We start from the raw sequence: 114,674 nt of genomic DNA, 5'->3' as shown, positions 1-114,674 counted from the left end.
AACTTGGCATTCCCGGTCGGCTCGACCTTTTTGATCAATTCGGACAGCGAATATCCAACCCAAGGAATCACCATCGACCAGCCTTCGACGCAGCGCAGGCGATACACGCGCTCTTCCAGCGGTGCCAGCTTGGTCAGGCTGTCGATATCGAGCGTCATCGGCTTCTTCACCTCGCCCTCGATCGACACCGTCCACGGATGCGTCTTGAGGGTGTGCGCGTTGACAGCCGGCTCGGACTTGTCGGTGCCGAATTCGTAGAAGTTGTTGTAGCTCGACGCGTCCTTGAACGGCGTCTGCTTTTCCATCACGGAGTAGGCGGGATTGAGCTTGGCGGCCAGCTTGGCGGCCGGCGCCTGGGCGAAGGCTTCGCGGTTCGCCATTTCCCACAGCGAGCTGCCGACGGCGGCGCCGACGGCCATCGCCTTGATGAACTTGCGCCGCTGCTCGTAGACTTCCTGCGGCGTGATTTCGGACGAAAACGGCAGGTCGAGGCCGTTCGGGCTACGTTTGATCAGCATGGCTTTCCTCGGCAATTCGGTGTTGGGATGCAGCTTTGTCGAATGACATCGCGACAACCTTACACCAAATTGTCAATTATTTGCGTACGCTGCGCCGCTTATGACTCGGCCGTCGCACCTGCGGAGGCAGGTGCCTATGCTGAAAACGCTTTCACCGAATTTCCCGCTCGGTACGGGTGCCTGCCTTCGCAGGTACGACACACTGGCGTATTTACAGCTTGCCGTAGGAGTGGAGACCCGACAAGAACATGTTCACGCCGAGGAAGGCGAAGCTGGTCACCACCAGCCCGATCAGCGCCCACCAGGCCGCCACGCGCCCGCGCAGGCCGCTCATCAGGCGCATGTGCAGCCAGGCCGCGTAGTTCAGCCAGACGATCAGCGCCCAGGTTTCCTTCGGGTCCCACGACCAGTACCCGCCCCACGCTTCGGCCGCCCACAGCGCGCCGAGGATGGTGGCGACGGTGAAGAACGCGAAGCCGACCGAGATCGCCTTGTACATCACGTCGTCCAGCACTTCCAGCGACGGCAGGCGATTTTGAAGGTAGCCGTGCGACTTGAGCAGGTAGGCCGAGCCGACCATCGCGGCCAGCGAAAACGTGCCGTAGCCGATGAAATTGGCCGGCACGTGGATCTTCATCCACCAGCTTTGCAGCGCCGGCAGCAGCGGCTGGATGTCGGCGGCGTCGCGCGACATCGTGTACCACATCAGGAAGCCGACCGCGGCGGTGATGACCAGCATGACGAACGGGCCCAACTGGCGCGTCGCGTAGCGCTGCTCGTAGTACAGGTAGAACATCGCGGTGATCATCGAGAACAGGATGAACACTTCGTACAGGTTCGACACCGGGATGTGGCCGACGTCGGCGCCGATCAGGTAGGACTCGTACCAGCGCACCATCATGCCGGTGAAGCCGAGCACCACTGCCGCCCAGCACAGCTTGGAGCCGACCGCGGAGCCGAAATTCGAGCGCCCCGCCAGGCCGATCCAGTAAAACACGGTCGAGAACACGAACATTGTGCTCATCCACAGGATCGCCGACTGCGACGACAGCATGTATTTGAGGAAGAATTTCTTGTTCGCCATGTCGAGGTCGCCGCCGTACAGCGACACGGCCCACAGCGCCAGCAGCGCGACGACCGGCATCAGCCAGCGTACCGGTTTCCAGTGCCAGCCCAGCGCGGCAAAGGTCGGCGCGGCCAGCAGCAGGATCGCCTTTTCGTAATAGTCCATGAACGCGCCGTAGCGGTTCAGCGCGAACACGGCGCCGCCCAGCAGCATGGCGCCGAACAGCCAGTCGAGCGGCCCGAGGCGGCGGAAATAGCCGGGCGCCTGCGAATAGGTTTGTGCTTGCGAGAGTTCCATCAGATCCTCCTGGTGCCGCCAGCTTACGCCGATTGCGGCAGCTTGGCTTTCATGTCGTTGAATTCATGCTCGAAGTCGAGCGTCTTGCGTTGCGTGCTCATGGCCATCAGGGCGTGGCTGCCGCCCGGCGCTTCGCGGATCCATACCCACAGGCGGCGCTCGCGAATGTAGAACATCGAGAATACGCCGATCACCAGCAGCAGGCAGCCCAGGTAGACCACGCTCTTGCCCGGCGAGCGCGACACCTGCAGCACCGTGGCCTTGACCTCGGTGAAGTCGTCGAGCTGCAGCAGCACCGGCGCGCCGTAGAAGAAGCTGTCGGACAGCGCATTGGTGGCCAGTTGCAGGAAGCGCGCATGGTTGTCGTCGGCGGACACCGGCGCCAGGCCGTCGCGCTCGCGCGCCGCGTGCCACAGCTCCCACAGCGTGCCGTTGAGCATTTTCATGAACAGGTTGGCGGCGTTGCGCTGCTCGGCCTCCGGCACTTTCAGCGCGCCGATGAAGTCGGCCACCGCGGTGAAGCCGCCGTTTTTGCCGTCGCCGGCGAAAATGGCGAGCGTCTTTTCGCTCGACTCGCGCAACTGTTCCTGCAGCGCGCGGCCGCCGGCGCTCGACGCCATCGCACGCTCGGCGTAGCGCCGGGCTGCCTGCGCGCGCAGGGCCGGGTCGGCCAGCGCGGCGCGCAGGCGCATCCACTCGCGCATGCTGTGCTCGTCGTCGGCCGGAATGCGCAGGAACTGGAACGGGTCCGCGGGCGAGATGCGCATGCCCGCGAGGAACATCTGGGCGCCGTCGATCGTCACCGGCTGCATGTAGTTCTGGAATTCGCGCGCTTGGCCGGTCTTATCGCGCAGCTTGTACTGCACGCTTGGGCCGACGTTTTTCAGGTCCTTGTTGTTGGCGTTCTTCGCTGCCGAGCCGGAGTGCTTGTCGAGGCTGGCGGAGAACTGCTCGTTCAGGCTCTGCCCCTTGGTCACGGCGCGCGCATCCTGGCTGCCCGTGTTCTCCACGTTGAACGGACGGAAGCCCGACCACTCGACCGAATACTGGTCGTCGCCGCGCTTGAGGTCGGTGGACGAATTGACTTCGCCGGTCAGCGCGAACGGCTTGCTGTCGGCGCCCGTCATCGGGAAACCGGTCAGCTTCAGCTTGCTGCCGCCGTCTTCGAAGCTGGACTGGTACACCGCCACGCCCTTGTAGATCAGCGGCTTGTTTACTTCGATAGTGGCGGGGAATGTCTTGCCGGTCTCATGGTCGCGGATCTCGACGTCGCTGGCGAACAGCTTGGGCATGCCGGTCGAATAGAAGTCGATGGTGAACTTTTTGAGCAGGATGGTGAACGGCAGGTCCTGCACCAGCACGCCGGTGGCCTGCGGGATGATGGCGGTGTCGCTGCCCTGCCCTTCCGGGATCATGGTGTTGCCGCGGAAGGTGGGATTGCCGAGGCCCAGGCGGTGCTTCGCGGGAATGTCGGCGATCACGCCGTTGCCGGCAAACGGCGTCTTGCCCATGAACCACTGCTGGAAGCGGATCGGCAGGTCCGAATCGAGCATGCCGCCGAGCAGGATGACGATGATGGCGCCGTGCGCGAAGATGTAGCCGAGCTTGTTGGCCGCGCCCTTCTTGGCCGCCACCAGGGTGCCGGTTTCCTTCTCGACGATCCTGGTGCGGTAGCCGGCGTCGGCCAGGCGCGCCGCGCTCTGCTGCGCCAGTGCCTGCCGGGTCAGGGCGCCCGTCCACTCGGCCTTGTGATGGAAGTTGCGCAGCGATTCTTCGCGCACGTTCTCGCGCCAACTGCGCATATCCTTGATCATCTTCGGGCCGTTGCGCACGATGCACAGCGCGGTCGAGGCGATCAGGAAGGTCAGGATCAGCAGGAACCACCAGGCAGAATAGACGGCATAAAGACCGAGCTTGTTGAAGATTTCGAACCAGAAGGGACCGAATTGATTGACGTAGTTCGGCATCGGCTCGTTCTGCTTCATCACCGTGCCGATCATCGCGGCGATGGCAATGATGGTCAACAGGCTGATGGCGAAGCGCATCGACGACAACAGCTCGACGGCGTCGGCGAGCCCGCGGCGCCTGGTTTTCAGTTCGATTCCGGTGTTACTCATGCTATGCAAATTCCTGTGCTCTACAACAAAAAAGGGCAGCCCGCTTGCGCTGCTGCCCTTTTGAGATGGGGACTCGGCGTCCCCGTCGCGCCGCGGGACCAGACCCCGGTTCCGCGCGCGGCCGGGTGATTATTTCAGGCCGGCGATGTAATCGGCAACCGCTTTCATCTCGTCGTCGGACATGCGCTTGGCCAGCGCCGCCATCGGGGCGCTGTTCTTGCGCGCGCCGCTGCGGAACGCGGTCAGCTGGGCGACGGTGTAATCCTGGTGCTGGCCGCCGATACGCGGATACTGGATCGGCAAGCCTGCGCCGGTGGCGCCATGGCAGCTGGCGCAGGCGGCGACGCCTTTGTCGGCGATGCCGCCGCGATAGATCTTCTTGCCCAGCTCGACCGTGTCCTTGTTTTTGGCGGCGCCCGGCTTCTGCTTCTGTGCGCCGACGTAGGCGGCGACGTTGCGCTTCTCTTCGTCGGTCAGCATCTTGGCGTAGGTGGTCATCACGGCTTGATTGCGGTCCGCGCCGGTGAAATCGACGAGTTGCTTGTAGACGTAGTTTTCGACCTGGCCGGCCAGCTTCGGATTGGCGGCGATGGTGGAATTGCCGGCGGCGCCGTGGCAGGACACGCAGGCAGGCAGGCTGCGCGCGGCGTCGCCGCTGTCGAACAAGGTGGCGCCCTTGGCGGCGTCAGCCTTGGCCGGGGCCGGCGCGGCGGCGTGCTCGGCGGCGCTGGCGAGGCCGGACACCGCGAGCGCGGCGACCAGCATGGATTTCACAATTGCTGCGGACGCGGACGGAAAAAACACACGATTCATTCAAACACCTTAGACGAGTCAATAATTGGTTTTATTTAGGGACTGCCAATGCATGCAACGTGCTTGCGAACCGATAAAAGCGTCGCTTCGCAACAATCGTAACCCCTTATTGTACAATAGCTTTCTGGCGTCATCGCCCCCTTTTGTTGCAATTTTCCAATTCATGTCCAAACTCTGGCAAGCCCGATTCTTTACGACCGTCAACCAACTGCGCGATCTGCCGACCACCACGGCGCCTGAAATCGCCTTTGCGGGCCGTTCGAACGCCGGCAAATCGACCGCCATCAACATCCTGACCAACCAGAAGGGCCTGGCGTTCGCGTCCAAGACCCCCGGCCGAACCCAGCACATCAACTACTTCTCGATCGGCGGCGCCCACGTCGGGCAGCACCGCAAGGATCCGACCCGGGTCGACGAGATCGAAGCGCTGCTGGTCGACCTGCCGGGTTACGGCTACGCGGAAGTGTCCGGCTCGGCCAAGCTGCACTGGCAAAAGCTGCTGGGCGACTACGTGCAGCGCCGCGAGCAGCTCGCCGCGCTGGTGCTGATCATGGATTCGCGCCGCCCGTTCACCGAGCTGGACATCCAGATGCTCGAGTGGTTCGCCCCGACCGGCAAGCCGATCCACTGCATCCTGACCAAGGCCGACAAGCTCAACCGCAACGAATCGACCAATGCGCTGCGCCAGGCGCGCCAGATGCTCGACAGTTATGTGGACGAGGACGGCGAAGGCTTCCCGTTCACGGTGCAGCTGTTCTCGGCGCTCAAGCGCATCGGCATCGACGAGGCGAACGACAAGATCATCGACCTGCTCGGCCTGACCGACGTGGAGCGCGATCCGAACGCGGTGCTGATCGACCCTGTCGACAGCGATGACTAACTTTTTCTAATGCATGACATGCCACTGACTCCGTCCGCCTACCCCGCCATTCGCCTGCGCCGCATGCGGCGCGATCCGTTCTCGCGTGCGCTGATGCGTGAAAACACGATCACCGCGTCCGACCTGATCTACCCGGTGTTCATCCTCGACGGCGAAGGCCAGCGCCAGCAGGTCGCATCGATGCCTGGCGTGGAGCGGGTGTCGGTCGACCTCCTGATGGAAGTGGCGCAGGAGTGCGTGGCGCTGGGCATTCCGGTGCTGGCGATTTTCCCGGTGATCGACGCTTCGCTGAAAACCTATGATGGCGTCGAGGCGACCAATCCGGACGGACTGGTGCCGCGCGCGGTCAAGGCGCTGAAGGCCCGCTTCCCGGACCTGGGCATCCTGACCGACATCGCGCTCGATCCGTACACCACGCACGGCCAGGACGGCCTGCCGGACGACACCGGCTACATCGTCAACGAGAGGACCATCGAGATGCTGATCCGCCAGGCGCTGACCCATGCGGCGGCCGGCGTGGACGTGGTGGCGCCGTCGGACATGATGGACGGGCGCATCGGCGCGATCCGCGCGGCGCTGGAAGAAGCGGGCCACATCCACACGCGCATCATGGCGTATTCCGCCAAGTACGCGTCGGCGTTCTACGGCCCGTTCCGCGACGCGGTGGGCTCGTCCGCCAATCTGGGCAAGGCCGACAAGAACACCTACCAGATGGATCCGGCCAACAGCGACGAAGCGCTGCGCGAAGTCGGGCTGGACCTGGCCGAAGGCGCCGACATGGTGATGGTCAAGCCGGGCATGCCCTACCTCGACGTGGTGCGCCGCGTGAAGGACGAATTCCGCGTGCCGACGTTCGCCTACCAGGTCAGCGGCGAGTACGCGATGATCAAGGCCGCCGCGCAAAACGGTTGGCTCGATCACGACAAGGTGATGATGGAATCGATGATGGCGTTCAAGCGCGCCGGCGCCGACGGCGTGCTGACCTACTTTGCACGCGACATCGCGCGGCTGCTCAAAGCGCGCTAATTCGAAAATGGGGTCAGGTCCACCGGATCCTGTTGTCATTACCTGTCGTACCTGCGAAGGCAGGTACCCATACTGAGCGTGCTTCCCCTCATCGGCATGCTCAGTGTTGTCATTACCCGTCGTACCTGCGAAGGCAGGTACCCATACTGAGCGTGCTTCCCCTCATCGGCATGCTCAGCATAGGTACCCGCCTGCGCGAGTACGACGGTTGTTGGGCTGACGCGCCTTTGCGTAGTGTCGATGTATTCCCTGACTTAATTGCAGTACGACCTGACGCGATGTAATCAGTACTTCCGCTTGCCTGGCGTCGGCACATCGACACCGGCCGCCTTGGCCTTCTCGTACCACTGCAGCTGCTCGCCATAGTCCCGGCCGACGTCGCCGCTTCCCTTTCCATAAATGTCGCCCAACATGCGCGCGGCGCGGCCGCTTCCGGCGCCGTAGGCCCGCTTGTACAGGTCGACCGCCTCACGCGAGCGGCCCTCTTTCTCGGCGCTCTGGGCCTGCGCAAACAATGCATCCGGATCGGAATTGGCCTTTGCCTTGGCCGCGGCCGCAGCCGCCGTTGCCTTGGCCTTTTCTTCATCGCGCGCCTTCTGCTCTGCCAGTTCTTTCGCCCGCTGCGCCGCGGCCGCATCATCCCTGGCCTTCTGGTCGGCCAGCTCTTTTGCCTTGGCCTTGGCGGCGAGATCCTTTTTCGCCGCCTCGTCGCGCGCGGCCGCGACCTTGGCCGCTTCGTCCCGCGCCTTCTGCGCCGCAGCCTCCTTCGCCTTGTTCTCCTCCGCCAGTTTGGCGTCGTCCGCGGCCTTGCGCGCCGCGAGCTCTTTCTGCTCCTTGTCCTTCTGCTCCTTGTCCTTCTGCTCTTTCAGCGCTTTCTGATCCTTCTGTTCCTTCGCCTTGAGATCGGCCAGTCGCTGCGCCTCCGCGCGCTTCGCCGCCTCTTTTTCCGCACGCAGGTCAGGCGCCGGCGGTGGCGTTGCGTTGCTGACTTCAGGCGCGGGCTGCGGCGACGTCACGACCCGCGCCGGCCCGGCTGGTTCCGCAGACTTGGGTTCGGCGACGACCGCGCGCTCGGGCTGGGCGGGGACGCTCTTCGCTTCGACCGGCGCTTCCTTTTTTGAAGTAAGCATGTAGGCGCCGCCGGCCAGCACCAGCACTGCCGCGCCGATCCCCAAGAACAGCGGCGTCTTGTTAGGCGCGGGGGCGCGCTGCGGTGCCGGCATCGCGCGCGCGGCCGCAGCTTCCTTCACCTCGTGGCCGATCGCCGAAGCGATGGAAGGCTGCTCCCGCTCGACGGCTTCGGCTTGCGCTTCAGCGGCTGGCGTTGCGGTCTTTTCCTTGTCCGACTCCGGCGCAATCGCGATCAGACCGGCGCGGTCCGACGGCCGGATAATCCGCGTCGTCTCGTCCGCGCTGGGCGCCGTCTCGGCAACTTGCGTCTCACGGCGCTGCTGCGCCTCCTCTTGCGCCTTTTGCTCTGCCGCGCGCTTTTCGGCCGCCGCCCATTGCTCCCCGGCGAGGCGAGCGTCGCCCGGCTTGTGCAGCCTGGTCGCGTCTTCCTGATCTGCGGCTTCGCGCTCCCGCCGCTCCGCATCCGCCTTCTGCTTCAGCTTCAGCTGGCGCGCAGTCTCTTCGGCGGCCTTCGCGCGCGACGCGGCTTCCTCTTCGGCGGCCTTGACGCGGACCGCTTCCTCTTGCTCCGCCTTCGCGCGGGCCGCTTCCTCTTGCGCGGCCTTGACGCGGGCCGCTTCCTCTTTCGCGGCCTTGATGCGCGCTTCTTCCTCCGCCTTGATGCGAGCCGCTTCTTCCTCCGCCTTGACGCGGGCCGCCTTCTCTTCAGCGGCCTTGATGCGGGCAGCTTCCTCTTGGGCGGCCGCCACGCGTGCAGCTTGCTCTTCCGCAGCCTTGATGCGCGCCGCTTCTTCCTCCGCCTTGATCCGGGCAGCCGCTTCTTCAGCGGCCTTCACGCGGGCGGCTTCCTCTTCCGCGGCCTTGATACGCGCCGCCTCGACTCGCCGGGCCTCCGCTTCGGAGGCTGCGATCCGCTTCGCCTCCTCCTCGGCGGCCCGTGCGCGCGCCGCGGCCTCTTCCGCCGCCTTCGCGCGCGCCTCCTCTTCCGCCTTGACGCGCGCCGCTTCCCTTTGCGCAGCCGCGATCCGCTCCGCCTCCAGCGCCTGCAGGCGCGCCTGCTCGGCCAGCCGCGCCTCTTCCTCGGCCCTGGCGCGCGCGGCGGCTTCCGCGCGCAGGCGCGCCTCTTCCTCTTCGCGCCGCCGCGCTTCCTCGGCGCGGATCTGCTCGAGCCGCGCCTCCTCGGCGCGCTGGCGCGCCAGTTCGCGCTCGCGCTCCGCTTCGGCCAGGCGGCGCTCCTGGTCGGCCCGCATCTGCCGTACCTTCGCCTCCTGCTCCTCGATCTGGCGCGCCATGCTGGCGTCGGTGTCGTCGGCCACTACTGCGCCGCCCAGTTTTGACATCTTCCTGCGCGCCAGGTCGGAATAGGTCCCTGCCGGGAAGCGCTCCAGGAACAGCTGGAATTCCTCGCGGTCGCCGCTGTCCTTGATGCTGCGCCAGAATTCCAGCTCGATTTCGCTGCTTTGCTGGGTGAATGCCGGCGCGGCGGCCGCGGAGCCTCCGCCCTGCGAACCGGTGCCGACACCCACCTGGGTGACCGGGCGCATGCTCGAATCGTCGCGCGCGGGACCAGGCGCGGGCCTGCTGACGATGCGGGTCGCATCGGGATCGAAGCTGGCGCCGGCGATCGAAGCCTTCAGGTCGGCGATCATGGCCGCGGCAGATGGCGGCCGCTCCTTCGGATCCTTGGCCAGCGCGCGCAGCATCGCGCGCTCGAGCGCGGGCGGCACGCCGGCGCGGTACTGCGACAGCGGCGGCGGCGGCTCGTTGACGATCTTCTGCCAGATCTCCCACTCGCTGCCGCCGCTGAACGGCTTGTGCAGCGTCAGGCACTGGTACAACACCACGCCGGTGGCGAACAGGTCGGCCGCGGCCTGCGCGGGCAGCCCCTTGATCTGCTCGGGCGACATATAGCTCGGCGTGCCGACCATGGTGCCGGCGCGCGTGCCATCGTTGCCGGAGCCGTCCGACTGGCGCGCCACGCCGAAATCGGTCAGCTTGACGCGCCCGCGCACGTCGATCATCACGTTGGCCGGCTTGATGTCGCGGTGATAAATGAATTTCTCGTGCGCGTAGTCCAGCGCGTCGAGCAGGTTGCAGACGATGCCCACGGTCTCGTCGATGCCGAAAAGGTGTTTCGCATCGAGGTAGTGCTTGAGCTCCTTGCCGTCGATGAACTCCATCACCAGGTAGGCCACGTCGGCTTCGTTGCCGAAGTCGTACACGGTGACGATGTTCGGGTGATTCAGGCTGGCGACGTTGCCGGCCTCGGTGTCGAACCGCGCCGAGTATTCGGCCGCCATCTGCGGGTCGAGCAGCTGGCTTTTCAGGATGGTCTTGATGGCGACCTTGCGCCCTTTCAGCTTGGGGTCGTAGCCTTCATAGACGACGCCCATGGCGCCGCGCCCGAGCACTTCGCCCAGCCGGTAGCGCCCCAGGTATGTGCCTTGTCCCTCGCTCATTTTTTGCTCATCCGTCGAACCTGGTCGGTGTACGCGGTCAGGAAGTCGCGCTCGAACAGGCGGTCGAGGTTATCCGCCATTTCAAGTTCGATCTTCTCGTACTGCTCGACGTAGGAGTCCCACAATTTGGCCTTGCGGCCCATCGGAATCAGCGACGCGCCGACCTTGCCGGCGTTGCGTTCGAGCGCTTGCGGCTCGAAGCGCCGGATCGCGCCGATCACCGCCGCGCGCATGCCCGCGACCAGTCCCAGTTCGTGAGCGACCAGCTCCGTGCAGGCGTCCTCGATGGCCTTTTGCGGCGAGAGGAAGGCGCCGGCATTGGCGGCGGCCGGGTCGAACAGGAAGCGCACCGCCTCCTCCGCCGAACCCATGAACTTCAGCGGGTTGTTGGCGCGCGAAGCGAGCATGGTGCGTTCCTCGGCGCGCAGTTCCTTCTTGATTTCGCCGCGCGCCAGCAGCAGCGTCACCAGCCCCTCCACCGCCGCCTGCACCACGCCGCCCGCCTTGTCGAAAAAAGCGGTCTCCTCGCCGGGCGGAATCCGAATGCCGGAGTTACCCAGTCCGTGCAGGAAGGCGTCCAGCGCGACGGTTCCGGTCGGTGCGGCCGCCGACGGCGGCGAGGCCGGCGCCGCGCCGAACGGCAGGTTGAAATCGTGGACGTGATCGATGCCGGATGTGGCGGGACCGCGCGCCGGGCCGCCGAAATCGATCAGCGGCGCACCGGCCGGCCCGAGCATGGCGCCGAACGACGGCGCAGGCGCGGTGCCGCCCAGCAGCGCGAGCGGATCGAGCACTTGCGCCGAGCCGAGGTGGCCGTCCAGCGGGCCGGGCATGCCCATCACCAGGCCAGTGGAAGGCGCTTCGCGACCGAAAGGATTGGACGGCGCGATGGATGGCGCAGCGCTCGGCAAGAACGGATTGGATTGGGCGGCCGCCTGTGACGCCGCTCCCGGCGCAAACGGATTCTGCGCGCCCGGGATCGGTGCGTCGTCGAGCCAGTTGTAGTTATCCGGCAGGCGAGCCGGCGCCGCGGTGGGAAACGCCGGCATTGGCGCCTGCATCGGCGGCGCCGGCGGGAACGCCGGTATCGATGCCGGCATCGGCGGCGCTGGCGCGAACGCCGGCATCGGCGCCCCCGCCTCGATGCTGACCACCAGTTCGAACGGATGCATGCCGACGTTGGCGCCGTTACGCAGCATGACCGTCGTCCCCGGTTGGCGCGGCTCGCCGTCCACGAGGATGGGATTGATCTTCGAATTGACGATCAACCAGTAATTATCGCCGCGCCGCTCGATGGTGGCGTGCAGGCGCGAGACGTGCTTGTCGGGATCCTGCAGCACAAGGTCGCTGGTTGCGCTGCGTCCAATCGTGGCCACGGGATCGGGCAGGGCCGCCTGCCACGGCGCACCGCCGATGCTCAGGTCGCGCACGGTCACGCTGATCGTCACGATGCCGCTCCCGGCCTGACCCATGCCGCCAGCCGCGCCAGCATGCCGCGCTCCACCGGCTTCTCCAGCACGCGCGCCAGGATCACCGTCACGTTGTCGCGCCCTCCGTTATGGTTGGCCAGCTGGACCAGCTGCTGCGCCGCCGCGGACAGCTGGGTGCCGTACGCGTGCAGCACCCGCTCGATGTCGTCGTCGGCCACCATGTCGTTCAGGCCATCGGAGCAAAGCAGGTACAGGTCGCCGGGCTGGGTGTCGTGCTCGTGCACCTCGACCTCCACCGTCGGCTCGACGCCAAGCGCGCGCGTGACCAGGTTCTTGTTGTGCGAGCGGCGCGCTTCCTCCACGCTGATCAAGCCGCTGTCGATCTGCTCCTGCAGCAGCGAATGGTCGCGCGTGATGGCCTGGAAGGCGCCGCCACGCCAGCGGTACAGGCGCGAATCGCCGACGTGGGCAACCGTCATGCGGCCGGGCCGGAACAGCGCCGACACCAGCGTGGTGCCCATGCCGGCGCACTGCGGCTGCGACTGGGCCGCATCGTAGATGGCCGCGTTGATGCGCTCGACCTGGCGCCTGACCAGCGCGGCCGGCGCCGCGTCCGCAGCGGCGTCGCCCAGGCCCGCGGCCAGCTGGCTGACCGCCATCTCGCTGGCCACTTCGCCGGCGTTGTAGCCGCCCATGCCATCGGCCAGGATCGCCAGACCGCGCGCAGCGTCGACCATGTGATGGTCTTCGTTATGCGAGCGCACCATGCCCGAGTGGGTCAGGCTGGTGAGTTCAAGCGATGGGCGAGAAAGTGTCATCGATCTGCGGTCCGAGGCAAAATGGCAGCGTCGATCGACGCTGCGCATGCCTGAAAGCTTACCATGGGAAATTGCAATAAAGCTATGCAATCAGGATAAAATTCCGCACCGTTGCGCTTATCGCCGCACCGCCCAGAACTCCATCTGCAGGCCCGGGAATTCGCCCGCCACGTGCATCGCGAAACCGGCCGACGTGGCCAGCTGGTTCCAGTAGTCGCCGGTGCGATCGAGTTCGAAGTAGGTGAAGCCGGCGTGGAACGGCAGCTGGCGCGGCGCCACCGGCAGCGGCCGAAGCAGCACGCCGGGCAGCTGCAGGTTGACCAGTTCGCGGATCGTCTCCACCGACCCGATCTTGACCTGGCGCGGGAAGGTCCCGCGCAGGTGCTCGGCCGGCATCTGCGCGTTCACCGCGAGGACGAAGGTCGCGGTTTTTACCAGTTCGGGGTCGCGGATCACCGCCACGCGCAGGCCGAACTGGCGCTCCTCGAGCGGGATCGGCACCGCGCGCGAGTCGATCACCATCGACAGCGCTTCGCGCACGTGATCGACCACCGGCTGGAACGACTCGCGCAGCGCGTCGTGGCGGTAGGCCGGATACTGCACCGCCCGCTTGGTGCCCGAGTTGAAGGTGGCCAGTTCGCCGGCCAGCGCCACCAGGGCGCGATACAGCTCCTCGGGATGCAGGCCGGACAGGCTGCACAAGTGCGCGAACACCGGCTCGGCGCGATTGATCATCTGGAGCAGCAGGAAGTCGGAAATCTCCGCGGCGCCGGCGGCGCCCGGCTGCGACAGGCGGTTGCCGAGGGCGTCGCCGCGCTGGTGCAGAAGGCCGAGGAGTTCATCGGCGAAGGCGCCGAGGCGCGGCGCGACGCGATAGTCCAGGCACGGCGGGCAGTAGTCGGGATCGAGCACCAGCTTGTTGTCGGGGCGCCGTTCGATCACGCGCGCCACGCCGATGCAGGCGTAGGCGTTGGCCACTTCCGATTCGAGCGCGAGGCGCAGGCGCAGCTGCCCGACCTGCATCAGCGCGCTGCTGTCGAGGCCATTGCTGTCCCAGGCTTCGTGGTCCACCGGCGTGTGGCGCGCGAAGTTATCGTGCGCATGGCTGTCGCCGACTTCGGCGATGCCGGGCCGGCGCAGCGGCAGCGCCAGCACCACCATCACGCCGCGCGCGTCCTCCGGCACATCGATCGGCAGGGGCAGCGCGTCGTCGGCGGGCAGCGAGAACGGCGTCCCGTCCGGCAGCACGCCGCTGCATGCCTGCAGCGACAGCTTGCCGAGGCCGAGCTGCGCATCGTCGATTTTCAGGGATGAGAAGCCCCATGAGAATGGGCGCAAGGGGCGCACCCGCGCCTCAAGCTGGGTTTGCAGATAGCGGTCGTGCTGTTGCAGGTGCTGCGGCTGCAGCAGCATGCCCTCGGACCAAACGACTTTACGATTCCACGACATAGCGCCTCGCTTTGTTAGTACGGCTTCAGGTTCATACTTCCTACGAATTTCCCAGCTCGTCCCGATGCTGGGCAGCTTTTCACCTTCTCACGCTCCATGGCACTGAACTACGTTCCAGACATTTCGCGATTCCTACTTATATCTCTGCACCCACTTGGTAAGTATCGCAATAATATTTTCGATTTCATCAAATGAAAACTCGACTGGATCGCCTTGCTGGGTCACCGCTTTCATTTGCACCGATGATTCATTCTCAACCCACATCGCAAAGTCATCCGACTCGTATAAATTGTCACTCATTTTTTCCCTTTCGCGACGCAATCATTAAATATAAATCTGAGAATCGCGCGGCGCGCGGTTCGGGACCGGGTTTGCAGACAGTCGTCGGCCCGGGGCAAACGACGGATCAACCGGCTTTACGATTCCGCGGCATAGTCCCTCACTTTTCTCTTGTCATTCTGTTAGATGAGGTCCGTTGTTTCTGGTCCGCCCGCCAATCCGATCGGCGCCGACCAGAAAATGGCGTGAAAACATATGACTGCGGGTGACGCCCTTCACTTCACTGACCAACGGCAGCCGAAACGACGGCGCGGGCAAAATCTCGACCCACCATTCGGCGTCGTCGATAAATCGAAAGCGCAGTCGATTCGGTTCAACCAGGGTTAAACCCGAAAAATTCCCGGTCGCATAGGCCGCGCCAATGCGGGCGCTGTCAAGCAACTGCAACTGAGGGCCGAGCAAGTAAATCGACAGCATGTCTTCGTAGGGCACATCGTCCGTCAGCAACAATAGTGTCATGCCGTCGCAGTGAACTGCCGCCTCGAGAACGCTTCCCGACACCCGCAAGTGCGTGGGAACGCTGTCGACCACGACCTCCGCCAAAGGCTCTTGCGCGGACCACTGGGCACGGATCGAAATTTCTGTCGCCAGCCTCAAGCCCATCGTTGAATTCGTCCCTTCCTGAGGCAAGTCGCGAACGGATGTCTAACTCAACGAATCGTTCAGTTGTCGCAACAATTCGCCTGCTAATGCGATGACCGCAGGCGATCCCTGTTCGGACAACAAAAATTCCGATGTTCTCATTCTAAGTATCATGAAAATCTCCGTGCCCGTGGCCCCTTCCACCATGCTGTCATCGATTTTCTGAGACCATTCGGAATAACCCTCGCCGCTCAATTTTGCGGATAACAGCTTCGCGGCCGCATAATGATCGAAATTTTCCACTCAACCTCAGAACGTATTTTTCAGAACCAAAAACCGATAGGCCGGCGAAAACAAGCGCTCTATATCAACCTAGTCAATCCCAGCTCCATGACGTGAAGATTGACCCCACATAAAATTCGATCGCATTTGACACATGTTTGGATGCAATGCAACGATCAACCGGCCGTCATGCCGGAAACACCCTCGCTTGACCGCTAATACCTTCGATAAAACGACCATTGGAATGGATCTATAGTATTGTCGGCATCATCAAAACTATCGCACATTATTTCAAACGTGTTCCCAAACGGATCGATAACTCGGGCAAAATAACCGCCTGGGTTTTCGCAGGCAAAATCAAAAGTGGCGCCTCTCGGATATCCCCTTGCAATACGACAAAAAATCTTTCAGGATAGAGTATCTGAAGATGGGGAATCTTGGCCTCCCGCTGACTAGCCCGTAGCCGTCTCGGTCGAAGTCTCTGACTATTATTAGATTGATGCAGACACAGCTACATCCTCCGGGTGTAAAAAAATCGTGGCCATCAATTTTCGAAAATCGCATTACGTCTTTGTAAAATCGCTCACCTTCGCCCCAATCATTTACCGGAATCAAAATTATAGAATTAAGCATGGGCCGCACCTTGTTTTTGATGAAGGACGATCGCTCACCGGCGTATTTTGTCGCGCGGCTTATTTATATTTGTTTCCCTTTGACCAACATCGCAATGATCTTCACTTCTCGACCAACGGCAGCGGGCGAGGGTGCCGGTACAACCTCGACTGATCATGGCATGAACGGATCGGCGACATTTCGATTGCGCGGACGCTGCGAGGATTGCGCTAGACGTCAAGGCGAGACATATAATCCTCAAATAGTATGAATCGATTACCAGACGGATCTTTCATTGAGAAATTTTTCCCAATGGGAAAGTCGCTAACCTCAAATACGCCTCGCGACTAGGTACAATGCCCGCGCTCTTGCTAAACTGAATATCTCTCAGACGGCGAAATTCCTTGCCACAATCGTCCACCTGGATCCCGAAACGCGGATATTCGCTAATTGATATTGGTCGTTCACCAACGTTCAAGCACACATAAGGCGATTCTGTCGCACACAATAGAAATGACTTCATGCCGTAATCAATGGCAACCCGAAAAAGCCCCAACTCTTCTACATAAAACCTAATCGCATCAGCTGAGGAAGTAACATTTAAAAACATATCAAATCGCATATATATTTATTTTTCAATAAGAACATATTATCCCTTGTATGTCACTTGAGGTCTCATCGTTCCCAAATTCCTCTTTCTTCGAACAGCAGGGACTGATGCAAAGACATTCTCAGAATTTCGCGCGTGTGAAACGCCACATTCACTTGTGTCACTCCGACCGGATTGAGTCGCGATGCGATCATCCGCTGATTCCAGGTAAATTTCCCGCCGGCGTTGGCCATTGAAAATAAAATTCGTGCGCTCGCACTCCCTCCTTGCGCTTGAATCGTCGAACGTCCGTTGTTAGGTTTCCTTGAATTTCCACGATTTTGAGCGTTCGTCGATTTCTGCTGCCAACGCCCTCACCTCTTGAATCCCGGCTGGATCATCTATTCGATATTTAGCCGGAACGCGATGATAATCGTAGCGCTCGTTCGGACCCAGCAAGCCCGCCAAATGCGCATTGACTCTAAATATGAGATGATGTGTACGCCAGCAAATTGACTCTTCGAAGTCCCGCAGCTGCTCAGGCGAATCGGGACGAATTCCGCCCTGACCGCCGATCCAAAGATCATCGTGGAAGGCAAACGTAATATTCGCATAGTCTGACTGGCTTTTGCCGTACTCAGGATCGCTAAACAATATTTTCCATTTTGGTATTTCACTAAAATACATGCTGAACATAACTGGGCGAAAGAGGCGTTGTTTTGCGTCAATCTCATCGATAGCTTTCGGCGGATCTGTGTAAAATTTGGCGAAAACCTCAATAAGGTAACCCACATTGGGCTGAACGAGATCGATATAACGCGAAATGACGAAACCCGCAATGTTATTTTTCATCGCCGGAATATAGAATAGGTTACCAGGCTTAACGCTTTTGGATAACAATCTCATTATTTTCCTGACTTTTGCATTTAATTTCGAGAACGCCCCATCCCACGTCATGGAGAGGAATTTCCGAAACTCGGCATGGCTACCACTACCATTTAAAAAAACAGCGTTTGCTAGCGAAGCGGAACCGGAAGCCGACTTGTGAGAGGTCGCAATTTCTTACGATCACTCCACAACCCCGGGAAGACTTCAAACTTCAGATCGTCCCGATTGATGCCCGTTTCGAAATATCGGGCGAGGCGTTCACGTAATGGTTCAGCCCCCCACATATTAGTTAATTCGTATTTTTCGATTAGTTTACGATCTTCCGGCAGGCTTAAATCTGCCTTGATTACAGGCGCCTCGGTCGTCTCGATTCGTCCATCCGGTCCGATGTCTATCAAATTTCCGCCGCGGAAAGCAAATCCCCCATCAAAATTGAGGTGAGGCTTAATCCAAAGTGATTCGCCCAACTCAATACTCGCCATCACCGAAGATTGATCAACTCTTCCAACAACCAGATTTTGGAGAACCTCTCTCGACACGAATACGCTAAACAGAGGATTGAACTTATTTAGGTCTATGTTTTTCCATGTACCTGTCGCGTTGGAAATATCATAAAACCGCATGGATGGGCTAGCTAAAAACTGCGCCAAAGTGAAAAGATGGGCGCCCAACTTAATCACGACCACATCGCCCGTTTTTCGCTGAATATCTTCCATTTCCCGGCCTCCTTACTAACAAACACATGCTTGCGCCGCCAGATGCTCATCGGCTGCATCAAGATATATATCGTGTCGCGCGTTCCCTGCGCCAACAGGGTTTTGAAGATTAGCGGTCCCGGCCTGACCGCCGAATCGCTCAAATGTCCGTTGTTCGAGCCCCCGCGCAATGTCTTTGCCGTCCTGGCCATAGCCGCGATAAATAACGTCGGGCGGTGATGCGAATCGTGAGAAATCATTAGAGTAACGACGCTCCAATACCTCGAGTCCAAGCTGATCGCCTTGCATACTGGCATAGCCAACGTATGGTTTTCCTGTGGCAGAGTCTATTCCCACGTAGGTGATATGCGTAGCAGTCGCAGGATCACCCGCTAGTCCGAGCGGATCGATCCAGCCGGATGGATTCGGCCCGTACTGATAAATATTTGTACCTCCCCACAATCCAATAGGGTCTTGTGCAACAAATCTACCGACGTCGGGATCGTAATATCGGAATCGATTGTAATGCAGTCCGGTTTCGGGGTCGAAGTACTGTCCTTGATACCTCAGCTGCTGTGCATGCGATTGCGCGAGTGGGTTGGAACTGCAGTGGCGCGAATCGGCGATCAGCACATTTCCCCACGCTTTGAAGCATGAGGTCCATATAAGATTTCCCGCTGCGTCGGTCAACTCGCGAGGAGTACCAATGTGGTCGACATGGAAGTGAAAAATCTCTGCTTCAAGCGCTAACGGGGGCACATCTCTGGATGAATCCACTTGTGCTAGCGGCACGAATGACCTGCCCGCGTATAGGTATGTGCGCTCATGGCTGCCACGCGTTTCTGAAAGCAACCGGTTGCCATCCCATGCAAAGTGCGTCTCGCCAAATGCATCGTGCTTGAGAATGCGGCGGCCGAAGGGGTCGTAACCGTACTCGGTATGCTGCACTAGCTGGACGTCCTCATGCGCGTTGCGCGTCACGTGGGAGCGCGTGAGCTGATGCTCTGCGTTCCATTCGAGCGCGATCCGCGTATGGCGCCCGATCTTCTTTTCGACCAGGTCGCCGTGCGTATCGTAGGCGTAGCGCTTGTCCTCGTATACCGTGACGCGGTTATCCACTACGCGGCCGCCAGCATTCGCGCCCGCCGGGTCGAGCAGGTTGTGGGCCGGGTCGAAGCTGAAGGTCTCTTCCAGGTTGGGCTGGCTCGCCGCCAGGATTCGGCCAATGGCGTCATAACGGTAGTTGGTACGGCCGAAGCGCTGGTCGTCCAGCCCGACCAGGTTTCCGCTTCGGTCGTACTGGTAGCGCCGCGAGATCAGCTCCGGTCCGTCCGCCTGCTCGAATGGCGCAGCGTCACTCGCCTGCCACGCGTCGCGCTGGCCCGCAAGGCCCGCGTCAGCACGCATCCGATCCAGCCGCGTTACCTGCCCGGTCAAGCGCCCCACCGGGTCGTAATCGAACCGGCTGGTCAGCGCGCCTTGCGTGCGCAGGATCTCCCGGTGCGCGGCGTCGCGTTCGATGTCGCTGACAATCTCTCCGTCCAGGTTGATCTGATGAAGGTGGCCGGACCCGTAGAACAGATGGTTGAGCGCGCGCCCGTCCGGCAGGATCGTTTGGGTCCGGTTGCCCAGCACGTCGTACTGATGGCGTAGCCGGGTCATGCAGGCCGGCGCCCTGCTAGTTTCAGCGATCAACTGGCCAATGGCGTCATACTCCAATTCCACCGTGGCGGTGGCGTTGGCGCCTTCGGTCAGCCGTCCCAGCAGGTCGTAACGGAAGCGCGTGGACAGCACCTCGGTCCCGGCGGTGACGACTTTTTCTTTCAGGCGGCCTGCAGCATCACGACGGTAGACCGTGTCGATCGGGTTGCCTGGCCGGCCAATCTCTCCGAGTTCCGTCTTCGCGAGCGGCAAGCCCGCTGGGTCATAGCGATATCGGGTGGTGCGCGTGTCGAACCCGGTTTCCTGGGTCAGCCGGTCGAGCGCATCATATGCAAACGCGTACACCGCGCCGTTCTCGTTCACCAGTTCGGCCAGCCGCTTGGCGCCGTCGTAGTGATAGGCGAGCTGGCCGCCCAGCGCATTGGTGCGTTCGAGCAGGCGCCCTTCCGCATCGAACGCATAGCGGGTCCGGTGGCCGGCGGCGTCGATGTGGGCGGTGAGGCGTCCGAGCGCATCGTATTCGAACGCTTCACTGCCGCCATCGGGATAGCGGGCCTCAGTCAGCCTGCCAGCGAGGTCGTACTCGTAGGCCGTGACGTTGCCCAGCGCATCGCGCACGCGCGCCAGGTTGCCGTCGGCGTCGTGCTCGAACTTCGTACTCTGGCCAGAGCAGTCGGTGTGCTCCGTCAGCTGGCCGCCCGGGTTGTATGCGAGCCGCTTGCTTCCCCCGCGCGCATCGACCACCTCCACCGGCAAACCGCGTCCATCGTAGCGATATTGCGTACGCTGGCCGAGCGCGTCGATCACGTCGGTCAGGTTGGCATTGCCGTCATAGCGCAGCGTCGTGACGCCGCCCATCGCATCGGTAACGCTCACCGGCTTGTCGAAGCGCAGATCGTAGATGATGCGCGTGACCGCTCCGTCGGCCGCCTCGATGCGGGTCACACGGCTGCGATGATCGTACTGAAAGCGCTCGGTTCTTCCGCTGGCGTCGGTCAGTGCGGTCAGGTTGCCGAAAGCGTCCAGCTCGCGCACCTCCTTGCCGCCCATCGCGTTGGTCATCCCGAGGTAGCGCCGCTCGGCGTCGAAACGGTAGTACACCTTGCGCCCGAGATTGTCGGTCACGAGCGTCTGGCGCGCGGCGTACACAAACCGCCACGACTGGCCGGTGTTGGTAAAGTTGCGCATCACCCGGCCATGCGGAAAATATTCGTTGTATTCGTATTCCGATATCAGCCCGCCCGGCTGCGCGTGCATGACCATGATGTGGTTCTTGTACGCGAACTCGCGCGTGACTTCGCCGGCGCGGTTGCGCACCTGTACCAAGTCGCCCGCGGCGTTGTACTCGTAATGCACCAGTACGACCGGTTGCCCGCCCTCCTCGCGCAAGTCGATGACGGCCGTGAGCCTGCCCCGCGCGTCCACGCTGAGCACCAGCGTGCGCCCGGCGCTGTCGATGACCCGGCTCGGCAGCTGCCGCGCGTCGTAATCGATGCCGATGCGGTTGCCATTGCGGTCAGTCTTGCTGACCAGCCGCGCGCGCGTCGATGACGGATCGGGGAGCAGGAACCGGTTGATGTCTGAGTCTTTGTCGATCAGTTCGAACGTGAACACGTCAATGCGGGACAGCGTGATCTGTTCATGGCGCGAGTAGAACGACTCGCCCACGCGCAGCAAGGGAAACGAGATGCCGCGGTGCTGGGCGTCGAGCAGCGTGATCGCGCCGGCGGAAAATTCAAGCGCGAGCGAAATCGGCAGGCTCCAGCCCTGGCCCAGCAAGCCGACCACGGGATTGTCGGAGCTGTAGCTGCGCTGCCACACCAGAGCCAGCGGCGCCGGCAAGCTGAAGTCGCGGTCAATCTCGCCGATCAGGAGCTTGCAGCCGTTGATGGCGTCCACCGGTTTTCCGGCGAGGGCGCAGGCGCAGTCCTTGCGCGCTTTTCCCTCGGGCGCTTTCTCCGGCTCGCCATTCGGCCCCGGCTCGCGCCCCTTGCCACCGCCGCCGCGCGCGGACCCTGGGCGCCGCGCTTCCGACGCCTCGGCGGCGGCCCTGCCGGCTGCTTCGGCACCAGCCTTCCCGCCCGCTTCCGCCACCGGACGCACCGTGCGCCGCAGTCCTTTCAACACTTCCAGCAGGCCGGGGATTTTCCCGGCAAGCTTGGCGACCGCCGCGGCGCCATCAAGGACCATGAGCACATCGAGCAGAAGTGCACCGAACAGCACACCGGCGTGGAACTCGCCGGCCAGTGTATGCCTGGCCCTGTAGTCCTTGAACTGCTGGTAGGATTTCTTGGCTTCGTCGCCGAGATTGGAAAACACTTCGCCAGGATGCTCGAATGCATATTTCACAGTGGAGGACAACATCTCGCGCTGCTCAAACGCTGTGCGGGTCCTGCGTTCGAATTCAACCGGAAACGCCACACTCGCGAGCACGTTTATTCCGCGTGTTGCGAAGGTAATGACAGCGGTTTTGATAAAGCGCTGCCAGAAATGTTCGGCGTGCCTGCTCTCATACACGTCGGCCATAGCCAGCACCATCGCGAGTCGCCCGAGATCGTAGACACTGCCGGCGATGTTTTCGCCTATTCCGACCAAGGCTCCGGCGGTAAACGATTTTTCGCCCAGCAGCGCGACCACCGCGCCATTGGTATCGGCCCAACTGGCCGCCATCTGCACCCGATCGAGCGCATGATGCAGCCGCTTCGCCACTTCCTGCGCATGGTGATGCAATTCAGTCTCGGTAGGACTGGTCGTGCACAAGCCGCCCGCGGGCCGATGCAGCGTGGGCGCATGTGTTCCCCCATCGCTCAAGCCCGGGTTGGCCTTGCTGCCCAAGATGTCGTTGCTCATGGCTGACGTCTCGCGCCGTTCAATTGATCTTCACCGGCGTGCCCTTGATCTCCACCATCGCGCCCTTGACCTCGACCGTGGCGCTGCCTTCGATGGCGATCTGCGTCGATTTCAACGTGATCTTGGCCGGCTCGATCAGGATCGAGCTGCCGCCCACTTTCAGTTCGATCGACGTGGCGGCTTCGATCACGCTGGTCTTCCCGATCTTCATGGCGTGGGTGCCGTCGATATCCTCCTTTTGGTTTTTGATGATGTGAACCGTCTGGTCGTTTCCTACTTCGAGCTTCTGGTCTTTCTTGATTTCGATGGTCTGGCTGCCAGGTTCGTCGGCCAGGAAGCCGACTTTCAGCGTGTCGTCGTGCTTGACGACGCGGTTGTAGTCCTTCTGCGCCTGGATGAAGATTTCCTCCGCATCTTTCTTGTCCTCGAAGCGAATCTCGTTGAAGCCAACGCCGCCCTTCGACGAATTCGATTTCATCGTCGACCTGGTCTGGTGCGCGGGCAGCTCGTATGGCGGCATCGAATCGGAGTTGTAGACGCAGCCGGTGATCAGGGGCCGGTCGGGATCACCTTCGAGGAATTCGACAATCACCTCCATCCCGATGCGCGGCACGAACATGCCGCCCCAGGCTTTGCCGGCCCAGCTTTGCGACACGCGCACCCAGCACGAGCTCTTTTCGTCGCTCTTTCCGACGCGGTCCCAATGGAACTGCACCTTCACCCGCCCGTACTTATCGGTCCAGATCTCCTCTCCCGCCTTGCCGACCACCATGGCCGTCTGCGGGCCCTGCACGTGCGGCTTCGCCACCCGGCGCATTGGATGGAAACGATGCTCCTTGCCGATCGCCCGGAACGAGCATTCGAACAGCTTGTCGGCGCCGTAGCCGCCTGTGGACTCGTAGTCGTCGGAAGCGAGGCGATAGTCGACATCGATCAGCAGGTAGTCGCGATTGAGCGACTCGACCGGATGCTCGGTCAGTCCGAACAGCGCACCCGCCACCAGGCCGCGCGCATTACTGCTGGCGGTATTCTGCTCGCACTGGCCGTGCAAAGATTCCATGCGGGCGCCCGCGATATCACGGCCGCTGGCGGCCAGCAGGTAGCCACCGGGGTAATCGTACTGCTGGTATTCGGGCTGGTCGAAGGCGGCCGGGATGCTCGATTTGACGGTCAGCGCACCGCTGCTGCTGGCGGACGCCTTGTCGAAATCGAAGTCGTTCATTTCGAAGCTGCCGGACTGGATCTCGCCAGCAGTCACCCATGAGGAGATCCTCTCATCGCCGAATTCGTCGCGGCGGCCGTCGGTGGCAAATTTAATCGATTCGTATCCGGCAGCCGGCGTATGGGCGCCGTACGAATCGGCCAGCACCATCGTGTGTTTGCCGTTCGCGTGCTTGAAATAGAAGTAGATGCCGGCGTGTTCGAGCAGGCGCGTCACGAAATTCAGGTCGGTCTCGCGGTACTGGACGCAATACTCGAGCGTCGGGTAGGTCTTTTCCAAATAGCCCACATTGAAATCAGGCAGGCCGGCGTACACCGGCTTTTCGAAGACATCCTTGACGATGTCGAGAACACTCTTTTCCTGAAAGATGCGGCAGTCCGACGAGCGGCTTAACAACCAAAGCCATGGCCGGAGCACCGCGTGGTAGCTGGTGAATTTGCCGAAGCCACCGGTGCTCGAAAAGCCGGCCACAATGCCGTTAAATTCGCGCGCGCCGCCGTCCTGCAATTTCAGCTCGATTGTCATGGGTTTGCCGAGCACGTCGCCAAACTTGATGTCCTTTTTTTCGCTTAGCAGTTCGACGCGATACTCCGACAGGTCGGACAGGCGGTCGTGACCGCGCATGCTGCGAAACAGCAGGACGTCCGGCGCCAGCGGCCCCTTCACTGAAATCTGCCGGTTTGTTTGGGTGATTGGCATTGTCGCTTTCCTTCTTTCTAAGCTGGCTTTGGGCGTGTCGTGTTGCGGACATCAGGGGATCATCGACTTCGTCGTCGCCGGCTCGGTAATACCGATTACTCCGCCCCAGTTGCACATGCATTTGGAAACGTTGTCGAGCGCGGGCGCGTTCGCGATCAGGACGGTCGGCGCTCCCGGCGCCCATGGCGCGGGCGTGACTGGAAGGCAGGGCATTGGGGTCAGCACGCCCATCGCGGCGGCAGTGGCGCCGGCGACCGCCGGATTGGCCAGCGAGCTGCACATGCCGAATGGCGCGATATTGACGATCGGGATGTGGTCCATGATGTTGGCGGCTGGCGGTCCTTCGCATAGCACCAGGTTCTTCGGCAGGACGATCAGCTTGGAGGGCGCGGCGCCGAACGTGCAGTTGGTCGTCGCACCCATGGATACTTGGCTTGGCATGGCTCATCCCCTCGCTTACATGTTAGCGAGGCGTAGTGCCTGGTACGCCATTGTTGAGAGCGCTCTAAATAGCAGGTCGAGGACCCAGCGGATAAAACTTACAGTCAAGTTAGTGCCGGCCACAAAATTTCGCCCAAGGAACTTCATGATCACTGAAATCAACTTTGTGGCGCTATTCTTTATTTTTTGCGATTCCAATATTCCCCGATGGAGAATCATCGTCAGGTGATCGACGACTGTGGCGAAACCCATGATCGTCTCGCCTGCCGCAACATAGGTATCCCCAGCCGCACTTCGCAAGATGTGATTCAGGCATTTCATGATCATCCACAGCGCCTTGGCCGAATAAATTTGAACCGCGCCTCCGCTCGCGCTCGCCGATTCGAGCCACGCCATCGCCTGTTCTGACCAAGAACCGTTCACCCGCGCCTCCAAATTCTTCCAGTCTTTCCGACTACAACTTTCAATGTAGCGCTCGAGGAAATGATTGCAAAAATTGACACCGCCCCAGCTGGGAATCATGTACTGAGCTGAATTATTCGGGACATGAATGAACGGGAAGATTGGCAACATCGTTACTGGATCGGACTGATTGCTGACCCTGAACATGTTCTCGGCCCCGACCTGGTTGCTTAGCTGCTCGCTGAAGCTATCAACGCCAACCCGCGGCGAACCAAATGTGTACAGCTTCACAGCCAGGCCGCGGACTCTCAGATAATCCGCCGTGATCGTGGCTAAGGCGCCGCCAAGGCTATGCCCAACGATGTGAACGATGGTCGGATTCTTGTGCGCCTTCCGAAGGTAGTCGCGCAGCGCCGGCTCGAAAGAATCGAATGTCCGCAGGAATCCGCGATGAACCGCAAAACCCGACGGGCCCCGATGCAAAGTTTGTTGAAAATCGGTCACCCAGTCCGCACCAGTGATGGTGCCCCTTATGCCGATGAGCAACTCATGCTTCCTGTCTTCCACCCCCTCAGCGATATATCCAAATCCTGATTCACTTCGAGAAAGATTCCCGCCGCTGCTCCCGCCGAATCGATTGCTCGACTCCATCGAAAACTGTCCGCTGATTTTCAAGCTGTCATTGATCCCTTTTTGCCCTCGCGATTTGATGACATCCCAGCGATTCGCTTGCCGCAGCAAATAAACACCGTCAGCGATGCGAGCAGCCTGCTCCGCGCCTAAAGCAATCGTCGTATTCATACGAAACTCCTTAGTCTTAAAAGCGATTGGACTATCTAATTCGGCAGATCCCGTCTACGTCGGTTTTCTCGTCATAAATCCGTTCGTTTGTAAGTTCGCAAACCAGATCTATCGGCTTTCCGTGCAATTCGCCATTGGCGTCATAATTTTTTTTAGTGAAGAACCAGGCCAGGTACTCTTTGCCGCCGTGAGTGATGCTGATTTTTTGCGGAACATCGGGGCGCGCGGGAGCGATTGACGCCAACAGAGAGCGTCTACTGATCTGAGGGAAGGTAAATTCCCCTTTGCTGTTCGTCGTGGCCGTGTCGGTCTTCGATTCCTCCGTAAAACCGAATTCGAACCATCGCGTCACCAGCGCATCCTTCACTGGCGTCCCTCGAATTAGGACCACCCCGCGTACATTCGAAAATAGAATCTTGTTCCATCCCATCGCACTCACCTCCGTAGCCAATAACATTGTTGAGAAAGCTAGTGCACCGATCGAAGCAGCCAACATGTTTAGCGGCGTCTTCATACGTGCGGCCCCATATACGGCCATCCATCCTGCGCGCGCAGCGGCCGGTCGCCGGAGGCCAGCACGAAGCGCGAGGTGACCACATCGAATCCGTAGTCGACGAATCCCGGCTCATATCCCGGCCCCACCGTGCCGGTGCCGAAAATCGACGCAGCCACGCACATGTTGGCGTCGAAGCCCGTCACGAACACGTGGGTGATCCCTCGTTCCACCAGACTTGCGCGCAGCGGCGTATCGGTCAGCACGCTGTTGCGGCTTGCTGAAATCAGGGTCGGCGCCGCCCACAGCGCGCTGTCGAACACGCCATTGAGCTCCTTGCCGACCGGCGTGGTGTTCTTGCTGCACACGTAGACCGGAATGTGCGCCGGCCTTTCGTGGTCGTCGAATCGGGTGGCGTCGATCAGGCGGACGATATGTTCGCCGACGGTCGAACCTGTGCCGAACTTGAGGTTCATGCCCTGAGCTTCGAAGTCGTCGCCATACAGGTCGATAATGACCAGTGCGGGACGGCTGCCGGCTTTCGCAAGCCGCGTCATTTCGGCGCCAAGGCCGCGATCGAGCGGCGTGACGCGCGGCGCCTGGCGCTGCTGGGGCATCACCCGCGCCGCACCGTGAATCAGCACCGACTGGGACGGCGGCGGCCGATAATCATCCAGCCCGCACTCCACGCACAGCTTGGTCGCCAGCCCGCCGCTGACCCGGTCGCGCTTGGCGAATTCGTTCGGGTGGCGCTGCTTCCAGGTGTACACCGCGCCAATCAGCTCCTGGCGCGCGCGCGCTTCGGCAACGGCGCCGATTGCCGCGTGACAGCGCACCAGCGCCTCGCGCACGTTGTCCATCTCGGCGCTGTCCCAGCCGATGTAGGCCATCGGGCCGCCGCGCCGGGTCTCGTTGACAAATTGGTCACGGGTCACGGTGATCGGAAGTGGCATCTCATTGCTCCGCAATAGGGGAAATCGTTCGTATCCCGGTTTCGGTCAGCACCGCCAGCGCAACGATGCCGTTGTCCAGATCCGGCCTTCGCTCCGCCCATTGATCGAGCTTGCGCCGCACCACCAATACGGTATGCACGGGCGTGTCACTGCGCTGCGCGGTCTCCAGCGCCCGCAATGGATCGCACGCGTAGTTGTTGCAGATATCGGAGCGCATGTCGCGGGGCAGCGTGCAGCCTTTTGCGCCGTGATGGATGCAAGACCCCGCCTGGGTCCGCGCCGCCAGCCGCTGCTGGTAGGCGGCGAGCACTTCGTGCGCCCGGGCGTCCGGGTGCTGTCCCATGTATCGCCGGATCGTGGCGACGGTGAGGTACGCGTGGTCGCCGCCGCTCGTGCAGCAGCCGCCGCCGCACGCCGCACACATGTGACCCGGGAGGCGCGATCTGTATGGCGCCGCCTCGCCTTCGTCCTGCGACGGCGGCAACGGCCCCGCTGCGAAGGCGGCGGCGATCGTCGCACGCAGGCGCTCGCGATATCGCTTGCGGCGCAGGCGCGACAGCTTGATTTCGCGGTGTGGGCCAGACCCCAGCACCGCTTCCTTAATGACCCCAGCCGCGGCCGCTTGCTCAGCACTCGCGCGCAGCGCCCCCCAGCTGGCATCGTTCTCGCGCGCTTCGTGTCTTGCGCGCTCTTGCGAGCGACGATTGAATGCGGCCTGCTCGCCTAACTGACGCACGTGACGCTGCAGAAAAGACTTGAACAGTAGCTCGCCCATCGCAGGCCTTCTGGCGATCACCATGCGACAGGCCACCTGCCGGCACACCGGATAGGATTCGCGCGAACGCGCCTGCAATGCCGCCCCGCAGACAGCGCAGGCGATAGCGCCACCATCATTGAACTTGAAGACATCGGCTGCAGTCTTCGCAGCGACTCCTGGTGTCAGGTAGGTTGCCATCGCGTCCCTGGTCAAAGTAATTTGCAGATGCCGTTCACGCTGTCGCGAATATGGAAACCGTTTTCACGCGTCAGTTCGCAATCCAGATTCATTGGCTTCCCATCGAGCTCGCCGTTGACTTCGTAATCGTGCTTGAGCGTCTCCCATGCGACGTATTCCTCCCCCTCGTGGTCGATGTAGATAAACTGACCTATCACCGGCTCATGCGGGATGAATGCGGAGATCGACTCCCGCTCAATCTGGGGAAAGTGGAACTGACCATCGCTATTGGTGATGGTCTCGTCCTTCCCTTTCTCCTTCCCCCAGCGCCAGTTGAATGCGCGCCGCACGGTCACTCCGCTCAACGGTTTTCCCTCCTTGAGAACAGTGCCATGCACCTGCGAAAAGAGAACTCTGCTGAACCGGCCCATCGCATTTACCCCGAACGTCAAGAAGTACAAGACAATCACTGCACAGGGAAGTGAAACCACTTTTCCCATTCGACTCATGGATGAAAATGCCTCCCCCTTGGATTCAGTACGTCGCCTCGCAATTCCCCCAAGCCCACCTCACTGCTCGCCACCTAGTTCTCGAGTCGAGGGCGATGCACCGAATCCGGACCGGATATCCAGGTCGAGCTACGCAATTTCAAGTCGACCAAGTACATCCCTCCCATCTCACTTTCGACTTCCAGCTGCCCGCGGATTGGGTTCAGCCGCATGCTGCGGAAGTAACGGCCGGGCTGGAACGGCGCGCCGGCTTGCACCGGCACCTCGTACACCTTCAGCATCCACAACCGCTTCCCTGTAGCAGGATCGACCGCGACCAAATAGCCGCCGGGCTGTGTTCCTCCGTACCGGAAGCTCTCCAAGTCCTGCTCATACCGCACCCCGTTATGAAAAATCGGTTTCACTTCGGGCGGAGCCGGGCGGCTCGTGCCGGGCGCTTGGCTACTCACGGACTCCTGCTGCTTGCTGTTGATCGAATGCCCACACCCTGCAATCGAAATCAGGAGCACGAAAAGCGACAAATGGCCTTTCATGCCCCTGTCACTGCTACTCGATCCCGTATTCGAACTCGCCGTTCGCTGCCGACACCCGCACCGCCGACACCTGGCGCCCATCCATCATTCGCGTCAGGAACTCGCGGCTGATATCGGGCAGCATGGTGTTGGTCAGGATCGCGTCGATCATGCGCCCGCCCGATTCGGCCTCGGTGCAGCGCGACACCACCAGCTTCACCACGTCGTCGCCGTACTCGAACGGGATCTTGTAGCGCGCCTCGACGCGCTTCTTGATCCGGTTCAGCTGCAGCACGACGATCTTGCCGAGCATCTCGTCGGACAGCGGATAGAACGGGATCGTCACCAGGCGCCCCAGCAGCGCCGGCGGGAACACCTTCAGCAGCGGTTCGCGCAGCGCCTTGGCCATGCCGTCCGGGTCGGGCATCAGCTCCGGATCCTTGCACAGGCCAGCGATCAGGTCGGTCCCGGCGTTGGTAGTCAAGATGATCAGGGTGTTCTTGAAGTCGATGAACCTGCCCTCGCCGTCCTCCATCGAGCCCTTGTCGAACACCTGGAAGAACATCTCGTGCACGTCCGGATGCGCCTTCTCGACCTCGTCGAGCAGAACCACCGAATACGGCTTGCGGCGCACCGCCTCGGTCAGCACGCCGCCTTCGCCGTAGCCCACATAGCCCGGCGGCGCGCCCTTCAGCGTCGACACCGTATGCGCCTCCTGGTATTCGCTCATGTTGATGGTGATGAGGTTCTGCTCGCCGCCGTACAGGGCTTCGGCCAGCGCCAGCGCGGTCTCGGTCTTGCCGACGCCCGAGGTCCCCGCCAGCATGAACACGCCGATTGGCTTGCTCGGGTTGTCCAGCCCCGCGCGCGAGGTCTGGATGCGCTTGGCGATCATTTCCATCGCGTGGTCCTGGCCGATCACCCGCTTGCCCAGCAGCGACGCCACCTTGAGGATGGTCTCCATCTCGTTGCGTGCCATGCGCCCGACCGGGATGCCGGTCCAGTCGCCCACCACCGCGGCCACCGCCTGGTAATCGACCGTCGGCAGGATCAGCGGATGCTCGCCCTGCAGCGCGCACAGCTGGTCCTGCACCGCTTTCAGCTCTTCCATCAGGTCGGCGCGCTCGGCCATGTTGACCGGCGCCGGCGCCTCCTTCGCGGCGGCGGCCTCGAGCCGGCTGCCAGTGCCCTCCACCGGGCGCCCGCCGTCGCGCAGGCGAGCGCGCAGCGCCAGCAGGCGGTCGACCAGTTCGCGCTCGCCGTTCCAGCGCAGCTCCAGCGCCGCCAGGCGCGCGCGCTCCTCTTCCAGCAGCGCGCTCGCATCCAGCCCGCGCTTGCCGGTAGCGATGCCGATCGCGTCTTCGCGGCCGATGATGGCAAGCTCGGTCTCGAGCGCCTCGATGCGCTTGCGGCTGTCGTCCACCTCCGGAGGCGTCGCGTGCAGGCTGACCGCCACGCGCGCGCAGGCCGTGTCGATCAGGCTGACCGACTTGTCGGGCAGCTGGCGCGCCGGGATGTAGCGGTGGCTCAGCTTCACCGCCGCCTCCAGCGCCTCGTCGAGGATCTGCACCTTGTGATGCTTTTCCATGGTCGAGGCGACGCCGCGCATCATCAGGATGGCGCGCTCCTCGCTCGGCTCATCGACCTGCACCATCTGGAAGCGGCGCGTCAGGGCCGGATCCTTTTCGATGTGCTTCTTGTACTCGGCGAAGGTGGTCGCGCCGATGGTGCGCAAGGTGCCGCGCGCCAGCGCAGGCTTGAGCAGGTTGGCGGCGTCGCCCGTGCCGGCCGCGCCGCCGGCGCCGACCAGCGTGTGGGTCTCGTCGATGAACAGGATGATCGGCTTCTGGCTGGCCTGCACTTCATCGATCACCGAGCGCAGGCGCTGCTCGAACTCGCCCTTCATGCTGGCGCCAGCCTGCAGAAGGCCGACGTCCAGCACCAGCAGCTGCACGTCCTTGAGCGAAGGCGGCACGTCGCCGCGCGCGATGCGCTGGGCGAAGCCTTCGACCACCGCGGTCTTGCCGACGCCCGCCTCGCCCACCATGATCGGGTTGTTCTGGCGCCGCCGCATCAGGATGTCGACCATCTGGCGGATCTCGTCGTCGCGTCCGACAATCGGATCCATCTTGCCGCTCCTGGCCTGCTCGGTCAGGTCCACCGTGAATTTTTTCAGCGCCTCCTGCTTGCCCATTGCGGCCGGGGCGATCGCGCCGCTCGCCTCGCCCGGCGCCGCGCCGCCACCGGCCTGGAACCCGTCGGTGGCGGTGAGCGCGCTTTCCGGCGAAGCGCTGACCAGGCGCGCGAATTGCTCGGTCAGCTGCTCGGCCTTGATGCGCTCGAACTGGCGGCTCATCGCGTACAGCGCATTGCGCAGGTTGGCGGTCTTGAACATGCCGACCACGATATGGCCGCTGCGGATCTGCGACTCGCCGAACATCAGCGTGCCATAGACCCAGGCTCGCTCCACCGTCTCTTCCAGTTGGGACGACAGGTCAGTAACGGCCGTGGCGCCGCGCGGCAGCCGGTCCAGCGCGGCGGTCATGTCGCGCGCCAGGCCGGCCGGATCGAGCTCGAAGTGGCGCACGATGCGGTGCAGGTCGGAGTCCTGAAGCTGCAGGATCTGATGGACCCAGTGCGCCAGCTCCACGTAGGGATTGCCGCGCAGCTTGCAGAACACCGTGCTGCTTTCAATGGCGCGGTAGCACAGCGAATTGAGTTTCCCAAATAACGCCACGCGACTGATTTCGGTCATCATCGTCCCCTTATGTTTTAGCCCGCGAGGGCTTTCGGTTTAATTACCAGTTGTCCTTCTGTGCGCAGGGCTGGACGGCTTCCCAGCCAGCTGGTCCAGCCCAGCCGCGCGCCGCCGCCCAGGCGCGCTGTCGGCACCTGCTCCCGTTTCAGGATCAGGCGCACATCCCAGTCCAGTGCGATGCCCGCGTAGTTGTCCACCCACGCGGCGAGCCGCTGCATGCTCTCCCCGCCCGGCAGCAGGCGGCTGTACTCGGCGTAATCGAGCGGGCCGATCACGATGCGAAACTTGTGCTGGCAGTCCCACACCTGGCGTCCCAGCACGGCCGATACGCCGAGCCGGCCGCCGCGATCCTGCGCGCCGATCCGGCTCTGGACGTCGCCCGGGAGCCGCATCCAGTGGCCGACAAACTGTTCCACCGTGACCGGCTGGCGGAAGTAGGCGCCTAGAATGCTGGCCAGGCCCGAGGCCGGGCGCTTGCGGCTGGCCAGCAGGCCGGCGAAGTGCAGCTTGGCGAAGTCGCCGATCCGGTCGCGCTCGCGCAGCGCCGGCGCGCCGATGCCGAACAGGCTGCCCACGTAGGTCGAGAAGCGGTCGCCGTCGGGCCGATCGAGGCTGATGACCGGCTCGGCGCCGGCGCGGGCGCGATAGAACAGCGCCAGCATGCGGTTGTGGAAAATGTCGAGGAAGGCGCCGACGGTCGGGTCGGCGGCGTTGCGGGCGCGCTCGCGCGCGTACTCGGTCAGGTGCAGCGGCAGTGGCCCGTTGGGGCCGAACAGGCCGAAGAAATTCACCGCCAGGCGCGCGCGCGCGTCGCCGCGGGCCGGCTTGAAATGGGCCAGCTCGCCAGGCTGGAAGCACAGCGACGGATCCTGGCCGAAGCGCACCGCGTCGTCGCGCGGACGCAGCGAGGCGCCGATGCGAGGCTGCTGCGGATAGGCGTTCTCCAGCAGGCGCAGCGCCTGGAAGAAGTCCATCCTGTGCGCTCGCTCGGCCAGCTGGCGTTCGACGTCTACAGGATCTCGCATGCGCCTCCCCTTGCCGGCCAGCGCATGATCTCGCCGCGCGCGACGCTGCGGATCACGGTTTCGGTGAAGGCGTTGATGGACACGTATTGCGCGAAAAAGCGGTTCAGCACAGCCCCTAGCAGGAAGGCGCCGGAGCCCTCGAACGCGGCGTCGTCCATCGTCACCGTGATCTGCAGGCCGCGCCCGAAGGTGATCGGCCCGGGCGTGGGCATGCGCCGCGTGACCGGCGCCGCGGAAATCGAGCGCACGCCTTCGACCTGGCGCTGCATGTTGACGTCGGCCGGATGGCAGTACAGCGCCAGCATCTCGCGTAGCGCCAGCGCGCCCTGGTCGGGATCGGAATCGGTCAGCGACAGGTGATTGAGCGAGAGCTGGTTGAGCAGGCGCCACGCCACGCTGCCTTCGGCGAACGAGGGAAACGGCTGGCTCGGGCCGGCCAGCACGCGCACCGCCTGTACCGGCCCGCCGTTCTCGAGGATGAAGTCGGTCTTGCCGATCCCGAGCGGCATCGACAGGGGCAGGTCGCGGTTGGTGCACCACACGTTCAGCCCGAGCTGGCGCAAGTCGCCGCGGTACGGCGCCTCGGCCGCGTCGACGATCGAGATGAACGCTTCGCTGCCGATGTAGGATGAGCGCGGCCCGACCAGGCGCTGCCGCTGCGAGGTGGTGCGCTTCTCTCGGCGCAGCTGGAAGAAGGCTTTCTCCTGGTGCAGGCTGCCGATATCCTTTGCCGTGTAGAAGGCGCGAAACGGCTGTTCGGAGTTGGGGCCGGCGCCGTAGCCGGTCACGTCGTCGACCTGGTAGACCTCGAAATCCATCGGCCGGGTGCGATCGACCAGGACGTGGTATTCGAGCTGGTCGCCGGAGACGTTGATGCGATCCGCGCGGCGCTTGAACAGGTTGATCGCGGGCGTGCAGTTGAGGGCGAAATTGGACACGTCCAGGCCTTGTTCGAGCTGGGCGTCGCTGCGATTGAGCAGCACGATGATGTCGACTTCGGACTCGGCGCAGCAGCGCAGCGCCGGCGCCAGGCCGGCCAGCTCGACGAACAGGAAGCGCTCGGAGAAGGCGAAGTATTCCTGCAGCAGCCGGTAGCCCTGAAAGGTGCGCGCGCCGCTGGGCAGCAGCGCCTGGTCTTCGTCGAAGCCGATCGGCTGCAGCGCCGACTTGGGCAGCAGCCGGTGCCAGGCCGCCGGGCGAGATCCGGGCAGCACCAGCACCCCTTCGACCGCGCCCAGCAGCTTTTCGTAGACCCGCGCCGGCAGGTCGTCGCCGCCGCGCAGGTTCAGGCACAGGCGGTCCAGCGCCAGCGTATTGAAGGCGATGCCGCCGGCGGTGCGCAGCCGCAGCCGCAGGCCCGCCTTGACCCCGGGCGGCAAAGTCGCGTCGACCCCGGCCAGAGCGCCGCTGTGGGTGAAGAACTTGGCCTCGGCCAGTTCGACCGGCCACAAGGTCAGCTCGTGCGCGGTGCGGTATTCGCAGGCGGTGACGTCTTCCTTGCCCAGCACGCTGTGCATGGCGCTGCCGCGCGGCACGCGAAAGCCGGCCTTCAGCGCGGGGTTGGCCAGGTCGGGCTGCAGCTGGACTACGGCCATCGACGGCGTGGGCGCCAGGAACTGCGGATAGACCAACTCCGACAAGTGCTGGGTAAAGCGTGGGAATTCCGCATCGATCTTCATCTGCACGCGCGCGGCCAGAAAACTAAACCCCTCCAGCAGGCGCTCAACGTACGGGTCGGCGCATTCGAAGCCTTCCAGCCCGAGGCGGCCGGCGATCTTCGGGTACTGGGTGGCGAACTCGCCGCCCACTTCGCGCAGATGCTGCAGTTCGGCGCTGTAGTAGCGCAGGAAGCGCGGGCTGCTCACGAGGCCCCCTGGTCGACCAGCCGGATGCAGGCCAGGTCGACGTCCAGTTCCGTCTTCAGGTACAGCCGCTCCGGATAGGGCTGGGCCCACAGGTCGGCCTCGATGTCGAACATGATCTTGTTGACGCTGTCGTTGGGCACCGCCTTGACCGACACCGAGGCACGGATCAGGCGCGGCTCGAAATCCCAGATCGCCTGGCGGATGCTGCGTTCCAGGTCGCCCACGTTCATCGAAGCCAGCGACACGCCGGAGATGTCCGGGATGCCGTAGTTGATGACCGAGTTGGCGACGTGCGGCAGGCCGTGGCGCTCCACCACCGAAAACAGGTTGGTGGTGTTGAGCAGCCACGCCAGGTCGCGCAGCACGCCCTCGCGCAGCGAACGCACCGACATCACCCGGCGATCGCGCGATTCGACCGACTTGTCGGCTTCGTCGTCGGTCAGGCGGTCGAGTAGCGCGGGCTGCAGCCGCTCGCGCGGGGCCAATTCAGCCATGCTGCGCGTCCTCGCCGGCCGGTTCGATCTCCACCAGGCGCACATCCATCAGGGGATAGTCGGCGCTGTCGGTCGCGAGCATGCGCTGGCCCACGCCGGCGCCGCCGTCCTGCCATTCGGTGCGGCGCGCCAGCATCAGGGCGTCGTCGCCTTGCCCGACCGTGCCGGCGTAGCGGGTCGGGATCAGCCCCATGGTCTGGGCGCCGTTGGCCCAGGTGAACGAAGCCGCGGTCCACACCGTGTCGCGCAGGTCGGACGGCGGCTCGATCTCGATCCGGCTGATGCGGCAGAACGGAATCCAGAAATAGCGTCCGTTGACGACGGCTTCGAGCACGGGGCCGAGGCGCTGGTCGGCGTCGGCGATCCAGTCGAAACGCTCGCCGTCGATGCTGCCGGACGACGCGGGCGCGGCCTCGAGCGCCTGGGCGCGTGCGGCGGCGGCGCGGCCCGGATCGTCGCGATCGAGCCGCAGCGCGTCGATCAGCAGCGCCAGCCAGGGCTGGGGTTCGCCGAACACCAGCGGCGCGCGCTGGCCGGAAAAAATCTGCAGGCGCAGCGCTTCGCACTGGATCGCCTCGCGATAGGTCTGCACCATCGGCAGGGCGCCTGCATCGAGTTCGCCCACCACGTTCAACTGGGTCAGGGCGCGGTCCCACTGGCCGAGCACGGAGAGCAGCTGGAACAGGAAGATCCTGTCCTTGGGATTGGACGCGTTCTTGCGTACCGCGTCCTGCAGCGCCCCGAGGGCGCCGCCGAGGTTACCATCACGTACGAGCTGTAGGGCATGCATCGCGGGCTCCACGCCGTCGCCGGCGGCTGAAAAAATCGGAAAAAGCCGCGCCGCCTGGCTCGGCGGCGCGGCTGGTACTGGCCGGCGCGATCAGCCGGCCGCGTGGTTCTCGGCGATGTTCCAGGCGAAGGTCTTGTCGCCCGCGACCGTGCCCTTGCTGTCCTGCGGCGTGTAGTCGAACTTGACCTCGCCGAAGTTGAGCGTGACGTTCTCGGTCAGGCGGTCTTCGCCGCCACTGCCGCCAGTCGACACCGACGTCACGATCACTTCCTTGAGCGTGACGTGGATGTACTTCTGCTGGCCTTCGCCGGCCTTGCGCACCAGCAGTTCCACCTTGTCGATGTGCGAACCCTTGGCCAGCGCCACCATCAGCGCGCTCGACGAGGCGTCGATGTACTTGGTGAACGACAGGTCCTGGAAGTTGGCCTTGCCGGCGCCGCCGCCACCGCCCATGTGGGTGCTGCCGGACTGGCTCATGCCCCAGCTCCAGGCCAGCACGTCGATGTCGCCCTTCGGCCCCTGCACCTTGTCGCGCGATTCCCCTTTGATGTTGGCGCCCATGTTGATGAACATATCTAATGCCATTTTTATTCTCCAGTAAATGCCGGCAACCGGTTTGCCGGACCTCGGTTGGTACTTCGAGAACGCGGACCTGCAACCGTCCGCGCGGCACAACAACACACGATCAGGTCTTCGCCGATGGCAGCTTGGACACCAGGCGCAGCGACACCGTCAGGCCTTCGAGCTGGTAATGAGGCCGCAGGAAGAACTTCGAGGTGTAGTACCCCGGGTTGCCCTCTACTTCCTCGAGTACCACCTCGGCCGCCGCCAGCGGTTTCTTGGCCTTGGTGATCTCGCTCGAATTGGCCGGATCGCCGTCGACGTACTGCATGATCCATTTGGTCAGCCAGCGCTCCATCTCCGCGCGCTCCTTGAACGAGCCGAGCTTGTCGCGCACGATGCACTTGAGGTAGTGCGCGAAGCGGCAGGTGGCGAACAGGTACGGCAGCCGCGCGGCCAGGTTGGCGTTGGCGGTGGCGTCCGGATCGTCGTACTCGGCCGGCTTGTGCAGCGACTGCGCGCCGATGAAGGCGGCGAAGTCGGTGTTCTTCTTGTGCACCAGCGGCATGAAGCCGTTGGCCGCCAGCTCCGCTTCGCGCCGGTCCGAAATGGCGATCTCGGTCGGGCACTGCATGGCCACGCCGCCGTCGTCGGTCGGGAAGGAGTGCACCGGCAATCCCTCGACCGCGCCGCCCGACTCGATTCCGCGGATGCGCGAGCACCAGCCGTATTCCTTGAACGAGCGGTTGATGTTGACCGCCATCGCGTAGGCCGCGTTGGCCCAGGTGTAGCCGGTGCTGCCCGGCGCGCTGGTGTCTTCCTCGAAGTCGAACGCCTCGACCGGATCGGTGCGGGCGCCGTACGGCTGGCGCGCCAGGAAGCGCGGCATGGCCAGGCCGACGTAGCGCGAATCCTCGGACTCGCGGAACGAGCGCCACGCGGCGTGCTCCGGCGTCTGGAAGATCTTGGTCAGGTCGCGCGGGTTGGACAGTTCCTGCCACGATTCCATCAGCATCACCGACGGCGCCGCCGCGGCGATGAACGGCGCGTGCGCGGAAGCGGCCACCTTGGCCATCGACGCCAACAGCTCGACATCGGGCGCGCTGTTGTCGAAGTAGTAGTCGGCGACGATGGCGCCGAAAGGCTCGCCGCCGAACTGGCCGAACTCCTCCTCGTACATCTTCTTGAAGATCGGGCTCTGGTCCCAGGCCGTGCCCTTGTACTTCTTGAGCGTCTTGCCCAGATCGTTCTTCGAGATGTTCATGACGCGGATCTTGAGCGTCTCGTCGGTCTCGGTGTTGTTGACCAGGTAGTGCAGGCCGCGCCATGCGCCCTCCACCGCCTGGAACTGCTCCGAGTGCATGATCAGGTTGATCTGCTCGGTGAGCTTCTTGTCGAGCTGCGCGATCAGGCTGGAAATGGTGGCCAGCACGTCGCCCGACACCAGGTTGGCGCCGGCCAGCGCCTGTTCGGCCAGTGTGCGCACAGCCACTTCGACCGATTCCCTGGCCTTGTCGGACTGCGGCTTGAATTCCTTCTGGAGCAGGCTGCTGAAATCGCTCACTTCGAGCGTGCCGGCGTCTTCCTGCATTAATGCTTCTGATTGAGCCATTGTCGATTCTCCGGTGATGGTTGGTCGGGCTTACGCTTGCGGCTTCGGCGCCGCGGTCAGCGCCTGCATCAGCGCGGGTTCGGCCAGCAGTTTCGCGATCAGGTCCTCGGCGCCGGTCTTGCCGTCCATGTAGGTCATCAGGTTCGACAGCTGGCTGCGCGCGTCGAGCAGCTTGCCGAGCGAATCGACCTTGCGCGCCACCGCCGCCGGCGTGAAGTCGTCCATGCTTTCGAACGTCATGTCGATCGACAGGTTGCCCTCGCCGGTGAGCGTGTTCGGCACCTGGACGGCCACGCGCGGCTTCATCGCCTTGAGCCGCTCGTCGAAATTGTCGACGTCGATCTCGAGGAATTTGCGCTCGGCCACCGGCGCCAGCGGATCGGCCGGCTGGCCGGACAGGTCGGCCAGCACGCCCATCACGAACGGCAGCTGGACCTTCTTCTCGGCGCCGTAGACTTCGACGTCGTATTCGATCTGCACGCGCGGCGCCCGGTTACGTGCAATGAACTTCTGACTGCTCTCTTTACCCACGATGGTGTCCTCCATGATTGAACAACGATGCCTGCCCCATTCACTGCTCCCCCCTTATTCCCGCTGTCCGCTGACTGCCGTCAGCTGCGCCATTCCATCCGGCGCCAGGTCTTCCAGGATTTCAAAAAAATTTTTCGGCACCAGCCGTTTGGCGCGCGCCAGCAGCAGCGGCACCGGGCTCGATGGCTCGTGCTGCTGGTAGTAGTTGCATATCTTGTCGAGCATGCGCAGCACGTCGTCGCGGCTACCGATGTCGCCGCTGATGGCGGCTGCGCGCGCCGGCGCACCGGGTGCGCTGGCCGCAGCGGGAGCGGCGCCGTCCTGCGCATCGGCTGCGGGGGCCGCGGCCGGATTGGCCGCGTCGAGGAAATCGCGGCCGCGCCGCAGCATGCGCGTGAGCGGCTCCAGGTTCAGGGCCTGCGAGCTGCCGACCCGGCGCACCAGCAGCGCTTCGATCTCGATCGCGCTGTCGAGCGCGATCCGCATTGCCTTGCCCGCGGCGGCCAGGCGCTCTGGTTCGACGTCGCGTATCGCCGCTTCGACCGAGGCCATGCTGAGCTTTTGCTGGCCTTCGGGCGGTTCGACTTCGCCGTTGGCGATTTCCAGTTCGCGCAGGCTGAACGGTCCGAGGCCCGGCAGCATCAGCAGCGGCGCCTCCTTCACTTCGCGCAGCACGGTGCCCGCATCGACCAGCGCGGCCAGCGAATTGATGCGCAACAGCGGGTCCATCCCGTCGTCCGGATCGAGCTGGGGATGGACGCTGTCCCAGCGCTCCTCGAGCAGGCGCGCCAGCAGCTGCATGCAGGACGCCAGCCCGGCCACGCCTTCGAGCGCCGTCGCAGCGCGCAGCATCGGTGCGATCACCCGCAGGTCGCGGCTGCGTTCGAGCAGGCCGGCGGCGAGGCGCCGCACCACTTTCCAGTCGGGCGGCACGCGCGCCATCACGGTGGCGCCGTACTGCACCTCGGGCTTGCCCTGGGCTTCCTGTTCGAGTTCGAGGAAGGCCGGGTCGTATTCAAGGTTCGGCCCGCAGGGCGCGTCCGCCTCGACTTCACGCAACAGTGCTTCGACGTCGATGGTGGTGTCACGCATGATCGTTCCCTTTCGAGGGCGCGTCGCGGCGTTCGCCCTCCAGCAGACGCCAGGATTCCGTGGTGCTGGCTAACAGAGTTTCATAGTTTGGATAAAGGCCGTCATGCATGACGCCCTCGCTATACGGGCCGGCTAGTTCGCCGAGCGCGCGATCTATATCCATGACTTGTTCCGACAGATGCTCGTCGGCGTCGACTTCGGCGTCGACCATGGCGATGCTGTCCAGCAGGCGGCAGCGTTCCATCACGGTCGCCGCGATCGCAATCATCAACGTGCGGGTGGAGATTTCCATCTTCGTCTTCGAAGAAAAACACGAGCGCGCCGGCGGACTTTTAGAGACATTTCGCAATTCGTCAGTTGGCATCATGGTTCAGGCTCCCTGCGGTGATGTAGCCGTGTGAGGCAAATGTTTGGAGTGAAAGGTTCGTCCCGCTTGTCATCCGGTGTCGCCAGGTAAAGGCCGGGTCAGGTCGGCGGCAATTGCGCCGGCCGGCGCCAGCTTTCGGGTGGCGTCGTGGTCTTCGTAGCGCCAGCCGTGCGCCGCCCACTGGTCGTCGAACAGCGCCACCGCCAGTTCCGGCTCGGGCAGCAGTTCGAGCGCCAGCACGGTGCGCGGCGCGCCGCCCGCCAGCACGCAGGCCGGGCGCCGCAGCGCGGCCAGCACGCCGGGCACCAGGCCATAATCGCCGGGACTGTTCATGCGCCAGGCCAGCGGCCGCGCGGCGCCGCCCAGCGGCAGCGGCTTGGTGGCGTCTTCCATCGCCAGGTCCGGCGGTGCCGCCTGCGGGGCCGGGCCAAGCCGGGCGAGAGCGGCTTCGAAATCGGTCAGTTCCAGCCCGTGCGCGATCGCGTGGCGCGCCACCTGCTCCAGCGCGCCGAACCAGGCCCCGGCGCCAACCAGCGCAGCGAGCGGGTCGAAGCGAACGCCCTGCGCCAGCGCGATGGTGAGCGGGAACTGGCGGCCAACCCGGTCGCGGCTGGGCAGCACCAGGCCGATCCAGCCCTGCTGGTCGATGCATCCCGGCGCCAGCGCGAACTGCCAAGCCGGCGCCGCCATGTAGTGGCCGGTCCAATGCGGTTCGAGCGCCGCGCGCGCAGCCAGCATCGATTCCTGCAGCCAGCGGTCCCAGCGCGCCACGAATTCAGACGGCAAGCGCCGCTGCACGAAGTCGCCGTGGGCCGGCAGCTTGCCGTAAAAGCCGGGAAGCCCGTTCATCAAGCCCCCTTCCTGCGGCCGGGGCACTGGAAGCTCTCCAGCGCGCCCAAGCGGAACGGATTGAGTACGCTGCTGGCGCGCAGTTCCAGCACCAGCTTCTTGCCGTCGACCTGGTAGTTCAGGCGCAGCCGCTCTGGCGTCGCGCCCGGCTCGAGCTGCGCCTTGTCGAACAGCCGGAACAGCGCCCAGTTGCCTTCGCCGACGACCTGCGCGCCGCCGCCGGCCGGCGACAGTTTCGCTTGCGCGGCTGGACGTTGGGCCGGCCACTTGAGGCGGATCGCGCCCTGCCCCGGCGCGAGCTTGGTCTGCTCGCCGTCGTAGTCGAATACCGCGCCCCCGCCATCGGCCGCCACCAGCACCAGGTCGGCCGAAGCAGCGGGCTGGCCGCCGCGGAAGAAAGCCTTGCGCACCGTGTCGGCGTTCTGGAACTGGCGCAAGGTGGCGGCCGAAATGGTGGCGGCGCCTTGAGCGCCCGGCCGCGCGCGCCAGCTGGCGCCCGCCATGTCGACCTGGCTGGCCAGGTTGGCCTGGAAGTACTTGTCCAGGTCCCCGCCCGGCGCGAACACCGCGGCGAAGTCCTCGGTGGTCACTTCGGCCTGGGCCGACTTGACGAATGGGTAGCGCCCGCTGACGGCCTTGTCGCAGAACGCCGAGGCTCCCTGCGCGCCCGCTTCGAGCGTCTTGCCGCCGGCCGCGGCAGCCTGCCCGCTGGAGCTGACCAGCAGCGAGCCGATGATGCCGGCCAGCGGCGGCGGCAGGCCGGCCGCGTCGGCCTTGAGTTTTTCAGCTGATGCGATGCCCTGCACCGGTGCACTGCCGCCGCGCAGGCCGCTCTCGAGCGCGCTCAGTTCTTGGTAGAAGTCGCCCAGGCGCGCCAGCAGCGCATCGACCGGAGCGCCGGCCATGCGCCGGATCGGCTCGAAGTGCTGGTCGACGCGCAGTTCTGGCGCGGCCACGGCGGTGGGCGCCGCAATCGCCGGCGCCGCGCTGCCAAGCACGCTGCCGACCACGCGGCGCGCCGATTCGAGGACCTGGCTGCGCGCCGCGCCCGCAATCGCGTCCTGGGCCTTCTCGGCGGCGCCCTTGTCGGCGGCCAGCGTGGTCTCCTGGCCCACCGCCGCCACCAGCTTGCGCAGCGGCGAGTCGGGCCCGCTCAGCACACGCGCATACAGCACGGTGTCGGCCAGGCCGCCCGACGGCTTGAGGCGAATGTCGGCCAGCAGCTTGTCCCATTCACGGGCATAGTCCTCTAGATAGCGCCGCTTCACTTCGGCCACCAGGCCGGCGCGCGCGGCGGGCGTGGCGGTGGCGGCCTGGTCGCCCAGCACCCACCGCTCCTCCGCGCCCATCTGCGCCGCCACTTTTTCGGCTTGCGCCTTGAAGCTTTTCAGGTAGCCGTCGCGCGTGTACAGGGCCGGGAACGGCGCCGACAAGGGCTCGCCGGACGCACGCGCCAGCACCTGCGCGCCGGCCGGACCGGTCGCCTCGGACAGCCGGAACGGCGCGATCTCGGGGCCGGTGCCGAGCAGCTTGATGCGGCTGTAGACGCGGTCGGCCAGCGAACTGGCGGCCAGCTGGCGGCGCGCCGAGGCCACCAGCTCCTGGTTCGGCGGCGCGGGCAGCTCCAGCGGACGGCGCTCCAGCGCGGCGCGGATATGGCCGGCAAGGTCTGCGCGGCTGTCGCGCCCCTCGATGCGGCCCAGGCGCGGTCCCCAGTCGGCCACCACCCATGCTTCCACCGCTTCCGGATCGAGCCGCTTGTCGTCGTGCAGCATCAGGTAGGTTTTCAGCGCTTCGTACAGGATCTCGTTGTTCGGCGGTTCTTTGATCTGCTGCTCCAGCCGCAGCGACACGCGCGCCAGAAGGGCGTCGCGCAGCAGGCGGCGATAGGCGACGATCGCCTGCTCGCCCAGCTTGTCGCCCTGGAAGAGGCCGAAGGTCAGCGACAGCGGCACCGGCCGCGCGCGTTCGGCGTAGGCCCACGGCAGCTCGCGCGCGTCGTTCAGCAGCGGCAGCGCCTGCGCCAGGTCGTCGGCGCGCGGCGCGGGCAGCGCCGCCGCTTCGGCCTGCACCACCGCAAGGCGGGCGGCGTCCTGCTTGACCAGCGCGGCGTTGCCGCTGTAGCTGACGCCCCAGGCGACCAGCAGGCCGGCCGTCAGCAGCGCCATCGCGGCCAGGCCGCCGCGCACCATCCACTGCCGCCGCTGCGCGCGGCGCGCGTTGAAGCCGGCCAGGCCTGCCTCCGGGAACACCACGTCGCGCAGCACGCGCATCAGGAAATAGCTTTTCCCGCTTGCCGCCGGGGGAGCCAGCACCTTGCGCGCCAGTCCGAGCGACCGGGCCAGGCTGCCCAGCACCCGGTCGAGCGGCGTGCCCTCCTGGGTGCCGCTGGTGAAGTACACGCCGCGCAGCAGCGGCGGCTGGGCGAAGCGGCTCGACTCGAAGGCCTGGTCGATGAATTGCGTGACCAGCGGGCCGGCGAGACTGAACTGCTGCGGAAAGCCGAAGATCGCCGCGCGCCGCTGCGGATCGCGCTCGGCCTGCATGCGTTCGGCCAGCCCCGCATTGAGGCGCCGTTCCAGGCCGCCGAAGGCACTGTCGAAGGCTTGCGCAAAATTGAATCCGGCCACGGCGGCTTCGCGGTAGGGGAAGGTCACGCCCCACACCTGGGCGCGCTCCTCCTGACCGAGGTCGGCGAAGTATTCGGAGAAGCCGGCCAGCAGGTCGGCCTTGGTGACGACCAGGTACAGCGGAAAGCGGGTGCCGAGCCGCTCGTACAGTTCGGCGACGCGGCTGCGCACGGCCGCTGCATAGGCGTTGCGCTGCGCCTCGTCCTGGGTCAGCAGGTCCGACAGCGACAGCGTGACGATCGCGCCGTTGAGTGGGCTGCCCGGGCGGAATTTGGTCAGCAGCGCGAGGAATCCCTGCCAGGCCGCCGCGTCGACCTTCTGCTCGCTGTCCTGCGTCGTGTAGCGTCCCGCGGTGTCGAGGAACACCGCTTCGTCGGTGAACCACCAGTCGCAGTTGCGGGTGCCGCCCACGCCCTTGATGGCCTCGACGTTGCCGCCTTCGGCCAGCGGGAAGCGCAGCCCGGAGCGGGTCAGCGCCGTGGTCTTGCCGGAGCCCGGCGCGCCGATGAACATATACCAGGGCATGCGCACCATGTACTGGCGACCGCCACCGCCATTGGAACGTACCTTGCTGAGCACCGCGGAGGCCTGCTCGAAGCGCTCGCGCAGCTGCGCCAGCTCCTCGCGCGAGCGCCGCTCGCCCTCGTCCTCGGGGCCGGCCGCCATCTGGTCGAGCATCTTGCGGTTGGCGCGCCGCAGCAACAGCACGCGCGCCGCCTCGTAGATAATCCAGGCGGCCACCAGCACCAGCGAGGCGATCACGCGCGCGCGGCGCGTTTCGAGCGGGCGGTTATCGGCGAACGCCACCAGGTCGCCGACCAGCAGCACCAGCAGCACCAGCGCCAGCACGCCGAGGCCGCCGAGGAACCAGCGATGGGTAAGGATCTTTTTCATGGCTGCGATCCCCCTCAGGCGCCTGCGTGGCGCAGGATGATTTCGACGCGGCGGTTGCGCGCGCGGTGCGCTTCGGAGTCGTTCGGCTGCAGCGGCTCCTGGTCGGCGCGGCCTTCGGCGCTCATGCGCGCAGGATCCTTCACCACCGTCGACATCTGGCGCAGCACCGACTGGGCGCGCTCTTGCGACAGCTTCCAGTTCGACGGGAAGCGCGCGCTGCGGATCGGCTGGTCGTCGGTGTGGCCGGTCACGGTGACGCGCCCGCCGACGGAGTTGAGGGCGGCGGCAACCCGCTCGACGATCGGGGCGAACGCCGGCTGGATGGCCGCGCTGCCCGATTCGAACAGGTCGTTCCCGCGCAACAGCACCCGGCTTTCGCCAGCGGTGTCGGTCACTTCCACCAGCCCCTGGGCGATTTCGGGCGCCAGGAAGCGCGACAACAACGGCTGGCTTGGCGGCGCCGCGCGTACCTGCGCCACCGGATGGTTGACCTGAAGGGCGCCGAAAGCCAGCGCGTCGGAAGTGCGGTTCAGCGAGAAGGACAGCCACAGCCAGACGCCGAACAGCAGCAGCGCGGTCACTGCGCCGCCGGCCCACAGCGCCACCATGGTGCCGGACTTGCCCACCTCGGTACGCTCGCCACGCCACTGCGCGCTCAGCTCCGGCTCGACCGGTCCGCGCTGGGTGCGAATCATGTCGGCGAGGCGCTCGCGCAGGGCGTCGAGCTGGGCGCGGCCGTTATCGAGCACGCGAAAGCGGCCTTCGAAGCCCAGACACAGGCACACGTACAGCAGTTCGAGCAGGTCGATATTGCGGCGCGGGTCTTCGGCCAGCTTGTTGAGCAACTGGTAGAACTTCTCGCCGCCCCAGGCCTCCTGGTGCAGCGTCACCAGCAGGCTGCGCTGGACCCAGTCGGCGTTGCCGCCCCACGGCGTGCCGGCCACGGTTTCGTCGATCGTCGTGGCCAGCGCGTAGCGCGCCACCATGATCGCCTCGGGCGTGACGCCGCGCGCGCGGGCCGCCCGTTCGAACTGCGCGATCTGCAGCAGCAGGCTTTCGCGCAGTCCGCCCGGATCAGGGTGGACCACCGTGGCGCGGATGCGCGGCACGGCCGCCAGCAAGGCGCTGGCGCATGCGACCAGTGGATTCATGCCGGCCAGCGCCTGCAGTTGCGCCGGTGTCGGGTCGCTTGCCTGCGGGTCCGGCGCCATGGCCGCCGCGGCCGGCCGGCCGACTAGCCGGGTGGCGTCGCTGTCGTCGTAGCTGTCGTTGCTGTTCATGTATTGGGGCGCGTCGGCGCCTGTTCAAAACTGAAAATGCGGGGCCGGCCTGCGCCCCGTTCGGGTGATGCGGTCAAAGTCCGGCGGAACCGGCAGCGGGCATGGGACCGGCCGCAGCCGGCCCCGCCATCGCCTTACTTGCAGTCCTTGCGGTCCTTGCAGGGCTCCTTCAGCTTCAACGAGCCGGCGTGCGGATAGGCCGCGCGTTCGGTCAGGTCGATCGGCATGCCGTTGTCGATCAGGTCGGTGCTGCTGTCGGCCTTCTTCTGGGCGTCGCGCAGGATCTTCGACAGCGATACGATGTTCTGGCTGACGAAGTCATCGAGCACGCGGTTGTACGGCTTGGAGTTGCCGAGGTACAGAGCGACCAGCTCCCTGGAGTACTCCCTGAGCGCGACGCCGTTCGTCACCGACACCTGCACGCCGGAGCCGCCGAAGAACGCTGGAACCGCCGGGGTCAGGGCGCCGAGCGTGACGTTGGCGTTGTCCTTGACCTTGAACGGAAGCGTCGCCGTGCCGATGGAGCCGCTGCCGGTGAACTGCGTCAGCGCCAGGCTGACCTTCGGCGAATCGATGATGCCGCTTCCGGTCATCTGCAGGCCGTAGCCGGCCGTCAGGTCGACCTGCGGTGCCGTGATCTTGCCGACCGTGATCAGGTTCGCGTCCCTGAGCGTGACGTTGGAGCCGGTGGCGCTGACGGCGCCGACAAAGTCGTTGGCCGCGTTGGCCAAGTTGACCGCGCCAGTCGTATCGATGCTAGTGGTGCCGCCGACCTTCACAATGCCCTTCTGGGTGACGTCGCCCTTCGCGCCAGCCTGCAGGTTGCCAGTGACGTCGGCAGAAGCGAAGCTAAGCGCATTTTTATCGGCCAGCTTTGCACTGTCTGCAGCGAGCGTGACGTCGCCGCCGAAATCGTTGCCGGCATCGTTCAGCGTGACGGCTTGACCGGTTGCGGCGATGTTGCTGGTGCCTGTCACGACCAGCGCCCCGGTTTGGGCGACCGCGCCGCGGGACGTGGCGCCAAGCGTGCCCGTGACCGTCGTCGGGCCGAACGTCAGCCCGACCGAGTCAGTGGTCAGGGCGCCGCTGCTTCCGTCCGCCGTCAAGCCAGCGACGCTGGACAGGCTGGTGGCGCCGGTGGTGTTCAAATGCGCCGCCAAGACGTTGGCATCCTTGATCATTGCTGTGTTGGCCGCCAGGGTCAGGGCGCCGCCGAAGTCGTTGGTAGCCATTCCCAAGGAGACGTCCTGGCCTGACGCCACAATGTTGCTGGTGCCCGTCACGGCCAGCGCCCCGGTCTGGCTGACCGCGCCGCGGGAAGTGGCGCCAAGCGCGCCTGTGACCGTCGTCGGGCCGAACGCCAGCCCGGCCGAGTCAGTGGTCAGCGCGCCGCTGCCACCGTCCACCGTCAAGCCGGCCACGCTGGTCAGGCTGGTCGCGCCGGTGGTGGCCAGGTGTGCCGCCAGGGCGTTGGCATCCTTGATCGTCGCGGTGCCGGCGGCTAGGGTCAGCGCGCCGCCGAAGTCGTTGCCGACATCGTTCAGGGCGACGGTTTGCCCTGCTGCGGCAATATTGCTGGCGCCGGTCACAGTCAGCGATCCGGTCTGGCCGACTGCGCCGCGGGAACCGGCTGCCAGCGCCCCTGTGACCTTTGTCGTGCCGAACGTGAGCCCTGACGAGTCGGTGGCCAAGGAGCCGCTGTTGCCGTCCACCGTCAGACCGGTCGCGCTGGCCAGGCTGGTGGCGCCCGTGGTAGTCAGATGCGCCGCCAAGGCATTGGCATCCTTGATCGTTGCGGTGCCTGCGGCCAGGGTTAACCCTCCGCCGAAGTCGTTGGTCGCCATCGCCAAGGCAACGTCCTGGCCTGTCGCCAAAATATTGCTGTTGCCCGTGACCGACAACGCCCCGGTCTGGCTGATTGCGCCGGTGGCAACCATACTCAGGTCGCCGGTGACGCCTGTGGCGCCCAGCGTCAGAGCGCCGGAGTGGATGTCCAGCCCGCCACTGGTCTGGGCGGAGATGGACAATTGATTCTTGTCGGTCACCTTGGCAGCCGAGGAGGACAGTGCCACCGCGCCGCCGAAATCGTTGCCGGCATCGTTCAGCGTGACGGCTTGCCCCGCTGCGGCGATGTTGCTGGTGCCCGTCACGGCCAGCGCCCCGGTCTGGCTAACCGCGCCGCGGGAAGTGGCGCCAAGCGCGCCGGTGACCGTGGTCGGGCCGAACGCCAGCCCGGCCGAATCGGTGGTCAGGGCTCCGCTGCTGCCGTCCACGGCCAGACCGGTGACGCTGGCCAGACTGGTGGCGCCGGTGGTGGTCAGGTGTGCCGCCAGGGTATTGGCATCCTTGATCGTTGCGGTGCCGGCCGCCAGGGTCAATGCGCCGCCGAAGTCATTGGTAGCCATACCCAGGGAGACGTCCTGGCCCGACGCCGCAATATTGCTGGCGCCGCTGACCGACAACTTCCCGGTCTGGCTGACCGCGCCACGGGAAGTGGCGCCAAGCGCGCCGGTGACCGTCGTCGGGCCGAACGCCAAACCAGCCGAATCAGTGGCAAGGGAGCCGCTGGCGCCGTCCACGGCCAAACCGGTGACGCTGGCCAGGCTGGTGGCGCCGGTGGTAGTCAAATGTGCCGTCAGGGCATTGGCATCCTTGATCGCTGCGGCGCCGGCCGCCAAGGTCAATGCGCCGCCGAAGTCGTTGGTAGCCATACCCAGGGAGACGTCCTGGCCTGACGCCGCAATATTGGTGGCGCCGCTGACCGAGAGCGCCCCGGTTTGGCTGACCGCGCCGCGGGAAGTGGCGCCAAGTGCGCCGCTGACCGTCGTCGGGCCGAACGCCAGCCCGGCAGAGTCGGTGGTAAGCGCGCCGCTGCTGCCGTCCACCGCCAAGCCGGTGACGCTGGCCAGACTGGTGGCGCCGGTTGTGGTCAAATGCGCCGTCAGGCTATTGGCATCCTTGATCGCTGCGGTGCCGGCGGCCAGGATCAGGGCGCCGCCGAAATCGTTGGTAGCCATACCCAGGGAGACGTCCTGGCCTGCCGCCGAAATATTGCTGAGGCCGCTGACCGACAGCGCCCCGGTCTGGCTGACCGCGCCGCGGGAAGTGGCGCCAAGCGTGCCGATGACCGACGTCGGGCCGAACGCCAGAGAGGCCGAATCAGTGGTCAGGGCGCCGCTGCTGCCGTCCACCGTCAAGCCGGCCACGCTGGTTAGGCTGGTGGCGCCGGTGGTGGTCAAATGCGCCGTAAGGGCATTGGTATCCTTGATCGCTGCGGCGCCGGCGGCCAGGGTCAATGCTCCGCCGAAGTCGTTGGTAGCCATACCCAGGGAGACGTCCTGGCCTGCCGCCGCAATATTGCTGAGGCCGCTGACCGACAGCGCCCCGGTCTGGCTGACCGCGCCGCGGGAAGTGGCGCCAAGCGTGCCGCTGACCGCGGTCGGGCCGAACGCCAACCCGACCGAATCGGTGGTCAGGGCGCCGCTGCTGCCGTCCACGGCCAGGCTGGTGACGCTGGCCAGGCTGGTGGCGCCGGTAGTAGTCAAATGCGCCGTCAGGTTATTGGCATCCTTGATCGCTGCGGTGCCGGCGGCCAGGGTCAAGGCACCGCGGAAGTCGTTGGTAGCCATCGCCAGGGAGACATCCTGGCCTGACGCCGCGATGTTGCTGGTGCCCGTCACGGCCAGCGCCCCGGTCTGGCTAACCGCGCCGCGGGAAGTGGCGCCAAGCGCACCGGTGACCGTGGTCGCGCCGAACGCCAACCCGGCCGAATCAGTGGTCAGGGCGCCGCTGCTGCCGTCCACGGCCAGGCTGGTGACGCTGGCCAAGCTGGTGGCGCCGGTGGTGGTCAAGTGCGCCGCCAGGGCATTGGCATCCTTGATCGTTGCGGTGCCGGCCGTCAGGGTCAATGCGCCGCCGAAGTCGTTGGTAGCCATACCCAGGGAGACGTCCTGGCCTGACGCCGCAATATTGCTGGCGCCGCTGACCGACAATTTCCCCGTCTGGCTGACCGCGCCACGGGAAGTGGCGCCAAGCGCGCCGGTAACCGTCGTCGGGCCGAACGCCAGTCCGGCCGAATCGGTGCTCAGGGCGCCGCTGCTGCCGTCCACGGCCAGGCCGGTGATGCTGGCCAGGCTGGTGGCACCGGTGGTGGTCAAATGCGCCGTCAGAGCATTGGCATCCTTGATCGTTGCGGTGCCGGCCGTCAGGGTCAATGCGCCGCCGAAGTCGTTGCTAGCCATACCCAGGGAGACGTCCTGGCCTGACGCCGCCACGTTGCTGGTGCCCGTCACGGCCAGCGCCCCGGTCTGGCTGACCGCGCCGCGGGAAGTGGCGCCAAGCGCGCCGGTGACCGTCGTCGGGCCGAACGCCAGCCCGGCCGAATCGGTGGTCAGGGCTCCGCTGCTGCCGTCCACGGCCAGACCGGTGACGCTGGCCAGGCTGGTGGCGCCGGTGGTGGTCAGGTGTGCCGCCAGGGTATTGGCATCCTTGATCGTTGCGGTGCCGGCCGCCAGGGTCAATGCGCCGCCAAAGTCATTGGTAGCCATACCCAGGGAGACGTCCTGGCCCGACGCCGCAATATTGCTGGCGCCGCTGACCGACAATTTCCCGGTCTGGCTCACCGCGCCACGGGAAGTGGCGCCAAGCGCGCCGGTGACCGTCGTCGGGCCGAACGCCAAACCAGCCGAATCAGTGGCAAGGGAGCCGCTGGCGCCGTCCACGGCCAAACCGGTGACGCTGGCCAGGCTGGTGGCGCCGGTGGTAGTCAAATGTGCCGTCAGGGCATTGGCATCCTTGATCGCTGCGGTGCCGGCCGCCAGGGTCAATGCGCCGCCGAAGTCATTGGTAGCCATACCCAGGGAGACGTCGTGGCCTGCCGCCGCAATATTGGTGGCGCCGCTGACCGAGAGCGCCCCGGTCTGGCTGACCGCGCCGCGGGAAGTGGCGCCAAGCGCGCCTGTGACCGTCGTCGGGCCGAACGCCAGCCCGGCCGAGTCAGTGGTCAGCGCGCCGCTGCTGCCGTCCACGGCCAGGCCGGTGACGCTGGCCAGGCTGGCGGCGCCGGTGGTATTCAAATGCACCGTTAGGGTATTGGCGTTGATGGTTGCGGTGTCGGCGGCCAGGGTCAAGGCGCCGCCGAAGTCGTTGCTAGCCATACCCAGGGAGACATGCTGGCCTGACGCCGTAATATTGCTCGCGCCGCTGACCGAGAGCGCCCCGGTCTGGCTGACCGCGCCGCGGGAAGTGGCGCCAAGCGCGCCGATGACCGTCGTCGGGCCGAACGCCAGCGAGGCCGAATCAGTGGTCAGGGCGCCACTGGTGCCGTCCACGATCAGGCCGGTGGCACTGGCCAGGCTGGTGGCACCGGTGGTGCTCAAATGCGCCGTCAGGGCATTGGCATCCTTGATCGCTGCGGTGCCGGCCGTCAGGGTCAATGCGCCGCCGAAGTCGTTGGTAGCCATACCCAGGGAGACGTCCTGGCCTGACGCCGCAATATTGCTGGCGCCGCTGACCGAGAGCGCCCCGGTCTGGCTCACAGGGCCGCCGGCAACCACGTCCATGGCGCCGCCGACAGTGGCTCGAACAAACGTCAGGCCGCCATTGGTCGCCAGGGCGAAGTTGTTGACGCTGTCGACGGTGACCTTGTCGATGGCGTTATTGGCATTGCCGAGGGAGACATCGCCTGCACCCGTTGCCAGCGTAATGCCGTCCTGGACCGCGACAGCGGTACCGTCAGCCTGGCGCACTCCCGCACCGCCGCCGATCGCCACGGTTCCCGCGGTCAGGTCGCCCAGACTAACGGTGCCCGCAGCCTGCTGGATGTCAAGCGCCCCCGTTACCGCCAGCGTACCGCCGGTCTGGTTGAACAAGGTATTGGCCGTCGCCGACCCGGCCGCGGTCGATCCGCCGGACTGGGCGTAGCTGTCGGTATTGAGCGAGTGCGCCACGTTCAGCGTGCCGCCGGTCTGGCTGAAGGAAGCACCAGTCATCGAATCGGCGAGAACGGCGCCGCCGGTCTGGCTGTATCCGCCGGCGTTCAGTGCCTGCGCTACGGTCAGCGCGCCGCCACCGACGTTGAGCGTGCCGCCGCCCTCAATGTTGTCGAGCTGGACCGAACCGGCCAGCGGTATCACGGCGTTCGTAAAGTTGACTGTTTTCCCGGCCGGGATGACGACCTTGGCGACGTTTGCGGCGTCCGGCAGCGCTCCGCCCTGCCAGTTGGCGGCGGAGGCCCAATCGCCGCCGCTGGCGCCGATGTAAGTGACGCTCGGGAGCCGGGTAATCGAGTTCGTGGTCGTCGCGGTGTTGTTATCGAGGGTGTAGTTACTGGCGGTCGTACCAGCCAGCGTGAAGCCGCTGATCGACACGGTTTTTCCGGCGCCCACGTTACGATCGCTGAAATTGGCCGTGCCGCCGGCAATTGCCAACACGTCGCCTGCGACTACACCGTTGAAGACGGCGCCCGCGGAGTTGAGCGCCGCGGTGGTATTGCCGTCGTAGACCTTGTCGGCGCTGAGGAGCGAACTGACGCTCGTGATGTGGGCCTGACTGATCGTCGCAGCGGATGGGGCCTGAATCGCCAGGGTGTAGTTCGCCATTTTCGGCCCCGCCAGCGTCAAGCCGCTGTACGTAACGCTCGAAGCGTCCGCAACGTTCTGGCTGTTGTAGGTGCCTACCGGCGTGCCGACGATGGCGGCGCCGTCGCCGATGTATGGTTTGCCATCGGCGGAGGTGCCGGCACCGGGCGCCTCGGCGGCCTGCAGGGTCGCCGTGCCGCTGACCAGGGCGGCTGTGTTGGCGTCATAGACCTTGGAAGCCGGGACCGACAGGCCGCTCATCGACAGGGTCTTCGGCGTAATCTGCGTTCCGAGAATGACCTGGCCCGCGGAAAGGCTGTAATTGCTGGCCAGGCCGCCGCCGCCGCCGTTCGCCAGCGAAATGCTGTCGACCGTAACCTGATTGGCGGTGAGGACGTCGCTGGTGTTGAAACTGCCGATGGCGCCGCTGACGACGACGGTTTCGCCGGCGACAAATCCACCGGTCAGCGTCACCACCGGCGCGGCGGCCGTGGTGGCGTCGTACACCTTGTCCGGTGCCGATACGGTGGCGGTCAATACCGCTGGTGTGATGTGCGCAGTTGTGGTGGCACCTGACGCAATGCTGTAGTTGCTGGCCAGGCCGCCGTTGGCACCGTCGGCCAGCGTGGCGTTGTCGAGGGTGACGGTATTCGCCGTCAGCACGTCCTTGCTGTTGAAGCTGGCGGCGCTGCCGGTGAGGCTGACGGTCTCCGTACCTACAAAGCCACCGGTGATGGCCACCGTCGGCACCGCAGCGGTTGTGCCGTCGTACGTCTTGTCGGTCGCCGTGAAGCTAGCGGACAAGCCTTTTGGTGTGATGTGCGCGACCGCGGTGCCAACCGCGGGCAGGTAGTAGTTGCTGGTCATTCCGCCGCCGGCGCCGTCGGCCAGCGTGAAGTTGTCGACCGTGACCTGATGGGCATCAAGCACATTCTTGCTGTTGAAACTGCCGGTGGCGCTGACGCCCAGCGATTCCCCGGCTACCAAGCCGCCGGTCAACGTCACGACCGGCGCCGCGACGACGGTACCGTCGTACACCTTGTCCGGTGCGGACACGCTCGCGCTCAATGTCGCCGGCGTGATATTCGCGTTCGTCGTGGCGCCTGGCGCGATGCTGTAATTGCTGCCGATGCCGCCATTGGAGCCGTCGGCCAGCGTGGCGCTGTTGAGAGTCACCGTAGTGGCCGTCAGTACATCTTTGCTGTTGAAGCTGGCCGTCCCGCTGGCGACACTGACGGTTTCCGTACCGACAAAGCCACCAGTGATGGCGACCGTGGGCGTCGCCGCAGTCGTACCGTCGTATGCCTTGTTGGGCGCCGTGATAGTGGCCGTCAAAGCTTTGGGTATAATGTGCGCAGTGGCGGTTGCGCTCGTGGCGAGGCTGTAATTACTAGCCAGGCCGCCGTTGGTGCCGTCGGCCAGCGCGATGCCATTGACAGTGACCTGGTTTGCACTCAGGACGTCCTTGCTGTTGAAATTTGCGGTGGTGCTACTGACGGCCACGGTTTCGCCGCCAACCAGACCAGCGGTCACCGTAATCAGCGGCGCCGCCGCCGTCGTTGTTGCGTCGTACACCTTGTCCGGCGCGGACACGCTCGCGGTCAATACGGCCGGCGTAATGGTTGCGGCCGCAGTCTGGCCCGAAGCGATGCTGTAGTTGCTGGCCAGCCCGCCGTTAGCGCCATCGGTCAGCGAAACGGAATTCACCGTTACCACATTCGCGGTCGCGACATCCTTCGTGTTAAAACTGGCGGAACCGATCACGTTCACCGTCTCGGTGCCCGCAAGGCCGGCCGTAATGCTAAACGTCGGAGTCGCGACGGTGGTGCCGTCGTAGACCTTGTTGGGAGCTGTAGCGGTGGCAGTCAGCGGCGCGGGCGTAATAGTCGCCGCTAAGGCCGGCTGCAACGTCAGGATGTAATTGCTGGCGTCGGCGCCGGCCAACGTCAGGCCCCCGAAGGTCACGCTACTGGCTCCCACGACGTTCTTGCTGTTGTAGGTGCCACTTGCGGTGCCGGACAAAGCAACGACGTCGCCGATGTAGCTCTTGCCGTCGCTGCCCGAGCCGGAATAAATGGCTTCGCTCACGGCGAGCGTCGGCGCGCCGCTCACCACCGCCGTCGTGCTTCCGTCATAAACCTTGCTTGCCGGCACCGACAATCCGCTCATCGATAGCGCCTTTGGTTGTACGTTAAGCGTGTTGAGAGCGTAGTCGACGTGATATCCGAGTTGGTCGCTTATGCCGGATGCGGTGACAGGATGCGCGCCAACCGTCGGCAGGCCGCTCGAGGAAGTACTGCCGCCGACCGAAAGCGTCAACGCGCCGCTAAGCGCCTGCGCATTCGTGTCGCCGTTCACCAGGCCTGTCGGCAGCGGCGACAGGGCTGGAACCGCAGTGCCATAGAACATCGAGATTGAGCTGCCAGGAATCGTGACCGTCGGCTGCTCTCGGTACACCGCGCTCACGCCGGGGGTGAGATCGGCGCTGAAGTTGCGAATGTTTGCGTCGCTGCCGTAGCGGAACATGCCGCTGCCCGCCCCCACCAAGCCAGTGAGGCCGGTGCTGCCGGCAACGCTGCCGGTGTACAGCGTTGCATACTGACCGGCGGCGACGTTGACCGAGCCGCTTCCAGAGACGGTGATGTCGCCACCGCCCGCGCTGCCTGCCGAAGAGTTGGAGCCTGCATTGACGACGATCGCCGGCGGAGTACCCGAATTGCCGGAGGTCAGCGCGCCGGTAATCGCCACGTCGGATTGCCCGTCGATCGTAATCGTGCCGGTGCCGGCATGGATGCTGCCAGTCGATACGGCGCCCCGGGAGTACACGCTTACGTCGCCGCCGTTCGACACAATGGAGGTGCCGACCACGGAGCCGGCCCGGTTGGAGCCGCCGCCATTGCCGGCAATGTTGATCTTGCCGCCGCCGCTGATCAACGTCCCGGCCACGATCGCGCCGTCGCCGTTCAGGTTGATCGCCCCGTTGCCCCCATTGCTGGTAATCGGCTGGTTGACGGTGATGTTCGCAACGGCCTTCAGCGTCAGGCTGTAATCCTGGGACCAGGTGACGGCGTCATTGACGGTGATATTGCCAGAGCCGCTCTGCCCGGAAACGGTATCGACTATCACGTTGTTATTGTCCAGTGCTGTGGACAGGTCGCTCGAATTGAGGATCGAAGTTCCAGTGCTGGGGTCGCTGGAACTCGAGTCGCTGCTGATCGTGATATCGGTCGGATCGAGCAGCAAGGTGCCGGTGGTGCCGTGCGCGGCGGTCGTGCTGACTTTACCGGAGAATGCCAGCGTGCGCTTGCCAGAGGTCTCCACAAAGCCGCCGTCGCCGCCTTGCGCGCCGCCCTTCGCAGAAATGCTGCCGGCGAACCCGGTATGCTGGTCCGACCACACGGCCACCGTGCCGCCGTTGCCGCTGGTGATGGCGTCGGCATTGATCGAAGCGCCCTTCTCCACCTGGGTCTGCGATGCGGTCTTCAGCGCCCCGGCGCCGTGGAAGTCGCCGCCGATCCGCGCGCTGCCGCCCCCTGCGTCGCCCGACACATCGACATTCGCGCCCGTCTGGAGGCTGACGCGATCGCCCAGCACCGCCACCGAACCGCCCTTGGCGCCCGCCTCCGCACCGCTGGCGGCCAGCGTGCCGCTGACGGCAACCGTGCCGGCGTTGCCGCCGTCGATCACGATCTGGCCGTCGCGCATGCCGATCGAATTGGCGCGCACCACGCCGCTGGTGTTGATCACAGTGTCGAGCACCGCGTTGGCCGAATGCGCGCTCATGAACACTTTGCCGCCGTCGGCGCTGATGCTGCCCGAGTTGACCACGGCCGCATTGGCGGTGGCAGCATCCACATTCAGGCTCACGAGCTTGTCGCCGGCGATGTCGAGCGACACACGTCCGCCCGCGGCCAGCGCCGCGGAGCCGCCCGTCGTTACGATGCTGCCGCTGTTGCTCACCTGCGGCGCTGCCAGCACCACGAAGGCGCCGCGCAGCATGCCCTGGTTGTCCACCGCGCCGGCGCCCGCGCCGCCCTCGAATTTGTAGTTGCCCGCGTTGAAATTGGCGTCGCTGATGCGCATGCTCGACGCCACCAGGCCGCCGACGTCCACGCTGGCTCCCGGCGCGAAATACACGCCGGCGGTATTGACCAGGAATACCTTGCCGTTCGATGACAGCGAACCGAAGATGCGCGACGGATCGTTGCCCACCACCCGGTTCAGCGCCACCGCGGATGCACTTGGCTGGACGAAGCGCACGCCCTCCCCGGCTCCGATCGAAAAACTCTGCCAGTTGATGATGGCATTCTGCGAGCCCTGGGTGACCAGGGTGGTGGAAGCGTTCGGGCGCGAGACGACGGCGCTGCCCGACACCACCCGTTCGCCGGTCGGCGAGGCGGCGGCCAGGCTGTGCACGAAGCCGGCGAGCAGCGCCAGCAGCGTGGCGCTGACGGTGCGGCGGCGCCCCGGCCAGTAGGTCACCGACAGCTTGCGCGTCAGCTTGACGACGATCGGCTTGATCGAGGTGGGGACGAAACGGCGGATGCCGCGCGCCTGGGCGGCTTGATTCGATTGGGCGGATTTGGACATGATCATTTCCTTACGTGGACTCGACTGCATTGTTTAGCGACGCAAGCCGGGCCCCGCACCGGCGGCGACGGCGCCGCACTCGCGGTTCCGCCCCGGCCTGCAAAGGTGGCAAAGCTTGCAAACAAAACGTGTTGGGTGTTCCTAGAATGCGTACGCGGCCTGGGCCCAGATGCGCGCTCCACCTTTCGGCACGAACGCCGGATCCAGCGGGTCCAGGCCCTTGTGCTGCCAGGCCGCCGATACCTTGAGCAGGAACTTGTCCGCATAGCCCAGGTTCAGGCCGACGCCATAGCCCGAAATATGCGACGAGTTGTACTCGTATTTCAGGTTGCTGTTGTCGTGGTTGCGGGTGGTGCGGCCATAGTCGTAGAACAGCGTGGCCACGGCGTCGAAGCGGTTGTACTTCAACATCGATGGCGCGAATCGCAGTTCAGCCGTGGCGGCCACGCCGTGGTCGCCCACCAGGGTGCCGACCGGGAAGGCGCGCACCGTGTTGTCGCCGCCGATGGTGAATTTCTCGGCCGCGTGAAGGTTCTTGTTCGATTGCTGGCCGCTCACGCTGAGCAAGAGGTGCAGTGGAGGCGCGAGCTGCTGCAGCCGCTGCACGGAATACATCAGCTTATTGAACTTGCCGGCCGCGCGTGCGCCGAAATCGGGCTGCTGGTCCAGGAACGCCAGTTCGGGATCGTCGATCTTCAGGTCTCCGCGCATGCCGCTGATGCTGTACACGGTGACGCCCGAAAAATCGTCGCGCACGTCGCCGTTCAGCTGGAGCCGGCCGGTGTTGAGGGTGCGCCGGTCGGAGGTCGCCACCGGAGTGGTGGTCCTGTCGTCCAGCTTCTTGCGCTCGAAGACCAGCTGCAGGAACAGGTTGTTGTTCTTGCTGCGCATGAGGGGGTGCGCGGCATTGGCCGAGATGACGTTGGCCACGCCGTTCGCGCCCAGCGCCGCGATCTCCTTGCCGAGCACGTAGTCGAGGCGCGCCGCGCTGACGCCAACGCGCGTGCCGAGCGGCCCCACCGGCAGCGAATAGCCGACGCGGCCGAAGCCGTTGCCGTTCTCGTTGGCGCGGAAGCCGCGCAGCGACAGCTGGTCGCCCAGGCCGTACGGGTTATTGACGTTGATCTCGCCGCCGAGACGGTTCTTGCCGGTGGTGCGGCTGCCGTAGTTGTCGAACTCGAGCCGGCCGTTGATGCGCGGGGCGTCCGGATCGGTGACCACGTTGACCGTGATGCTCGCGGTGCCTGCCGTGCTGCCCGGGTCGATCACGGACTTGGCGTCCACGCGCGGCACGTCGCGCAGCAGCAGCAGCGGACGCTCGATGCCGTTTTCGGTGATGGTCTGCCCGCTTTTCAGGAAGTGGTTAGCCAGGTTGTTGGCGTAGCTCTTGCTCATCGGCGCATCGTCGGCCACGTTGATCGTGACGGTATCGATGCGCCCTTCCAGCACGGCGATGTCGACCACGCCGCTGGCGGGCGCTTGCGCCGGAATGTAGGCCTGCGCCAGGAACCAGCCCTGCGCGCGGTAGTAGCGCTTGACCGCATCGGCCGCTTCGCCCAGCTGGGCCAGGGTCAACGGCCGGCCGAGATAGGGTGCGACCTGCGCGGCCAGCTTGTCGTCCGGCTGCGAATCGTTGCCGCTGAAGGTGAAGCGCGAGACGGAGATGGTGGCGCCGTCGGCCGGCGACGCCGGCGCCGCGGCGGGACCGGCGCCCTGGATCATGCCAGGCGCCGGCGGCTTCGACGGCTGCGCCGGCTTGAGGGTTGGGTCCTGCGTCTGGGTGCCGGGCACCTGGTCAGGAACGGCGCTGGCGACCGAGAAAGCCACGCCGCAGCCAGCCGCAGTCACCAGGCACCTGGTGATAGTCATCATCTTCATCTTTACCCATCCCGTGTTTTAGTTTTAGCAGACAGAACGAAAAGCAAATAATTATTTTTATGATTTAACAGATTTGACATATTTAACAAACCGATTCACAATCTTATGTGAATCGGACGGTCTTTTTATGCGCAACGCATATAATGCAAAGACGGCCCTGATAATCTCGACAGCAGATGTTTAATGCGGGGAACCAGAGTTCCCGGAACCGTCAATAATCAAAAACGGGAATTCAATATAACCAAAATCCTTTCGTCGTTGTTAGCCATTTGAAATAAAAACAACACGTTACATTTGGAGAGAATTAAACTGGCAATCGCGTGTATTCTGAGCGGCCGGAGGCCATATGCCTGGAGCGAAGGGAGTGGGGAAAAATTATCGACTTGCGGAAATCGATATTCGGAAACTACTGTAAATATTCTGCCTGCATACAATCCCATTAAAGCCGGCGCCCGTACTTTTAAACCAATCCCGATCGAATTGGATGGCCCGCTCCCCGGTAAAGCGGCGAGCTTGAGGCATGTCAGCCCCGTATTAACTTCGCCGGCCCCAGTCAATGTAAATTCCGTTGCAATTCGCTTTACAATTCTTTACGCGCCGTACACACTCCCGCCAAATGGCTGCCTTACAGTGGAACTACTCCCACCCCATAAAAGGCTCCCGATGAAAACGCAGAATGAAACCAATACCGCCGTCATGGCGCCACGCGCCGGACGGCGCTGGCTGATCGCCGCCGCGCTGGCCCTTGCGGCCGGCGCGGGCGGCGCCAGCTTCGCGATCGGCGCGCAGGGCCTGCCCGGCCCTCACGGCCACGCCGGCCACATGGCGATGGATCCCGCGGCCATGGACGCCCATATCGACAAGATGGTCGAACAGATCGCCGCCGACGCCAGCCCGGACCAGAAGGCGCGGGTGGCAGCCATTGCCAAGAGCGCCATGGCCGACCTGCGCCCGGTGCACGAACAGTTCCGCCAGGCGCACGCCAGCGCGCACCAGTTGCTGATGGCACCGGTGGTCGACCGCGCCGCCCTCGAGCAGTTGCGCGTGGAGCAGATGCAGCGCATGGATTTCATGAGCCGGCGCGTCCTGGCGGCGGTGGAAGACGCGGCCGACGTGCTCACGCCCGAACAGCGGGCGAAGTTCGCCGGCCATCTGAGGTCGCGCATACACTGAGGTATGATGCCCGCATGATCCAGACTGTCCTGATGATCGAAGACGACGAGCGCCTGGCCGGCATGGTGGCGGCCTATCTCGCGCCGCACGGCTTTACGGTGCGCCATGCGGCCACCGCGCAGGCGGGCCTTGCGGCGCTCCGGCAGGACGGCGAGGCCATCGCGCTGATTCTGCTCGACCTGATGCTGCCGGACGCCGATGGCCTCGACGTCTGCCGCCAGCTGCGCGCGCTCCCCGCGCCCCTGAGCGCGATCCCGGTCATGATGCTGACCGCGAAAGGCGATCCGTTCGACCGCGTCGTCGGCCTCGAAATCGGCGCCGACGACTACCTGCCCAAGCCGTTCGAGCCGCGCGAGCTGCTGGCGCGGCTGCGCGCAGTGCTGCGCCGCCCTCCGCTGGCGACGCCATCGGCAAGCCAGTTGCTGCGCTTCGGCCGCCTCGAAATCGACCTTGGAGCGCGCGCCGTGCGGCTCGCCGGCGAGGCGCGCGCACTGACCTCCTATCAGTTCGACCTGCTGGTCGCGCTGGCCGAGCGGGCCGGCCGCGTGCTGTCGCGCGAGCAGCTGCTCGACGCGGTCAAAGGCGAGGCATTCGATCCCTTCGACCGGTCGATCGACGTCCACGTCGGCCGCCTGCGCGCCGCGATCGAGGACGACGTCAAGCAGCCGCGCCGCATCATCACCGTGCGCGGCGCCGGCTACGTATTCGCCAGGGTGCACGATGCCTGAGGCGGCGACGCGCGTGGCGCCGGGCAGACGCCTGTATGTGCGCTTCTACGTGGCCGTGCTGGCCAGCCTGCTGGCGGTGTCGATCCTGTTCGGGCTTGCGCACCACGTCTTCGATCCGGCCCGCGCGGGACTGGCGGCAGTCGGCCCGCAGAGGCACGCGATCGGGTTCGGAGCACTGCTGGCCATCATCGCGCTGGTGGTCGCGGTGGCTTCCTATCCGGTGGTGCGGCGGCTTACCGGCCGGCTCGAGCGGCTGCAGCGCAGCGTCGAAGCCTGGGGCGCAGGCCAGCTGGCGACGCGCGTTGCGGTGGAGGGAGACGACGAGGTGGCGCGCCTGGCCGCCAGCTTCAACGCCTCGGCCGCGCATATCGAAAAGCTCGTCGGCGCCCAGAAGTCGCTGCTGGCAAACGCTTCGCACGAACTGCGCTCGCCGCTGGCGCGAATCCGCATGGCCGCCGAACTGATGGCGGAGCAGGCGCCGCCGGCAATCGGCGCCGAACTGCGGCGCAGCGTTGGGGAGCTCGACCAGCTCATCGACGAAGTGCTGCTGGCCAGCCGCCTCGATGCGGTGGGCGCCGACATGGCTCGCCTTGAGGAAGTCGACCTGACCGGCATCGTGGCGGAAGAATGCGCGCGGGTGGACGCTTCGCTGGAGGCGCGCGCGCACAGCATCGCGGGCGATCCGAAACTGCTGCGCCGGATGGTGCGCAACCTGCTGGAAAACGCCGTGCGCTACGGCGCCGGTTCGGCGATCGTCGTGCGGCTCGCGGCCGGCGCGGGCGCGGCCCTGCGGCTCGACGTGTGCGACGGCGGCCCCGGGATTCCCGAACCCGAACGCGAGCGCGTCTTCGAGCCGTTCTACCGGATTGCCGGCGCGAGCGAGGCGGCCGGCGGCGTCGGCCTCGGCCTGAGTCTGGTGCGCCAGATCGCGCGCCACCACGGCGGCGACGCCCAGTGCCTGCCGAACGGCGCCGGCGGCTGCTGCTTTCGCGTGACGCTGCCGTCCGCCGGCTGACTTTACACATCTTTACCGCGCCGGCACGAAGGCGACATGATCTCCCCGCACAGTAAGGCCAGCACGCGATCCGCCGTGCGACCACTTACTGAAAGGATGCGCGCATGACCGCCCACCAGGAACAAGAAACCGACACCACCGCCCGCAACGCCGGCGTGATCATCGCCCTCTGCGCGATTGCCTCGATCGCCGCCGTGGCGCTCGACTCGAGCGCGCAGGGCAGCAATCCGCTGGAGATCCTGCAAGGCCTGGTCAGGATTCGCGCATCGCACCAGCTTGTTCACATCGTCGCGATGGCCTGCCTCGGCGGGCTGATGTTCGGCTATACGGTGCTGTCGCAGCGGCTCGGGCTGCGCCGCGCGCCCGTCCTCATGGGCCTGATCGCCTACGGCGCCGGCAGCATGCTGATGTTCGTGGCCACCATCATCGACGGATTTATCAGTACCGACCTGGCGGCGCTGTTCGCCACCGGCTCGCCCGACGCGGTGCGCGCCGGCTACTGGATGATCCAGGCGATCGCCGGAGTCGCCCTGACCGACATCGCGCGCGTCGCGTGGGTGTGCCAGTCGATCGGCGCCGTCGCCTGGGCCATCGCCCTGGTGGGGCAGCTCGGCGCCCGCGGGTTCGGGATGGTGGGACTGGTGAGCGGCGCCCTGCCGGCCATCGCCGTGGTTGCGGCGGGGTCGAACATGACGGCGACGGTGGTCGCCGGCATCCTGCTGGTTCAGGCGGTCTGGAACCTGACCGCCGCCGCATACCTGCTGCGCGGCGCGATGCCGCGCCTTAGCGTCCCGGCGGCTTATAGTCCGGGAACATCTCCCTGAACAGGAATGCCTGCAATTCGGCGGTATCCTGGGGGCGCGCGCTCATTGTCACCACCCGTTGCAGGCGGTGCGAGTTCCATTCGAAATCGCCGGTCTTTTCCTTGCGGATCAATTCGATCATCTTCTTGATGATGGCCGTTTCGACGTCCACTTCGGCGCCCTGCTCCACCGTCACTTGCTGCAGCCAGCGCCGCTTGAAGTTCGGGTTCCAGCCGCGGAATTTCAGGTCGGCGCTGTGGAAGGTCTTGTTCGACAGGCTGAACACGCCGCCCGTTTCGTTCTTGTCGTCGCCGTGCGTGCGCCCATTGGCCGCGGCGATGTTGGCCGTGGCAATGCGGGTGGCGCGCGCACTCTCGCTTTCCTCGGACGGCGAGTCGCCCGGATCCCTGGCGCCGCGTGCCTTGCGGCGCGCCTCGATGTAGGCCTGCATGTCCATCTCCGGCGGCGGCGGCTGGGTCACCGGCTTCGGCTCCTCCTTCACCACCTCGACCGGCTTCTCGTTGGGCAGAGTGATCGTGTTGGGCAGTCGCTGGATACGCACCGGCGGCGTCTTCGGAGTTTTCTTCGGCGCCTGCTGCTGCTGGGCTTTAGGCTTGGGCTTGCCCGTCGGCAGAGGGGCGATGTAGACCATGGTCGAGCCGGCCGGCGGCGGAGCATGCTTCTCGCGGTGCGGCTGGAGGAAATAGATGGCAATCAGCAGCAGGTGCAGCGCGACGGTGACGATCAGGCCGGTGCGGTTCGGCCCGCGCTTCCCGTATTCGGTCACGCTGACCGGCAGCGCGTGCCCGCAAGAGGCGCAAATACCGTCGTTGTGTGGCGAAAAATGGGAATGGTCACGCAAAATAGCTACAACTTTCCAGGGAACAGGGGCAAAAGACGCTTCGGGAGCCGCAGTGTAAGCGGATTCGCGGCGCCCGCGCAAACGGGGTATCTTGTATAGCTTACAAGATGCCCCGCTTGACGGATGTTACAGAATGTATCTCCTAAGCTTCGCGTAAGTATGCCATCAATGGGCCGCCTCGTACTCGGCCAGGTGGTCGTCGGTCATCGGGCCGGTGCCGCTGTAGCGGTCGAGGAACAGGTAGATCACCGGCGTGATGTACAGCGTGATGACCTGCGAGAACAGCAGGCCGCCGACCACCGCCAGGCCGAGCGGCTGGCGCAGCTCGGCGCCGGCGCCCAGGCCCAGCGCGATCGGCAAGGCGCCCATCAGCGCCGCCAGCGTCGTCATCAGGATCGGCCGGAAGCGCAGGATGCAGGCCTCGCGGATCGCCGCGGCCGGGCTCAAGCCCTCGTTGCGCTGGGCGTCCAGCGCGAAGTCGATCATCATGATCGCGTTTTTCTTGACGATCCCGATCAGCATCAGGATGCCGATGATGGCGATCATGGTCAGGTCCAGGCCGAACAGGCGCAAGGTCAGGAGCGCGCCGACCGCCGCCGACGGCAGGCCGGCCAGGATCGTGATCGGGTGGATGTAGCTCTCGTACAGCACCCCGAGCAGCACGTAGATCACGCCCAGCGCGGCGACGATCAGGATGATCTGGCTGGACTGCGAATCCTTGAACACCGCCGCGTCGCCGCCGTACTTGGTGATCACCGAGGCCGGCAGCTTCATGTCGCGGCCCATGCGGTCGATCGCCGCGGTGGCCACGCCCAGCGGCACGTCCGGCGCCAGGTTGAACGACAGCGTGATCGCCTGCAGCTGGCCCTGGTGGTTGACCGAGATCGGGCCGACCGTGCGCTCGACCTTCGCGAACGAGGCCAGCTGCACCAGGCCGCCGGCGCGGCTGCGCACCGACACCCGCTGCAGCGCGTCGTCGAACTGGCGGTCGGCTTCGGCCGCCTCGAGGATCACGTTGTAGCTCGCCGCCGGCGCGTAGATAGTCGAGACCTGGCGCTCGCCGAACGCGGCGTACAGCGCGGTGCGCACGTCGGCCATCTGCACGCCCAGCGTGTTGGCCTTGTCGCGGTCGATCGTCAGCTGCGCCTGCAGGCCGCGGTTCTGCGAGTCGCTGGTGACGTCGCGGAAGTTCGGGTCGTTGCGCATCGCTTCCTGGAACTTGTTGGCCCAGCTGCCGAGCGAATCGGCGCTGACGCTTTGCAGCGTGTACTGGTAGCGGCTCTTCGACGGCCGCCCGCCCAGCTGCAGGTTCTGGATTGGCGACAGGTAGACCGCAACGCCGGGAATCGCGCGCGTGGCCTTGCGCAGTCCGTCGAGCACCTGCGGCATCTTGGCGCGCTGGCCGCGCGGTTTGAGCACCAGGAACATGCGGCCGCTGTTGCCGCCGCCGGTAAACGAGGTCACGTCCTGCACATTGGGGTCGGCGCGGATCGCCGCCACCACGCGGTCCTGCAGCTCCAGCAGCGCCGCCGACGAGGTGTCCTCGGACGCCTCCGTGGTGACGCGGATCTGGCCCAGGTCTTCCTCGGGGAAGAAGCCCTTCGGGATCGTCACGTACAGCACCACCGTGAGCGCGAAAGTGGCCAGCGCCACCAGCAGCACCACGTTGCGGTGCGCCAGCGCGATGTCGAGCGTTTTCGCATAGCCGTTGCGCACGCGCGTGAAGCCGGCTTCGAAGTGGCGCCCGATGAAGGTCTTCTCGCCCTCACCGTTCTCCACATGGGGCGGCAGCAGGCGCGAGGCGAGCATCGGCACCAGCGTCAGCGACACCGCCGCCGACACCAGGATCGACAGCCCGACCACCACCGCGAATTCGTGGAACAGCAGGCCGATCACGCCCGGCATGAAGAAGATCGGGATGAACACGGCAACCAGCGAAATCGAGATCGAGACGATGGTAAAGCCCATCTCCTTGGCGCCGACCAGCGCGGCGTTGATCGGCTTCTTGCCCATCTCGATGTGGCGCACGATATTTTCCAGCACGACGATGGCGTCGTCGACCACCAGGCCGACCGCCAGCGTGATGCCGAGCAGCGACACGTTATCGAGGCTGTAGCCGAGCCAGTTCAGCAGCGCCAGCGCGCCGAGCAGCGAGATCGGCATGGTCACGGCCGGGATGAAGGTGGCGGCGGCGCGGTGCAGGAACAGGAAGATCACCAGCACCACCAGCGCCACCGTCAGCGCCAGCGTCAGGTTGACGTCGTGGATCGCCTCGCGGATCGACACCGAGCGGTCGTTCACCAGGTTGATCTTGATCGAGGCCGGCACCTGCGACTCGAAGCGCGGCAGCAGCGCGCGCACCGCGTCAACCACCTGCACCGTGTTGGCATTGGGCTGGCGCTGCACCAGCAGCACGATCGAGCGCTCGCCGTTGTAGCTGCCGGCGGTCTTGACCGACTGGTAGCTGTCTTCGACGGTGGCGACGTCCTTCAGGCGCACCGGGTCGCCGTTGCGGGTGGCGACGATCAGTTCGGCGAACTCGGACGCCTTCATCAGCTGGGCGTTGCCCTGGATGGTCAGGGTCTGGCTGGGGCCATCGAGGATGCCCAGCGGCGAATTGGAGTTGGCCGCGCGCAGCGCCAGCGCCAGTTCGTCCATCGACAGGTTACGCGCGTTCATCAGGTCGGCCCTGGCGCGCACCCGCACCGCGAAGCGCTTCTGGCCGTTGACGCTGACCTGGGCCACGCCCGGCAGGGTCGAGATGCTCGGCGCGATCAGGTTCTCGGCGTAGTCGTTCAGGTCCGACAGGCTCATCGACGGCGAGTTCATCGTCATGAACAGCACCGGCGCGTCGGCCGGGTTGACCTTGCGGTAGGACGGCAGCTCCGTCATCTCCTGCGGCAGCTGGCGCTGGGCGCCGAGCAGCGCGGCCTGGACGTCCACCGCGGCGGTGTTGATGTCGATCTTCGGGTCGAATTCGAGCGTCAGCGAGGTATTGCCCTGAGTGCTGGTCGAGGTGATCAGGTTGATGCCGGCGATGGTCGAGAACTGCTTCTCGAGCGGCAGCGCGACCGACGAGGCCATGGTTTCCGGGCTGGCGCCGGCCAGGTTGGCATTGACGTTGATGACCGGCGTGTTATAGCTCGGCAGCGCGGCCACGGGGATCGAGCCGTAGGCCAGGATGCCGACCAGGATCAGGCTGATCGACAGCAGCACCACCATGACGGGGCGCCGGATGCACAGTTCGGAAATGCTCATGCCGACGGATCCTTCTTCGCCAGACGGGTGCTGTCATCCTTCTTGGCGCCGGCCAGCGCGACCTTGGCGCCCGGGCGCAGGTTCTGCTTGCCCTCGGTGATGACCCGTTCGTCGCCGGTCAGCCCCGACACGGCGGCCGACAGGCCGAAGCCGTGCAGGCGCACCACCGGCACCTGGCGCGCCGACAGGTCGGCATCGACCACGTACACGAAAGTGCCGCGGGTGGAGGTGATGATGGCCGCCTGCGGGATCACCAGCGCGCCGGCCAGGGTCTGGACCGTCAGCCTGGCGTTGACATACTGGCCCGGCCACAGGCTGTTGTCGCGGTTGTCGAACTGCGCCTTCACGCGGATCGTGCCGGACACCGCATCGACGGCATTGTCCACGAAGCTCAGTGCGCCGGTGACCGGCTTGCCGGCGTCGCCGGAACTGGCCTGCACCTCGACCTTGCCGCGCTTCTGGGCCGCCAGCACGTCGGCCAGCGCCGTCTCGGGCAGGGTGAACGCGACGGTGATTGGATCGAGCTGGGTGATGGTGGTGAGCGACGTGGCCAGCTGCACCAGGCTGCCCGGATAGACGTTGATGGCGCCGACCCGGCCCGACATCGGCGCGCGGATGGCGTTGTAGCTGGCCGAGACGCCGGTCGAGCGCAGCGCGGCCTGGTCGGCCACCACCAGCGCGCGCGCCGCTTCGACCTGGGCGCGCTGGGTGTCGGCGGCGCTTTGCGACAGGAACTTCTGCGCCACCAGCTCCTGGCTGCGCTTGAACTGGCGCTCGGCGTCGGCCAGCGCTGCCTGGTCGCGCGCGATCTGGGCGCGCGCCTTGTCGACATTGGCCGCATCGCTGCGGTCGTCGAGCGAGAACATCAGGTCGCCCTTCTTGACGAACTGCCCTTCCTTGATGTGGACGGTGCGGATCGTGCTGGTGGTCTGCGGATGCAGGTCGACCGTGCTGACCGGCGTGACCGTGCCGTTCGCGGCAAGCACCACCGGCACGTCCTGGCGCTGCGGCCTGACGACGTTGACGACGGTCGGCGCCTGGCCCGCGCCCTTGGCGGCGGCAGCCTTGGTGGGCGGCTCGCCGGCGCTGTGCAGATACCAGGCGGCGCCGCCGATGATCGCGATGGCCGCTGCCGCGACGCCGATATTTTTCTTCTTCATGCTAGTCATTTCCGGCCGCCCGTGAAGGACGGCTGTTTCGTTGATTGGATAGTGGATGAAAATGCGCGCCGGGTAAGGGCCCGGCATTGTCCCATGATTCGACGCTTCATTTGCCGGCGTAGTACTCCGGCAGCACGAGGGTCACTTCGAGCCCGCCGGCCGCGTGGTTGGCCAGCGCGATGCTGCCGCCATGCTGCTCGGCGATGTTGCGGGCGATGGTCAGGCCAAGGCCGGTGCCGCCGGACTCGCGCGAGCGCGAGGTTTCGACCCGGTAGAACGGCTCGAACACGCGCGCCAGTTCGTTCTGCGCGATGCCCGGCCCCTTGTCGCGGATGCGGATGCGCGCGGCGCCGGCGATGCGCTCGATGCTCACGCTGGCCTGCTGGCCGTACTTGACGGCGTTGTCGATCAGGTTGACCAGGCAGCGGCGCAAGGCCAGCGGGCGCGCCATCACCGCCATCCCCGCGCGGCCGTGCAGTTCGACCTGCTGGCCGCCGTCGCTGGCGTCGGCGCACACGGAATCGAGCAGCGAATCGAAGTCGAGCGCCTGCATCGTTTCGGTGGTGTCCATGCTGCGCGCCAGGTCGAGGCCTTCGCGCACCATCGCCTGCATCGCCGACAGGTCGCCCACCAGGCGCTCCTGCAGTTCCGGGTCATCGACTTTTTCGAGGCGCAGGCGCAGGCGCGTGAGCGGCGTCTGCAGGTCGTGGGTGATCGCCGCCAGCATCTGGGTGCGCTGGAAGATGTACTGGCGGATGCGCGCCTGCATCGCGTTGAACGCGGCGCTGGCCTGGCGGATCTCGCTCGAACCGGTCAGCTCGAGCGGCGGGTGGTTGATGTCGTTGCCGAGGTCCTTGGCCGCCTGCGCCAGCTGCTTGAGCGGGCGCGTGGTCATGCGCGCGACCAGGTAGGCGAGGACGGCGATACTGACCAGGAACAGCGCGATGATGGTGCGGTAGTCGGTCTTGCCGGCGATCGGCGAGGAGCGCGGCGGCAGCACCGACAGGCGCAGCTGCTCGCCGTCGCGCAGGCGCACGTCGATGCTTTCGCAGGCGCCGCGCCACTGCGCCCGAGTGGCGCCGAGCATGGTCGCCTGGATGCGCGGCACGTCGCACGCGGCCGGGCGGGCAGTCACCGATTCGAGCTTGTAGCCCGGTCCCAGGCGCTGGGCCAGGCCGGCGGTCAGCTCGGTCGGCTCCGCGGCGTGCGGCAGTTCGCGCTTGATTTCCTCGAGCCGCATGCCGGGGCGGTTGGCCACTTTCAGGTAGGCCAGGCGGGCCGACGCCGGCACCACTTCGGTGGCCATGATCAGCTGCTCGGCGCGGTCGAGCGCGTGCAGGTCGCGCTGGTCCTCGATCGCGCGCTGGCGCTCGGCGTCGGCCAGCCACTGCGTCAGCCCGGCCGAGAGCACGATACCGAGCAGCAGGGTGATGAACACGCGGCCCGTCATCGAGCCGAAGAAATCCCTCATGCCTGCGGCTCCACCGTCACCTGGCCGGCCAGCACGTAGCCGCCGTTGCGCACCGTCTTGATGATCTGCGGCAGGCGCGCGTCTTCGCCCAGCTTCTGGCGCAGGCGGCTGATCTGGATGTCGATCGAGCGGTCGAACGGGTCGGCGTCGCGGCCCTGGGTCAGGTTCAGCAGCTGGTCGCGGTTGAGCACCCGGTTCGGATGCTCGAGGAACACGCGCAGCAGGCGGAACTCGGCGCCCGAGAGCATGATGACCAGGCCGTCCGGGTTGAGCAGGTGGCGCGCCGTCAGGTCCAGGGTCCAGCCCGAGAACTTCATCTGCTGGGCGTTGTCGGACGGGGTATTGGACGGCATCGCGTGGCTGCGCCGCAGCACGCTGCGGATGCGCGCCAGCAGTTCGCGCGGCTCGAACGGCTTGGGCAGGTAGTCGTCGGCGCCCATCTCGAGACCGAGGATGCGGTCGAGCGGCTCGTTGCGGGCGGTCAGCATGATTACGGGCAGGGTCGAGTGCGCGCGCAGCTTGCGGCACAGGGTCAGGCCGTCGTCGCCGGGCAGGTTCAGGTCCAGCACGATCAGGTCGGGGCGCGCCTCATCGAGGATTTTCCACATCGCGGTGCCGTCGGCGGCGGCCAGCGCGCGGTAGCCGTTCGATTCGAGGTAGTCCGCCAGCAGCGAGCGGATGTCGCGGTCGTCGTCGACGATCAGAATGGTAGAAGGAGTATCCATGAACCGGATTATCGCCAGTTACGGGGCCTCTGAACAGCGTATTTGTATCGTCATGTGTATACGCCGGGAGGTGATACATATTGATACAAAGTGAGCGGCAGCCGACACGCGGCGGAAACACTGCGAGATGAAGATGCATTCTGTGCAGTGAGTAGTTGAGATGCACAAACCCACTTGACTCTCAAAGGAAGAACCATGAACACATTACGCAAGAATGTCCTGATTGCCCTGACTGTGCTGGGCATGGGCTCGACCGCCATTGCGGTGCAGGCGCAAACGGCCGCGCCGCAAGCGCGCCAGGGCTGGGCGGCGGCAACGCCGCAGGAACGCGCCGCCAAAATGGCCGAGCACTTCGCCAAGCGCCAGGCGAAGCTGCACGACGCGCTGCAACTGACGGGCGGCCAGGAATCGGCCTGGGCGGCTTACCAGGCGGCCATCAAGCCAAGCGGCGCCATGATGGCGGCGATCGGCGACCGTGCGACGTGGGCGGCAATGTCGGCCCCGCAGCGCATGGAGAAGATGATCGCCATGAGCAAGCAGCACACCGCGATGATGGAGTCGCAGCTGGGCGCGCTGAACACCTTCTACTCGACGCTCTCCCCGGCGCAGAAGAAGGTTTTTGACGAGCAAACCCGCGGCGGCCGCGGCCATCACGGCCATGGTGGCGAGCACATGGACGGGCGCATGGGCGGCAAGCAGGGCTGATCGCTGCGCTTCCTCCGGAAAGGGGCCGGTCCGATGGGGCCGGCCCCTTTTTTGTGCTTTATAGCAACACTTTTCGGACGATCGCTTCTACTCCGCGGCAACCCGGTGTATCCTCAAAAAATGTCCGTACGGCAATACCGAGGAGATGGCGATGCACAGCTTCATTTACGACAAGACCGACAAGGGCCGCGAAGAGATCGCGACGCGCAAATACCAGGTGCCGGCCAAGATGCGCACGCTGCTGGTGCTGATCGACGGGCGCCATACGCTCGAGTGGCTGCTGAAAAATGTCGCGGGACTGGGCCTGAACGAAGCGAACATCGACCAGTTGCTGCAGCAGGGATACATCACCCTGGTCAGCGGCGCTCCGGCGGCCAGCGAAGCCGCGGTCGCCGAAGCGCCGCCCGGCGGAGCGCCGGACCGGGCGAAACCGCCCGCCTCTGCCCGCGCCCGCATGCTGGCACGCCAGGCTGCCGCGCGCCAGGCGCTTGTGGCGAACGGCGCCGAAGCGGACGAGCCCGAGTCCGAGTCCGAGTCCGAGTCCGAATCCGATGCGGCTCCGGAAGAACCGGCACCGGCGCCGGCCAGGAAAGGATTCTTCGACTACTTCAACCTGGCGAGCGAATCGACGAACTTCTGAGCGTCCTGGAAGCCGACCACGCGGCTGTCGGCAATCTCCTGGCCGCGGGTGTCGAACAGGATAATGCCGGGTGGACCGAACAGGCCGAAGCGCTTGAGCATTTCCTTGTCGGCTTCATCGTTGGCCGTCACGTCCACCTGCAGCAGCGTCGCCTGCGCCAGCTTCGCCTTGACGGCCGGCTCGACGAAGGTCAGCTTTTCCATCTCCTTGCATGACACGCACCAGTCCGCGTAAAAATCGAGCAGCGCGGTCTTGCCGGCGTTCTGCGCGAGCGCCGCGTCGAGCTGGGCGACGGTCTTGATGCGGGTGAACTTGAGCCCCTGCGCCGGCGCGCCGCCCGCCGCCAGGTGCGCCAGTGGCGCCAGCGGATCGCGTCCGCCGCTGGCCAGGCCGGCCAGCTGCAGCAGGCCGAGCACGGCGAGCCCTGCGCCCAATGCGTTCGCGCCCCAGAAACGCGCCGGGCGCAGCAGGTAGAAGCCGTAGCCGAGCAGCAGCGCCGCCCACAGCGCCATCTGCAGCGCCGCCGGCAGCACCGGCGACACCAGCCAGATCGCCATCGCCAGCATCAGCACGCCGAAGAAGCGCTTGACGCCCTCCATCCAGGCGCCCGCGCGCGGCAGCAGCGAGCCGGCCGAGACGCCCACCAGCAGCAGCGGGATGCCCATGCCGACCGCCAGCGAGAACAGCGCGGCGCCGCCGATGACGACGTTGCGGGTCTGGCTGATATAGACCAGCGCGCCGGCCAGCGGAGCGGCCACGCACGGCCCGACGATCAGCGCCGAGATTGCGCCCATCGCGAACACGCCGGTCAGCTTGCCGGCCTTCTGGCGGCCGGACGCATTGGCCAGGCGGCTTTGCAGCACGCCGGGCACCTGCAACTCATAAAAACCGAACATCGACAGCGACATCGCCACGATCAGCAGGCCGAACGCGCCCAGCAACCACGGATTTTGCAGCGCGCCGGCCAGGCCCTCGCCCAGCAGGCCGGCGGCGACGCCGAGCGCGGTGTAGACGATCGCCATGCCGAGCACGTACACGGCGGACAGCAGCAGGCCGCGCGCGCGGCGCACGTGGGCGCCCTCGCCCACGATGATCGACGACAGGATAGGGACCATCGGCAGCACGCATGGGGTGAACGCCAGGATCAGGCCGGCGAGCAGGAAGGCCGGGACGATGGCCGCCAGCTTCCCGCCCTTCAGCACGTCGGCGATGCCGGACAGTTCGGAAGGCTTTGCCGGCACCGGCGCCGGTGCGGCAGGCGCCACCACGGCCGGAGCCGGCGCATTGGCCACGGCAGCGGGCGGCGCGGGCGGCTTTGCTACGGGCGCCACGCTCATCGCCGGGGCGCCGACGCTGCCCATCAGGCGCGCGCTGGCGTCCTGCGGCGCGTAGCACAGGCCGGCATCGGCGCAGCCTTGCGATTGCGCATGGATGGTAAACAGGCCGGGCGCCTGAACCGGAATGGTGATCGTTACGGTGTGGCGATAGGTCTCGACGTTCTTCTGGAAGGTGTCGTCGAACTTGACCTTGCCGGCCGGGAAAGCCGGAGTGCCCAGGGTGGCGCCGTCGGCGGTGAATTTGAAGCGTTCGCGGTACATGTAGTAGCCGTCGGCGATCGCGTAGGTGATGGCGACCGTGTGCGGATCCTGCATCTGCGCGGAAAACTTGAACGCGGCGTCCGGTTCCAGGTAATCGTCGGCGGCCAGCGCGGGGGCCAGGCCCATCCAGACCAGCATCAGGGCGGCGAAAATCGAATGGAGGCAACGACGAAACATGGTTTTCCTGTGGTGAAAGAAACGGCACCCAACATCTTACACCGCGCACGGGGTCTGGTCCTGCGGACCTGACCCCATTTTTAGCTTGGCTTAAGAAGATGGGGACAGGTCCGCAGGACCAGTCCCCTTCTCCTCCGGGCGCCGCATGAAAAAAGCCAGGCATCAGCCTGGCTTTTTTATCGGACTACACCAGCGAGCAATTACTCGGCGGTTGGTGCGTCTTCCACGTCGGAGACTTCTGGACGATCCAGCAGCTCAACGTAGCACATCGGGGCGTTGTCGCCTACGCGGAAACCCATTTTCAGGATGCGCAGGTAGCCGCCGTTGCGGTTGGCGTAACGTGGGCCCAGCTCAGCGAACAGCTTCAGGACCATTTCACGGTCGCGCAGGCGCGAGAATGCCAGGCGCTTGTTGGCCAGGGTGTCGGTCTTGCCCATGGTCAGGATCGGCTCAACAACTTTGCGCAGTTCCTTGGCTTTTGGCAGGGTGGTCTTGATGGCTTCATGACGCAGCAGGGAAACAGTCATGTTGCGCAGCATGGCCAGGCGGTGGGACGAAGTACGGTTCAGCTTGCGAAGGCCGTGACGGTGACGCATGGTAAATCCTTTCGATGATGTTTTATTCCAGTTCTTCGATCGATTATGCAGAATTACGCATAATCGCGGACCGGTTCTTAAGGGTTAAATCCGGCCTGGCAACGCGCCAGGCCGGGGTGCAGCAATTACTACGTGTTTCTTTACTTTTCCAGGCCTGCAGGCGGCCAGTTTTCCAGCTTCATACCCAGGGTCAAGCCACGGGATGCAAGAACTTCCTTGATCTCGTTGAGCGACTTGCGGCCCAGGTTCGGCGTCTTCAGCAGTTCGTTTTCCGAACGCTGGATCAGGTCGCCGATGTAGTAGATGTTTTCGGCCTTCAGGCAGTTGGCCGAACGCACGGTCAGCTCGAGGTCGTCGACCGGACGCAGCAGGATCGGATCGACCAGCGGAGCGCGCGATGGCGCTTCGGCGGCCGCTTCCGTGCCTTCCAGGGCAGCGAACACGTTCAGCTGGTCAACCAGGACGCGGGCCGACTGGCGGATCGCTTCTTCCGGCGTGATCACGCCGTTGGTCTCGATGTTGATGATCAGCTTGTCGAGGTCGGTACGCTGCTCGACGCGGGCCGATTCAACGAAGTACGACACGCGGCGCACTGGCGAGAACGAAGCGTCCAGGATGATGCGGCCGATGGTCTTGTTGGTGTCTTCCGACAGGCGACGCACGTTACCAGGCACATAGCCGCGGCCCTTTTCGACCTTGATCTGCATGTCGAGCTTGCCGCCGGCGGTCAGGTGAGCGATCACGTGGTCCGGGTTGATCAGTTCGACGTCATGCGGCAGGTCGATGTCCGATGCCAGGATCGCGCCTTCGCCTTCCTTCTTCAGGGTCAGCGTGACGGAATCGCGGTTGTGCACCTTGAACACGACGCCCTTGAGGTTCAGCAGCAGGTCGACGACGTCTTCCTGCACGCCGTCCAGCGACGAGTATTCGTGCACGACACCGGCGATCGTCACTTCGGTCGGCGCGTAGCCAACCATCGACGACAGCAGGACGCGGCGCAACGCATTACCCAACGTGTGGCCATAGCCACGCTCGAACGGCTCCATCACGACTTTGGCGTGACCGGCGCCGAGTGCTTCGACATCGATAATACGTGGCTTCAACAAACTGTTTTGCATGAAATGTCCTTTTCAATACCCTCGGCTCGTTACGCCGATAAGGCTGATGGCATTAGTGAAAACGCCCACTCCTGTGGGCGGGCGGGAAACGGCTACTTCTGGACTGCTATTAACGCGAGTACAGTTCGACGATCAGTGCTTCGTTGACGTCGTTGGCGATCTCGTTACGCTCTGGGAACGAACGGAAGGTGCCTTCCATCTTCTTCGAGTCAACCGACACCCAGCTCGGCATGCCAACTTGCTCAGCCAGCGACAGCGCTTCGATGATACGCACTTGCTTCTTGGCCTTTTCACGGACAGCGATGACGTCGCCGGTCTTGACCGCGTACGACGCGATGTTGACGACGTTGCCGTTCACGGTGAATGCCTTGTGGCTGACCAGCTGGCGCGCTTCGGCGCGGGTCGAGCCGAAGCCCATGCGGTAGCAGACGTTGTCGAGACGCGCTTCCAGCAGGCGCAGCAGCGTTTCGCCGGTGTTGCCCTTGCGGCGGTTAGCTTCAGCGAAGTAGCGGCGGAACTGACGCTCGAGGACGCCGTACATGCGCTTGACCTTCTGCTTTTCGCGCAGCTGGTTACCGTAGTCCGAGGTGCGGGCGCCGGATTTGACACCGTGCTGGCCTGGCTTGACGTCCAGTTTGCATTTCGAATCGAGCGAACGACGTGCGCTCTTGAGGAACAGGTCCGTACCTTCACGGCGGGACAGTTTTGCTTTTGGTCCGATATAACGTGCCACAGTATTTCCTTTAGTTTAAATGACGCCCCAGAGGCATCTTGCGATGCGGCAGGCGCTAGTCCAGTCTCGATGAGCCGGACGGTGGCTTACAAGCCCAGCGCGCGAACGCGGCAGGCGACGACAGCCGGGCAGTATACCCTAATCGGGCCCTGCACCGGCGATCTTTTCGTGAAGCTGACGCGTATTAGATACGACGACGCTTCGGTGGACGGCAACCGTTGTGCGGTACTGGCGTCACGTCCTGGATTTCGGTGATCTTGATACCCAGGTTGTTCAAAGCGCGAACAGCCGACTCACGACCAGGACCTGGGCCCTTGATGCGTACTTCGAGGTTCTTCACGCCGCACTCGACAGCGACCTTGCCTGCTGCTTCGGCCGCAACCTGCGCTGCGAACGGGGTCGATTTACGCGAACCCTTGAAGCCAGCACCGCCGGACGTCGCCCACGACAGAGCGTTGCCCTGGCGGTCGGTGATCGTGATGATGGTGTTGTTGAACGATGCGTGGACGTGAGCGATGCCCTCGGCGACGTTCTTTTTAACTTTTTTGCGTACGCGCGCTGCTGCGGCGCTGCTTTGTTGCTTAGCCATGGTCGGTTCCTAGATTATTTCTTGAGCGATTGAGCGGCCTTGCGCGGACCTTTGCGGGTACGGGCATTGGTGCGGGTACGCTGGCCGCGCACTGGCAGGCCCTTGCGATGACGCATGCCACGGTAGCAGCCCAGATCCATCAAACGCTTGATGTTCATGGACAGCTCACGGCGCAGATCGCCTTCAACGACAAACTTGGCGACTTCGTCGCGCAGCTTCTCGAGTTCGTTATCGTCCAGGTCCTTGACCTTTTTATTGGTCGCAACACCCGTGGCGGCGCAGATTTTCTGCGAACGCGGACGGCCAACACCGTAGATCGCCGTCAGGCCGATAACAGTGTGCTGATGATTTGGGATATTTACCCCTGCAATACGTGCCATTCGTTATTCCTCAATAAATAACGTTAAATTAACCTTGACGCTGCTTGTGACGCGGTTCCACGCAGATTACGCGGACAACGCCTTTGCGCTTGATGATCTTGCAGTTGCGGCAGATCCGCTTGACTGATGCGAGAACTTTCATGATTGCACTCTCTTTGGATGGTTCGATTTCTAAATTTTTACTTGGTACGGAACACAATCCGGGCCCGGGACAGGTCATACGGCGTCAGTTCCACCGTCACCTTGTCGCCGGGAAGAATGCGAATGTAATTCATCCGCATTTTACCCGAAATGTGGCCGAGCACCACGTGGCCGTTTTCCAGCTTTACCCGAAATGTCGCGTTGGGGAGATTCTCCAGAATCTCGCCCTGCATTTGTATGACGTCGTCTTTTGCCATTCGCTGTGTCTTCCTGGGCGCTTATCGCGTCGGAATGCCGCCCTTGAAATTTGCCTTGCGCAGCAGTGATTCATATTGCTGCGACATGACGTAGTTTTGTACTTGAGCCATGAAATCCATGGTGACAACCACAATAATCAACAGGGAAGTACCGCCGAAATAAAATGGCACTTTCCATTGGGCTTGCATAAATTGCGGCAACAAGCACACCAGGGTGATGTACACCGCACCAGCCAGGGTCAAGCGCATCAGGATCTTGTCGATGTAACGGGCGGTCTGGTCGCCAGGACGAATCCCCGGGACAAACGCACCGCTCTTCTTCAAGTTGTCCGCCGTTTCCTTGCTGTTGAACACCAGCGCCGTATAGAAGAAACAGAAAAACACGATTGCCACCGCATACAGCAGCGCATTGATCGGCTCACCAGGCGCCATCGATGCCGCCAGGTCTTTCAGGAAACCGATCACCGGGGTGCTGGTGTCCTTGCCCTTGGTGAACCAGTCCACGATCGTTGCCGGGAACAAGATGATCGACGACGCGAAGATCGGCGGGATCACGCCGGCCATGTTCAGCTTCAGAGGCAGATGGCTGGTCTGGCCGCCATACACCTTGTTGCCGACCTGGCGCTTCGCATAGTTGACCAGGATCTTGCGCTGGCCGCGCTCGACGAACACCACGAAGTAGGTGACAAACGCCACCAGCACGATGATGAAGATCGCGGCAAAGCTGCTGATCGAACCGTTCGAGATCAGAGTGAACAAGCCACCCAGCGCCGCCGGCAGACCGGCTGCGATACCGGCAAAAATGATGATCGAAATACCGTTGCCCAGACCGCGTTCGGTGATCTGCTCGCCGAGCCACATCAGGAACATGGTGCCGGTCAGCAGGGTCACGACGGTGACGAAGCGGAACGCGATGCCCGGATCGAGCACCAGTCCCTGCTGCGCCTCGAGCGCGACGGCGATGCCGAATGCCTGGAACAGCGCCAGCGCCACCGTGAAATACCGGGTGTACTGGGTGATCTTGCGGCGTCCTGCTTCGCCTTCCTTTTTCAGCGCTTCCATCTGCGGCGACACGATCGACACCAGCTGCATGATGATCGAGGCCGAGATGTAAGGCATGATGCCGAGGGCAAACACCGTGAAGCGGGACAAGGCGCCGCCCGAGAACATGTTGAACATGCCAAGGATGCCGCCTTCGTTCTGCTTGAACAGTGCCGCCAGCTGGACCGGGTCAATTCCGGGGACCGGAATGTGCGCACCGATGCGGTACACGACCAATGCGCCAAGCAAAAACCAGAGCCGACCCCAAGGGAATCCGGCTGCCGCACTCTTACCAAGTTGTGAATTAGTCGCCAATTTTTGCTCCGATCAAGCCGTTAGCCAACTCAGGCTACCGAGCCGCCAGCTGCTTCGATGGCCGCTTTCGCGCCTGCAGTTGCCTTGATGCCCTTGAGGTTCACCGCTTTGGTGACTTCGCCGGACAAGATGACGCGCACATCGCGCGCCAGCACTGGCAGGATGCCTGCTTGCTTGAGCACCAGGATGTCGACATCGCCGACGGCCAGGTTGTTCAGGTCCGACAGGCGAACTTCCGCTTTGAACGTTGCGTTGAGCGACTTGAAACCACGCTTAGGCAGACGGCGCTGCAGAGGCATCTGACCGCCTTCGAAGCCGACTTTGTGGAAACCGCCCGAACGCGACTTCTGACCCTTGTGGCCGCGACCCGAGGTCTTGCCCAGGCCGGAGCCGATACCACGGCCGACGCGACGCTTGTAGTGCTTGGCGCCTTCGGCTGGCTGAATTGTATTCAATTCCATTGTTTTCTCCGTTCGCAAGCCCGAAGGCTTACGAGACAACTTTAACGAGGTACGAGACTTTGTTGATCATGCCGCGCACCGATGGGGTGTCTTCCAGCTCGGAAACCGAGTTGACGCGACGCAGGCCCAGGCCGCGCACGGTCGCACGATGCGATTCGCGCGTGCCGATCAGGCCCATGACCAACTGAACCTTGACGGTTTTTTTAGCTTCTGCCATGTCGTTCACCTTAAGCCAGGATGTCTTCAACCGACTTGCCGCGCTTGGCGGCGATGTCGGAAGCCGTGCTCATCTTCGACAGACCGTCGAGGGTGGCGCGGACCAGATTGTAAGGGTTCGACGAGCCGGTGGATTTCGCCACGACGTCGGTCACGCCCATTACTTCGAAGATAGCGCGCATTGCGCCGCCGGCGATCACGCCGGTACCAGGCTTGGCAGGCATCATCATTACTTTCGATGCGCCGTGACGGCCGGTAACGGTGTGGTGCAGGGTACCGTTCTTCAGAGGCACCTTGATCAGGTTGCGACGGGCTTCTTCCATTGCCTTCTGCACACCAACCGGTACTTCCTTCGACTTGCCCTTGCCCATGCCGATGCGGCCATCGCCGTCACCGACGACGGTCAATGCGGCGAAACCCATGATACGACCACCCTTGACCACTTTGGTCACGCGGTTGATCGCGATCATTTTTTCGCGCATGCCATCATCCGGCTTGTCGCTTTGCATTTTAGCTTGCATTTTTGCCATGATGATTATCCTTAGAACTTCAGACCGGCTTCACGCGCGGCTTCTGCCAGCGCCTTCACACGGCCGTGGTAACGGAAACCGGAGCGGTCGAACGCAACTTCGGTAATCCCTGCTTTCAGTGCCTTCTCGGCGACGCGCTTGCCGACCAGTGCGGCAGCGGCGGCATTGCCACCCTTGCCGGACTTGCCTGCCAGTTCGGCGCGCACTTCGGCTTCGGCGGTCGAGGCCGAAACCAGGATCTTCGCGTCCGGGCTGATCAGGTTGGCGTAAATGTGCAGGTTGGTACGATGTACCGACAGGCGATTTACTTTCATCTCCGCAATTTTGATGCGGGTCTGGCGTCCACGACGCAGACGTGATTCTTTCTTGTCCATGGTCAGCCCTATTATTTCTTCTTGGTTTCTTTAAGCTTAACCACTTCGTCCGCATAACGGACGCCCTTGCCCTTGTAAGGCTCAGGGGAGCGGTAAGCACGCACTTCAGCGGCAACCTGGCCGACCTGCTGGCGATCGATACCCTTGATCAGGATTTCGGTCGGGGTCGGGGTCGTTGCAGTGACGCCAGCTGGCATCGCATGCGCGACCGGATGCGAGAAACCGAGCGACAGGTTCAGCTTGTCGCCGGCGGCCTGGGCCTTGTAGCCCACGCCGACCAGGGTCAGCTTCTTCTCGAAGCCCTTGGTCACGCCGGTCACCATGTTGTTGACCAGGGCGCGCAGGGTGCCCGACATCGCATTCGACTCGCGGCTGTCGTCGACGATGTCGAACGACAGGGTGCCGTTGTTATTTTCTACCTTTACCAGGCCGTTCAGGGGCTGAACCAGCGTACCCAACGGACCTTTTACCGTGATCGACTGTGCAGTGATCGCCACTTCGGCGCCAGCTGGTACAGTGATCGGCATCTTAGCTACTCGAGACATCGTCTACTCCTTAAGCCACGTAGCAAATAACTTCGCCACCGACACCGGTAGCGCGCGCTTTGCGATCGGTCATGACGCCTTGCGGAGTCGACACGATCGCCACGCCCAAGCCATTCATGACGCTAGGGATTTCATCTTTGCCTTTGTAGACGCGCAGGCCCGGACGGGACACGCGATCGAGGCGCTCGATGACCGGACGGCCAGCGTAATACTTCAAACCGATTTTCAGTTCCGACTTGCCACCGGCTTCGGTGACAGCGAAATCTTCAATGTAACCCTCGTCCTTGAGGACGTTGGCAATCGCCACCTTGACTTTCGACGACGGCATTGCCACGGTCGTTTTTTGTACGCCCTGGGCGTTGCGAATGCGGGTCAGCATATCGGCGATAGGATCGCTCATACTCATTGCTTCTTCTCCTATTACCAGCTTGCTTTAGTCATACCCGGAATTTCGCCACGCATGGCGAATTCACGGAGCTTGATACGTGCCAGACCGAATTTACGGAATGTGCCACGTGGACGGCCGGTGATCGCGCAGCGGTTACGCTGGCGGGTCGGGGCCGAGTTGCGCGGCAGTGCCTGCAACTTCAGACGGGCTTCATAACGTTCTTCTTCCGTCTTCGACTGGTCGTCGATGATGGCTTTCAGAGCGGCACGCTTTGCGGCGAATTTCTCCACCAGGTCTGCACGCTTCTGTTCGCGGTTAATCAGTGCTAGTTTTGCCATGATCTCAGTTTCTGAACGGGAATTTGAAGGCGGCGAGCAGAGCTTTCGCTTCGTCGTCGGTCTTGGCGGTGGTGGTGATGCTGATGTTCATACCACGCAGCGCATCGATCTTGTCGTACTCGATCTCAGGGAAAATGATCTGTTCCTTGACACCGATGTTGTAGTTGCCACGACCATCGAACGAACGGCCGTTGACGCCACGGAAGTCACGCACGCGCGGCAGGGCCACGGTGATGAAACGATCGAGGAATTCGTACATACGGGCGCCGCGCAGGGTGACCATGGTACCGATCGGATAGCCTTCGCGGATCTTGAAACCTGCGATAGCCTTACGAGCCTTGGTGGTCACTGGCTTCTGGCCAGCAATCTTGGTCAGGTCGCCGGTCGCGTGCTCGATGATCTTCTTGTCAGCGATCGCTTCGCCAAGGCCCATGTTCAGGGTGATCTTGGTCAGGCGTGGCACTTGCATTACCGACTTGTAACCGAATTTCTCGGTCAGGTCGGCAACGACTTTTTCTTTGTAAAAATCTTGAAGACGGGCCATGATTAAACCTTCACTACTTCGCCGGAGGACATAAAGACGCGGACTTTCTTGCCGTCGACATCTTTAAAACCTACGCGGTCTGCCTTGCCAGTCGCTGCATTGAACAATGCAACGTTGGACACGTGAATCGGCATAGTCTTATCGACGATACCGCCCTGTACACCGGTCATTGGGTTCGGCTTGGTCGCTTTTTTAGCGACGTTGACGCCTTCCACGATGACGTGCTCAGCGTCTACACGCTGCTGCACGACACCACGTTTGCCCTTGTCTTTACCGGTCAGAACGATGACTTCGTCGTTTTTACGAATCTTATCCATTACGACTCCTTACAGAACTTCAGGTGCCAGGGACACGATCTTCATGAACTTTTCAGTGCGCAGTTCGCGCGTGACTGGTCCAAAAATACGCGTACCGATCGGTTCCAGCTTGGCGTTGAGCAGCACGGCAGCGTTGCCGTCGAACTTCACCAGGGAGCCGTCTTGGCGGCGCACACCTTTAGCGGTACGCACAACCACAGCGTTATAAATTTCACCTTTTTTGACACGGCCGCGTGGCGCAGCAACCTTGACGGTTACCTTGATCACGTCGCCAATGCCAGCATAACGGCGCTTGGAACCGCCCAATACCTTGATGCACATGACTTCCTTGGCACCGGTATTGTCGGCCACTTCGAGCCGGCTTTCAGTTTGAATCATAGTATTCTCTTTCCCAACTTAAGCCGAAGAATCCCCACAACGTGGGCCTGCGGTCAGTCTTGGTCCCGCCAGACGCCCCTGCTGGAGCCCCCGATTGGGTGATGGACTTTCCAAAAAACTTTCGTTTCAGGACCGCAGCCACCTGGGGTGACGAATTATTGCGGCAAACATGAACGAAGCCCGCTAGTATCGCATAACACCGGCGGGCCCGCAAGAACTAAATTGTCAGCCGGGCCGCCGTACCATCGGTACAACGGCCCGGCCGCTTGCTGCTATTTACTGCTTAGATCACTGGGGCTGCTTGCACAACCTTGGTAACCGTCCAAGCCTTGGTCTTGGAGATCGGGCGACCTTCCTGGATCTCGACGGTGTCACCCATCTTGACCGAGTTGGTCTCGTCATGCGCGTGATACTTGTTCGAACGCATGATGATCTTGCCGTACAGCGGGTGCTTGACGTGACGCTCGATCAGGACGGTGACCGTCTTGTCCATCTTGTCGGACACGACCTTGCCAACCAGCGTGCGCTTCAGCGCGACTTTAGTAGTTTCGGTCATTTGGCATCCTTCGAGTTCATTACCGTCTTCACACGCGCGATATCGCGGCGTACCTTCTTGAGCTGGGAAGTGTTGCTCAGCTGCTGCGTAGCGATTTGCATGCGCATGCCGAACTGTGCCTTCAACAACTCATTCAGCTCTTTCTGGAGAGCGTCCTGGTCCTTGCCGCGGAGTTCTGTTGCTTTCATATCCAACTCCTCTTATTGACCGACCTGGCGCACGACAAACGTCGTAGCCAGCGGCAGTTTGGCAGCGGCCAGGCGGAATGCTTCGCGCGCCAGTTCTTCTGCGACGCCGTCCATCTCGTACAGGACCTTGCCTGGCTGGATTTCAGCGACGTAGTATTCCGGATTGCCCTTACCGTTACCCATACGAACTTCGGCCGGCTTGTTCGAAATCGGCTTGTCCGGGAAAACGCGGATCCAGATACGGCCGCCACGTTTGATGTGACGGGTCATGGCGCGACGAGCTGCCTCGATCTGGCGTGCGGTGATACGGCCGCGGGCGACTGCCTTCAGGCCGAACTCACCGAACGACACAGCGGTGCCGCGGGTGTGCGAAATGCCGGTGTTACGGCCTTTCTGCTCTTTACGATACTTCCTGCGTGCTGGTTGCAGCATGGTTATTCTCCTGCTTTCTCAGCTGGAGCAGCAGCAGCGGCGGCCGGCAGCTTGACAGCTGGACGGGCACGGACGGCTGGTGCGCCAGTCGGGGATGGCTTGGCGCCTGCTGGACGTGGGCGGCCTGCTGGCTTGCCATCGTCACGGCGTGGACCGCGGCTCTTCTTCTCGTCGGCTGGGGTGTCGATCACTGGTGCTTCGCCGGTAGGCGAGCGGTCACCCTTGTAGACCCACACCTTGACACCGATGATGCCGTAGGTGGTCGACGCTTCGCTGGTACCGTAGTCGATATCGGCGCGCAGGGTGTGCAGAGGCACGCGGCCTTCGCGGTACCACTCTTTGCGGGCGATCTCGATACCGTTCAGACGACCGGACGACATGATCTTGATGCCGAGGGCGCCCAGGCGCATCGCGTTTTGCATCGCGCGCTTCATTGCGCGACGGAACATGATGCGCTTTTCCAGCTGCTGCGAAATCGAATCGGCGATCAGCTGCGAGTCGATTTCCGGCTTGCGGATCTCTTCGATATTGACGTGCACCGGCACACCCATGATCTTGGTCAGCGACGACTTCAGTACTTCGATGTCTTCGCCTTTTTTACCAATGACCACGCCTGGGCGCGAGCTGTAGATCGTGAAGCGCGCGTTCTTGGCAGGACGCTCGATGACGATGCGGCCAACCGAAGCGTTCTTCAGTTTCTTTTTCAGGAACGCACGTGCTGCGAGGTCTTCGTTGAGCATTTGGGCAAAGTTACCATTGCCCGCGTACCAACGCGACGCCCAGTTACGGGTTACTGACAGGCGGAAGCCTGTTGGATGAATCTTCTGTCCCATCGTGACCCCTTAGTTACCGACAGTCACGTAGATGTGACAGGATTGTTTGGAGATACGATCGCCCCGGCCCTTAGCGCGTGCAGTGAAGCGCTTGAGGATCGGGCCCTTTTCAACGTAGATCTGAACGACCTTCAGCTCGTCGATGTCGGCGCCGTCATTGTGCTCGGCGTTCGCGATGGCGGACTCCAGAACCTTCTTGATGATGGTCGCACCCTTCTTCGGGCTAAATTGCAGGATGTCGAGTGCTGCGCCGACCTTCTTGCCGCGGATCAGATCTGCTACCAGACGGCCCTTTTGGTCCGACAGGCGCACACCTTTGAGGATAGCTTTGGTTTCCATTATTTCTTCGCCTTCTTGTCAGCGGCATGGCCCTTGAACGTACGGGTCAGTGCGAATTCGCCGAGCTTGTGACCAACCATGTTCTCGGAAACGTACACCGGCACGTGCAGCTTGCCGTTGTGAACCGCGATCGTCAGGCCGATGAAGTCAGGCGAGATCGTCGAACGACGCGACCAGGTTTTGACTGGCTTCTTGTCTTTGTTCGCTTGCGCGGCTTCGACTTTTTTCACCAGGTGGGCGTCGATGAACGGCCCTTTTTTCAATGAACGTGTCATGTCTTATCCTTATTTCTTGCCGCGGCGCGAGACGATCATGGAAGTCGTACGCTTGTTACGGCGCGTCTTCTTACCCTTCGTCTGTTGACCCCAAGGCGACACTGGATGACGACCAGCTGCCGTACGTCCCTCACCACCACCGTGCGGGTGATCGATCGGGTTCATGACCACACCGCGAACGGTAGGACGCACACCGCGCCAGCGCATCGCACCGGCTTTACCGATCTTGCGCAGGCTGTGCTCGGCGTTACCGACTTCGCCTACCGTTGCACGGCATTCGATGTGGACGCGGCGCACTTCACCCGAGCGCAGGCGGACCTGGGCGTAGGTGCCTTCGCGGGCCATCAGCACGACGCCGGCGCCGGCGGTACGGGCCATCTGGGCACCCTTACCTGGCAGCATTTCGACGCAATGCATCACGGTACCGACCGGGATGTTACGGATTGGCAGGCAGTTGCCCGACTTGATCGGCGCTTCCGAACCGTTCATCACGCTGTCGCCAACGGCCATGCCCTTGGTAGCGATGATGTACTGGCGCTCACCGTCTGCGTAGCACAGCAGGGCGATGTTGGCGGTACGGTTTGGATCGTATTCGATCCGCTCGACCTTCGCAGGAATGCCGTCCTTCTGACGCTTGAAGTCGATCAGGCGGTAGTGCTGCTTGTGACCACCACCGATGTGACGGGTGGTGATGTGGCCGTTGTTGTTACGGCCGGCGGTCTTCGATTTCTTTTCAACCAGGGCTGCGAACGGACGGCCTTTGTACAGGTCCGGGTTCACAACCTTCACCATGCCGCGACGGCCTGGCGAGGTTGGTTTCATCTTAACGAGTGCCATTATTTAGCCTCCTCGGAGAAGTTGATTTCCTGGCCAGGCTTCAGGCACACGAAAGCACGCTTGGTATGGTTGCGACGACCGTTGAAACGGCCCGAACGCTTCTGCTTACCTTCGCGATTGACGGTCTGCACCGATTCCACTTCGACCTTGAACAGCAGTTCAACGGCGGCCTTGATTTCAGGCTTGGTGGCGTCAGGCAGGACACGGAACACGATCTGCTCGTTCTTTTCCGCGACCATGGTGGCCTTCTCGGAAATGACCGGCGCCTGCAGCACCTTCATCAGGCGCTCTTCGCTAAATTTGATTGGGGCGCTCATGCGAACATCTCCTCGATCATGGTCAGTGCAGCTTTGGTGACCACGATTTTTTTGTAGAACACCAGCGACATCGGATCGGCGTGACGCGGCTCGACGACCAGCACGTTAGGCAGGTTGCGCGATGCCAGCATCAGGTTCTCGTCCAGGGTGTCGGTGATGATCATGACCGATTCCAGGCCCATGCCCTGCAGCTTTTGCGACAGCAGCTTGGTCTTCGGTGCGTCGATGGACATGCCTTCGACGACGACCAGGCGCTCTTCGCGAGCCAGCTGGGACAGGATCGAGCAGATACCTGCGCGATACATCTTCTTGTTCACTTTGTGGGTGAAGTTCTCGTCAGGCGAGTTCGGGAAGATGCGACCACCGCCGCGCCACAGTGGCGACGACGACATACCAGCGCGAGCGCGGCCGGTGCCTTTTTGGCGCCATGGCTTCTTGGTCGTGTGGTGGACTTCTTCACGATCTTTCTGCTTGCGGTTGCCCGAACGCGCGTTGGCGGCGTAGGCGACGACGATCTGGTGGATCAGGGCTTCGTTGTAGTCACGGCCGAAAACGGTATCGGCTGCGGCGACGTTCGAACCTGCTTGTCCTTGCTCATTCAGAAGCTTGAGTTCCATCGTTTAAGCTCCCTTCTGTGCTTTGGTTTTGATGGCAGGCGACACGACGACCTGGCCATTTTTCGCACCTGGTACGGCGCCTTTGACCAGCAGCAGCTGACGGTCGGCATCGATACGGGCGATTTCGAGATTCTGTACGGTGCGGTTGACGTCACCGAGGTGACCGGTCATGCGCTTACCAGGGAACACGCGGCCTGGATCTTGCGCCATACCGATGGAACCTGGAACGTTGTGCGAACGCGAGTTACCGTGCGTTGCGCGACCCGACGAGAAGTGGTGACGCTTGATGGTACCGGCATAGCCTTTACCGATCGTGACGCCCTGCACGTCGATCTTCTGACCGACTTCAAACAGCGAGGCAGCGACGACGTCGCCAGCTTTCAGTTCTGCAGCTTTAGCGGCATCGACGCGGAATTCCTTCAGCATCGTACCGGCTTCGACGCCAGCTTTGGCGTGGTGACCCGCAACAGCTTTGGTCACGCGGGATGCGCGACGTTGACCGAATGCGACCTGAACGGCGGTGTAACCATCCGTTTCAGGAGTTTTGACTTGCGCAACACGGTTGTTCGACACGTCGAGCACGGTAACTGGGATCGAATCCCCGTCATCCGTGAAGATGCGCATCATACCAACCTTGCGACCGAGAAGGCCTAGGCTCATTTTTTCTCCATTCCCACCTGCGATTGGGCGGGGCTGACTGTTTAACTACCAAGTAAAGGCATGAATCCAAAAAAGACGAATCCATACCGAAGCCGGCTAGTATAACGCGCAAAGGGGCTTGACGCAACAACTAAGTTGGGGGTATGTCGATGTGTTGCATTTCGCAGAACGCCAGTACTGGCGGGAGGCAATTCGCATTGCCGGGCCGAAAAAAGAGGATTTTCGGCCGGGAGGATGGCGCATGGATGCGCGAGGAAATCTGGTGGGCGGTGAGGAATTCGAATCCCCGACCCCTTGGATGTCGACCAAGTATTCTAACCAGCTGAACTAACCGCCCGAGGGGACGCATTGTAAAGAGCGGGCGGCCGATGCGCAAGGGGTGTTTGCCAAAATATCAGCAAGGTGGCCGGTCCTATCGCCTCCTCCGCCCATTTATGCTGGCGGCCGAAGTGCGCAGCACCATGCGTCGTTGCGCAAGGCGCAGGCGATGCCATCGGCGATCGCTAGCCCTTCTTCGACGATCAGGATGATTTCCATGGGGACGAGTATCGCGCGGTTTGACGTATGGGAAAATTAAATACTTGAGCAATCAACAATGTTATTATTTATTCCTCGCGGCAACTAGCCGAACTTCAGTGGAACCACCATGCGACTCCGAATTCTTGCTTGCGCCATCTTGTCCGCCATCTCCCTGCATGCCGGGGCCACCGAAGTGGGCATCAATGCCGCGGGCCAGGTGCTGCTCGATCGCGGCCAGAGCCTGTTGGCGCAAGGCCAGGTGCAGCAGGCGTTCGATGCCTACCGCGAAGCGGCCAAGGCCGATCCGGCGTCGTCGCTGCCAGACTCGATGAGCGCAGGCCTGTTCGGGTATCTGGCCGAGCGCAGCACCGGCGACCAGCGCGCCAAGTTCCTGGCGCAGTCGCTGGCGTTTGCGCGCAGTGCGCTGACACATAACAGCGCCGACCCCATCGCCAACGAACTCATCCGACTCGCAGAGCAGGATGCGCCAACGCATCTGCACGCGCCCACCAAGGAAGCGGCCGATCTGGTCGAGGCCGGCGAATCGCTGTTCGCCCAGCGGCGCCTGCCGGAAGCGTTGGCCAAATACGAATTGGCGGCGCAGGTCGATCCGCTGTACTCGGCCGCCTGGGTCTTCGCCGGCGACTGCTTCTACGTTGAAAAGCGCTGGGCCGAGGCGGAGGCGCGCTTTCGCAAGGCGGCGTCGATCGAACCGCTGAATGGCCAGGCGTGGCGCTTCCTGTCGGATGCGCTGGCGCAGCAGGGCAAGAAGCAGGATGCGCAAGACGCGCTATTGAGCGGCATCGCGGCGCAGCCGACCCAGCGGCCGAACTGGGACAAGCTCGATACCATGTTGCGCGCAGGCGGGGTGACGATGGCGCGGCTGAACCTGCGGCGCCGCGCCAGCGCCACGCTCGATCCGGCGACCCACAAGCCCACCGTCAACCTCGACAAGCAGTTGCTCGACAAGCCGCAGGGCGCCGACACAAGCTTCTGGACGATGTACGGGATGACGCTTGCCACTGCCATGGCTCAGAAGGATCCGGCCGCCTCGCCGTTCTCCCTTGAGCTCCAGGCGCTGAGGACTGCGCTGAAGGTGGACGCCGACCTGCAGGAAAAAGAGCCGCGCTCCTTCGACGACCCGGGCCTGGCGCTGTTGCGCAAGCTTGGGGCGCAGGGGCAACTGGAGACGGCGATCCTGCTGCTGATGTATCGGGAGTCGTATCGCCCCGAATTCGAGGCCTGGAAGAAGGCGCATCCGAACGGCGTGCGCGAGTTTGTGCTGCTGCAGAACGTGCGGCCCTGAATCGTCAGATGCACGGTGGTGGACGGCGACAGGCTTTGGCGGCGCCGACAACCCCGGGGTCCGCGGCGCGTTATGAGAAGAGGGGCTACCGTAGCACCCACATTAACCTGGTGCTGCGGCCGATATGGCCACAACTATCGATAGTCGATCGCGAAATTCAATCCTGTCGGCGGGATCTCGCCGCGCTCGGCGCGGGCGTCGATTATCTCGGCGATCAGCTCTTCGCCCTGGTCTAGGGCGCTGTCGGGGTCTGGTCCGTATCCAATCGCATCGGGAAATTCCGCAGAGCGTGCGCACCACTTCTCATCGGCCAATCGCACGACCTCGATGTTCACGGTGACTTGATGGGAGGGTCGCCGACCTGCATATTTGCCCCTGACCGCATTACTCCAATCCAGATATTCCGGGCGGATGTCATCATCGATCTGATCAACCTCGCTCATATAGTTTCCTCTCCGAGCACGTTGCAGGGCGCGCAGTCAAAATTCTGGTTCGTTTTCCGCGCTCAGTGCAGATAATGACCAAAATACGCCCGTCCGCAGAGTGACCGACTGCACGAAACCGGCACTCCTCTACCGAATGATCGCGATCCAGCACAAATTGCGACAGCGGATCATCCAGCACGGCCTTCGCTTCATCAAACGATACGCCATGTTTTCGCAGGTTGGAAGCGGCCTTGCGCGCATCCCATTCGACCTTCAAATTGCCAAATGGTTTCATATTTGCCCCAAGGAGTCGACGGCGCGCCGAAAATCGGCCGAACCACGTCGTACGATCTTAAAGAGCGTGAACGGAGGCTTGTAAAGGCGCTTCAACAGGCACGTCGGAACTCTGCTATTTCAACCTAGTTCCGGCACCAGAATGAAATGGCGCTGTCGGGCGCACGGCGAACCAGCTCCACCCCACCAGCAACCCGAACAGCGAGTAAGTCGCAATAAATATCCAGCCAGGAGCCTGATAGAACAACAGCCTGCCTAGCCAATACCCGATGAAATCGCCCTCGTAAGCGATTTGGCCAGCTTGGATGCGCAGCCATTGCTCGAGCGTCGTCAAGGGACAGGCAAAATCGAACCACGCCTGCAGCGCTACATACGCGATGGCCGCGAGGTGCACCGCGCGGAACCAGAAATTGCGGACCCATCGCCAGCGTAGCGCGCCGCCCACCAAGGTCAACACAAGACCGGCTACGACGAACAGCACAATGCCAACATGCAGAATCAGTACTGCGTCGGCCAGATTCCGGAGCATCACTGGATCGAAAGGCATCAACGGCTCCCTATTCCTGAACGCACCGAGCACCATGCGCGCTTCATGGCCATTGTTGCGCGGTGTGTTTTACACGCAGGATTTCCACATTGCCCGCCCGTTCGCGGTAAATGACAACGAAGTGTCGGTGGGCGATTAACTCGCGCGTGCCGTCCTTGCGGCCAAGCCGGCCCAGCTGGGGATAAGTCGCCAAATTTCCCGTTTTCGCCTTGAGTTGGCGGATAAACTGATTCGCAACGATCGGGCTGTCGAGGGCAATTCGTCGCGCGATCTGCGCCATATCGTTGATGGCGTGCCGCTTCCATAGAACGGCCCCCATACGTCTGGTCTATTTGGCGAAGACGGCGGATCGAATCTGGCGAAACGCTTCCTCCTGCGATACGGTTGGCTCATCGTCGTCGATGGCCTCCTGCACTTCCGCGTCGAGCCATTCCAGGTAAGCGCTATCCTCGCGGTGCACGGGGAGCGGCGCTTCACCCTCTTCAGAGAACGATGGTTGGAATATCGACAAGCTGATCTCTGCCGGCGAAACGCGTCGGGACTCGATGCTTTCTGCGATAACTCGTAGGGCAATCACCTGAGCGTTCGCCAGCGCATCGGTCGCGGTTTCACCATACGCCGAGACGCCCGGAAGCTGGCGCACCTCTGCCAGCCAGCGGCCATCTTCAACACGTTGGCATTCAACGGTCAACTTCACGCAAACCTCTCAGGATTGTTCGACATGGCGCCGATCTGCTTCAATCATACCGGATTTGGATCACCACGACGTCCGCACGTTCCTTGGTGGGGTCGATGCCAAAACGTGCCAAACGGAACGAAAAAAAACCGGAGGCGCGTGAGCGGCTCCGGTTTTTTCAGGCGGCGGACTAGCCGCTGCCTTGGGAATTATTGCAGTTTGATTTCGACGTCAACACCAGCTGGCAGGTCCAGCTTCATCAGCGCGTCAACGGTCTTGTCCGTTGGGTCGACGATGTCCATCAGACGCTGGTGCGTGCGGATCTCGAACTGGTCGCGCGAGGTCTTGTTGACGTGCGGCGAACGCAGAACGTCGAAACGCTGGATGCGGGTTGGCAGTGGAACTGGGCCCTTGACAACGGCGCCGGTGCGCTTCGCGGTGTCAACGATTTCCAGTGCGGACTGGTCGATCAGCTTGTAATCGAACGCTTTCAGGCGAATACGGATTTTCTGGTTTGGTGCGGACATGGTATTTCCTTTAAAGAGCGAACCGGACTGATTGCCCGGCAATATGTATAAGGCGTAACTTACTGCTCAACAAAAAGCAGGGGGCACAGTATAACCTGTTCCCCCCGCCTTGAATCACACGGCTTAAATTAAATTAAGCGATGATCTTTGCAACAACGCCGGCGCCGACGGTACGGCCGCCTTCGCGGATTGCGAAACGCAGACCTTCTTCCATCGCGATCGGGTTGATCAGCTTGACGGTGATCGACACGTTATCGCCTGGCATGACCATCTCTTTGTCCGCTGGCAGCTCGATCGAACCGGTCACGTCCGTGGTACGGAAGTAGAACTGTGGACGATAGTTGTTGAAGAACGGGGTGTGACGGCCGCCTTCGTCTTTCGACAGGACATAGATCTCGCCGGTGAAGTGGTTGTGCGGCTTGATCGAACCTGGCTTGGCCAGAACCTGGCCGCGCTCGACGTCTTCACGCTTGGTGCCGCGCAGCAGCAGACCGACGTTGTCGCCAGCCTGACCCTGGTCCAGCAGCTTGCGGAACATTTCCACGCCGGTGCAGGTGGTCTTGACGGTATCTTTGATGCCGACGATTTCGATTTCTTCGCCGACCTTGATGATGCCGCGCTCGACACGACCGGTCACCACGGTACCGCGGCCCGAGATCGAGAACACGTCTTCGACCGGCATCAGGAAGGCGCCGTCAACTGCGCGCTCTGGCGTCGGGATGTAGGTGTCGAGGGCTTCAGCCAGTTGCATGATCGCCTGCTCGCCCATCGGGCCGGTGTCGCCGTCCAGCGCCATACGTGCCGAACCCTTGATGATTGGCAGGTCGTCGCCTGGGAACTCGTACTTCGACAGGAGCTCGCGCACTTCCATTTCGACCAGTTCCAGCAGTTCTGCGTCGTCGACCAGGTCGCACTTGTTCAGGAACACGATGATGTATGGAACGCCAACCTGGCGCGCCAGCAGGATGTGCTCGCGGGTCTGTGGCATTGGGCCGTCAGCTGCGGAGCAAACCAGGATCGCGCCGTCCATCTGCGCTGCACCGGTAATCATGTTCTTGATGTAGTCGGCGTGGCCTGGGCAGTCAACGTGAGCGTAGTGACGGCCGGCGGTCTCGTACTCGACGTGCGCGGTGTTGATGGTAATGCCGCGTGCTTTTTCTTCTGGAGCAGCATCGATCTGGTCGTAGGCTTTTGCTTCGCCGCCGAATTTCTTCGACAGGACGGTAGCGATAGCTGCAGTCAGGGTGGTTTTGCCGTGGTCAACGTGACCAATGGTGCCGACGTTGACGTGCGGCTTGGTCCGTTCGAATTTACCTTTTGCCATTTTGTTCTTCCTTAAAAGAGCGAGTTACTTAGTTTAATACGGACCGGGGACACCCCCGGCCCTGTTTTCCTGATTACTTGGCTTTAGCAGTAACGATTGCGTCGGTGACGTGCTTAGGCGCTTCCGAGTAGTGCTTGAATTCCATCGTGTAGGTAGCGCGGCCTTGCGTTGCCGAACGCAGCGAGGTCGAGTAACCAAACATTTCGGACAGCGGCACTTCGGCTTTGATAATCTTGCCACCGCCGCCTGGGATCTCGTCCATGCCCTGCACCATACCGCGGCGGGACGACAGGTCGCCCATCACGGTACCGGCGTAGTCTTCCGGCGTTTCCACTTCCACGGCCATCATCGGCTCGAGGATGACTGGCGATGCTTTGCGGCAGCCTTCCTTGAATGCCATCGAAGCGGCCATCTGGAACGCGTTTTCGTTCGAGTCCACATCGTGGTACGAACCGAAGAACAGCGTGACCTTGACGTCGACCACTGGGTAGCCGGCCAGCACGCCGGTGTTGAGCGTACCGCGCACACCTTTTTCGACCGCAGGGATGTATTCGCGTGGAACCGTACCGCCCTTGATCGCGTCGACGAATTCGAAGCCCTTGCCCGGCTCTTGCGGCTCGATCTTCAGAACCACGTGACCGTACTGACCACGACCACCCGACTGCTTGACGAACTTGCCTTCGGACTCTTCGCAGGTCTTGCGGATCGTTTCGCGGTAGGCAACCTGTGGCTTGCCGACGGTCGCTTCGACGCCGAATTCGCGCTTCATGCGGTCAACGATAATTTCCAGGTGCAGCTCGCCCATACCACCGATGATGGTCTGGCCCGACTCTTCGTCGGTCTTGACGCGGAACGAAGGATCTTCCTGTGCCAGGCGGTTCAGCGCCAGGCCCATCTTTTCCTGGTCGGCCTTGGTCTTCGGCTCGACGGCCTGCTGGATCACCGGCTCAGGGAACACCATCTTTTCGAGGGTGATGACGGCCGATGGATCGCACAGCGTTTCGCCGGTGGTCGCATCTTTCAGGCCGACCGCAGCGGCGATGTCGCCGGCGCGCACTTCCTTGATTTCTTCGCGCTGGTTAGCGTGCATCTGCAGAATACGGCCAAGACGCTCTTTCTTGTTCTTGATCGGATTGAAGACGGTGTCGCCCGAATTGATCATGCCCGAGTAGACGCGGAAGAAGATCAGCTGGCCGACGAATGGGTCGGTCATGATCTTGAATGCCAGCGCCGAGAACTTCTCGGTGTCTTCGGCTTTACGCTCGGTCGGCTGGTCGTCTTCGTCCATGCCCTTGACCGGTGGAATGTCCACTGGCGATGGCAGGTACTCGATGACGCCGTCCAGCATTGCCTGAACGCCCTTGTTCTTGAACGCGGTACCGCACATCATCGGCACGATTTCCGATGCGATGGTGCGCTGGCGCAGAGCAACCTTGATCTCTTCTTCCGAGAGGTCGCCTTCTTCCAGGTACTTGTTCATCAGGTCTTCGTTCGCTTCAGCAGCGGCTTCGACCATCTTCTCGCGCCACTCGGCGGCCTGGTCGGCCAGCTCTGCTGGGATATCGCGGTAGTCGAACTTCATGCCCTGCGACGCGTCGTCCCAGTAGATCGCCTTCATCTTGACCAGATCGACCACGCCCTTGAAGTTGTCTTCGGCGCCGATTGGAATCTGCAGCGGGATCGGGTTGGCCTTCAGGCGCGCGCGCATCTGGTCGTAGACCTTGAAGAAGTTCGCACCGGTACGGTCCATCTTGTTGACGAAGGCCAGGCGTGGCACTTTGTACTTGTTGGCCTGACGCCATACGGTTTCCGACTGTGGCTGCACGCCGCCGACTGCGCAGTAAACCATGCAGGCGCCGTCGAGCACGCGCATCGAGCGCTCGACTTCAATGGTGAAGTCCACGTGGCCCGGGGTGTCGATGATGTTGATGTGGTGCTCAGGGAAGTTGTTGGCCATGCCCTTCCAGAAGCAGGTCGTCGCAGCCGAGGTAATGGTGATACCGCGTTCCTGCTCTTGCTCCATCCAGTCCATGGTGGCGGCGCCATCATGCACTTCGCCAATCTTGTGATTCACGCCCGTGTAGAACAGGACGCGCTCGGTCGTGGTGGTCTTGCCAGCATCGATGTGAGCGGAGATACCGATATTGCGGTAGCGCTCAATGGGGGTCTTGCGTGCCATAAATATTCCTAAATCTTTGAATGGACAAAACCGAGCGGCATTTTGAAAACAAAATGAGCCCGGCCTCGAACAACAGATACATGGCCGCGCCCCCGAAAGGGGTTGGCCAAATGATTAGAAGCGGAAGTGCGAGAACGCCTTGTTCGCTTCAGCCATGCGGTGAACTTCGTCACGCTTCTTCATTGCGCCGCCACGCATTTCTGCGGCTTCCATCAGTTCGCCACCGAGGCGCTGTGGCATCGACTTCTCGCTGCGCTTGTTGGCAGCTTCGCGCAGCCAGCGCATGGACAGGGCCATACGACGGACTGGACGCACTTCGACTGGCACCTGGTAGTTGGCACCGCCGACGCGGCGCGATTTTACCTCAACCATTGGCTTGGCGTTGTTGATCGCCAGGGCGAACACTTCGAGCGGATCCTTGCCCGATTTTTGCTTGATGTGCTCGAAAGCACCGTAGATGATGTTTTCAGCGACCGACTTCTTGCCGGACAACATCAGAACGTTGACGAACTTGGCGACATCCGTATTGCCGAATTTTGGATCAGGCAGGATATCGCGCTTGGGGACTTCACGACGACGTGGCATTTCAATTCCTTTCAGTCTTCAGTTGAGCGCGCTAAGGCAGCACTCGCGGTAGGCCATCATAGCCACCACTTACTCGACCATTACGATCGGTTCAACTCAATTAATGGGTAAGAGAATTACTTCTTACCAGCTTTAGCGCGCTTCGTGCCGTACTTGGAACGAGCTTGCTTACGGTCTTTAACGCCCTGGGTATCCAGTGCACCGCGAACCATGTGGTAACGCACACCCGGCAAGTCTTTCACACGGCCGCCGCGCAGCAGCACGACACTGTGTTCTTGCAGGTTGTGGCCTTCACCGCCGATGTACGAAATGACTTCGAAACCGTTGGTCAGGCGAACTTTGGCGACTTTACGCAGAGCCGAGTTTGGCTTCTTTGGAGTCGTCGTGTACACACGGGTGCAGACACCACGTTTTTGCGGGCTGTTTTCCAGCGCCGGCGATTTGCTCTTCACGGTCAGGGCGACGCGTGGATTGCGAATCAGTTGATTGATGGTTGGCATCGTTATAAATCCAACAAAGATACAACATGAATAACCCGGGCTGACGCCCGGGGACTAAAACCTAGCCCGTACTTACTGACAAGGGAGGCGCGAATAGCCACTCAGCAAGGGAGCGGCCGTCAATGCGTTCGATGTGCAGAATAAATTCGAGAACTCGCGAGTATAAGCCCGTTCGCAGGGTGGGTCAACAGGTTTACCGGTTGGCAAACCGGCAGTGGGGGTCTGGTCCTGCGGACCTGATCCCATTTTGTTGTTTGCGCGCCATACCGCCGAGATCGGGACTCGGCGTCCCCGTCGCTGCGCGGGACCAGCCCCCGACAGCGCCAATGTGTCAGATAATAGGCGCCTTTCCCCGATTCCGCCAATTCATGCGATCCCTGCTGCGCCCCGCTCACCTGTTCCTGCTGCTTACTTATATAGCGCTGTCGGCGGTGCCGTTCGTGCCGCTGCTGCTCGGCCAGCGCGTGGAGCGGCCGTGGCAGCTGGCCGGCATCGAAGTCATCGCCTGGGTCGCCATCTGGGCGGCGTTCAAGCGCCCGGCGTATTTCCACTGGCTGCTGGCGCCCGCCTTCCTCGCCCTGCCCACCGAGCTGTACCTCATTACCTACTACGGCCAGGGCATCTCCACCCATCACCTGGGCATCATCGCCGAGACCAGCCCGAAGGAGGCGCTCGAATTCCTCGGCCAGAAGGTCTGGCTGATGGCCGCCGTGATGATCGGCGCGGTCGCCTGGTTCGTGGCAAGCTTGCGCGCGGCGCGCGGGACCCGCTCCTTGGACTGGACCGACAGCTCGCGCTGGGTGGCGCTGGCCGTGCTGGCGGCGGGCGCCTCGGTCTGGGCGTACGGCGACGAGTTCGGCATCGCGCCGAAGCCGGCCCCCGCCAAGTCCAGCGTCGAGCTGGTCAAGGCCAGCGTGGAGAAGGATTCCGCGCCCAAGGCGGCCGGCCGTACCGGTCTGAAGCTGCCGCCGCTGGCGCGCTGGGCCAGGCTGCCGGTCGAATTCGACGCGTTCGCCCAGTCCTGGCCGTTCGGCCTGGCGTCGCGCGGCGTCGATTTCTACAAAGAGCGCGTCTACCTGGCCGAACTGGGCCGGCGCAGCGCCAGCTTCCGCTTCGGCGCGCACCAGCAGTCGCCCGACGCCGAACCGGAGACGGTGGTGCTGGTGCTCGGCGAGTCGTCGCGCGCCGACCGCTGGAGCCTGAACGGCTACGAGCGCGACACCAATCCGCTGCTGCGCCAGGAAGCGAACCTGGTGGCGCTGCCGGACGTGGTCACCGCGGTGTCGGCGACGCGCCTGTCGGTGCCCGTCATCATTTCGCGCAAGCGCGCCACGCAGAGCCTGAAGGACGGCTTCTCGGAGAAGTCCTTCATCACCGCATACAAGGAAGCCGGCTTCAAGACCTTCTGGCTGTCGAACCAGATCTCGTTCGGCAAATTCGACACGCCGGTGTCGGTGTTCGCCAAGGAAGCGGACGTGGTCGAGTTCCTCAACCTGGGCGGCTTCACCAACAGCTCGAACTTCGACCAGGTGCTGTTCGATCCGTTCAGGAACGCGCTGGCCGACAAGGCGCCCAAGAAGCTGATCGTGGTGCACTCGCTGGGCAGTCACTGGAACTACAGCCAGCGCTATCCGAAGCAGTTCGACCAGTGGCAGCCTTCGCTGTTCGGCATCGACAAGCCGGTCTACACGGACGTGAAGATCAAGCCGCAGCTGAACAACAGCTACGACAGCAGCATCTTGTATACCGACTGGTTCCTCGACCAGCTGATCGGCCAGATGAAGCAGTCGCAGCAGCGCGCGGCGATGCTCTACGTGTCCGACCACGGGCAGACGCTGTACGACAACAGCTGCCGGCTGGCCTTCCACGGTCACAACACGCAGTTCGAGTTTCATGTGCCGGCGTTCGTCTGGTATTCGGACCAGTACCAGGCGCGCTATCCGGGCAAGGTCGAGCAGCTGGCCCTGCACAAGGGCGAGCGGCTGGCGACAGAGAACATGTTCCACACCCTGCTCGACATGGGCGACATCCGGTATCCGGGCGATACGCTGGAATGGAGTTTCCTGAACGCGCAGTTCAGGCATCACAAGCGGCTGGTCGACAGCTACGGCTGGACCAATTACGACAACGCGACCTTCAAGGGCGATTGCCGCGAAGTGATCGACAAGGACAAGCCGCTCAAGCAGGACAAGTAGCGTGCATATCCGGGGTCAGCGGGAAAGCGGAATTGTCTTGCATGGTTTGCAACTGAGACAATTTGTCCCAATGTATAGAAAAGGTTTTCAAGTAAGATGCCTTGGACCGCGCAGCAATACCATCCATGCATGGATTCAAGCAGGACGCCTGGGTAGCTGCTGAAGCGGCGTTTGAGGTAATGCTCCTCACGATAGACATTGTCAAGTAATAGCCTGGAGATACTCAGAATGATGGATTGGATCCCTGTAGCCTTGGTTGCGTTCAAGGCGCTCGTGCTCGGCACCGGCATGTTCTTCGCCATCAAGTGGCATTACGATCAAGAGCAGAACGAGAAGCGCGCGGTGCTACTCGCGGTCGGCAAGATAAGCGCAGTCTTCGTGCTTTCGGTCCTGGGCTTGGTGCTCCTCACCCTCTTCCTTGGCAGGAAGGTCGGTTTGGACTTGCCCTTCCCATGATGGCAAAGAATAGTTAAACATCGAATCGACAAAGCACGGCCGAAGCGTCGTCCTGGCTTTTGACCACCCCATTCGCCGAGGCGCCGGCTGCTTCGAAGCAGCGCAGCTTGCGCATGACGGCATCGACGCCGTCGTCGATACACTGTTGCATCAAGCTTGCGGGTGAATCGCATTTGTACGTGTCGACCAGCCGATAAAACCCATCCGTCATCACCAGCAGGGCTGCGCCCGGCGCGACGTGTACCGTGGATTCGCGTGCGTCAAATTGACCGCGCGGTTCCAGGCACAGCGAGGCCGGCGCCGTGCACGTGTTCTGGTATTCACGGCGCTGCCGAAGCATGGGAAGGAGACGCGCGCGCCGGCATGCCGGATCGTGCACGCCTTCGCCGGCGAGCCGCGCGATCTCGTCGCGCAGAATGGCTTCCTGCGGATTGACCCAGGCATCGAGGTCTTCGACGCGCCCATCGGCATGGCGCAGCAGCGTCTTGCAGTCGCCCAGGAAGTACAGTTCGAGCGTGGCTCCGCCGCCTCCGCCGGGACGAACCCTTACCCAGGTTAGCGCGGCAATGGGGTAGGCATGCAAGGGCATTTCACTGCCAGCCATGCGGCTTCGGAAGCCGGCGGCGACGTGGTCCAGCGCAGCGAGGACGCTGTCGCGCTGCGGCCTGTCCTCCCCGATGAAATCGGCCAATGAACGCGCAAAGGCGCCAACGAACCAGGCGGCATCGCTCCCGTCGACATCGATATAGGCCTGGTCGGCTACAGAACTCGCGCCGTCCATCACCACGATGTCAGTAAAGGAAGAATGGTGGAAGATGGCGACCAGATCTTCGTTCAGCAGGCCGGCCGCGGTGCTGGCCGAAACAGGCACAAACAGTTTTTTCATACCGTTTCGGCGCCTTCGTCATCGAAAAAGCGCATCCCGGCATACGGCTGCCTGCGGCATTGCACCAGGCGATTGGCAAGCGTACCGACATGCGCTTCGAGTCGATGTCCATCCGGATCAAGAAAGTAGATCGAATCGCCCTCGCTGGCGTTGCTGCGCCATTGCGTCACGCCGGCCGCCTTCAACCGCAGGCAAAACTCCGGAAACGCTTCCTGCGCGATAGAAAAAGCAAAGTGCGTGTAAGTGTTTGCTGGAGCGGCCTGGCCGCCAGCGTCCATCGTCAGGCACAGCCAGAGGTCGCCCAAGGTGAGGTAGGCGCCGGCATCCCACTGGGCCCGGCGAACAAATCCCAATACCTCGACATAGAACGCCACGCCGGTCGGCAAGTCCCTCACTGCAAGCGTTAGGTGATTCAATCCGGTTAATGCCATCGTGCCTTATCCTGTCTGGCCGTTCGCTTGAGGAATTTTTGGAGCGGTCCACCTCCGCTTGCATATCGACACAAGGTATTTGGTCCAACTTCCGCTTTGGGTTGCCGATTCCTGCCCCTAGTGTGCAGCAAACGAAACGTTACGGACCCAAGGCCGAGTAACGAACTTGGGTTCATCTCAGCGCCCACCCTATCGATCGCCGGCGAACTGGATCGCGTTACGACGGTGACCGATGGCCAAGCGCTGGCCCATTTTGCATTCGCGCGGCGCGGCCGGCGCTGGTGCCAGCATCGGACATCTCAAACATCGAGGCGCGAGAGCAGTTACGAAGATCCGTCGTCATTTCTGAAATGACCTCGATTCACATATTTTTTACTGTGCCGTCCGGCGTTTGAGTTGATGCACCTTCGACACCAAGTCGGGGAGTCAGGTCAAGCACGCGCGCAAGCACACGGGCAGTCCCACCGAGGCGCTGTTGTGCGGCCTGAGCGGCCACATCGAGCAGCTCCTGCAATTTAACGTGATCGATCAAGCGACCGGTGTCAGGATGTTTCCAACGCCGCTTAGGATCGGCTATGGTGACCAGCAGGCATCCTGTCCGTGCTTGCGAATACGCCATATACTTGTTCACAAGCTGCATTTCGATGGTATCGCACAAGTCTTTTGCCGAACGGTCTTTTTCGCCAATTTTCAACTCGATAGTTGCCTGTAAATCCGGAGGCGTTCGAAAGCGAATGTCCGTCTCCTTTCCGTCGGCCGTGACCGCTTCCTGGTCAACGGTATATGCGCCATTTGCCATGTGAAGAAATTCACGAGCGATCGCGGGTCGGAGCGTGTTTTCATCTTGGACTGCTGCCCACGCCGCACGTGGACTCGTATCGGCAAGCATAAGTGCCTGCAAATCATCAAGCCGATCAACGAGCACTTGCGCCATTGCGCTGCCGGTTTTAGGGGGAAGGTCTTTTCCGTTAAACAGGCTCGCGATCTCAGGGATTTCCGACACACCTTGGTCGACCTCGGCCGCAAGTCTTTCCCTCGCAACCTCTCGAATTCGGTCGCGGAGATAGTCGAAGTTAGGAAGTTCCGCCAAGGCTAGCTTCGCCTGCAGCGCTTTGGGCCCTGATCGCCGCATGAAAGCTTCAAAAATGTACCGCCGCGCATCCTCGGCGTAGTCTCGGTTTCCGCGCGAGTAGGCGCCGACGTGGACAACGTCGATGTCAGGACGGACATGACGATAGACTTCAGCTGTCAATTCCATCAGACGATCGATGTCCGTCAACGCACTGAAGTTATCAAGGTCATGCGCTCGACGGGAATCGACGAGGCTAGCGATCAACTCGACGGCTTCGCCCTCTTTCTCGACCGGAAGCCTCTTCAACAGCCGCAATAAATGGGCTATACCCACGTTTGGATTTAATGCGCAAAGGACCGGCATCCATAAGCCGAGATATGTGCTCCCACAACTGGCAATTTGTTGAGTGGCGATGCTTTCCACGTTATTCCGTGCTGCCGCATCGCCATGCGTCATGAGGATTTGCAGCACTTGGTGAAGCCCATTTTCCGACGAAGCGTTGTATGGTCCCAGCATTAGCACCTTTGCCGGGCCATTCAGCCATTTGAGGAGCCGCGGTTGCAGCAACAGCGCGACGTTCGCAGGACCATAGCGGAGCGCCTGGAGCAAGCTGCTATGTGGGACTACGTCGCTACCAAGCGCATCAAGATCCTCATCGAGCTCACCGCCAATCACGGTATCAATCTGTGATGGACAATTGCTGGCGGCATCACGCAGCCAGGCAGGAAATCCATTCAGTTCGATCAGCGCATATCGCGCTACGAGGACCGCTTCGCGGTCGCTCAAATGCTGGCTCCATGCCGGATCCTCAGCCTCTGCATAAATTCCCAACAACCCGAGTGTCCAGACCACGAGATAGGTATTTTTTTCGTCAGCCTTACGCTCGCTACCTACAGACGGCACCATGGTACGCCAGTACGACATCAGTGCAATGCGAAGGGCGTCAGTCGCGATACGACCAAAATGCTTTTCCAGAAAGACACGGTTCCAACGCATTGTGTCGCCTGTCTTGCGAAGCAGAATGCCAAGCTTCCAAATCGTGCTTTTCTGACGCTCTGGGGCCAATGCCACAGAAGGCTGGTTAGCAAGCTCGCGCCAGAATTCCATCCAGGCTGCCGCCTCGTCCGCTGATTTCTTCAGTTGCGTTTCCTTCCTCTTCCGCTCGTCCTCCATCATTTTCAGGAACTGTTCGTTGGGCTTCTTGGATGCAACTGCTTCAACAAGCTGAGCGAGTAAAGAGGATGAGTCTGCTACAGCAGCCCGCATCTCTGCTGTTTTTGACGTCTCACCGTCTTGTGTCGCCAAATATACGGCAAGCTCAAGCAGCGCCTGTCGATGCGTATGTAGCGTTTGTCCGTCGCCCAGTGCCTCGATAATCCACGGGAGGTCCCTTTCCGAATACTCAATGGGCCCTTGCCAGAGCAACTTCCCGAGCCAGTGAGTTGTATCTGCACCCAGTTTTAGCCGTTCAAGGCAGTGCAGGTCGATTTCGCATATTTCCCGGCGAGCCCCGTACGGAAGCGCGTTGAGAAGCTGACGCAATTCGTCGCGGCGAGAGCTGCTCGCTACGTCATCGGCAAGGCGAATGATCATAACAGACGAGCGTAATACCTCACGACTGACGACTTTGACCTTCAGCAGACGTATGCTAGCCGCTGCAAGCAGGGGCGACAGTTCCATGGAAGTCTCGCTGTCACGGAGCTCGTCGTCCACTACCACGATGGTCTTCTCTGCCTGCGCTAAAAGACCCGAAAGAAGTGACTCGAGGCGTGTACTGCTGACAGTCGCCATGTCGATGCGCGACGCCATCCGAGCTGCATAATCCCCCAGTCTCCGCGTCCGGAAAGGCAGACGGGCCGCGATCTCCAGCAGTTGAGTGTCAGTGACGTGTTCAGGATAAAGCGCGGTTGCGATCCATCCCGCTAGCTCGGCGCTCCAGTTCGGGCCAGAGGCGAGGGCCGCTTCAATCAATGCTGGTGTGCGCGGATCCGCTAGCCCGGCGAGGGCTGCAATTGCATCAAACCGTTCTTCCGGACTGGAATCCACCGTCGAGGCGAGGCTGGCCATGAGGTCGGCACACGTCCTGAATTTTCCGACCGAAACGAGTTGTATCAGCAGATTTCTAACTTCCGGGTTTTCAACGCCGTCGCGCCACACATCGAGTACAGTCTGGGCGAGCGACGGTTGAGCAAGACGCTCTATCTGGATATCGGGCACGCGAACACCGCGCCACCGTCCTTTTCCATACATAACTACGAAACTAAGCAGCGCGCGCTGACGCTGGTGGTCCATCAGCGACTCCGGATCGCCGTAGATCAGCAACGTGCTGGACTCGACCTTGAGAATTTCATCGAACACATCCTGCCGTAGTAGCGCTAGCCAGCCGGCTACCGGGCGCATGGACGGTTTCAATACCCGTTCGTTCGCGTCGGTCAGCCCGAACAGTAGTCGATAGCCAGCGCTCAGTGAAAGTTTGCCGCTTTCGACCAGCTGATGGACTTCGCAAGCCGCCAGATATTCTAGTACTGAGCGATGTCGAAAGCGAACACGTCCATATCCCGCGGCCGCAAATAGTGGACGCTCCAGCAAAGCGGAGATTTCCCGCACGGTCCACTCGGTTAGAAGAGGACGCGGGTCTATCGGTGCCTCCCCTGAGTCATGCAGATCTGCACCGGCGCTATAGCGTATCGTGAGCCGCCGCGATAGCACAGCTGCCAGCGCAAGACGCTGCGCACCGGTGCGCGCTTTCTCCGCTGCAAGATCCGCTTTTTCCTTTCTGTTCGGTCGCGCGGCGAGCTGATCCAAGACGTGCGTTTTCACCTGCTCAAAGTGCGGACGAATGGCATGATGATCGCGCCAGTCATCGCAAAGCTCAATGAGGTCTTGGGGCCGGCGCGCGAAGTCGTGCGCATGTTTTGCCTGGATCGCAGCAAGCAGATCTTGAGGCGATTCGATGCCACGGCTTCGCGAGAACTGCAGTATTTGCGCGTCGCTAAGCGGAAGCAGTTCAACTTCCCGAAAATCCGGAAGTTCTTCACTCTTTTCTGGTCCGTGGAGTGCTAACCGCACCAGATCCTTGCCGTCAAGCTCTTGGTTAATGACCTCGCTGACGGGAAGCAGTTCGCGAAATGCCACGCGGTCGATGGCAACTGGACGGGACGTTACAACGATTGTTGCACGCCCGAGCGCACCGTCCAGATCGGCCGCAAGACGTTCAAGCGCATCTTTAAAATTCCCATGTGCCAGTTCCAGTTCATCCACCGAGTCCAGAAAAAAGTAACCCATACCGGATGCCGCAGCATACCAAGTATCGAAGCGGCGCTTATTTTTCCCATACAGCGCCCCGGTGACGCCAACCGACGCAACGGTTTCCAGGCGTAAGAAAAATGCTGCTTCGCCCGCCGCGAACAACGATGTTGCTTTCGACTCGCATTCAAATGTTTTCCCCGTTCCAGCTTCGGAGATCAGCAAGATTCGGCGCGAACGCAGCAAGGATTCCCAATCAAGACTCTTGTGTGAAGTACGGTCTGCCACCCAGGCTGAATCCGCAGTCCCCACGCGTCCCCTGGCGGTCTCTCGAAAGGCACGTTGTATGGAGGATATTTCGGTGTCTGCCACAACAGTCTCGTCTGGATACAGGAAAGTATCATTTTATCAATTTATAAAATTTTGCGCGAGACCGAAAGTGACTGTAATGAACGTCTGCTTATGGAAACCGGCCTGTGGCACACAGGATAGCGAGTTACTCAGCGAATAGATCCTCGGATTGTCACAAATCGCATCAGGCGGCCTATCCGCCACCCGTCGCGCACGCGCGTGTGGCAGGTAGCGCCGTCTAATCGGTATACTCGGTCAACAGAGGAGAAATGATGCACGATCACGAGAAGACAGCGATGGCGGAACTGGCGTTCAAGCTGGGCCGCATTACCCGACAGGCGATGTACCAGGCGACAGAGGTTAAGGAACGGCTCGATCTGTCGAAAATTGCGGCGGAGGTGCTGGAGCTGGGGCACACCCAGATCGATCCCGATGTACTGATGATGTTTGTCGCAGCATTTCACGAAACAGACCCAAGGCCCGAGCGTCGGATGGTGGAAATTGCCGGCGCCGAACGGGAATGATTTCTTAGGGCCGGCTTCGGGCCAGCTTTGGTCCCCGGCCACGAACCTTAATCAGCGAGCGGCTCCCGCTCGATTACTCGTATCAAAGCAGCTTCATCTGGCCGATGACGCTCGCGACCTTGGTAGTAATCACGTCGACTGCCGGGACATTCGCGCCGTGCGGCAAAATGACATCGGCGTGGCGCTTGGTGGGCTCGATGAACTGCTTGTGCATCGGGCGTACGGTTTCCAGGTACTGGCCGACGATGCTCTCTACCGTGCGGCCGCGTTCATTGATATCCCTTTGCATGCGGCGGATAAAGCGCACGTCGGGCGCGGTGTCGACAAAAATCTTCAGCGACATCATGCTGCGCAGGTCTGCGTCATACAAGGCGAACAGGCCTTCGATCACGATGACCGGGGCCGGCTTGACGGGAATGGTCTTGTTGGAGCGGTTGTCGATCGTGAAGTCGTACTCCGGCATCTCGATCGCTTCCCCGTTGCGCAAGGCCTGGACGTGCTGCACCATCAGCGGCCAGTCGAAGGCCTGCGGATGGTCGTAATTCTGCTTGCGGCGGACTTCAGGCGTCAAATCCGACTGGTCGCGGTAGTAATCGTCCTGCATCACGACCGAGACCATATTCGCGCCGAACGATGACAGTACTTGCTGGGACACCGTCGACTTGCCACTGCCGCTTCCGCCAGCGACACCGATAATAAACGGTTGGAAAGGAATCTGATTCATCCCCGCATGATACCGGAGCGGCGCGCGAACTGACAGCGCCAGCCGATCCGAAATGAAGTGTTCCGCATTTCTGCGACGCCACGAACCGACTGGTCGCAGGGTATGCACGAGTCGGCGCATTTGACTGGACCGCCGTCCGGCTATCTCCTAAGGTGCAAGCTTTCCTGCCTCGGGACTTTCCATGTGCGTTTTACTTTCTATTCGATGGGTGACTGAAACGATAGAATTGCAAAATTGCAATTCTGGAAACCCAGTATGAAAGTCGAAACGCCCTTGCTCGTTCCCGTGCTGGCCGCACTCCCCGTTTGCGCCTGCATGGTCATCCTCGGTCTGCCTGCTTACCAACACGCCTATATCATTGCCTTTCGTACGGTTTTCATCGTCGCCTGCATGATGTGGCTGATTCCGCTGACGCTGCTGCAACGGGCCATGTGGCGCCGCGAATGGTCCTGGCTGCGGATGGGGCCGATTCTGCTGGTGATCACCTACGCAATGGCCATCGTGAACGCCCTGCTGGGGCAGACCCTCGGGATCTGGCTCGGCCGGGAGACGGGCTACCACTTTGCCGATCTGACACGAGGCCTGGACAGCTGCTGGCTGGCGCTGATCTCGTTCTGCGCGGTCCATGCGGTGGCGGGCTATTACCTGTCGCTGCAACAGGTCCGCCTGCATCTCGCCCAGGCGCAAAGCGCGGCGCGCGACGCCGAGTTACGCGCGCTGCGCCTGCAGGTCAATCCGCACTTCCTGTTCAACTCCCTGAACGCGATTTCCGCGCTGGTCTCAAGCCAGTCCAACCGTGAAGCCAATCGCATGCTCGCGTGCCTGTCCGACTTCCTGCGCGCCACCCTCGCGCACGACGGCCGCCACGAGCATACGCTTGCCGAAGAATTGGCCCTGCTCGACGCCTACCTCGCCATCGAAAAGGCGCGGCTCGGCGAGCGCCTGCGCCTGACGATGAAGACCGGCCCCGACCTGTTGGACAGCGTCCTGCCCTACCTCATGCTGCAGCCGCTGGTCGAGAACGCGATCCGCCACGGCATCGCACCGCTGTCCGCTCCCGGGCGGCTCGACATTCTTGTCGAACGCGCCGGGGCGCGCCTGCGCGTCGACGTGCAGAACGACGGCCGACAGCGGGAACACGCGGGAAGCGGCATCGGCCTGGCCAACGTCAGGGAACGCCTGCGCCACCTGTACGGCGACGATCAACAGGTGGACGCAGGCTGGAGTACGGAGGGCCGCTTCCACGTGCGCATCGCCCTGCCACTTCGCAGCATGGAGGCGGCAGCATGAACATCCGGGTCGTTATCGTTGACGACGAGCCGCTGGCCAGACTGGCGGTCAAAGTCAGGCTGGCGCGGCGCGAGGCCTTCGAGCTGGTTGGCGAATTCGGTGACGGCGCCAGCGCTTTTGAAGGCATTGTGGCGCTGAAGCCAGACCTGGTGTTCGTCGACGTCGAGATGCCGGGCAAGACCGGCCTCGAGGTGCTGGCCGCACTTCCGCCGGCGCAGCGGCCGATGGCAATCCTGCTCACGGCCTACGACGGCTTCGCCCTGCAGGCCTTCGAAGTGGCCGCCCTCGATTACCTGCTCAAGCCCGTCGATGACGAACGCTTCGACGAAGCCCTTGATCGCGCCCAGCAGGCTTTTCCCTACCGCGGCCACGGCCGTGCCGCGGCATCGACGCTCCCTTCGCTGCGCAGCTTCAGCGTGCGTGTCGGATCGCGCACGGTGCTGGTGCCGGCCGCTGAAGTCGAGCGCATCGAGGCCGACGGCGACTACGCCACCCTGCATGCGAACGGCAAGACCTGGCTGGTGCGCGAACGCCTGCACAACCTGGCCATGCGGCTCGATCCGCGCCAGTTCCACCGCGTGCATCGCTCGTCCATCGTGCGGCTGGACATGATCGCCGAGCTGTCCTCGCTGACGAACCGGGACGCCTTGCTGCGCCTGCGCGACGGCAGTGTGCTGCGCGCCAGCCGCTCCTATATGCCCGCTCTGGCGGAGGCGCTACAACATCTCGACAGAAAACTATCAAACGATTCGTAGTCCAACTTGGAGGAAGGTATGTCAGGCAAAAAGAAGTTTGTCGCAGGCGTCGTAGTGGGAACCCTGTTGCCGTTTTTCGCGTCGTTTCCGGCTTTGGCGGAGGGGACCATCGCGTTGACCGCCCTTGACCGCACCGAGATCGTGCAGACACTGGCAGCGAAAATGAACGCGAATTACATCGAGCCAGCGGTGGCCGAACGGGTCGGCAATGCAATCGCCAGGAAAAATGCCGAAGGCGGCTATGCGTCCGCCGCCAGCCCGCAAGCGTTCACTGAGGCGCTGGCGACGGACTTGCGCGCCTTCAGCGGCGACTTGCATTTCGGCGCCAGAATCGACGAACGTTTCCGTGAGGTCAGCGACGACGCCGACCTGCCCAGCCGCGCCGTGATGGACGAAGCGCGCGACCGGACCGAGCGCTGGGGCTATGGCATCGAGAAGATCGAACGCCTTCCCGGCAACGTCGGCTACATCGAGCTGCGCGGCTTCGGCATGACGTCATTCGTCGGCCCGGCGTACACGGCGGCGATGTCGCTCATGGCGGGGACGGATGCGTTGATCCTGGACCTGCGCCGCAACGGCGGCGGGAGTCCGGCCAGCGTGGCTTACCTGATGAGCCATTTCTTCCCGCTCGGCGACCGGCGTCACCTGATCGACATCTACAATCGCCCGACCGGCACGACGGAGCAGATCTGGACCGTGCCGACGGTCGCACAGCGCTACGACAAGCCCGTGTACGTGCTGACCTCGGCCCGCACCTTTTCCGGCGGCGAGGATTGCGCTTATGACTTCCAGGTGCAGAAGCGCGGAACGCTGGTCGGTGAAACCACCGGCGGCGGCTCCAATCCCGTGCGCCCGTTCAGCGTGGGGCATGGCATCGTGGTCGCGATCCCGAGCTCGCGCACGACCAATTTCGTCACCAAAACCAACTGGGAGCACGTGGGCGTAAAACCGGACATCGCCGTGCCCGCGGCGCAGGCGCTGCAGACGGCGCACGTCGCCATACTGCGCAACCTGGTGTCGTCCACAAAGGACGACACCGAGCGCACGAAACTGCAGCGCGTACTTGCGATGGCGGAGAAAGGGGAAACCGAGAAGCCGATCTACACGCTCAGGGGGGAGCGCTGATCGAACCCGTGCGCGCATCATGATACTCTGCTGCCATAACGACAATGGAGGCATCCATGCAAAAAACGTCCAGGCTGGTCTCGATCGACATGCTGCGCGGTTTCGTCATCGTCCTGATGGCGCTCGACCATGTGCGCGACTTCTTTGGCTTCACGCCGTTCCAGCCGGAGGACCTGGCCCACACCACGCCTGCCTGGTTCTGGACGCGCTGGATCACCCACCTCTGCGCCACTGTCTTCGTGCTGCTGGCCGGCAGCTCGGCCTTCCTGCGCGGCCAGGGCTCGGGCATCCCCGCCCTGTCGCGCTACCTCGCCACCCGCGGCGCGATGCTGCTGCTACTCGAAGCCACCTGGATCAGCTTCAGCTGGCAGCTTGGCTACAACATCATGATCCTGCAGGTGCTGTGGGCGCTGGGCGCCGGCATGATCTTCCTCGCGCTGCTGGTGTGGCTGCCGCGCCCGGCGATCGCGCTGGTCGCCGCGCTGCTGATCCTGCCGCACAACCTGCTCGACAACTACCACCCCGCCGGCTGGCTGTGGAAAGCCTGGCACGACCAGCGCTTCCAGCCGGTCGGCGAGCACTTCGGCGTCATGTTCATGTATCCGCTGATGCCGTGGCTTGGCCTGATCGCGGCTGGCTACGCGCTCGGCCCGGTGTTCCTGTGGGACCAGGCGCGCCGCCAGCGCTTCCTGCTCGGCGCGGCCGCGGTGCTGATGATCGCCTTCGTCGCTCTGCGCGCCGGTAACTTCTACGGCGATCCCGATCCCTGGTCGCCGCAAAGCCGCGGCGCCATGTTCGACCTGATGTCCTTCCTGCGCGTGCACAAGTACCCGCCGTCGCTGCTGTACCTGTGCGTCACCGGCAGCATCGGCCTGGCGCTGCTGGCGTGGTTCGAGCGCATCCGCGAAGTGAAGCTGCTCACGCTGTTCGGCCGCACGCCGATGTTCTTCTACGTCGTGCATATCGCCCTGGCCCACTTCCTCGGAAATGTGTACTTCAAGCTGCGCTTCGGCGGCCTGCCCGACTTCAACGGCCAGGAGGTCAAGCTGCCGCCCGGGTACGAGCCGTCGCTGCCCGTGGTGTACGCGGCGTGGATCGGCCTGATCGCGCTGATCGCCTGCCTGACCGTGCTGTGGCTGCGCTGGCGGACGCGGACAGTGTCCGCCGCGGACGCCCGCGGACACGGCGGCCTGGCAAAAATGTAACGTGTTATCAATGACTTAAGCTCTGGCACGGATCCTGCATTGGTGACTGGCATCTGCCAATCACCAATGCTCCCATGATCCGCGACACCTCACACCAAGACGCCGTCATCGCTCCCGCGCCGGCGCACACCTTCAAGCGCCGCGCCGTCTGGGCCTTTGTCGCCATCGCCGTCGTCGGCGCGTCCGCGATGATGCTGTCGGCATGGCGCGGCAGCGAGACTTCGGTCAGCGCGGCGCGCCTGCGCATCGCCGACGTCACCCGCGGCACCATCGTGCGCGACGCGTCGGTCAACGGCCGCGTGGTCGCCGCCGTCAGCCCGACCCTGTACTCCACCGCGCAGTCCACCGTCACTCTGAAAACCCACGCCGGCGACACCGTCAAGAAAGGCGACGTGCTGGCGGTGCTCGAATCGCCCGACCTGGCCGATGCGCTCAAGCGCGAGCAGTCGTCGTACGCGCAACTCGAAGCGGAAGTGGCGCGCCAGCAGATCCTGGCGAAGAAGCAGAAGCTGCTGGCCCAGCGCGAAGCCGACACCGCCGAGATCGACCGCCTGTCGGCGCAGCGCACGCTGGAGCGCTACGAGAGCGTGGCCAACGTCGGCATCATCGCCAAGATCGATTACCAGAAGGCGAAAGACGCGCTGAATTCGGCGCAGATCCGCGCCAGCCACGCGGCCAAGGCGGCCTCGCTGGAAGGCGACGACGTCGCGCTGGCCTTGAAGACCAAGGTCAACGAACTCGATCGCCAGCGCCTGTCGCTGGCCAACGCGCAGCGCCGCTTCGCCGAGCTGACCGTGCGCGCGCCGGTCGACGGCTTCGTCGGCACGCTCAATGTGCAGAACCGCAGCGTGGTCACCGCGAACACGCCGTTAATGACGCTGGTGGACCTGTCCAAGCTTGAAGTCGAACTCGAGGTGCCGGAGACGTATGTGGCCGACATCGGCCTGGGCATGAACGCCGAGATTCAGCTGGGCGACGCGCGCGCCACCGGCAAGCTGTCGGCGCTGTCGCCGGAAGTGGTGAAGAACCAGGTGCTGGCGCGCGTGCGCTTCGACGGCGAGCAGCCGAAGGGCCTGCGCCAGAACCAACGCGTGTCCGCGCGCCTGCTGATCGAGGAAAAGCCGAACGTGGTGATGCTGCCGCGCGGCCCGTTCGTCGAGAGCGAAGGCGGCCGCTTCGCCTACGTGATGCAGGACGGGATCGCGGTGCGCACGCCGATCCGGCTGGGCGCCACCAGCATCTCCGCGGTCGAAGTCCTGTCCGGCGTGAAGCCGGGCGACAAGGTCGTCATCGCCGGCACCGACACGTTTGCCAACGCCGCGCGCGTTTCCATCAACAAGTAAGAACAACAATCACACTGAAAGGAAGTCCCATGCTGCGCATGACCAATCTCTCCAAGGTGTACCGCACCCACATGATCGAAACCCATGCGCTGCGCGGCTTCGAAATCCAGGTCAACCAGGGCGAGTTCGTCACGGTGACCGGGCCGTCCGGCTCGGGCAAGACCAGCTTCTTGAACATCGCCGGCCTGCTCGAGGAATTCACCGACGGCGAGTACGTGCTCGATGGCGTCAACGTCAAGGGCATGGACGACAACGCCCGCTCGCGCCTGCGCAACGAGAAGCTGGGCTTCATCTTCCAGGGCTTCAACCTGATTCCCGACCTGTCGCTGTTCGATAACGTCGACGTGCCGCTGCGCTACCGCGGCTTCAACGCGCGCGAGCGCAAGGAACGCATCGAGGACGCGCTGGCGAAAGTCGGCCTGGCCTCGCGCATGAAGCACTACCCGGCCGAGCTGTCGGGCGGCCAGCAGCAGCGCGTGGCGATCGCGCGCGCGCTGGCCGGTTCGCCGAAGCTGCTGCTGGCCGACGAGCCGACCGGTAACCTCGACACCCAGATGGCGCGCGGCGTGATGGAGCTGCTGGAAGAAATCAACGCTCAGGGCACGACCATCCTGATGGTGACCCACGACCCGGAGCTGGCCGTGCGCTCGCAGCGCAACGTGCACATCATCGACGGCCAGGTGTCGGACCTGGTGCGCAAGGCGCCGTCGCTGTTCGACGCCAAAGCGGCCGTCCACAGCGCATAAGGAGCGGCGATGTTCTCCTATTACTTCAAGCTTGGCGTGCGCAGCCTGCGCCGCAATCCCGCGCTGACCGCGCTGATGATCCTGACGCTGGCCATCGGCGTGGCCGCGAGCGTGTCCACCGTCACGATCCTGCACGTCATGTCGAGCAATCCGATTCCGCAAAAGAGCGACCGGCTGTTCGTGCCGCTGATCGACAACGGCCCGCTGGAAGGCTACAACCCGGCCGACAGCGCGCACGAATTCGACCAGATGAGCTACATCGACGCCAGCAACCTGCTCAAGGGCGGGCATGGCGAGCGCCGCACCGCGCTGTACGGCATCGGTCCGGCGATCGAGCCGGCGCGCAAGGACCTGCCGGTCATCTCGGCGCAGGGGCTGGCGCCGACGCGCGACTTCTTCGGCATGTTCGACGTCCCGTTCCTGTACGGCCAGGCGTGGAGCGAGGCGGACGACCGGGCCGGCGCCGACGTCGCGGTCCTCAGCCGCGCGATGGCGGAAAAGCTGTTCGGCGCGGTCAACCCGGTTGGCCAGCGGATCCGCATGTCCGGCTTCGATTTCCAGGTGGTCGGCGTGCTCAATAACTGGCTGCCGCTGCCGAAGTTCTACCGCCTGATCGGCGGTCCCGGCGCGTTCGGCACGGAAGAAGATGTGATGCTGCCGTTCTCCTCGGCGATCCGCCACGAATTCGTCCACAACGGCAGCATGAACTGCAGCGGACGGCACGACCCGGGCTGGCAGGGCCTGCTCGATTCCGAATGCACCTGGCTAGGCTTCTTCTTCGAGACCAAAAGCGCTACCGACCGCGCCGAACTCAAAAGCTACCTGAACAACTACGCCGACGACCAGCGCAAGCTCGGGCGCCTGAAGCGCAATGCACCGAACCAGCTGTTCGACGTCATGGAATGGCTCGAATATAACAAGGTGGTTGGCAACGACAGCCGCCTGGCGGCCTGGCTGGCGTTCGGCTTCCTGCTGCTTTGCCTGGTCAACACCATCGGCCTGATGCTGGCCAAGTTCTCGGTGCGCGCCTCCGAGGTCGGCGTCCGCCGCGCGCTGGGCGCTTCGCGCAAGGAGATCTTCCAGCAGTTCCTCATCGAGACCACGGTGGTCGGCCTGGCCGGAGGCGTGCTTGGCCTGCTGCTATCGTTCGGCGCGCTGGCGCTGATCGCGATGTCGTCGAAACAGCTGTCGGTGGTGGCGCACATGGACCTTGCCATGCTGGCCCTGACGTTCGTGCTGGCGCTGCTGGCGGCGGTGTTCGCCGGCCTGTTCCCGACCTGGCGCGCCTGCCAGGTGACGCCGGCGATCCAACTCAAATCGCAGTAAGGAGACACCATGGAAATCCGTCCTATCCTGTCGGCGCTGCTGCGCAGTAAAACCGGCGCCATCCTGGTGGCGCTGCAGGTCGCCATCAGCCTGGCGATCCTCAGCAACGCGCTGCACATCGTGAACCTGCGCCAGGCCGTGGCGCATCGCGCGAGCGGCATCGCCGACGAGAGCTCGCTCATCTACGCCGGCGTGCGGCACCTGCACAAGGGCACCGCCAACGA

At 63.2% G+C, this 114,674-nt stretch carries 106 protein-coding genes and 1 tRNA gene (2 of these 107 running past the window's edge); 20 read left to right on the top strand and 87 right to left on the bottom strand.

Annotated features, from left to right (window positions below; genetic code table 11):
- From msrP to Q4S45_RS22755, 4 genes are all read right to left on the bottom strand, one after another.
- On the bottom strand, positions 1-518 hold the 5' portion of the coding sequence (gene msrP / locus Q4S45_RS22770) for a protein-methionine-sulfoxide reductase catalytic subunit MsrP (RefSeq protein WP_305507845.1). The gene continues 460 nt to the left of window position 1, outside the view; 518 of the gene's 978 nt are visible here — the first part of the coding sequence; it begins with the start codon at positions 516-518; its stop codon lies off the left edge, out of view.
- Positions 519-729: 211 nt separating this feature from the next.
- A complete protein-coding gene (ccsB, locus tag Q4S45_RS22765; RefSeq protein WP_305507843.1) occupies positions 730-1,881 on the bottom strand; it encodes a c-type cytochrome biogenesis protein CcsB in 1,152 nt (383 codons plus the stop codon).
- A 23-nt stretch (positions 1,882-1,904) separates the two neighbouring features.
- Positions 1,905-3,998: a cytochrome c biogenesis protein ResB gene (locus tag Q4S45_RS22760; protein ID WP_305507841.1), complete on the bottom strand. Its 2,094-nt coding sequence runs from the start codon at positions 3,996-3,998 to the stop codon at positions 1,905-1,907.
- A gap of 129 nt (positions 3,999-4,127) precedes the next feature.
- Positions 4,128-4,763, bottom strand: a complete 636-nt coding sequence (locus Q4S45_RS22755) for a c-type cytochrome (protein WP_305512177.1) — start codon at positions 4,761-4,763, stop codon at positions 4,128-4,130.
- Positions 4,764-4,974: 211 nt separating this feature from the next.
- Between Q4S45_RS22755 and yihA the strand changes: the two genes are divergently transcribed.
- Together yihA and hemB are read left to right on the top strand one after the other, a co-directional pair.
- Entirely contained in the window at positions 4,975-5,691 is a 717-nt protein-coding gene (yihA, locus tag Q4S45_RS22750; protein ID WP_305507839.1) for a ribosome biogenesis GTP-binding protein YihA/YsxC, read from the top strand.
- An 18-nt stretch (positions 5,692-5,709) separates the two neighbouring features.
- The gene (hemB, locus tag Q4S45_RS22745; RefSeq protein WP_305507837.1) at positions 5,710-6,717 is read left to right on the top strand and encodes a porphobilinogen synthase; all 1,008 of its coding nucleotides are present in this window, start codon (positions 5,710-5,712) and stop codon (positions 6,715-6,717) included.
- A gap of 284 nt (positions 6,718-7,001) precedes the next feature.
- On the opposite strand, the gene Q4S45_RS22740 is transcribed toward hemB, so the two are convergent.
- The 34 genes from Q4S45_RS22740 to Q4S45_RS22575 form a co-directional block, all read right to left on the bottom strand.
- Positions 7,002-10,307, bottom strand: a complete 3,306-nt coding sequence (locus tag Q4S45_RS22740) for a serine/threonine protein kinase (protein ID WP_305507835.1) — start codon at positions 10,305-10,307, stop codon at positions 7,002-7,004.
- Positions 10,304-11,755, bottom strand: a complete 1,452-nt coding sequence (gene tagH, locus Q4S45_RS22735) for a type VI secretion system-associated FHA domain protein TagH (RefSeq protein ID WP_305507833.1) — start codon at positions 11,753-11,755, stop codon at positions 10,304-10,306. Before tagH ends, Q4S45_RS22740 begins: the two co-directional genes overlap by 4 nt.
- A complete protein-coding gene (locus Q4S45_RS22730; protein WP_305507831.1) occupies positions 11,752-12,555 on the bottom strand; it encodes a Stp1/IreP family PP2C-type Ser/Thr phosphatase in 804 nt (267 codons plus the stop codon). The genes tagH and Q4S45_RS22730 overlap by 4 nt, the downstream gene beginning before the upstream one ends.
- 117 nt (positions 12,556-12,672) lie before the next feature.
- Entirely contained in the window at positions 12,673-14,004 is a 1,332-nt protein-coding gene (tssK, locus tag Q4S45_RS22725) for a type VI secretion system baseplate subunit TssK (protein WP_305507830.1), read from the bottom strand.
- Between the two features lie 132 nt (positions 14,005-14,136).
- Positions 14,137-14,304, bottom strand: a complete 168-nt coding sequence (locus Q4S45_RS22720) for a hypothetical protein (protein ID WP_305507828.1) — start codon at positions 14,302-14,304, stop codon at positions 14,137-14,139.
- Between the two features lie 153 nt (positions 14,305-14,457).
- Positions 14,458-14,946, bottom strand: a complete 489-nt coding sequence (locus Q4S45_RS22715; RefSeq protein WP_305507826.1) for a hypothetical protein — start codon at positions 14,944-14,946, stop codon at positions 14,458-14,460.
- A gap of 42 nt (positions 14,947-14,988) precedes the next feature.
- Entirely contained in the window at positions 14,989-15,228 is a 240-nt protein-coding gene (locus Q4S45_RS22710; RefSeq protein ID WP_305507824.1) for a hypothetical protein, read from the bottom strand.
- A gap of 883 nt (positions 15,229-16,111) precedes the next feature.
- Positions 16,112-16,441, bottom strand: a complete 330-nt coding sequence (locus Q4S45_RS22705; RefSeq protein WP_305507822.1) for a hypothetical protein — start codon at positions 16,439-16,441, stop codon at positions 16,112-16,114.
- Between the two features lie 282 nt (positions 16,442-16,723).
- Positions 16,724-17,314 carry a hypothetical protein gene (locus Q4S45_RS22700; RefSeq protein WP_305507820.1) on the bottom strand — a complete coding sequence of 197 codons (591 nt, stop codon included), beginning with the start codon at positions 17,312-17,314 and terminating at the stop codon, positions 16,724-16,726.
- 110 nt (positions 17,315-17,424) lie between these two features.
- Positions 17,425-18,012, bottom strand: a complete 588-nt coding sequence (locus tag Q4S45_RS22695; RefSeq protein WP_305507818.1) for a hypothetical protein — start codon at positions 18,010-18,012, stop codon at positions 17,425-17,427.
- A gap of 15 nt (positions 18,013-18,027) precedes the next feature.
- Positions 18,028-22,503: an RHS repeat-associated core domain-containing protein gene (locus tag Q4S45_RS22690; protein WP_305507816.1), complete on the bottom strand. Its 4,476-nt coding sequence runs from the start codon at positions 22,501-22,503 to the stop codon at positions 18,028-18,030.
- A gap of 19 nt (positions 22,504-22,522) precedes the next feature.
- Complete coding sequence (locus Q4S45_RS22685; protein ID WP_305507814.1) at positions 22,523-24,424, bottom strand: type VI secretion system Vgr family protein; 1,902 nt, start codon at positions 24,422-24,424, stop codon at positions 22,523-22,525.
- A 51-nt stretch (positions 24,425-24,475) separates the two neighbouring features.
- Positions 24,476-24,865 carry a DUF4280 domain-containing protein gene (locus Q4S45_RS22680; RefSeq protein WP_305507812.1) on the bottom strand — a complete coding sequence of 130 codons (390 nt, stop codon included), beginning with the start codon at positions 24,863-24,865 and terminating at the stop codon, positions 24,476-24,478.
- Between the two features lie 15 nt (positions 24,866-24,880).
- Positions 24,881-26,068, bottom strand: coding sequence for a lipase family protein (locus Q4S45_RS22675; RefSeq protein WP_305507810.1), 1,188 nt, complete (start codon positions 26,066-26,068; stop codon positions 24,881-24,883).
- 31 nt (positions 26,069-26,099) lie between these two features.
- The gene (locus Q4S45_RS22670) at positions 26,100-26,582 is read right to left on the bottom strand and encodes a DUF6795 domain-containing protein (RefSeq protein ID WP_305507809.1); all 483 of its coding nucleotides are present in this window, start codon (positions 26,580-26,582) and stop codon (positions 26,100-26,102) included.
- Positions 26,579-27,514: an isochorismatase family protein gene (locus tag Q4S45_RS22665; RefSeq protein ID WP_305507807.1), complete on the bottom strand. Its 936-nt coding sequence runs from the start codon at positions 27,512-27,514 to the stop codon at positions 26,579-26,581. The genes Q4S45_RS22670 and Q4S45_RS22665 overlap by 4 nt, the downstream gene beginning before the upstream one ends.
- 1 nt (position 27,515) lies before the next feature.
- Complete coding sequence (locus tag Q4S45_RS22660; RefSeq protein ID WP_305507805.1) at positions 27,516-28,469, bottom strand: hypothetical protein; 954 nt, start codon at positions 28,467-28,469, stop codon at positions 27,516-27,518.
- Positions 28,470-28,480: 11 nt separating this feature from the next.
- On the bottom strand, positions 28,481-28,948 hold the full coding sequence (locus Q4S45_RS22655; RefSeq protein WP_305507804.1) for a carboxypeptidase-like regulatory domain-containing protein: 468 nt from the start codon (positions 28,946-28,948) through the stop codon (positions 28,481-28,483).
- A gap of 83 nt (positions 28,949-29,031) precedes the next feature.
- Positions 29,032-29,490, bottom strand: coding sequence for a hypothetical protein (locus Q4S45_RS22650; protein ID WP_305507802.1), 459 nt, complete (start codon positions 29,488-29,490; stop codon positions 29,032-29,034).
- Between the two features lie 13 nt (positions 29,491-29,503).
- Positions 29,504-32,224: a type VI secretion system ATPase TssH gene (gene tssH, locus Q4S45_RS22645; protein ID WP_305512176.1), complete on the bottom strand. Its 2,721-nt coding sequence runs from the start codon at positions 32,222-32,224 to the stop codon at positions 29,504-29,506.
- A 17-nt stretch (positions 32,225-32,241) separates the two neighbouring features.
- Positions 32,242-33,252: a type VI secretion system baseplate subunit TssG gene (gene tssG, locus Q4S45_RS22640; protein WP_305507801.1), complete on the bottom strand. Its 1,011-nt coding sequence runs from the start codon at positions 33,250-33,252 to the stop codon at positions 32,242-32,244.
- Entirely contained in the window at positions 33,237-35,117 is a 1,881-nt protein-coding gene (gene tssF / locus Q4S45_RS22635; RefSeq protein WP_305507799.1) for a type VI secretion system baseplate subunit TssF, read from the bottom strand. Before tssF ends, tssG begins: the two co-directional genes overlap by 16 nt.
- Complete coding sequence (gene tssE, locus Q4S45_RS22630; RefSeq protein WP_305507798.1) at positions 35,114-35,611, bottom strand: type VI secretion system baseplate subunit TssE; 498 nt, start codon at positions 35,609-35,611, stop codon at positions 35,114-35,116. Before tssE ends, tssF begins: the two co-directional genes overlap by 4 nt.
- Positions 35,604-36,401 (bottom strand): type VI secretion system accessory protein TagJ, encoded by a 798-nt coding sequence (locus Q4S45_RS22625; protein WP_305507796.1) that lies wholly within the window; start codon positions 36,399-36,401, stop codon positions 35,604-35,606. The genes tssE and Q4S45_RS22625 overlap by 8 nt, the downstream gene beginning before the upstream one ends.
- Positions 36,402-36,491: 90 nt before the next feature.
- Entirely contained in the window at positions 36,492-36,986 is a 495-nt protein-coding gene (locus Q4S45_RS22620) for a type VI secretion system tube protein Hcp (RefSeq protein ID WP_305507794.1), read from the bottom strand.
- A gap of 100 nt (positions 36,987-37,086) precedes the next feature.
- Positions 37,087-38,574 (bottom strand): type VI secretion system contractile sheath large subunit, encoded by a 1,488-nt coding sequence (tssC, locus tag Q4S45_RS22615; RefSeq protein ID WP_305507792.1) that lies wholly within the window; start codon positions 38,572-38,574, stop codon positions 37,087-37,089.
- A gap of 30 nt (positions 38,575-38,604) precedes the next feature.
- A complete protein-coding gene (gene tssB, locus Q4S45_RS22610; protein ID WP_305507790.1) occupies positions 38,605-39,105 on the bottom strand; it encodes a type VI secretion system contractile sheath small subunit in 501 nt (166 codons plus the stop codon).
- Between the two features lie 54 nt (positions 39,106-39,159).
- The gene (tssA, locus tag Q4S45_RS22605; protein ID WP_305507788.1) at positions 39,160-40,197 is read right to left on the bottom strand and encodes a type VI secretion system protein TssA; all 1,038 of its coding nucleotides are present in this window, start codon (positions 40,195-40,197) and stop codon (positions 39,160-39,162) included.
- Positions 40,190-40,564, bottom strand: coding sequence for a hypothetical protein (locus Q4S45_RS22600; RefSeq protein ID WP_305507786.1), 375 nt, complete (start codon positions 40,562-40,564; stop codon positions 40,190-40,192). The genes tssA and Q4S45_RS22600 overlap by 8 nt, the downstream gene beginning before the upstream one ends.
- A 69-nt stretch (positions 40,565-40,633) precedes the next feature.
- Positions 40,634-41,413: a type VI secretion system-associated protein TagF gene (gene tagF, locus Q4S45_RS22595; RefSeq protein ID WP_305507784.1), complete on the bottom strand. Its 780-nt coding sequence runs from the start codon at positions 41,411-41,413 to the stop codon at positions 40,634-40,636.
- Positions 41,413-44,937 carry a type VI secretion system membrane subunit TssM gene (gene tssM, locus Q4S45_RS22590; protein ID WP_305507782.1) on the bottom strand — a complete coding sequence of 1,175 codons (3,525 nt, stop codon included), beginning with the start codon at positions 44,935-44,937 and terminating at the stop codon, positions 41,413-41,415. The genes tagF and tssM overlap by 1 nt, the downstream gene beginning before the upstream one ends.
- Positions 44,938-44,951: 14 nt before the next feature.
- Positions 44,952-46,217 carry a DotU family type VI secretion system protein gene (locus Q4S45_RS22585; RefSeq protein ID WP_305507780.1) on the bottom strand — a complete coding sequence of 422 codons (1,266 nt, stop codon included), beginning with the start codon at positions 46,215-46,217 and terminating at the stop codon, positions 44,952-44,954.
- Positions 46,218-46,351: 134 nt separating this feature from the next.
- Positions 46,352-57,385, bottom strand: coding sequence for a YDG domain-containing protein (locus Q4S45_RS22580; RefSeq protein WP_305507779.1), 11,034 nt, complete (start codon positions 57,383-57,385; stop codon positions 46,352-46,354).
- Positions 57,386-57,526: 141 nt separating this feature from the next.
- Positions 57,527-59,263 (bottom strand): ShlB/FhaC/HecB family hemolysin secretion/activation protein, encoded by a 1,737-nt coding sequence (locus Q4S45_RS22575; RefSeq protein WP_305507777.1) that lies wholly within the window; start codon positions 59,261-59,263, stop codon positions 57,527-57,529.
- 663 nt (positions 59,264-59,926) lie between these two features.
- Between Q4S45_RS22575 and Q4S45_RS22570 the strand changes: the two genes are divergently transcribed.
- The 4 genes from Q4S45_RS22570 (at position 59,927) to Q4S45_RS22555 (ending at position 63,003) form a co-directional block, all read left to right on the top strand.
- Positions 59,927-60,436 (top strand): periplasmic heavy metal sensor, encoded by a 510-nt coding sequence (locus tag Q4S45_RS22570; RefSeq protein ID WP_305507776.1) that lies wholly within the window; start codon positions 59,927-59,929, stop codon positions 60,434-60,436.
- A gap of 14 nt (positions 60,437-60,450) precedes the next feature.
- Positions 60,451-61,164: a winged helix-turn-helix domain-containing protein gene (locus Q4S45_RS22565; protein WP_305507774.1), complete on the top strand. Its 714-nt coding sequence runs from the start codon at positions 60,451-60,453 to the stop codon at positions 61,162-61,164.
- Entirely contained in the window at positions 61,157-62,179 is a 1,023-nt protein-coding gene (locus Q4S45_RS22560) for a HAMP domain-containing sensor histidine kinase (RefSeq protein ID WP_305507773.1), read from the top strand. Before Q4S45_RS22565 ends, Q4S45_RS22560 begins: the two co-directional genes overlap by 8 nt.
- Positions 62,180-62,283: 104 nt before the next feature.
- Positions 62,284-63,003: a hypothetical protein gene (locus Q4S45_RS22555; RefSeq protein ID WP_305507771.1), complete on the top strand. Its 720-nt coding sequence runs from the start codon at positions 62,284-62,286 to the stop codon at positions 63,001-63,003.
- Here the strand turns inward: Q4S45_RS22555 and Q4S45_RS22550 are convergent.
- From Q4S45_RS22550 to Q4S45_RS22530, 5 genes are all read right to left on the bottom strand, one after another.
- Complete coding sequence (locus tag Q4S45_RS22550) at positions 62,963-63,769, bottom strand: cell envelope integrity protein TolA (protein ID WP_305507769.1); 807 nt, start codon at positions 63,767-63,769, stop codon at positions 62,963-62,965. The genes Q4S45_RS22555 and Q4S45_RS22550 overlap by 41 nt on opposite strands.
- 240 nt (positions 63,770-64,009) lie before the next feature.
- The gene (locus tag Q4S45_RS22545; protein ID WP_305507767.1) at positions 64,010-67,102 is read right to left on the bottom strand and encodes an efflux RND transporter permease subunit; all 3,093 of its coding nucleotides are present in this window, start codon (positions 67,100-67,102) and stop codon (positions 64,010-64,012) included.
- On the bottom strand, positions 67,099-68,262 hold the full coding sequence (locus Q4S45_RS22540) for an efflux RND transporter periplasmic adaptor subunit (RefSeq protein ID WP_305507765.1): 1,164 nt from the start codon (positions 68,260-68,262) through the stop codon (positions 67,099-67,101). The genes Q4S45_RS22545 and Q4S45_RS22540 overlap by 4 nt, the downstream gene beginning before the upstream one ends.
- Before the next feature lie 106 nt (positions 68,263-68,368).
- Positions 68,369-69,733 carry an ATP-binding protein gene (locus Q4S45_RS22535; protein ID WP_305507764.1) on the bottom strand — a complete coding sequence of 455 codons (1,365 nt, stop codon included), beginning with the start codon at positions 69,731-69,733 and terminating at the stop codon, positions 68,369-68,371.
- Positions 69,730-70,458 (bottom strand): response regulator, encoded by a 729-nt coding sequence (locus Q4S45_RS22530; RefSeq protein ID WP_305507762.1) that lies wholly within the window; start codon positions 70,456-70,458, stop codon positions 69,730-69,732. Before Q4S45_RS22530 ends, Q4S45_RS22535 begins: the two co-directional genes overlap by 4 nt.
- A gap of 195 nt (positions 70,459-70,653) precedes the next feature.
- Here Q4S45_RS22530 and Q4S45_RS22525 point away from each other — a divergent pair, with 195 nt between their 5' ends.
- On the top strand, positions 70,654-71,163 hold the full coding sequence (locus Q4S45_RS22525; RefSeq protein ID WP_305507760.1) for a Spy/CpxP family protein refolding chaperone: 510 nt from the start codon (positions 70,654-70,656) through the stop codon (positions 71,161-71,163).
- A gap of 151 nt (positions 71,164-71,314) precedes the next feature.
- Positions 71,315-71,803, top strand: a complete 489-nt coding sequence (locus Q4S45_RS22520) for a hypothetical protein (protein ID WP_305507759.1) — start codon at positions 71,315-71,317, stop codon at positions 71,801-71,803.
- Here the strand turns inward: Q4S45_RS22520 and dsbD are convergent.
- The 30 genes from dsbD to Q4S45_RS22370 form a co-directional block, all read right to left on the bottom strand.
- Positions 71,767-73,578 carry a protein-disulfide reductase DsbD gene (dsbD, locus tag Q4S45_RS22515; RefSeq protein ID WP_305507758.1) on the bottom strand — a complete coding sequence of 604 codons (1,812 nt, stop codon included), beginning with the start codon at positions 73,576-73,578 and terminating at the stop codon, positions 71,767-71,769. The two genes, Q4S45_RS22520 and dsbD, sit on opposite strands and share 37 nt — an antisense overlap.
- Positions 73,579-73,778: 200 nt before the next feature.
- Positions 73,779-74,174, bottom strand: coding sequence for a 50S ribosomal protein L17 (gene rplQ / locus Q4S45_RS22510; protein ID WP_305507756.1), 396 nt, complete (start codon positions 74,172-74,174; stop codon positions 73,779-73,781).
- A 140-nt stretch (positions 74,175-74,314) separates the two neighbouring features.
- Positions 74,315-75,292: a DNA-directed RNA polymerase subunit alpha gene (locus tag Q4S45_RS22505; protein ID WP_073222604.1), complete on the bottom strand. Its 978-nt coding sequence runs from the start codon at positions 75,290-75,292 to the stop codon at positions 74,315-74,317.
- A 109-nt stretch (positions 75,293-75,401) separates the two neighbouring features.
- Positions 75,402-76,025, bottom strand: coding sequence for a 30S ribosomal protein S4 (rpsD, locus tag Q4S45_RS22500; RefSeq protein ID WP_305507752.1), 624 nt, complete (start codon positions 76,023-76,025; stop codon positions 75,402-75,404).
- Between the two features lie 184 nt (positions 76,026-76,209).
- Positions 76,210-76,614, bottom strand: coding sequence for a 30S ribosomal protein S11 (gene rpsK / locus Q4S45_RS22495; protein ID WP_008444339.1), 405 nt, complete (start codon positions 76,612-76,614; stop codon positions 76,210-76,212).
- A 14-nt stretch (positions 76,615-76,628) separates the two neighbouring features.
- The gene (gene rpsM, locus Q4S45_RS22490) at positions 76,629-76,994 is read right to left on the bottom strand and encodes a 30S ribosomal protein S13 (RefSeq protein WP_305507749.1); all 366 of its coding nucleotides are present in this window, start codon (positions 76,992-76,994) and stop codon (positions 76,629-76,631) included.
- Between the two features lie 28 nt (positions 76,995-77,022).
- The gene (rpmJ, locus tag Q4S45_RS22485; RefSeq protein WP_010394471.1) at positions 77,023-77,136 is read right to left on the bottom strand and encodes a 50S ribosomal protein L36; all 114 of its coding nucleotides are present in this window, start codon (positions 77,134-77,136) and stop codon (positions 77,023-77,025) included.
- Between the two features lie 37 nt (positions 77,137-77,173).
- On the bottom strand, positions 77,174-77,392 hold the full coding sequence (gene infA / locus Q4S45_RS22480) for a translation initiation factor IF-1 (protein ID WP_005663428.1): 219 nt from the start codon (positions 77,390-77,392) through the stop codon (positions 77,174-77,176).
- A 21-nt stretch (positions 77,393-77,413) separates the two neighbouring features.
- A complete protein-coding gene (gene secY / locus Q4S45_RS22475) occupies positions 77,414-78,748 on the bottom strand; it encodes a preprotein translocase subunit SecY (RefSeq protein WP_305507747.1) in 1,335 nt (444 codons plus the stop codon).
- 29 nt (positions 78,749-78,777) lie between these two features.
- Positions 78,778-79,209, bottom strand: a complete 432-nt coding sequence (gene rplO / locus Q4S45_RS22470) for a 50S ribosomal protein L15 (RefSeq protein WP_305507745.1) — start codon at positions 79,207-79,209, stop codon at positions 78,778-78,780.
- Between the two features lie 28 nt (positions 79,210-79,237).
- Positions 79,238-79,426 (bottom strand): 50S ribosomal protein L30, encoded by a 189-nt coding sequence (gene rpmD, locus Q4S45_RS22465; RefSeq protein ID WP_305507743.1) that lies wholly within the window; start codon positions 79,424-79,426, stop codon positions 79,238-79,240.
- Positions 79,427-79,436: 10 nt separating this feature from the next.
- Positions 79,437-79,955 carry a 30S ribosomal protein S5 gene (gene rpsE / locus Q4S45_RS22460; protein WP_054265836.1) on the bottom strand — a complete coding sequence of 173 codons (519 nt, stop codon included), beginning with the start codon at positions 79,953-79,955 and terminating at the stop codon, positions 79,437-79,439.
- 11 nt (positions 79,956-79,966) lie between these two features.
- Entirely contained in the window at positions 79,967-80,329 is a 363-nt protein-coding gene (gene rplR, locus Q4S45_RS22455) for a 50S ribosomal protein L18 (RefSeq protein WP_099916724.1), read from the bottom strand.
- Between the two features lie 11 nt (positions 80,330-80,340).
- Positions 80,341-80,874 (bottom strand): 50S ribosomal protein L6, encoded by a 534-nt coding sequence (gene rplF, locus Q4S45_RS22450; protein WP_305507739.1) that lies wholly within the window; start codon positions 80,872-80,874, stop codon positions 80,341-80,343.
- 10 nt (positions 80,875-80,884) lie between these two features.
- Positions 80,885-81,280 (bottom strand): 30S ribosomal protein S8, encoded by a 396-nt coding sequence (gene rpsH / locus Q4S45_RS22445; protein ID WP_305507737.1) that lies wholly within the window; start codon positions 81,278-81,280, stop codon positions 80,885-80,887.
- Positions 81,281-81,294: 14 nt separating this feature from the next.
- Positions 81,295-81,600 (bottom strand): 30S ribosomal protein S14, encoded by a 306-nt coding sequence (gene rpsN, locus Q4S45_RS22440; RefSeq protein WP_305507735.1) that lies wholly within the window; start codon positions 81,598-81,600, stop codon positions 81,295-81,297.
- 4 nt (positions 81,601-81,604) lie between these two features.
- Positions 81,605-82,144 carry a 50S ribosomal protein L5 gene (rplE, locus tag Q4S45_RS22435; RefSeq protein ID WP_305507733.1) on the bottom strand — a complete coding sequence of 180 codons (540 nt, stop codon included), beginning with the start codon at positions 82,142-82,144 and terminating at the stop codon, positions 81,605-81,607.
- A 2-nt stretch (positions 82,145-82,146) separates the two neighbouring features.
- On the bottom strand, positions 82,147-82,461 hold the full coding sequence (gene rplX, locus Q4S45_RS22430) for a 50S ribosomal protein L24 (RefSeq protein ID WP_305507731.1): 315 nt from the start codon (positions 82,459-82,461) through the stop codon (positions 82,147-82,149).
- Positions 82,462-82,470: 9 nt separating this feature from the next.
- Entirely contained in the window at positions 82,471-82,839 is a 369-nt protein-coding gene (gene rplN / locus Q4S45_RS22425; RefSeq protein WP_008444317.1) for a 50S ribosomal protein L14, read from the bottom strand.
- A 283-nt stretch (positions 82,840-83,122) separates the two neighbouring features.
- Positions 83,123-83,395, bottom strand: coding sequence for a 30S ribosomal protein S17 (gene rpsQ / locus Q4S45_RS22420; protein WP_099789557.1), 273 nt, complete (start codon positions 83,393-83,395; stop codon positions 83,123-83,125).
- A complete protein-coding gene (rpmC, locus tag Q4S45_RS22415) occupies positions 83,392-83,583 on the bottom strand; it encodes a 50S ribosomal protein L29 (protein ID WP_223464557.1) in 192 nt (63 codons plus the stop codon). The genes rpsQ and rpmC overlap by 4 nt, the downstream gene beginning before the upstream one ends.
- 12 nt (positions 83,584-83,595) lie before the next feature.
- Complete coding sequence (gene rplP / locus Q4S45_RS22410) at positions 83,596-84,015, bottom strand: 50S ribosomal protein L16 (RefSeq protein WP_050409764.1); 420 nt, start codon at positions 84,013-84,015, stop codon at positions 83,596-83,598.
- A gap of 2 nt (positions 84,016-84,017) precedes the next feature.
- Positions 84,018-84,848, bottom strand: a complete 831-nt coding sequence (gene rpsC, locus Q4S45_RS22405) for a 30S ribosomal protein S3 (RefSeq protein ID WP_305507720.1) — start codon at positions 84,846-84,848, stop codon at positions 84,018-84,020.
- 9 nt (positions 84,849-84,857) lie between these two features.
- Positions 84,858-85,190: a 50S ribosomal protein L22 gene (gene rplV, locus Q4S45_RS22400; RefSeq protein ID WP_219884135.1), complete on the bottom strand. Its 333-nt coding sequence runs from the start codon at positions 85,188-85,190 to the stop codon at positions 84,858-84,860.
- Complete coding sequence (rpsS, locus tag Q4S45_RS22395) at positions 85,187-85,462, bottom strand: 30S ribosomal protein S19 (RefSeq protein WP_119811777.1); 276 nt, start codon at positions 85,460-85,462, stop codon at positions 85,187-85,189. Before rpsS ends, rplV begins: the two co-directional genes overlap by 4 nt.
- Positions 85,463-85,471: 9 nt before the next feature.
- Positions 85,472-86,299, bottom strand: a complete 828-nt coding sequence (gene rplB / locus Q4S45_RS22390) for a 50S ribosomal protein L2 (RefSeq protein ID WP_305507718.1) — start codon at positions 86,297-86,299, stop codon at positions 85,472-85,474.
- Positions 86,299-86,616 (bottom strand): 50S ribosomal protein L23, encoded by a 318-nt coding sequence (rplW, locus tag Q4S45_RS22385; protein WP_305507716.1) that lies wholly within the window; start codon positions 86,614-86,616, stop codon positions 86,299-86,301. Before rplW ends, rplB begins: the two co-directional genes overlap by 1 nt.
- A complete protein-coding gene (gene rplD / locus Q4S45_RS22380; RefSeq protein WP_305507715.1) occupies positions 86,613-87,233 on the bottom strand; it encodes a 50S ribosomal protein L4 in 621 nt (206 codons plus the stop codon). The genes rplW and rplD overlap by 4 nt, the downstream gene beginning before the upstream one ends.
- A 3-nt stretch (positions 87,234-87,236) precedes the next feature.
- A complete protein-coding gene (gene rplC, locus Q4S45_RS22375; RefSeq protein ID WP_305507714.1) occupies positions 87,237-87,893 on the bottom strand; it encodes a 50S ribosomal protein L3 in 657 nt (218 codons plus the stop codon).
- A 260-nt stretch (positions 87,894-88,153) separates the two neighbouring features.
- Positions 88,154-88,230 (bottom strand) — tRNA-Val (locus tag Q4S45_RS22370).
- Positions 88,231-88,569: 339 nt separating this feature from the next.
- Between Q4S45_RS22370 and Q4S45_RS22365 the strand changes: the two genes are divergently transcribed.
- A complete protein-coding gene (locus Q4S45_RS22365; protein ID WP_305507713.1) occupies positions 88,570-89,718 on the top strand; it encodes a tetratricopeptide repeat protein in 1,149 nt (382 codons plus the stop codon).
- Positions 89,719-89,852: 134 nt separating this feature from the next.
- Here the strand turns inward: Q4S45_RS22365 and Q4S45_RS22360 are convergent, their stop codons facing one another.
- The 10 genes from Q4S45_RS22360 to rpsL form a co-directional block, all read right to left on the bottom strand.
- Positions 89,853-90,161, bottom strand: a complete 309-nt coding sequence (locus tag Q4S45_RS22360; RefSeq protein ID WP_305507711.1) for a hypothetical protein — start codon at positions 90,159-90,161, stop codon at positions 89,853-89,855.
- Positions 90,148-90,438, bottom strand: coding sequence for a BrnT family toxin (locus Q4S45_RS22355; protein WP_305507709.1), 291 nt, complete (start codon positions 90,436-90,438; stop codon positions 90,148-90,150). The genes Q4S45_RS22360 and Q4S45_RS22355 overlap by 14 nt, the downstream gene beginning before the upstream one ends.
- 114 nt (positions 90,439-90,552) lie before the next feature.
- Positions 90,553-90,984, bottom strand: coding sequence for a DUF2784 domain-containing protein (locus Q4S45_RS22350; protein WP_305507707.1), 432 nt, complete (start codon positions 90,982-90,984; stop codon positions 90,553-90,555).
- Positions 90,985-91,027: 43 nt separating this feature from the next.
- Entirely contained in the window at positions 91,028-91,264 is a 237-nt protein-coding gene (locus tag Q4S45_RS22345) for a type II toxin-antitoxin system RelE/ParE family toxin (protein ID WP_305507705.1), read from the bottom strand.
- Positions 91,265-91,312: 48 nt separating this feature from the next.
- A complete protein-coding gene (locus tag Q4S45_RS22340; protein ID WP_305507704.1) occupies positions 91,313-91,681 on the bottom strand; it encodes a type II toxin-antitoxin system HicB family antitoxin in 369 nt (122 codons plus the stop codon).
- A gap of 188 nt (positions 91,682-91,869) precedes the next feature.
- On the bottom strand, positions 91,870-92,187 hold the full coding sequence (gene rpsJ / locus Q4S45_RS22335) for a 30S ribosomal protein S10 (protein ID WP_005663509.1): 318 nt from the start codon (positions 92,185-92,187) through the stop codon (positions 91,870-91,872).
- A gap of 133 nt (positions 92,188-92,320) precedes the next feature.
- Positions 92,321-93,511 (bottom strand): elongation factor Tu, encoded by a 1,191-nt coding sequence (tuf, locus tag Q4S45_RS22330; protein ID WP_305507569.1) that lies wholly within the window; start codon positions 93,509-93,511, stop codon positions 92,321-92,323.
- 73 nt (positions 93,512-93,584) lie between these two features.
- Positions 93,585-95,690 (bottom strand): elongation factor G, encoded by a 2,106-nt coding sequence (gene fusA, locus Q4S45_RS22325; RefSeq protein WP_305507698.1) that lies wholly within the window; start codon positions 95,688-95,690, stop codon positions 93,585-93,587.
- Between the two features lie 114 nt (positions 95,691-95,804).
- Positions 95,805-96,275: a 30S ribosomal protein S7 gene (gene rpsG, locus Q4S45_RS22320; protein ID WP_305507696.1), complete on the bottom strand. Its 471-nt coding sequence runs from the start codon at positions 96,273-96,275 to the stop codon at positions 95,805-95,807.
- Positions 96,276-96,391: 116 nt separating this feature from the next.
- Positions 96,392-96,775 carry a 30S ribosomal protein S12 gene (gene rpsL / locus Q4S45_RS22315; RefSeq protein ID WP_025603541.1) on the bottom strand — a complete coding sequence of 128 codons (384 nt, stop codon included), beginning with the start codon at positions 96,773-96,775 and terminating at the stop codon, positions 96,392-96,394.
- A gap of 368 nt (positions 96,776-97,143) precedes the next feature.
- Between rpsL and Q4S45_RS22310 the strand changes: the two genes are divergently transcribed.
- Positions 97,144-98,970 (top strand): phosphoethanolamine transferase, encoded by a 1,827-nt coding sequence (locus Q4S45_RS22310; RefSeq protein ID WP_305507692.1) that lies wholly within the window; start codon positions 97,144-97,146, stop codon positions 98,968-98,970.
- A 228-nt stretch (positions 98,971-99,198) separates the two neighbouring features.
- Positions 99,199-99,426 (top strand): hypothetical protein, encoded by a 228-nt coding sequence (locus Q4S45_RS22305; RefSeq protein WP_305507690.1) that lies wholly within the window; start codon positions 99,199-99,201, stop codon positions 99,424-99,426.
- Positions 99,427-99,439: 13 nt separating this feature from the next.
- Here the strand turns inward: Q4S45_RS22305 and Q4S45_RS22300 are convergent, their stop codons facing one another.
- From Q4S45_RS22300 to Q4S45_RS22290, 3 genes are all read right to left on the bottom strand, one after another.
- On the bottom strand, positions 99,440-100,312 hold the full coding sequence (locus tag Q4S45_RS22300; protein WP_305507688.1) for a protein phosphatase 2C domain-containing protein: 873 nt from the start codon (positions 100,310-100,312) through the stop codon (positions 99,440-99,442).
- Positions 100,309-100,743: a VOC family protein gene (locus Q4S45_RS22295; RefSeq protein WP_305507686.1), complete on the bottom strand. Its 435-nt coding sequence runs from the start codon at positions 100,741-100,743 to the stop codon at positions 100,309-100,311. The genes Q4S45_RS22300 and Q4S45_RS22295 overlap by 4 nt, the downstream gene beginning before the upstream one ends.
- Before the next feature lie 361 nt (positions 100,744-101,104).
- Positions 101,105-105,286, bottom strand: a complete 4,182-nt coding sequence (locus tag Q4S45_RS22290; RefSeq protein WP_305507684.1) for an NACHT domain-containing NTPase — start codon at positions 105,284-105,286, stop codon at positions 101,105-101,107.
- A gap of 395 nt (positions 105,287-105,681) precedes the next feature.
- Between Q4S45_RS22290 and Q4S45_RS22285 the strand changes: the two genes are divergently transcribed.
- Entirely contained in the window at positions 105,682-105,936 is a 255-nt protein-coding gene (locus Q4S45_RS22285; RefSeq protein ID WP_305507682.1) for a hypothetical protein, read from the top strand.
- A gap of 82 nt (positions 105,937-106,018) precedes the next feature.
- Here the strand turns inward: Q4S45_RS22285 and udk are convergent, their stop codons facing one another.
- Positions 106,019-106,660, bottom strand: coding sequence for a uridine kinase (gene udk, locus Q4S45_RS22280; protein WP_305507680.1), 642 nt, complete (start codon positions 106,658-106,660; stop codon positions 106,019-106,021).
- Between the two features lie 255 nt (positions 106,661-106,915).
- Here udk and Q4S45_RS22275 point away from each other — a divergent pair, with 255 nt between their 5' ends.
- The 8 genes from Q4S45_RS22275 to Q4S45_RS22240 all read left to right on the top strand — a co-directional run.
- Positions 106,916-107,950: a sensor histidine kinase gene (locus tag Q4S45_RS22275; protein WP_305507679.1), complete on the top strand. Its 1,035-nt coding sequence runs from the start codon at positions 106,916-106,918 to the stop codon at positions 107,948-107,950.
- The gene (locus Q4S45_RS22270) at positions 107,947-108,705 is read left to right on the top strand and encodes a LytTR family DNA-binding domain-containing protein (RefSeq protein ID WP_305507677.1); all 759 of its coding nucleotides are present in this window, start codon (positions 107,947-107,949) and stop codon (positions 108,703-108,705) included. The genes Q4S45_RS22275 and Q4S45_RS22270 overlap by 4 nt, the downstream gene beginning before the upstream one ends.
- A gap of 18 nt (positions 108,706-108,723) precedes the next feature.
- The gene (locus tag Q4S45_RS22265; protein WP_305507675.1) at positions 108,724-109,830 is read left to right on the top strand and encodes a S41 family peptidase; all 1,107 of its coding nucleotides are present in this window, start codon (positions 108,724-108,726) and stop codon (positions 109,828-109,830) included.
- A 56-nt stretch (positions 109,831-109,886) separates the two neighbouring features.
- On the top strand, positions 109,887-111,035 hold the full coding sequence (locus Q4S45_RS22260; protein ID WP_305507673.1) for a DUF1624 domain-containing protein: 1,149 nt from the start codon (positions 109,887-109,889) through the stop codon (positions 111,033-111,035).
- Between the two features lie 74 nt (positions 111,036-111,109).
- The gene (locus Q4S45_RS22255; RefSeq protein WP_305507672.1) at positions 111,110-112,378 is read left to right on the top strand and encodes an efflux RND transporter periplasmic adaptor subunit; all 1,269 of its coding nucleotides are present in this window, start codon (positions 111,110-111,112) and stop codon (positions 112,376-112,378) included.
- Positions 112,379-112,407: 29 nt separating this feature from the next.
- Positions 112,408-113,124 carry an ABC transporter ATP-binding protein gene (locus tag Q4S45_RS22250; RefSeq protein ID WP_305507670.1) on the top strand — a complete coding sequence of 239 codons (717 nt, stop codon included), beginning with the start codon at positions 112,408-112,410 and terminating at the stop codon, positions 113,122-113,124.
- Between the two features lie 9 nt (positions 113,125-113,133).
- Positions 113,134-114,450 carry an ABC transporter permease gene (locus tag Q4S45_RS22245; RefSeq protein ID WP_305507668.1) on the top strand — a complete coding sequence of 439 codons (1,317 nt, stop codon included), beginning with the start codon at positions 113,134-113,136 and terminating at the stop codon, positions 114,448-114,450.
- Between the two features lie 9 nt (positions 114,451-114,459).
- Positions 114,460-114,674: the 5' portion of an ABC transporter permease gene (locus Q4S45_RS22240; protein ID WP_305507667.1), read on the top strand. Its footprint extends 1,024 nt past the window's final position; only the first 215 of its 1,239 coding nucleotides appear in the window; the start codon lies at positions 114,460-114,462; the stop codon falls past the right edge of the window.

The sequence above is a fragment of the Massilia sp. R2A-15 genome (assembly GCF_030704305.1).
Classification (GTDB): domain Bacteria; phylum Pseudomonadota; class Gammaproteobacteria; order Burkholderiales; family Burkholderiaceae_D; genus JAFCUW01.
Note: the sequence above shows the minus strand (reverse complement) of the source record. Positions and strands in the feature narration are given on the sequence as shown.

Bases quoted from the DNA above. Each gene is read 5' to 3' on its own strand.
- ccsB (WP_305507843.1), bottom strand. From the start codon at position 1,881: ATGGAACTCTCGCAAGCACAAACCTATTCGCAGGCGCCCGGCTATTTC.
- Q4S45_RS22760 (WP_305507841.1), bottom strand. From the start codon at position 3,998: ATGAGTAACACCGGAATCGAACTGAAAACCAGGCGCCGCGGGCTCGCC.
- Q4S45_RS22755 (WP_305512177.1), bottom strand. From the start codon at position 4,763: ATGCTGGTCGCCGCGCTCGCGGTGTCCGGCCTCGCCAGCGCCGCCGAG.
- yihA (WP_305507839.1), top strand. From the start codon at position 4,975: ATGTCCAAACTCTGGCAAGCCCGATTCTTTACGACCGTCAACCAACTG.
- hemB (WP_305507837.1), top strand. From the start codon at position 5,710: ATGCCACTGACTCCGTCCGCCTACCCCGCCATTCGCCTGCGCCGCATG.
- Q4S45_RS22740 (WP_305507835.1), bottom strand. From the start codon at position 10,307: ATGAGCGAGGGACAAGGCACATACCTGGGGCGCTACCGGCTGGGCGAA.
- Q4S45_RS22730 (WP_305507831.1), bottom strand. From the start codon at position 12,555: ATGACACTTTCTCGCCCATCGCTTGAACTCACCAGCCTGACCCACTCG.
- tssK (WP_305507830.1), bottom strand. From the start codon at position 14,004: ATGTCGTGGAATCGTAAAGTCGTTTGGTCCGAGGGCATGCTGCTGCAG.
- Q4S45_RS22720 (WP_305507828.1), bottom strand. From the start codon at position 14,304: ATGAGTGACAATTTATACGAGTCGGATGACTTTGCGATGTGGGTTGAG.
- Q4S45_RS22715 (WP_305507826.1), bottom strand. From the start codon at position 14,946: ATGGGCTTGAGGCTGGCGACAGAAATTTCGATCCGTGCCCAGTGGTCC.
- Q4S45_RS22705 (WP_305507822.1), bottom strand. From the start codon at position 16,441: ATGCGATTTGATATGTTTTTAAATGTTACTTCCTCAGCTGATGCGATT.
- Q4S45_RS22700 (WP_305507820.1), bottom strand. From the start codon at position 17,314: ATGAGATTGTTATCCAAAAGCGTTAAGCCTGGTAACCTATTCTATATT.
- Q4S45_RS22695 (WP_305507818.1), bottom strand. From the start codon at position 18,012: ATGGAAGATATTCAGCGAAAAACGGGCGATGTGGTCGTGATTAAGTTG.
- Q4S45_RS22690 (WP_305507816.1), bottom strand. From the start codon at position 22,503: ATGAGCAACGACATCTTGGGCAGCAAGGCCAACCCGGGCTTGAGCGAT.
- Q4S45_RS22685 (WP_305507814.1), bottom strand. From the start codon at position 24,424: ATGCCAATCACCCAAACAAACCGGCAGATTTCAGTGAAGGGGCCGCTG.
- Q4S45_RS22680 (WP_305507812.1), bottom strand. From the start codon at position 24,865: ATGCCAAGCCAAGTATCCATGGGTGCGACGACCAACTGCACGTTCGGC.
- Q4S45_RS22675 (WP_305507810.1), bottom strand. From the start codon at position 26,068: ATGAATACGACGATTGCTTTAGGCGCGGAGCAGGCTGCTCGCATCGCT.
- Q4S45_RS22670 (WP_305507809.1), bottom strand. From the start codon at position 26,582: ATGAAGACGCCGCTAAACATGTTGGCTGCTTCGATCGGTGCACTAGCT.
- Q4S45_RS22665 (WP_305507807.1), bottom strand. From the start codon at position 27,514: ATGCCACTTCCGATCACCGTGACCCGTGACCAATTTGTCAACGAGACC.
- Q4S45_RS22660 (WP_305507805.1), bottom strand. From the start codon at position 28,469: ATGGCAACCTACCTGACACCAGGAGTCGCTGCGAAGACTGCAGCCGAT.
- Q4S45_RS22655 (WP_305507804.1), bottom strand. From the start codon at position 28,948: ATGGGAAAAGTGGTTTCACTTCCCTGTGCAGTGATTGTCTTGTACTTC.
- Q4S45_RS22650 (WP_305507802.1), bottom strand. From the start codon at position 29,490: ATGAAAGGCCATTTGTCGCTTTTCGTGCTCCTGATTTCGATTGCAGGG.
- tssH (WP_305512176.1), bottom strand. From the start codon at position 32,224: ATGACCGAAATCAGTCGCGTGGCGTTATTTGGGAAACTCAATTCGCTG.
- tssG (WP_305507801.1), bottom strand. From the start codon at position 33,252: ATGCGAGATCCTGTAGACGTCGAACGCCAGCTGGCCGAGCGAGCGCAC.
- tssE (WP_305507798.1), bottom strand. From the start codon at position 35,611: ATGGCTGAATTGGCCCCGCGCGAGCGGCTGCAGCCCGCGCTACTCGAC.
- Q4S45_RS22625 (WP_305507796.1), bottom strand. From the start codon at position 36,401: ATGCATGCCCTACAGCTCGTACGTGATGGTAACCTCGGCGGCGCCCTC.
- Q4S45_RS22620 (WP_305507794.1), bottom strand. From the start codon at position 36,986: ATGGCATTAGATATGTTCATCAACATGGGCGCCAACATCAAAGGGGAA.
- tssC (WP_305507792.1), bottom strand. From the start codon at position 38,574: ATGGCTCAATCAGAAGCATTAATGCAGGAAGACGCCGGCACGCTCGAA.
- tssA (WP_305507788.1), bottom strand. From the start codon at position 40,197: ATGCGTGACACCACCATCGACGTCGAAGCACTGTTGCGTGAAGTCGAG.
- Q4S45_RS22600 (WP_305507786.1), bottom strand. From the start codon at position 40,564: ATGATGCCAACTGACGAATTGCGAAATGTCTCTAAAAGTCCGCCGGCG.
- tagF (WP_305507784.1), bottom strand. From the start codon at position 41,413: ATGAACGGGCTTCCCGGCTTTTACGGCAAGCTGCCGGCCCACGGCGAC.
- tssM (WP_305507782.1), bottom strand. From the start codon at position 44,937: ATGAAAAAGATCCTTACCCATCGCTGGTTCCTCGGCGGCCTCGGCGTG.
- Q4S45_RS22585 (WP_305507780.1), bottom strand. From the start codon at position 46,217: ATGAACAGCAACGACAGCTACGACGACAGCGACGCCACCCGGCTAGTC.
- Q4S45_RS22580 (WP_305507779.1), bottom strand. From the start codon at position 57,385: ATGTCCAAATCCGCCCAATCGAATCAAGCCGCCCAGGCGCGCGGCATC.
- Q4S45_RS22575 (WP_305507777.1), bottom strand. From the start codon at position 59,263: ATGAAGATGATGACTATCACCAGGTGCCTGGTGACTGCGGCTGGCTGC.
- Q4S45_RS22570 (WP_305507776.1), top strand. From the start codon at position 59,927: ATGAAAACGCAGAATGAAACCAATACCGCCGTCATGGCGCCACGCGCC.
- Q4S45_RS22565 (WP_305507774.1), top strand. From the start codon at position 60,451: ATGATCCAGACTGTCCTGATGATCGAAGACGACGAGCGCCTGGCCGGC.
- Q4S45_RS22560 (WP_305507773.1), top strand. From the start codon at position 61,157: ATGCCTGAGGCGGCGACGCGCGTGGCGCCGGGCAGACGCCTGTATGTG.
- Q4S45_RS22555 (WP_305507771.1), top strand. From the start codon at position 62,284: ATGACCGCCCACCAGGAACAAGAAACCGACACCACCGCCCGCAACGCC.
- Q4S45_RS22545 (WP_305507767.1), bottom strand. From the start codon at position 67,102: ATGAGCATTTCCGAACTGTGCATCCGGCGCCCCGTCATGGTGGTGCTG.
- Q4S45_RS22540 (WP_305507765.1), bottom strand. From the start codon at position 68,262: ATGAAGAAGAAAAATATCGGCGTCGCGGCAGCGGCCATCGCGATCATC.
- Q4S45_RS22535 (WP_305507764.1), bottom strand. From the start codon at position 69,733: ATGAGGGATTTCTTCGGCTCGATGACGGGCCGCGTGTTCATCACCCTG.
- Q4S45_RS22530 (WP_305507762.1), bottom strand. From the start codon at position 70,458: ATGGATACTCCTTCTACCATTCTGATCGTCGACGACGACCGCGACATC.
- Q4S45_RS22525 (WP_305507760.1), top strand. From the start codon at position 70,654: ATGAACACATTACGCAAGAATGTCCTGATTGCCCTGACTGTGCTGGGC.
- Q4S45_RS22520 (WP_305507759.1), top strand. From the start codon at position 71,315: ATGCACAGCTTCATTTACGACAAGACCGACAAGGGCCGCGAAGAGATC.
- dsbD (WP_305507758.1), bottom strand. From the start codon at position 73,578: ATGTTTCGTCGTTGCCTCCATTCGATTTTCGCCGCCCTGATGCTGGTC.
- rplQ (WP_305507756.1), bottom strand. From the start codon at position 74,174: ATGCGTCACCGTCACGGCCTTCGCAAGCTGAACCGTACTTCGTCCCAC.
- Q4S45_RS22505 (WP_073222604.1), bottom strand. From the start codon at position 75,292: ATGCAAAACAGTTTGTTGAAGCCACGTATTATCGATGTCGAAGCACTC.
- rpsK (WP_008444339.1), bottom strand. From the start codon at position 76,614: ATGGCTAAGCAACAAAGCAGCGCCGCAGCAGCGCGCGTACGCAAAAAA.
- rpsM (WP_305507749.1), bottom strand. From the start codon at position 76,994: ATGGCACGTATTGCAGGGGTAAATATCCCAAATCATCAGCACACTGTT.
- rpmJ (WP_010394471.1), bottom strand. From the start codon at position 77,136: ATGAAAGTTCTCGCATCAGTCAAGCGGATCTGCCGCAACTGCAAGATC.
- infA (WP_005663428.1), bottom strand. From the start codon at position 77,392: ATGGCAAAAGACGACGTCATACAAATGCAGGGCGAGATTCTGGAGAAT.
- rplO (WP_305507745.1), bottom strand. From the start codon at position 79,209: ATGGAATTGAATACAATTCAGCCAGCCGAAGGCGCCAAGCACTACAAG.
- rpmD (WP_305507743.1), bottom strand. From the start codon at position 79,426: ATGGCAGAAGCTAAAAAAACCGTCAAGGTTCAGTTGGTCATGGGCCTG.
- rpsE (WP_054265836.1), bottom strand. From the start codon at position 79,955: ATGGCAAAAATGCAAGCTAAAATGCAAAGCGACAAGCCGGATGATGGC.
- rplR (WP_099916724.1), bottom strand. From the start codon at position 80,329: ATGGACAAGAAAGAATCACGTCTGCGTCGTGGACGCCAGACCCGCATC.
- rplF (WP_305507739.1), bottom strand. From the start codon at position 80,874: ATGTCTCGAGTAGCTAAGATGCCGATCACTGTACCAGCTGGCGCCGAA.
- rpsH (WP_305507737.1), bottom strand. From the start codon at position 81,280: ATGAGTATGAGCGATCCTATCGCCGATATGCTGACCCGCATTCGCAAC.
- rpsN (WP_305507735.1), bottom strand. From the start codon at position 81,600: ATGGCAAAACTAGCACTGATTAACCGCGAACAGAAGCGTGCAGACCTG.
- rplE (WP_305507733.1), bottom strand. From the start codon at position 82,144: ATGGCCCGTCTTCAAGATTTTTACAAAGAAAAAGTCGTTGCCGACCTG.
- rplX (WP_305507731.1), bottom strand. From the start codon at position 82,461: ATGGATAAGATTCGTAAAAACGACGAAGTCATCGTTCTGACCGGTAAA.
- rplN (WP_008444317.1), bottom strand. From the start codon at position 82,839: ATGATTCAAACTGAAAGCCGGCTCGAAGTGGCCGACAATACCGGTGCC.
- rpsQ (WP_099789557.1), bottom strand. From the start codon at position 83,395: ATGACCGAAACTACTAAAGTCGCGCTGAAGCGCACGCTGGTTGGCAAG.
- rpmC (WP_223464557.1), bottom strand. From the start codon at position 83,583: ATGAAAGCAACAGAACTCCGCGGCAAGGACCAGGACGCTCTCCAGAAA.
- rplP (WP_050409764.1), bottom strand. From the start codon at position 84,015: ATGCTGCAACCAGCACGCAGGAAGTATCGTAAAGAGCAGAAAGGCCGT.
- rpsC (WP_305507720.1), bottom strand. From the start codon at position 84,848: ATGGGACAGAAGATTCATCCAACAGGCTTCCGCCTGTCAGTAACCCGT.
- rpsS (WP_119811777.1), bottom strand. From the start codon at position 85,462: ATGACACGTTCATTGAAAAAAGGGCCGTTCATCGACGCCCACCTGGTG.
- rplB (WP_305507718.1), bottom strand. From the start codon at position 86,299: ATGGCACTCGTTAAGATGAAACCAACCTCGCCAGGCCGTCGCGGCATG.
- rplW (WP_305507716.1), bottom strand. From the start codon at position 86,616: ATGAGCGCCCCAATCAAATTTAGCGAAGAGCGCCTGATGAAGGTGCTG.
- rplD (WP_305507715.1), bottom strand. From the start codon at position 87,233: ATGGAACTCAAGCTTCTGAATGAGCAAGGACAAGCAGGTTCGAACGTC.
- rplC (WP_305507714.1), bottom strand. From the start codon at position 87,893: ATGAGCCTAGGCCTTCTCGGTCGCAAGGTTGGTATGATGCGCATCTTC.
- Q4S45_RS22360 (WP_305507711.1), bottom strand. From the start codon at position 90,161: ATGAGCGAGGTTGATCAGATCGATGATGACATCCGCCCGGAATATCTG.
- Q4S45_RS22355 (WP_305507709.1), bottom strand. From the start codon at position 90,438: ATGAAACCATTTGGCAATTTGAAGGTCGAATGGGATGCGCGCAAGGCC.
- Q4S45_RS22350 (WP_305507707.1), bottom strand. From the start codon at position 90,984: ATGCCTTTCGATCCAGTGATGCTCCGGAATCTGGCCGACGCAGTACTG.
- Q4S45_RS22345 (WP_305507705.1), bottom strand. From the start codon at position 91,264: ATGGCGCAGATCGCGCGACGAATTGCCCTCGACAGCCCGATCGTTGCG.
- rpsJ (WP_005663509.1), bottom strand. From the start codon at position 92,187: ATGTCCGCACCAAACCAGAAAATCCGTATTCGCCTGAAAGCGTTCGAT.
- tuf (WP_305507569.1), bottom strand. From the start codon at position 93,511: ATGGCAAAAGGTAAATTCGAACGGACCAAGCCGCACGTCAACGTCGGC.
- fusA (WP_305507698.1), bottom strand. From the start codon at position 95,690: ATGGCACGCAAGACCCCCATTGAGCGCTACCGCAATATCGGTATCTCC.
- rpsG (WP_305507696.1), bottom strand. From the start codon at position 96,275: ATGCCACGTCGTCGTGAAGTCCCCAAGCGCGATATCCTGCCTGATCCA.
- rpsL (WP_025603541.1), bottom strand. From the start codon at position 96,775: ATGCCAACCATCAATCAACTGATTCGCAATCCACGCGTCGCCCTGACC.
- Q4S45_RS22310 (WP_305507692.1), top strand. From the start codon at position 97,144: ATGCGATCCCTGCTGCGCCCCGCTCACCTGTTCCTGCTGCTTACTTAT.
- Q4S45_RS22305 (WP_305507690.1), top strand. From the start codon at position 99,199: ATGATGGATTGGATCCCTGTAGCCTTGGTTGCGTTCAAGGCGCTCGTG.
- Q4S45_RS22300 (WP_305507688.1), bottom strand. From the start codon at position 100,312: ATGAAAAAACTGTTTGTGCCTGTTTCGGCCAGCACCGCGGCCGGCCTG.
- Q4S45_RS22295 (WP_305507686.1), bottom strand. From the start codon at position 100,743: ATGGCATTAACCGGATTGAATCACCTAACGCTTGCAGTGAGGGACTTG.
- Q4S45_RS22285 (WP_305507682.1), top strand. From the start codon at position 105,682: ATGATGCACGATCACGAGAAGACAGCGATGGCGGAACTGGCGTTCAAG.
- udk (WP_305507680.1), bottom strand. From the start codon at position 106,660: ATGAATCAGATTCCTTTCCAACCGTTTATTATCGGTGTCGCTGGCGGA.
- Q4S45_RS22275 (WP_305507679.1), top strand. From the start codon at position 106,916: ATGAAAGTCGAAACGCCCTTGCTCGTTCCCGTGCTGGCCGCACTCCCC.
- Q4S45_RS22270 (WP_305507677.1), top strand. From the start codon at position 107,947: ATGAACATCCGGGTCGTTATCGTTGACGACGAGCCGCTGGCCAGACTG.
- Q4S45_RS22265 (WP_305507675.1), top strand. From the start codon at position 108,724: ATGTCAGGCAAAAAGAAGTTTGTCGCAGGCGTCGTAGTGGGAACCCTG.
- Q4S45_RS22260 (WP_305507673.1), top strand. From the start codon at position 109,887: ATGCAAAAAACGTCCAGGCTGGTCTCGATCGACATGCTGCGCGGTTTC.
- Q4S45_RS22255 (WP_305507672.1), top strand. From the start codon at position 111,110: ATGATCCGCGACACCTCACACCAAGACGCCGTCATCGCTCCCGCGCCG.
- Q4S45_RS22250 (WP_305507670.1), top strand. From the start codon at position 112,408: ATGCTGCGCATGACCAATCTCTCCAAGGTGTACCGCACCCACATGATC.
- Q4S45_RS22245 (WP_305507668.1), top strand. From the start codon at position 113,134: ATGTTCTCCTATTACTTCAAGCTTGGCGTGCGCAGCCTGCGCCGCAAT.